This is a genomic window from Pseudomonas fontis, from assembly GCF_028656955.1.
In the GTDB taxonomy this organism is placed as follows: domain Bacteria; phylum Pseudomonadota; class Gammaproteobacteria; order Pseudomonadales; family Pseudomonadaceae; genus Aquipseudomonas; species Aquipseudomonas fontis.
The window spans coordinates 1-115,343 of sequence record NZ_JAMDGY010000017.1; the positions used below are offsets into that span (position 1 = coordinate 1).

89 protein-coding genes and 2 pseudogenes (1 of these 91 running past the window's edge) are annotated in these 115,343 nt (G+C 63.3%); 63 read left to right on the forward strand and 28 right to left on the reverse strand.

The genetic code is table 11. From position 1 onward, the window contains the following. From M5G11_RS06510 to M5G11_RS06530, 4 genes and pseudogenes are all read right to left on the reverse strand, one after another. A pseudogene (locus tag M5G11_RS06510) lies at nt 1–2,453 on the reverse strand (T6SS effector BTH_I2691 family protein); the annotation flags it as partial. Next, nucleotides 2,450–3,391, reverse strand: a complete 942-nt coding sequence (locus tag M5G11_RS06520; protein ID WP_273911167.1) for a hypothetical protein — start codon at nt 3,389–3,391, stop codon at nt 2,450–2,452. The gene M5G11_RS06520 and the pseudogene M5G11_RS06510, both read right to left, overlap by 4 nt. Continuing rightward, nucleotides 3,388–5,472 (reverse strand): type VI secretion system Vgr family protein, encoded by a 2,085-nt coding sequence (locus tag M5G11_RS06525; protein ID WP_273925253.1) that lies wholly within the window; start codon nt 5,470–5,472, stop codon nt 3,388–3,390. Before M5G11_RS06525 ends, M5G11_RS06520 begins: the two co-directional genes overlap by 4 nt. A 105-nt stretch (nt 5,473–5,577) precedes the next feature. After that, nucleotides 5,578–5,886 carry a hypothetical protein gene (locus M5G11_RS06530; protein WP_273911169.1) on the reverse strand — a complete coding sequence of 103 codons (309 nt, stop codon included), beginning with the start codon at nt 5,884–5,886 and terminating at the stop codon, nt 5,578–5,580. A gap of 138 nt (nt 5,887–6,024) precedes the next feature. Between M5G11_RS06530 and M5G11_RS06535 the strand changes: the two genes are divergently transcribed. The 3 genes from M5G11_RS06535 to M5G11_RS06545 are packed head-to-tail and all read left to right on the forward strand — an operon-like array spanning nt 6,025 to nt 8,181. Then, a complete protein-coding gene (locus tag M5G11_RS06535; RefSeq protein WP_273911170.1) occupies nt 6,025–6,687 on the forward strand; it encodes a TonB C-terminal domain-containing protein in 663 nt (220 codons plus the stop codon). Beyond that, complete coding sequence (locus M5G11_RS06540) at nt 6,684–7,226, forward strand: sigma-70 family RNA polymerase sigma factor (protein WP_273911171.1); 543 nt, start codon at nt 6,684–6,686, stop codon at nt 7,224–7,226. Before M5G11_RS06535 ends, M5G11_RS06540 begins: the two co-directional genes overlap by 4 nt. A 40-nt stretch (nt 7,227–7,266) precedes the next feature. Further along, a complete protein-coding gene (locus M5G11_RS06545) occupies nt 7,267–8,181 on the forward strand; it encodes a FecR family protein (protein WP_273911172.1) in 915 nt (304 codons plus the stop codon). Here the strand turns inward: M5G11_RS06545 and M5G11_RS06550 are convergent. Then, on the reverse strand, nt 8,174–8,785 hold the full coding sequence (locus M5G11_RS06550) for a PulJ/GspJ family protein (RefSeq protein WP_273911173.1): 612 nt from the start codon (nt 8,783–8,785) through the stop codon (nt 8,174–8,176). The genes M5G11_RS06545 and M5G11_RS06550 overlap by 8 nt on opposite strands. Then, nucleotides 8,782–9,216 carry a prepilin-type N-terminal cleavage/methylation domain-containing protein gene (locus tag M5G11_RS06555; RefSeq protein ID WP_273911174.1) on the reverse strand — a complete coding sequence of 145 codons (435 nt, stop codon included), beginning with the start codon at nt 9,214–9,216 and terminating at the stop codon, nt 8,782–8,784. The genes M5G11_RS06550 and M5G11_RS06555 overlap by 4 nt, the downstream gene beginning before the upstream one ends. Before the next feature lie 119 nt (nt 9,217–9,335). On the opposite strand from M5G11_RS06555, the gene M5G11_RS06560 reads away from it, so the two are divergent. Beyond that, the gene (locus M5G11_RS06560; protein ID WP_273911175.1) at nt 9,336–9,767 is read left to right on the forward strand and encodes a general secretion pathway protein GspC; all 432 of its coding nucleotides are present in this window, start codon (nt 9,336–9,338) and stop codon (nt 9,765–9,767) included. Here M5G11_RS06560 and gspI read toward each other — a convergent pair. Beyond that, nucleotides 9,754–10,134: a type II secretion system minor pseudopilin GspI gene (gene gspI, locus M5G11_RS06565; protein WP_273911176.1), complete on the reverse strand. Its 381-nt coding sequence runs from the start codon at nt 10,132–10,134 to the stop codon at nt 9,754–9,756. The two genes, M5G11_RS06560 and gspI, sit on opposite strands and share 14 nt — an antisense overlap. A gap of 194 nt (nt 10,135–10,328) precedes the next feature. On the opposite strand from gspI, the gene gspG (M5G11_RS06570) reads away from it, so the two are divergent. From gspG (M5G11_RS06570) to M5G11_RS06660, 19 genes and pseudogenes are all read left to right on the forward strand, one after another. Beyond that, nucleotides 10,329–10,772, forward strand: a complete 444-nt coding sequence (gene gspG, locus M5G11_RS06570) for a type II secretion system major pseudopilin GspG (RefSeq protein WP_273911177.1) — start codon at nt 10,329–10,331, stop codon at nt 10,770–10,772. A 20-nt stretch (nt 10,773–10,792) separates the two neighbouring features. Then, on the forward strand, nt 10,793–11,734 hold the full coding sequence (gene gspK, locus M5G11_RS06575; protein WP_273911178.1) for a type II secretion system minor pseudopilin GspK: 942 nt from the start codon (nt 10,793–10,795) through the stop codon (nt 11,732–11,734). After that, the gene (gene gspL, locus M5G11_RS06580) at nt 11,731–12,792 is read left to right on the forward strand and encodes a type II secretion system protein GspL (protein ID WP_273911179.1); all 1,062 of its coding nucleotides are present in this window, start codon (nt 11,731–11,733) and stop codon (nt 12,790–12,792) included. The genes gspK and gspL overlap by 4 nt, the downstream gene beginning before the upstream one ends. After that, nucleotides 12,785–13,309 carry a type II secretion system protein GspM gene (gene gspM, locus M5G11_RS06585; RefSeq protein WP_273911180.1) on the forward strand — a complete coding sequence of 175 codons (525 nt, stop codon included), beginning with the start codon at nt 12,785–12,787 and terminating at the stop codon, nt 13,307–13,309. Before gspL ends, gspM begins: the two co-directional genes overlap by 8 nt. Then, nucleotides 13,306–15,717, forward strand: coding sequence for a type II secretion system secretin GspD (gene gspD / locus M5G11_RS06590; RefSeq protein ID WP_273911181.1), 2,412 nt, complete (start codon nt 13,306–13,308; stop codon nt 15,715–15,717). Before gspM ends, gspD begins: the two co-directional genes overlap by 4 nt. Further along, nucleotides 15,714–17,138, forward strand: coding sequence for a type II secretion system ATPase GspE (gene gspE, locus M5G11_RS06595; protein WP_273911182.1), 1,425 nt, complete (start codon nt 15,714–15,716; stop codon nt 17,136–17,138). The genes gspD and gspE overlap by 4 nt, the downstream gene beginning before the upstream one ends. Beyond that, on the forward strand, nt 17,138–18,343 hold the full coding sequence (gene gspF, locus M5G11_RS06600) for a type II secretion system inner membrane protein GspF (protein WP_273911183.1): 1,206 nt from the start codon (nt 17,138–17,140) through the stop codon (nt 18,341–18,343). Before gspE ends, gspF begins: the two co-directional genes overlap by 1 nt. A 373-nt stretch (nt 18,344–18,716) precedes the next feature. After that, complete coding sequence (locus tag M5G11_RS06605; protein ID WP_273911184.1) at nt 18,717–19,847, forward strand: substrate-binding domain-containing protein; 1,131 nt, start codon at nt 18,717–18,719, stop codon at nt 19,845–19,847. Between the two features lie 222 nt (nt 19,848–20,069). Further along, nucleotides 20,070–32,600 carry a filamentous hemagglutinin family protein gene (locus tag M5G11_RS06610; protein WP_273911185.1) on the forward strand — a complete coding sequence of 4,177 codons (12,531 nt, stop codon included), beginning with the start codon at nt 20,070–20,072 and terminating at the stop codon, nt 32,598–32,600. A 581-nt stretch (nt 32,601–33,181) separates the two neighbouring features. Continuing rightward, nucleotides 33,182–33,554: pseudogene (locus M5G11_RS27740) on the forward strand (transposase); the annotation flags it as partial. 208 nt (nt 33,555–33,762) lie between these two features. Then, nucleotides 33,763–35,403, forward strand: a complete 1,641-nt coding sequence (locus M5G11_RS06620) for a ShlB/FhaC/HecB family hemolysin secretion/activation protein (RefSeq protein ID WP_273911187.1) — start codon at nt 33,763–33,765, stop codon at nt 35,401–35,403. A gap of 30 nt (nt 35,404–35,433) precedes the next feature. Next, nucleotides 35,434–37,239 carry a DUF2341 domain-containing protein gene (locus tag M5G11_RS06625; RefSeq protein WP_273911188.1) on the forward strand — a complete coding sequence of 602 codons (1,806 nt, stop codon included), beginning with the start codon at nt 35,434–35,436 and terminating at the stop codon, nt 37,237–37,239. Between the two features lie 10 nt (nt 37,240–37,249). Beyond that, entirely contained in the window at nt 37,250–37,675 is a 426-nt protein-coding gene (locus tag M5G11_RS06630; protein WP_273911189.1) for an ExbD/TolR family protein, read from the forward strand. A 107-nt stretch (nt 37,676–37,782) separates the two neighbouring features. Continuing rightward, nucleotides 37,783–38,352: an energy transducer TonB gene (locus M5G11_RS06635; protein WP_420793816.1), complete on the forward strand. Its 570-nt coding sequence runs from the start codon at nt 37,783–37,785 to the stop codon at nt 38,350–38,352. A gap of 41 nt (nt 38,353–38,393) precedes the next feature. Further along, entirely contained in the window at nt 38,394–40,076 is a 1,683-nt protein-coding gene (locus M5G11_RS06640) for a putative porin (RefSeq protein WP_273911191.1), read from the forward strand. Between the two features lie 26 nt (nt 40,077–40,102). Then, a complete protein-coding gene (locus tag M5G11_RS06645) occupies nt 40,103–40,753 on the forward strand; it encodes a DNA repair protein (protein ID WP_273911192.1) in 651 nt (216 codons plus the stop codon). A gap of 29 nt (nt 40,754–40,782) precedes the next feature. After that, nucleotides 40,783–41,259: a YbjN domain-containing protein gene (locus M5G11_RS06650; protein WP_273911193.1), complete on the forward strand. Its 477-nt coding sequence runs from the start codon at nt 40,783–40,785 to the stop codon at nt 41,257–41,259. Further along, nucleotides 41,256–42,200 (forward strand): peptidylprolyl isomerase, encoded by a 945-nt coding sequence (locus tag M5G11_RS06655; protein ID WP_273911194.1) that lies wholly within the window; start codon nt 41,256–41,258, stop codon nt 42,198–42,200. Before M5G11_RS06650 ends, M5G11_RS06655 begins: the two co-directional genes overlap by 4 nt. A 56-nt stretch (nt 42,201–42,256) precedes the next feature. After that, nucleotides 42,257–43,222: a LysR family transcriptional regulator gene (locus M5G11_RS06660; RefSeq protein ID WP_273911195.1), complete on the forward strand. Its 966-nt coding sequence runs from the start codon at nt 42,257–42,259 to the stop codon at nt 43,220–43,222. A gap of 91 nt (nt 43,223–43,313) precedes the next feature. Here M5G11_RS06660 and M5G11_RS06665 read toward each other — a convergent pair whose 3' ends face one another. The 6 genes from M5G11_RS06665 to wecB all read right to left on the reverse strand — a co-directional run bounded on the left by M5G11_RS06665 (nt 43,314) and on the right by wecB (nt 59,381). Next, entirely contained in the window at nt 43,314–50,705 is a 7,392-nt protein-coding gene (locus tag M5G11_RS06665; RefSeq protein WP_273911196.1) for an RHS repeat-associated core domain-containing protein, read from the reverse strand. A 228-nt stretch (nt 50,706–50,933) separates the two neighbouring features. Continuing rightward, nucleotides 50,934–52,034: a GGDEF domain-containing protein gene (locus M5G11_RS06670; protein ID WP_273911197.1), complete on the reverse strand. Its 1,101-nt coding sequence runs from the start codon at nt 52,032–52,034 to the stop codon at nt 50,934–50,936. A gap of 24 nt (nt 52,035–52,058) precedes the next feature. Beyond that, a complete protein-coding gene (locus M5G11_RS06675; RefSeq protein ID WP_273911198.1) occupies nt 52,059–52,907 on the reverse strand; it encodes a DUF4434 family protein in 849 nt (282 codons plus the stop codon). Next, nucleotides 52,907–56,059: an NfrA family protein gene (locus M5G11_RS06680; RefSeq protein WP_273911199.1), complete on the reverse strand. Its 3,153-nt coding sequence runs from the start codon at nt 56,057–56,059 to the stop codon at nt 52,907–52,909. Before M5G11_RS06680 ends, M5G11_RS06675 begins: the two co-directional genes overlap by 1 nt. Next, a complete protein-coding gene (gene nfrB, locus M5G11_RS06685) occupies nt 56,056–58,230 on the reverse strand; it encodes a cyclic di-3',5'-guanylate-activated glycosyltransferase NfrB (RefSeq protein WP_273911200.1) in 2,175 nt (724 codons plus the stop codon). The genes M5G11_RS06680 and nfrB overlap by 4 nt, the downstream gene beginning before the upstream one ends. Further along, the gene (gene wecB / locus M5G11_RS06690; protein ID WP_273911201.1) at nt 58,227–59,381 is read right to left on the reverse strand and encodes a non-hydrolyzing UDP-N-acetylglucosamine 2-epimerase; all 1,155 of its coding nucleotides are present in this window, start codon (nt 59,379–59,381) and stop codon (nt 58,227–58,229) included. Before wecB ends, nfrB begins: the two co-directional genes overlap by 4 nt. Nucleotides 59,382–59,649: 268 nt before the next feature. Here wecB and M5G11_RS06695 point away from each other — a divergent pair, with 268 nt between their 5' ends. Then, nucleotides 59,650–61,731, forward strand: a complete 2,082-nt coding sequence (locus M5G11_RS06695; RefSeq protein ID WP_273911202.1) for a putative bifunctional diguanylate cyclase/phosphodiesterase — start codon at nt 59,650–59,652, stop codon at nt 61,729–61,731. 3 nt (nt 61,732–61,734) lie between these two features. On the opposite strand, the gene M5G11_RS06700 is transcribed toward M5G11_RS06695, so the two are convergent. After that, nucleotides 61,735–61,992, reverse strand: a complete 258-nt coding sequence (locus M5G11_RS06700; RefSeq protein ID WP_273911203.1) for a DUF1652 domain-containing protein — start codon at nt 61,990–61,992, stop codon at nt 61,735–61,737. 299 nt (nt 61,993–62,291) lie between these two features. Between M5G11_RS06700 and M5G11_RS06705 the strand changes: the two genes are divergently transcribed. Continuing rightward, nucleotides 62,292–63,500: a pyridoxal phosphate-dependent aminotransferase gene (locus tag M5G11_RS06705; protein ID WP_273911204.1), complete on the forward strand. Its 1,209-nt coding sequence runs from the start codon at nt 62,292–62,294 to the stop codon at nt 63,498–63,500. On the opposite strand, the gene M5G11_RS06710 is transcribed toward M5G11_RS06705, so the two are convergent. The 3 genes from M5G11_RS06710 to M5G11_RS06720 form a co-directional block, all read right to left on the reverse strand. After that, entirely contained in the window at nt 63,487–64,104 is a 618-nt protein-coding gene (locus tag M5G11_RS06710; RefSeq protein WP_273911205.1) for a hypothetical protein, read from the reverse strand. The genes M5G11_RS06705 and M5G11_RS06710 overlap by 14 nt on opposite strands. 82 nt (nt 64,105–64,186) lie before the next feature. Continuing rightward, on the reverse strand, nt 64,187–64,834 hold the full coding sequence (locus M5G11_RS06715; protein ID WP_273911206.1) for a DUF1345 domain-containing protein: 648 nt from the start codon (nt 64,832–64,834) through the stop codon (nt 64,187–64,189). A 64-nt stretch (nt 64,835–64,898) separates the two neighbouring features. Continuing rightward, nucleotides 64,899–65,459 (reverse strand): protein-tyrosine phosphatase family protein, encoded by a 561-nt coding sequence (locus M5G11_RS06720; RefSeq protein WP_273911207.1) that lies wholly within the window; start codon nt 65,457–65,459, stop codon nt 64,899–64,901. A gap of 155 nt (nt 65,460–65,614) precedes the next feature. Between M5G11_RS06720 and M5G11_RS06725 the strand changes: the two genes are divergently transcribed. Both M5G11_RS06725 and M5G11_RS06730 read left to right on the forward strand, forming a co-directional pair. Continuing rightward, nucleotides 65,615–66,289, forward strand: a complete 675-nt coding sequence (locus M5G11_RS06725) for a DUF3313 domain-containing protein (RefSeq protein ID WP_273911208.1) — start codon at nt 65,615–65,617, stop codon at nt 66,287–66,289. Between the two features lie 313 nt (nt 66,290–66,602). Next, on the forward strand, nt 66,603–67,448 hold the full coding sequence (locus tag M5G11_RS06730; protein WP_420793817.1) for a site-specific integrase: 846 nt from the start codon (nt 66,603–66,605) through the stop codon (nt 67,446–67,448). Here the strand turns inward: M5G11_RS06730 and M5G11_RS06735 are convergent. Beyond that, nucleotides 67,445–68,632 carry a type II secretion system F family protein gene (locus M5G11_RS06735; RefSeq protein WP_273911210.1) on the reverse strand — a complete coding sequence of 396 codons (1,188 nt, stop codon included), beginning with the start codon at nt 68,630–68,632 and terminating at the stop codon, nt 67,445–67,447. The genes M5G11_RS06730 and M5G11_RS06735 overlap by 4 nt on opposite strands. Nucleotides 68,633–68,689: 57 nt before the next feature. Beyond that, nucleotides 68,690–69,112 (reverse strand): type II secretion system major pseudopilin GspG, encoded by a 423-nt coding sequence (gene gspG / locus M5G11_RS06740; RefSeq protein ID WP_273911211.1) that lies wholly within the window; start codon nt 69,110–69,112, stop codon nt 68,690–68,692. A gap of 174 nt (nt 69,113–69,286) precedes the next feature. Between gspG (M5G11_RS06740) and M5G11_RS06745 the strand changes: the two genes are divergently transcribed. The 20 genes from M5G11_RS06745 to M5G11_RS06840 all read left to right on the forward strand — a co-directional run bounded on the left by M5G11_RS06745 (nt 69,287) and on the right by M5G11_RS06840 (nt 91,321). Continuing rightward, nucleotides 69,287–69,892, forward strand: coding sequence for a lytic transglycosylase domain-containing protein (locus M5G11_RS06745; protein WP_273911212.1), 606 nt, complete (start codon nt 69,287–69,289; stop codon nt 69,890–69,892). A 255-nt stretch (nt 69,893–70,147) separates the two neighbouring features. Continuing rightward, on the forward strand, nt 70,148–75,955 hold the full coding sequence (gene mnxG, locus M5G11_RS06750; RefSeq protein WP_273911213.1) for a manganese-oxidizing multicopper oxidase MnxG: 5,808 nt from the start codon (nt 70,148–70,150) through the stop codon (nt 75,953–75,955). A gap of 18 nt (nt 75,956–75,973) precedes the next feature. Beyond that, nucleotides 75,974–77,920 carry a YncE family protein gene (locus tag M5G11_RS06755; RefSeq protein WP_273911214.1) on the forward strand — a complete coding sequence of 649 codons (1,947 nt, stop codon included), beginning with the start codon at nt 75,974–75,976 and terminating at the stop codon, nt 77,918–77,920. Between the two features lie 32 nt (nt 77,921–77,952). Further along, nucleotides 77,953–78,597 carry an SCO family protein gene (locus tag M5G11_RS06760; protein ID WP_273911215.1) on the forward strand — a complete coding sequence of 215 codons (645 nt, stop codon included), beginning with the start codon at nt 77,953–77,955 and terminating at the stop codon, nt 78,595–78,597. Further along, a complete protein-coding gene (locus M5G11_RS06765) occupies nt 78,594–79,256 on the forward strand; it encodes an SCO family protein (RefSeq protein ID WP_273911216.1) in 663 nt (220 codons plus the stop codon). The genes M5G11_RS06760 and M5G11_RS06765 overlap by 4 nt, the downstream gene beginning before the upstream one ends. 3 nt (nt 79,257–79,259) lie before the next feature. Then, complete coding sequence (locus M5G11_RS06770) at nt 79,260–80,780, forward strand: cytochrome c/ABC transporter substrate-binding protein (RefSeq protein ID WP_273911217.1); 1,521 nt, start codon at nt 79,260–79,262, stop codon at nt 80,778–80,780. A 155-nt stretch (nt 80,781–80,935) separates the two neighbouring features. Next, on the forward strand, nt 80,936–81,601 hold the full coding sequence (locus M5G11_RS06775) for a SurA N-terminal domain-containing protein (protein WP_273911218.1): 666 nt from the start codon (nt 80,936–80,938) through the stop codon (nt 81,599–81,601). Nucleotides 81,602–81,823: 222 nt separating this feature from the next. Then, nucleotides 81,824–82,360 carry a response regulator gene (locus tag M5G11_RS06780; protein WP_273911219.1) on the forward strand — a complete coding sequence of 179 codons (537 nt, stop codon included), beginning with the start codon at nt 81,824–81,826 and terminating at the stop codon, nt 82,358–82,360. Nucleotides 82,361–82,418: 58 nt separating this feature from the next. Then, nucleotides 82,419–84,122 (forward strand): GspE/PulE family protein, encoded by a 1,704-nt coding sequence (locus M5G11_RS06785; protein WP_273911220.1) that lies wholly within the window; start codon nt 82,419–82,421, stop codon nt 84,120–84,122. Next, entirely contained in the window at nt 84,103–84,894 is a 792-nt protein-coding gene (locus M5G11_RS06790) for a hypothetical protein (protein WP_273911221.1), read from the forward strand. Before M5G11_RS06785 ends, M5G11_RS06790 begins: the two co-directional genes overlap by 20 nt. Before the next feature lies 1 nt (nt 84,895). Next, complete coding sequence (locus M5G11_RS06795) at nt 84,896–85,438, forward strand: PilN domain-containing protein (RefSeq protein ID WP_273911222.1); 543 nt, start codon at nt 84,896–84,898, stop codon at nt 85,436–85,438. Then, entirely contained in the window at nt 85,425–85,970 is a 546-nt protein-coding gene (gene pilO, locus M5G11_RS06800) for a type 4a pilus biogenesis protein PilO (RefSeq protein ID WP_273911223.1), read from the forward strand. Before M5G11_RS06795 ends, pilO begins: the two co-directional genes overlap by 14 nt. After that, nucleotides 85,970–86,470 carry a hypothetical protein gene (locus M5G11_RS06805; protein WP_273911224.1) on the forward strand — a complete coding sequence of 167 codons (501 nt, stop codon included), beginning with the start codon at nt 85,970–85,972 and terminating at the stop codon, nt 86,468–86,470. The genes pilO and M5G11_RS06805 overlap by 1 nt, the downstream gene beginning before the upstream one ends. Continuing rightward, on the forward strand, nt 86,467–88,290 hold the full coding sequence (locus tag M5G11_RS06810; protein WP_273911225.1) for a secretin N-terminal domain-containing protein: 1,824 nt from the start codon (nt 86,467–86,469) through the stop codon (nt 88,288–88,290). Before M5G11_RS06805 ends, M5G11_RS06810 begins: the two co-directional genes overlap by 4 nt. Before the next feature lie 3 nt (nt 88,291–88,293). Further along, nucleotides 88,294–88,767, forward strand: coding sequence for a type II secretion system protein (locus tag M5G11_RS06815; RefSeq protein ID WP_273911226.1), 474 nt, complete (start codon nt 88,294–88,296; stop codon nt 88,765–88,767). 5 nt (nt 88,768–88,772) lie between these two features. Then, nucleotides 88,773–89,147: a type II secretion system protein gene (locus M5G11_RS06820; protein WP_273911227.1), complete on the forward strand. Its 375-nt coding sequence runs from the start codon at nt 88,773–88,775 to the stop codon at nt 89,145–89,147. Then, entirely contained in the window at nt 89,122–89,649 is a 528-nt protein-coding gene (locus tag M5G11_RS06825) for a type II secretion system protein (RefSeq protein ID WP_273911228.1), read from the forward strand. Before M5G11_RS06820 ends, M5G11_RS06825 begins: the two co-directional genes overlap by 26 nt. After that, on the forward strand, nt 89,646–90,041 hold the full coding sequence (csgE, locus tag M5G11_RS06830) for a curli production assembly/transport protein CsgE (protein ID WP_273911229.1): 396 nt from the start codon (nt 89,646–89,648) through the stop codon (nt 90,039–90,041). The genes M5G11_RS06825 and csgE overlap by 4 nt, the downstream gene beginning before the upstream one ends. Beyond that, entirely contained in the window at nt 90,038–90,457 is a 420-nt protein-coding gene (locus M5G11_RS06835; RefSeq protein ID WP_273911230.1) for a curli assembly protein CsgF, read from the forward strand. Before csgE ends, M5G11_RS06835 begins: the two co-directional genes overlap by 4 nt. Nucleotides 90,458–90,487: 30 nt before the next feature. Further along, nucleotides 90,488–91,321 (forward strand): CsgG/HfaB family protein, encoded by an 834-nt coding sequence (locus tag M5G11_RS06840; protein WP_273911231.1) that lies wholly within the window; start codon nt 90,488–90,490, stop codon nt 91,319–91,321. 56 nt (nt 91,322–91,377) lie between these two features. On the opposite strand, the gene lpxO is transcribed toward M5G11_RS06840, so the two are convergent. After that, complete coding sequence (lpxO, locus tag M5G11_RS06845) at nt 91,378–92,277, reverse strand: lipid A hydroxylase LpxO (RefSeq protein ID WP_273911232.1); 900 nt, start codon at nt 92,275–92,277, stop codon at nt 91,378–91,380. 206 nt (nt 92,278–92,483) lie between these two features. Then, entirely contained in the window at nt 92,484–93,017 is a 534-nt protein-coding gene (locus M5G11_RS06850) for a cysteine hydrolase family protein (RefSeq protein WP_273911233.1), read from the reverse strand. A 192-nt stretch (nt 93,018–93,209) separates the two neighbouring features. Between M5G11_RS06850 and M5G11_RS06855 the strand changes: the two genes are divergently transcribed. Together M5G11_RS06855 and M5G11_RS06860 are read left to right on the forward strand one after the other, a co-directional pair. Further along, the gene (locus M5G11_RS06855) at nt 93,210–93,638 is read left to right on the forward strand and encodes a TOBE domain-containing protein (protein WP_273911234.1); all 429 of its coding nucleotides are present in this window, start codon (nt 93,210–93,212) and stop codon (nt 93,636–93,638) included. Between the two features lie 114 nt (nt 93,639–93,752). Next, on the forward strand, nt 93,753–94,106 hold the full coding sequence (locus tag M5G11_RS06860) for a DUF1428 domain-containing protein (protein ID WP_273911235.1): 354 nt from the start codon (nt 93,753–93,755) through the stop codon (nt 94,104–94,106). A gap of 83 nt (nt 94,107–94,189) precedes the next feature. On the opposite strand, the gene M5G11_RS06865 is transcribed toward M5G11_RS06860, so the two are convergent. The 3 genes from M5G11_RS06865 to M5G11_RS06875 are packed head-to-tail and all read right to left on the reverse strand — an operon-like array spanning nt 94,190 to nt 96,042. Then, nucleotides 94,190–95,023, reverse strand: coding sequence for a helix-turn-helix transcriptional regulator (locus M5G11_RS06865; RefSeq protein ID WP_273911236.1), 834 nt, complete (start codon nt 95,021–95,023; stop codon nt 94,190–94,192). After that, nucleotides 95,024–95,344, reverse strand: a complete 321-nt coding sequence (locus M5G11_RS06870; RefSeq protein WP_273911237.1) for an AzlD domain-containing protein — start codon at nt 95,342–95,344, stop codon at nt 95,024–95,026. It lies immediately after the preceding gene. Further along, nucleotides 95,341–96,042 (reverse strand): AzlC family ABC transporter permease, encoded by a 702-nt coding sequence (locus M5G11_RS06875; RefSeq protein WP_273911238.1) that lies wholly within the window; start codon nt 96,040–96,042, stop codon nt 95,341–95,343. Before M5G11_RS06875 ends, M5G11_RS06870 begins: the two co-directional genes overlap by 4 nt. A gap of 164 nt (nt 96,043–96,206) precedes the next feature. Here M5G11_RS06875 and M5G11_RS06880 point away from each other — a divergent pair, with 164 nt between their 5' ends. From M5G11_RS06880 to garD, 5 genes are all read left to right on the forward strand, one after another. Beyond that, nucleotides 96,207–96,944, forward strand: coding sequence for a FadR/GntR family transcriptional regulator (locus M5G11_RS06880; RefSeq protein WP_273911239.1), 738 nt, complete (start codon nt 96,207–96,209; stop codon nt 96,942–96,944). A 182-nt stretch (nt 96,945–97,126) separates the two neighbouring features. After that, entirely contained in the window at nt 97,127–98,038 is a 912-nt protein-coding gene (kdgD, locus tag M5G11_RS06885; protein WP_273911240.1) for a 5-dehydro-4-deoxyglucarate dehydratase, read from the forward strand. Between the two features lie 13 nt (nt 98,039–98,051). After that, nucleotides 98,052–99,491, forward strand: coding sequence for an aldehyde dehydrogenase family protein (locus M5G11_RS06890; RefSeq protein WP_273911241.1), 1,440 nt, complete (start codon nt 98,052–98,054; stop codon nt 99,489–99,491). 79 nt (nt 99,492–99,570) lie between these two features. Beyond that, nucleotides 99,571–100,932: an MFS transporter gene (locus M5G11_RS06895; RefSeq protein ID WP_273911242.1), complete on the forward strand. Its 1,362-nt coding sequence runs from the start codon at nt 99,571–99,573 to the stop codon at nt 100,930–100,932. Nucleotides 100,933–100,947: 15 nt separating this feature from the next. Continuing rightward, nucleotides 100,948–102,504, forward strand: a complete 1,557-nt coding sequence (gene garD, locus M5G11_RS06900; RefSeq protein WP_273911243.1) for a galactarate dehydratase — start codon at nt 100,948–100,950, stop codon at nt 102,502–102,504. On the opposite strand, the gene M5G11_RS06905 is transcribed toward garD, so the two are convergent. Continuing rightward, complete coding sequence (locus M5G11_RS06905; RefSeq protein WP_273911256.1) at nt 102,505–103,161, reverse strand: sel1 repeat family protein; 657 nt, start codon at nt 103,159–103,161, stop codon at nt 102,505–102,507. Between the two features lie 201 nt (nt 103,162–103,362). Next, nucleotides 103,363–104,262: a LysR family transcriptional regulator gene (locus tag M5G11_RS06910; RefSeq protein WP_273911244.1), complete on the reverse strand. Its 900-nt coding sequence runs from the start codon at nt 104,260–104,262 to the stop codon at nt 103,363–103,365. Nucleotides 104,263–104,376: 114 nt separating this feature from the next. Here M5G11_RS06910 and M5G11_RS06915 point away from each other — a divergent pair, with 114 nt between their 5' ends. The 4 genes from M5G11_RS06915 to M5G11_RS06930 all read left to right on the forward strand — a co-directional run bounded on the left by M5G11_RS06915 (nt 104,377) and on the right by M5G11_RS06930 (nt 109,642). Continuing rightward, nucleotides 104,377–105,597 carry an MFS transporter gene (locus M5G11_RS06915; protein ID WP_273911245.1) on the forward strand — a complete coding sequence of 407 codons (1,221 nt, stop codon included), beginning with the start codon at nt 104,377–104,379 and terminating at the stop codon, nt 105,595–105,597. A gap of 54 nt (nt 105,598–105,651) precedes the next feature. Beyond that, nucleotides 105,652–108,027, forward strand: a complete 2,376-nt coding sequence (locus M5G11_RS06920) for a DNA polymerase II (RefSeq protein ID WP_273911246.1) — start codon at nt 105,652–105,654, stop codon at nt 108,025–108,027. Nucleotides 108,028–108,112: 85 nt separating this feature from the next. Beyond that, nucleotides 108,113–108,733 carry a LysE family translocator gene (locus tag M5G11_RS06925; RefSeq protein ID WP_273911247.1) on the forward strand — a complete coding sequence of 207 codons (621 nt, stop codon included), beginning with the start codon at nt 108,113–108,115 and terminating at the stop codon, nt 108,731–108,733. A gap of 18 nt (nt 108,734–108,751) precedes the next feature. Further along, nucleotides 108,752–109,642 carry an alpha/beta fold hydrolase gene (locus M5G11_RS06930; protein ID WP_273911248.1) on the forward strand — a complete coding sequence of 297 codons (891 nt, stop codon included), beginning with the start codon at nt 108,752–108,754 and terminating at the stop codon, nt 109,640–109,642. Nucleotides 109,643–109,667: 25 nt separating this feature from the next. Here M5G11_RS06930 and M5G11_RS06935 read toward each other — a convergent pair whose 3' ends face one another. Continuing rightward, nucleotides 109,668–110,279: a TetR/AcrR family transcriptional regulator gene (locus M5G11_RS06935; protein ID WP_273911249.1), complete on the reverse strand. Its 612-nt coding sequence runs from the start codon at nt 110,277–110,279 to the stop codon at nt 109,668–109,670. A gap of 92 nt (nt 110,280–110,371) precedes the next feature. On the opposite strand from M5G11_RS06935, the gene M5G11_RS06940 reads away from it, so the two are divergent. Beyond that, entirely contained in the window at nt 110,372–110,968 is a 597-nt protein-coding gene (locus M5G11_RS06940) for an NAD(P)H-dependent oxidoreductase (protein WP_273911250.1), read from the forward strand. On the opposite strand, the gene M5G11_RS06945 is transcribed toward M5G11_RS06940, so the two are convergent. Further along, the gene (locus tag M5G11_RS06945) at nt 110,958–112,010 is read right to left on the reverse strand and encodes an NAD(P)-dependent alcohol dehydrogenase (protein WP_273911251.1); all 1,053 of its coding nucleotides are present in this window, start codon (nt 112,008–112,010) and stop codon (nt 110,958–110,960) included. The two genes, M5G11_RS06940 and M5G11_RS06945, sit on opposite strands and share 11 nt — an antisense overlap. A gap of 179 nt (nt 112,011–112,189) precedes the next feature. On the opposite strand from M5G11_RS06945, the gene M5G11_RS06950 reads away from it, so the two are divergent. The 4 genes from M5G11_RS06950 to gltS all read left to right on the forward strand — a co-directional run. Then, on the forward strand, nt 112,190–113,095 hold the full coding sequence (locus tag M5G11_RS06950) for an AraC family transcriptional regulator (protein WP_273911252.1): 906 nt from the start codon (nt 112,190–112,192) through the stop codon (nt 113,093–113,095). A 201-nt stretch (nt 113,096–113,296) separates the two neighbouring features. Next, entirely contained in the window at nt 113,297–114,022 is a 726-nt protein-coding gene (locus tag M5G11_RS06955) for an IclR family transcriptional regulator (protein WP_273911253.1), read from the forward strand. A gap of 20 nt (nt 114,023–114,042) precedes the next feature. Next, nucleotides 114,043–114,981 carry a formimidoylglutamase gene (gene hutG, locus M5G11_RS06960; protein ID WP_273911254.1) on the forward strand — a complete coding sequence of 313 codons (939 nt, stop codon included), beginning with the start codon at nt 114,043–114,045 and terminating at the stop codon, nt 114,979–114,981. Between the two features lie 53 nt (nt 114,982–115,034). Next, nucleotides 115,035–115,343: the 5' end (the start) of a sodium/glutamate symporter gene (gltS, locus tag M5G11_RS06965; RefSeq protein ID WP_273911255.1), read on the forward strand. It continues 903 nt past the right edge of the window; 309 of the gene's 1,212 nt are visible here — the first part of the coding sequence; it begins with the start codon at nt 115,035–115,037; its stop codon lies off the right edge, out of view.

The following is a 115,343-nucleotide window of genomic DNA, read 5'->3' on the forward strand; positions in this document are numbered from 1 at the left end:
CAAAATTTCTGACACCCCCCTTTGCAGCAGCAAGGTCCCCGCTTTTAGTCGTACGCACTGTGGCGTGAATGAGTTGGTAGGCATCGTATATGCCTGAGGCTGCATTGATCAGTGCACCGGTTCTGACCATAAAGTCTGCACTTTTAAACAGTGTTTTTGCTTTCTCAGTTCCGCTGCTGCCAAGCACTTGTGAATTAATTATTCCTTTTGAACCTTCCCTGAAGATTAGTCCGACGGCCTCTATTCCACTTCCTAGCAACGCCATTTGAGACCCATGCAACGCCAACAACGCCTCCGTCGACTTATCCCTCACCGCAACTTCCGCTTTCTCCATGTTCTTATTCAAACTGTCACTCAGCAGGTACAACCCGCCCAACGACAGCAGCAGATCCAAACTTCCCGCCACCCCGCGCAACCCACCAAAACTGGCCCGCACCATCTTCTTCGCCTGCTGCGCACTGACCCTTACGTCCTGAAGCACCTGGCGCGCAGCGGGCTCAAGCGAGCCCACTGCCACTGACAATTTACTGAGCCGGCCATGCGCCGCTTCGCTCAACGTGTCGACGGCGTGACCGGCGCTGGCCAGGCGGCGCTGCAGCTCCTCGGCGCTGCCTTCCACCCAGACGCTGACCTTGATACTCGTGTTCGCCAGCTTCGGGTCGAGCACTGCAAGGCTCAGCAAGCCTTCCTGAATGATCGGCCGCACCTTGCGCACAGCACCGCCAAGGCCATCAATGCCGGCATGCATGCGCTCCCGCGCCTTGGCAATCGCCGCATTGGCCTTCTGTTGCATCTCTCGCAAATGGGCACTTTGCAGGGCGTAATACTCGCTGAGCTTCATCTCCAACTGCAGTTCGACCAGCTTCACGCCGTTGTGCAGCCACTGGCTGGCAGTGTTCAAGCGCATCACCGCCCGTTGCACGCCGGGCCCGAGCAGCGGTTTCAGCCGGCTGCTGGCGGCATTCACCGCACCCAGCGCATCGGCAATGGATTGCTTGAGCGAGTTGCGCAGCAACACGCCCATGTCGTCGCTGGAGAGAAACTTGTTCAGGGCCGAATAGAGCTTCTCGCTGTCGCGCCAATCGGTCTCGCCAGTGGCGGAAAAGCTCGGCAGCAACGCGCCCAGCAAGGCTTGGTCGCGCATCAACAGCACACGGTAAGCCGGGCTTTGCGGGTCGTTAAGCCACTTCAGCCACAGCGCCTCGCTCGGCCCCTGGGCGTCGGCAGTACTGCTCGGCGCTTCGCTGATGCCGCCCGCCAGGCACAGCGCCATGGTCTTGCAGTAGGCGCCGCCCGACTCCGGATCATCACCGTCGTAGTCATGTTGCTCGATCAGGCTGAACGCGGTGCTATTGCACAACGCGGCGTAAGCCTCGGCATTGCGGTCGATGTAGGTTTGATACAGCGCATCCTCGCGTTCGTACTCAGCGTGGTAGGCGGCGCGTTGCGGCTCGTGATAACGCTCCTCCAGGCGCTCCCTGTTGTTCTCGACGTGGCGCTCAATGGCCTGTTGGCGCTCTACGGACGGGTCGGTGAATACCGGCGGGCCGTCACCGGTCTGTGGCTCGAAGTCGGAGACCAGTTGTTCGGCCCACTGGTGGTGCATGGCGCGAATCGCCAGGAGGATCTGCGAGGTCTGTATCCGGTAAGCCCGCTCGGGCTCTTCCCGCCATATCTGGCGAGTGGCTATCCAGCCCAAGCGCGCTGTTGTATTCCTGCACCAGGCCCACGGTGTCGTCGAGCGCCAGGGCCAGCACGCCTTGCTCCAACTGGTGCTCGGCAATGGCGTTGATCACATGGCCGCTGACGGCGGTGCGCCGCAGAAACTGGCTGTGAAAGCCATGCACGCTGGCGAACTCGCCGGGCAACTGGTGGGCATACTCGAAGACCTCACGGTCCACCTGCAGATTGCCCGGGGTCATCGCCAGGCCCAGCTCGGCGGGATTGTCGCGGGCCTGGGCCAGGTCCAGCACCTGGAAGCGCCCGGCCGGCGCCTTGCCGGTTTTGTAGGCATTGAGCACGCTGACCGCCCAGGGGTCGCTGGCAAAGGCGATCCACGCCGTGGCGTAGGTCTTGCTGTCCAGGGTCAGGAAGGACGAGGGGATGTCGTGGTTTTCGTTCAGGCACTGCGCGGGCAGGCTCTTCGGCGGGCCAGGCACCGGCTCGTACGGGTTGAAGCGGCGCAAGTGCCCCTGCTCGGTGACTTCATAGGCTTCCCACACCTTGCGATCGAGCAGCACGTACAGATAACCGGCGCGCAAGGTACGCAGGCCCAGGGTGGTTTCAACCCGCGACCCACCACTGAGCGGCGCCACGTAGGCCGGTCGCAGGTCCGGGACCAAGGCCCGGCGCAAGGGCAGGATCGGCAAGCCCTTGCGCTGGCAGGCCAGGCACGCGTCGACCGGCAGCGCCGCTTCAGCAATGGAAATGGCGATGAGTTGGCTAAGGCTCATGGTTGGTACTCCGGTTGGGTCAGCGAGGCGACGACGGCTTGCCAGCGGGCTTCGTTGTATTGGCTCAATTGCGCGTCCAGAGGCGACTGCCCGGCACTGGCGCGGGCCAGCATGGCGGCGACTTGGGGCTGGGTGTGCAGGCGTGGGTGCAGGCTCAGGCGATGCAACGACAAGCTCAGGAGGTCGGCGGTGGTGCTCAGCCCGAGCTCGCGCGCCTGCTGTATCAGGCGCCCGGCCTGGATGGCCGCAACCGGCGGCAGCACTGATGGCCCTTGCCAGCGTTCGGGGGCGTACAGGCCGGGGTACATGAGCAACTCGCGCCATGCCGACAGCAAGGCCTGCACCAAGGGCACGTCGTCTTGCAAACGGCTGGCCTGCGGCGGTGTGGCCGGTCGTTTGTTCGGTTGACCGTGCAGCGTTGCCGTCGCGCCACCGCTGGTGGTGAACAACCAATGCCTGATCGGCCACCAGGGGCCCAGGTCGCTGCGCTCAAAGGCTGCGGCGAGCAACTCGAGCCGTACCGGCTCGAACACCGGGTAATACTTCGTGCCACCCGCCGCCGTAGGCAAGTGGCCCATTTGGCTCAGGTGCGCCGCAATCACCTCGGCGGGTTGCTCGCTGATCAGCCAGCCGCACACCTGTCGTTTGCGTTGTCGAACATCCGCCTGCGCCGCCCGTGCCGTCAGCTCCAGCAAGCTGCGCGAGGGGCTGGCGCCGGGGGCGGCGAGGCACGCCAGCAAGGGGCGGTGTTGCGGCGCATGGGCAAGGTCGGGGCGCAACACGGGGGTAACGGCGTCCTGGCCCAGCGTATCGCGCAGCGTCTTCGCCAGGGCGCGAGGTGAGCGTTCCGCCATGGCCAACGGATCGAGCAGGGCATAGCAGTAGTCACCGGGGCCATGCTGATCGGTGATGAACTGCAGCAAGGTGTCGAGGTTCACGGCTTGCTCTCCTCGCAGGTGGTAGAGGCGTTGGCCACCAGTGCCAGGGAAAGGCTGTTGCCACTGCCCGCGTTGTCGGCGGTCATCGGGCCGTGCAGGTTGATCGCCAGGCCATTGAGGGTGATGCCGTTCTGGTCCAGCACGATGCTGCCGCCCGGGCTGCGGAACTCCAGGCGCTCGCTGGCACTGAGCTGAAACACGGTGGTCTGGCACTGCATGCCGTCGCCTGCGGCAAGGTGCAGTTGACCGTTGATGCGGTGCGTGCTGTTGCCGCCGACCTCGACCTGATGATTGGCGGTCGTCGCTTCAATCCGGTCGTTGCCGACGTCCTCCCGCAAGTCCCGAGTGATGCTGACGTGCTGGTCGCGAGCGACGCTGCTGGAGTGATCACGGCCGATCCGCTCGCTACGGTCGTTGCCGATATGGGTCTGTTCGTCGTGGCCAACCTCTTCGCTGCGGTTGCGCCCGATTTGCGTGGTTTCGTCATGGCCGATGCGGTTGTTCTGGTCTTTCTGCGCATGGAGGAACACCTCCTCATGCCCCAGCTCATCCTCAAAGCGCAGCTCGTTGAAGCCCACGCCCTTGTGGGTCTGGCTTTTGATGGTCATGCGGGTTCTGTGCTTGGGTAACTCATAAGGCGGGGGCTGGGTGGCGCAATAAGTGCGCCCCGTGATGATCGGTAAATCGGGGTCAGAATTTTCGTAGTTGACGATGACTTCCTGACCGATTAGGGGTATCGCCATGGAGCCCCAGTTGCCCCCGGCCCAGCCTTGGGAAACCCGCACCCAGCAAGAGCTGAACTCGTTGCTTTGGCTCTCGCGGTCCCACGGGAAACTGAGCTTTACCCGGCCCCATTCATCGCAGTAGATCTGCTCGTTCGGCGGGCCGACCACGGTCGCCATTTGCGGCCCGTCGATACGCGGTTTGGGCAGTGACTCTGGTTTCCATTCGATGCGGCCGGGGATCAGTACCGCGTGCTGCACGTAGGAAGTACCTTGATGGGCACCCACAGCTTCGTCCTCCTGGCTGGTGTGTTGAATGCCGATGTGCTGGATGCGCAGCACCCGCCAGTGAACGTTCAAATCCTCGCGCGGATGCTCGATCAGGTTGAAGCTCAGGCCCGGTTGCAGGCGGGTGTCGTCGCCTTGCACTTCGGCGATGCGCGCGTCGTGGCGCAGAGCGGCCATGCGGGTCTGGGTGAAGGGCTTGCCGACTTCGTCGCGTTTGTAGCGGCCGGGGAAATCAAAGCGCTCGTAGTCGTGGGACTGGTGCTGCAAATCTCTGGCGGTAGCGCTGTGTTCCTGGCGGTAGGCCGGGTGTTTGAAGCTGTAGTCGCGCTGCACCTGCCTGGCACTGCGGACCTGTTCGCTGTAGCGAAAGTGGTGCAGCGCAGGCTCGGGGTGGTCACCACCGGGGACAGGGTTGTAGAGCACGGCGAGGGGGGCGCCACCTTCGTCTTCTGGTTCGTAGTCCTGGTCCTCTGGGTCTGGCTTGATCACACTGCGGGTGATCAAGCCCAGCGCCAGCAAACGGTCCGTAAGAATCAGCTGATGGCCCTTGGCAGTGTGCTCGAAGGCGTAGATGAAGCCTTCTTCAGCGGCGAGGCGCTCGATGAACGCCAGGTCGGTTTCCCCGGCCTGCACGCAGTATTCGCGCACTTGATGGTCGAAGCAGACCACCAGTTCCAGGTTGGTCAGGTGTTGCGCCTTGAGCAGGATCTCGAAGATCTGCGGCACGCTCTTGTGCTGGAAGATCCGCCAATTGGAACGCAGGCGGGCACGCGCCAGTTGTGGCTCGATCAGCGCGTGATAGCGGGTGCGGTGAAAGCCGGTGTCGCCCTGGGTGAAGCTGCTGACCAGGCCGTGTACGTAGCGTACCGGGCGTTCGCCGCGCCAGATCGTCAGTAGAACAGGGCAGTCGAGCAACTGGCCAAAGTCAACGTCGGGCTCATCGCTGGACAGCTCGACGCTCAAGGTGAAGGGGCGACTCAAGCCTTCGTTGAGCTCGAACGACACCACCTCAAAGGTGGCATCCCCGACTAAAGGTTTGAAGGTGTAACGCAGGTCGGATTGGCGAGACATGAATTGCTTCCTGCAATTTCAAAAGTGTCTCCAATCATGGTCACTGCTGGTGAAACGTACCCATAGGACATTTCCTGCCGCGCTGCGGGATATTTCCTTATAAGCCTAATTCGCTGGCCGCTGCGGATACGCCGATGTCCCGAAGGTGTTGCCCATCCGTGTGCTGGTCGCCGACGGAGTGGACAACCCGAGCTGATTCGGCGCCTTTCGGCTTACGTCCATCTGCATGGCGCGGCGATTTTCCTGCGCTGCGCGCTGCCCCTCGGGGTTCTGCAGGTGCCGGGTCAGGCAGTCGTAGGCCAATGCCCGCGCCTGGCCGACCTGCACGTCAATGCAGCCTTTGTCCGCTGCAGCGGGTTCGGCTTGTGCCGTAGCGGTCAGTAGCAGCAATACAGCTATGAACATGGGTTTCATCGGAACGCTCCCGGTTTTCTGTTTCTGCAGTCTACCTCCAGGCTTTTCCCGGCACCGTTAAGGTTTATTTGCCGACGGCTGTCATACCAGGTTCATACACACAAGCGAGGATTACGCTTTTCGGGGGGAGTCGCCGGGGTGCGCCAATGCCTTGCCAGAATCACCGTGCTGCTCGTGGTCGTGCTGACGGGGTGGTTACCGGCACTGGCAGCAGGGCCGATCGCCTTTACCATCCCGGCCCAGCCATTGGACCAGGCCCTGCACGCCTTCAGCCAGCAGAGCGGCATGGCCGTATTGGTCGACCGTGAGCTGACAGGCAAGCGCCGTTCGATGCACCTGCACGGGCACTTCAGCGCCCGCGCAGCGCTGCAACGGTTGCTCGAGGGTACCGGCCTGACGGCGCACTACAGCGCGGCAGATGCGTTCACCGTGCAACCGATTCAGCTTGAGCAAGTGAAGCAAGGCACGCGTCCCAACCGGATGAGTGCCGGCAACTACGCACAGGCGATCCAGCAGGCAGTCGAACGAGCCATGTGCCGTTCGGTACTCGCCCGCCCAGGCAACTACCGGGCGGCCTTGCAAGTCTGGATCGATGCACAGGGGGTTCTGGTACAGAGCCGCCTGCTGGCTTCTACCGGCAACGAGCAGCGCGATGCCGCCGTGGTCGAGAGCTTGCGCGCGTTGCTCCTGGAACGGCCACCACCGTCCTCGATGGCGCAACCGGTGACCTTATTGTTGCGACCTGAAGGAACAGGAACAGGCATGGACTGCACACATTCGCAAGGAGCCTCGGCGGCATGAACACACCTCGGGACAGTACGCTGGTCAGGCTGTTTCTGACCTCCTACGACGCATTCAAGGTTCGCCTCAAGCGCCGGCTCGGCTCCGACGACCTGGCCTGCGACGTGTTGCAGGAAACCTACCTGCGGGTCGACCGCATGGAGGATACGCCCACGCTGCACAAGCCGAACGCTTACCTTTATCGCATGGCCCTGAACATTGCCGCCGATCGTCGTCAGGCCGACGCTCGTTTGCTCACCGGTGGCGAAATCGAAGCGCTGCTGCACGTCGCCGAAGACCAGGACCCCGCGCGCATCGTCGGCGGTCAGAAGGAAATCCAGTCGCTGCTCGACGCCCTGTACGAATTGCCCGCACGGCGTCGACGGATTTTCATCGCCGCGCGCCTGGAGGAAGCCTCTCACCTGGAAATCGCCCAGCGCTTTGGTATTTCGACACGGATGGTTGAAAAGGAACTGAAGGCCGCCCTGGGTTTTTGTGCCATGCGTCTTGAAAGAAAAGTGTTTCAACGGTTCGGTCCTGGTGCGGGAAAACCGTCTTGATCAATACACAGCTCAAATTCCACAGCAGGTCGCCTACACCATGATCTCCCATCCTTCGCCCGATTCGAACCTGCACAGCCAGGCCCAGGACTGGTTGGTGCTGTTGACCTCTGGGCAGGCTACCGAGGCTGACGCCCGGGCCTTGCGCCAATGGTGTGCGAAGAGCCCCGCGCATGCTCAAGCCTTTGCCTCCACACGTCATCTGTGGCAGCAGCTGGAACCCGCCGCGCGCCAGGCCAGCCGCGTGTTGCCCTTGCGGCAAATGGGCCGTCGGGCGTTCCTGGGGGGAGCGATCGCTGCCTCGGCGGCGTTCGTCCTGCTGCGCAGCAACCTGCTCGATGGGCTGGGGCAACCGGCAGCAGATTTCCAGACGGCGGTGGGTGAGCAACGTCAGGTGGCGCTGGGGCAAGACGTGGCGCTTGAACTCAACACCCAGACCCGCATCAGCCGCCAGGGTGGCGCAGCAATTACCTTGCTCGACGGCGAAGTCGAAGTGCAGGCACAGGCTGCGGTACAGGTGCAGGCCGGCGCTGGGTTGCTGAGCGCGCAGCAGGCGCGCTTCAATGTGCGCCAAGCGGGTGAGGTGGTCTGCGTCACCTGCCTTTCTGGTCAGGTGCAGGTGCTCTGGCAAGGGCGCAGCTTGGCCCTGGCCAGTGGCCGACAACTGAGTTACGACCGGCAGCAGGCCGGTGAGCCACAGGTGTTTGACCCAGTGCAAGTGATGGCGTGGCGTGAGCAGTTGCTGGTTTTCCACGATACCCCCTTGAGCCAGGTGATCGACGAGATCAACCGCTACAGGCCGGGGGTGTTGCTGCTGCTCAATCCTGAACTGGGCCGGCGCAAAGTCCAGGCGCGATTCACCCTGGCTCAGTTGCCGGGTGTCGCGGGGCTGATTCGCGATGCCTACGGTGTTCGCTGCACCGAGCTACCGGGTGATGTCGTGCTGATCAGTTGAACGGGCCCAGCACCTGCCGGTAACGCTCCACACCCTGCGGGCCGTCGCGCGATAGCCGCAGCTCGAAGCCGGCGGGGTTGTCCTGGCGCTGGCCATCCAGCGAGCGCCAGCCTTTGCCCGGTTGCCAGAGCCGAATAGCGAATTCGCTCACCCCTTGCAGCACGGCGACTTTGCCTTTGGGGGCCGGCAGGGGAAAGCGTGCACGAGCACTGCCACTGGCGCGGTACAGGGTATCGCCTTCCTGCCACCAGCGTACCCGTTGCAACGCCGTACCTTCGACGGTGCTGCGGATAATCTCCAACTGCACGCCGTGTTGGTCACTGCCTTTCACACTGAAGGCCGGCGTGGGTGTGCTGCTGGCGGGGTCATGGCCAGGCAGCACGGGTTCATTGAGCTCGGTGGTGGCGCGTTGGTCCAGGTCACGTTCCAACTGGCCGAATACCCGCAGCAGTGCGCGGGTTTGCTCGGTGCTGTCACGCACATGCAGATCCGCGCGGCTGACGCTGTCCAGCCCGCGCCAGGCGACCAGGCTGACGATCGCCATCAATAAAATGGCGACCATCACTTCGATCAGGGTGAAACCGCTGTTGCGTGCATGCTTCATGGTTGACGTACCTGTACCAGGCCTGCGGCATCACGCAGCACCTCGATCTGCTGCTGGCCGCTGCTCAATAGCAGGGTCAGGGGTTCGCCCAACCATTCGGCGCTGATGTGTACGCTGCCCTCTGGCACCCGGCGTATCGACACGGGCGCTGCCTGCCATTTGCGTGGGCGCAACAGGGGTTCGTCGTTGACGGTCTGGCCTTCACGAATAAAGCGATAGCCTCGGCTATCGGCCTGCCACTGCAAGGGGCGGCCGTCGGCAAGCACTTCGCTGTGCGCTACCTGAAGTAGCTGGGCGAGACGCTCGGCATCCTCGCGCAATGCCTTGCCGGGGTCCGGGCGAATGCTCAGGCTGATCGCCGCGCTGGCGATCCCGACAATCACCAGTACCACCATCAGCTCAATCAGGGTGAAGCCGTGTTGACGTTCCATGTATGCAAATGCTCCTGGGCTGCAAACAGGGTGCACGGCAAAGATGATCGGCGTGTGAAATAAAAGCGTGAGAATCGATGTATATGCTGGGGCGAGGGACTACAGGGAGATCACGTCCGATGGAATTCGCATTCAAGTCGCAGCTATCACCGCAATGGGTCCAGGGGCTGGGGTTGCTGGCCGCCATCGCAGGGTTGGCCACCTGGGGGGTGGTGTTGTTTACCCCTGAGACTGCCGCCCCGATGCAAGAGGCAACGGTGCCTATTCAAGCCCAGCCTGCAGCCGCCGCACAGTGGTTCGCCAACCGCCCGGCGCAGGTCGACATCGTGGTAAGCGGCTTGCTGGCCGCAGGCAAGGGGACCGTGGCGGTCCTTTCGGTGAATGGCGGTGCGGCGCAGGCGGTACGGGTAGGTGAGTTGCTCGCACAGGGGGTTCGCCTGGTGGCGATCGAGGCGGATGGCTTGATCATCGAGCGCGGGCATGAGCGCAGCAAGGTGAGCATCGCCCAATTGCCGCAGCCACCTGCGCTGCCGAGCCTTATCCGTCCTTGAGTGGACGCCCGAGCAGGGTTTCCAGGTTGGCCAAGGGTGGGCCTTCGTGTTCGGCGTCGAACACCTGCACCTGCACCCTGAGCAGCGCGGCAAGCGGGCTGTTGTCGATGCGTTGCTCGCAGCGCAGGCGCAGGCGGCCCTGATTGCACTCGAAACGACGCAGGCCGGGCGCCACGCGGCCTTGCAGGCGCAGTTCAGTCAGTTGGTTCTGGGCGGCCAGCAGGGCCAGTGACTTGTCGCGCAGCAGGCCGTTGCCTTGGGTCATCAGGCCGGCGGCACGCACGGCTGCGGCCATGGCCACAGCGACGATGGCGAGGGCAACGAGGACTTCGATGAGGGTGAAACCTGCGGAGTGCTTGCGGCGCATAACGAGGTCCTGGGCAGCGGCCAAGCAAACCCAACGAGGCCGTTGCGGCCACTGAGGGGGCTAAAGCAAAGCCCCATTCTAGAGCGGGTTTCTGACCGATTTCTGACGGCAACACCCGAGGATTTTCAATACCACTGACATATCCGCTTGCCACAATCGGCCCCCGAATCGAACTCACGCCAAGGAATGCCGAGATGCAGATCGCCCGCCACCGTAGTGCCCGTGCACGCCACCAGCGTGGTTTCACTCTGATCGAGATCATGGTGGTGGTGGTCATCCTCGGGATCCTCGCCGCGATGGTGGTCCCCAAGGTGCTCGATCGCCCCGACCAGGCCCGTGCCACTGCCGCACGCCAGGACATCGCCGGGCTCATGCAGGCCCTCAAGCTCTACCGCCTGGACAACGGCAGCTACCCCTCACAGAACCAGGGCCTGCAAGTGCTCGCGCAAAAGCCCGCGCAGGCCAAGGCTGGCACCTGGCGCTCGTACCTCGACCGCCTGCCCAATGATCCCTGGGGTCGCCCGTATCACTACCTCAACCCAGGTGCCAACGGTGAAATCGACGTGTTCTCGCTGGGCGCCGATGGTGAAGGCGAAGGTGACGGCGTGAATGCCGATATTGGCTCCTGGCAGCTGTAGCCGTGAACCGGCAACGCGGTATGGCAATCATCAGTGCTCTATTGATCGCTGCCGTGGTGGCGGTGATCGCTGGAGGCATGATCAGCCGTCAAAGTGTTTTCACCCGGCAGTTGGAAAACCAGCAGTTGCGCGCCGAGAGCGGTTGGATGCTGCGCGCAGGGCTGGAATGGAGCCGTCAGTTGTTGGCTGAGCAACGCCAGAGCGATCCGCTGATTCGCGGCGGCCAACGTTGGGCACAGCCGCTTGCCGGTGTCCCGGGTGGGCAACACAAGGGTCAGTTCGAGGGGCGCCTGGATGACGAACAAGGCAAGTTCAACCTGCGTAACCTGGTGGCCGATGAGCAAGTTGATGAGCAAGCGCTCGCCGCGTTTCGCCGGTTGTGCAGCTTGATAGACATACGCCCGATGCTGGTGGAAGCGATCATTACGCGGGTCGTCGAAAGCTACCCGGTGCGTGTGCGTCGTGACCCGCCGCCGTCGTCCCAGCAGGCGTTCGACAGTGGCCGCCTGACGTCACCCGGCGCCTTGAACCGCCCGCTACCCGCGCGCCGCCCGATGCTGCGCAGCCTGGAGCAGTTGGCCGACCTGCCGGGTATCGATGCGCCTGCGCTGGAACGCTTGCGGCGTTACGTCAGTGTGGTGCCGGCCAATACCTGGATCAATGGCAATACGGCGCCTGCCGAAGTGCTGGCTGCCCACGTCCCCGGCTTGAGTGTGCAAAAGGCACGCAGCCTGGTGGCCGAGCGCGATGGCGGCCGCTGGTTCATCAACCGGGGGGATTTCGTCAACCGCCTGCAAATGCCGAATATTGAGGTTGAAAGCGTGCGCATTGGTATTTCCAGTGAATGGTTCCGGCTGCAGGGGCAGGTCCAGCGGGCGCAGCGACGGGTACGCGTGGAAGCGTTGTTGCAGCAGGTCGAGGCACCTTTACCGCGTGTGGTCTGGGTGAGGGTGGGGGTATGACGGCGCAACTGAGGGTCGTGCTGCCGCCACTCGAAACCTTGCACGCTGAGGTGGCGGTTGCGTACCTGCTGATCGATCGGCAGGGCCGGATCGAGGCCGAAGGCGAAGCTGTTGCCGCGCAATTGGCCCGCTTGGCCAAGGGGCGAGCATTGATGGCACTGCTGCATCCGCGGGATGCGGTACTGACGACGCTTGCACTGCCACCGCTGCCCGAGGCCCGGCTGGGGGCGGCCGTGCAGTGCGCCGCACTCGGGCTGGTGCTGGGTGACATCAAGGCGTTGCATATTGCCCATGGGCCGCGAGGGGTGGACGGGCAGGTGGCGGTGGCGTGGGTTGGGCGCGAAAAGCTGCAGCACTTGGGGCGCTGGCTGCAGGCGAGCGCTCTCAAACTGCGCGGCCTGCATGCGCTCGAACCCTGTGGGAGCCGGCCTTGCCGGCGATGCCAGCACCGCGAAGTAGCTGGCACCGCGTCGATGCTGTCGCCGGCAGGGCCGGCTCCCACAGCGTGCGCGGTTGGCCAGCCACTGCCTGCCTGGGGCCTGCAAGGTGGTTTGACGCAGGCCGCCAGTAGCCCGCGAGGCTGGGGCCGGGCCCTGGCTTGCTGCGCTGTGGCCGTGTTCATCTGGACTCTGGGCCTCAATCTCTACGCCGCACGCCTGGCCAACGAAGGCCAGCAGCTAAGGCAACAAATGAACGCCCAGGTGCGTCAAGCCTTCCCGCAATTGCCCGTGGTGCTCAACCCACTGCAACAGGCCCGCCAGCAACTGCAAGCCGGGCATGCGGCGGACGATCCGGGCAACACCTTCAATCGCCTGCTTGCCGAAGCCGGTCAGGCCATGCCGTTTCTTGCCGGGGCGATCAGCCAGCTGGACTACGCCAACGGCATCCTGGAACTCAAGCCGCTCAGCGGCGCGGCAAAGCCGACGGCGCAGGGTAGTTGGCTAACCGACCTTGGCAACAAAGGCATTCAGGCATCCGCCACCGCCGAGGGCTGGACCCTGCGCCTCGTGCTGCCGGGGCAACCGACTGAGAGTGAAGAGGTGGCCGGTGTTGAGTAAGCTCAAATTCGCGGCCAGGCGCCAACGTGCTGAGGCCGCCTGGCAAGGCCTGGCCCCGCGCGAACGTCTGGCGGTCATGCTGTGTGCCAGCGTGCTTGGCGGCGCTGTTCTCTGGTTTGGCCTGATCCAGCCGCCGCTGGCGCGTATCGACCACTGGCAGGCCGAGACGCCGAAGCTACGCAGCCAGGCACTCGCCCTGAATGCATTGCTCGCCGAGGTGCCGGCCACCTCGCCGGCACCCGAACAACAAGCCGCCGCCCTGCGCCAGAGCCTTGCTGCTGCCGGCCTGGACGCCTATTGCCAGGTGCAGGGCGAAGCCGGCAACTGGCAACTGCACTGGCAGCAGGCGCCGGTTGAAGCGGTGATGGACTGGCTGCTTCAGGCGCCTCGACACCTTGCGCTGGCCGTCGGCGAAAGCCGTTTGCAGCGTGATCCGTTGGCCGACCCCGAGGCCACGGCAACCCTTTCCGGAATCGTTCGCTTGGATCAGGCGCTTGGCGCTAAGGACTCTTCATGACGTGCACAGGATTGCCCTCGACTGCGCGCCGCATTGCCAAAAAGGCCCCACTGGCCCTGGCATTGGCGCTGGCTATCAGTGGCTGCAGCCAGAACCCGACGCAAGCACCGGCAGCAATGGCCAGCAGTGAACTGGGCCGCCCCCTGGCAGTCGTTCACCCCGCTGCAAGCGCGATTGATCGCCAGCCGCTGCATGCCCGCGTCGACACGCCGCGGCCAGTGCCACGTACACCGGCGGTACGGGGCAAGCCCCATAGCAGTGGCGCGCAAGCGGCCGTGCCGAGCAATCCGCTGGGTGACCAACCGGTGTTGCTCAACTTCGTCGACGCCGATATCCAGGCAGTGGTTCGCGCATTGTCACGCGCCACCGGGCGGCAGTTTCTGGTCGATCCTCGGGTCAAGGGGCAGTTGACGCTCGTTTCGGAGGGCGAAGTCCCGGCACGCCGCGCCTATGCGATGTTGCTCGCGGCCCTGCGTATGCAGGGGTTCAGCGTGGTGGATGTCGGCGGGGTCAGCCAGGTGGTGCCCGAGGCCGATGCCAAGCTGCTCGGCGGGCCGATCAACAGCAGCGACAAGGACAGCGGCAATGGCATGATCACCCGCACATTTCGCCTGCAGTACGAAAACGCGGTGAACCTGATTCCCGTGCTGCGCCCGATTGTTTCACCGAACAACCCGATCAATGCCTACCCCGGCAACAACACCGTGGTCGTCACGGATTACGCCGAAAACCTCGAGCGGGTCGCTCAGCTCCTCGACAGCATCGATACCCCCAGTGCCATCGACACCGATGTAGTGGCGATCCAGAACGGTATTGCCAGTGACATCGCCGCCATGGTTTCCGAGCTTCTCGAATCGCAGGGCAACGACCCGACGCAGAAAATCAGCGTGGTCGGCGATCCGCGCTCCAACAGCATCGTCATTCGCGCCGGTAGCCCCGAGCGCACGCAGATAGCGCGTGACCTGATCTACAAGCTCGACAACGCCCAGAACAACCCGAGCAACCTGCATGTGGTGTACCTGCGCAACGCCCAGGCGGGCAAGCTGGCCCAGGTGTTGCGTGGTTTGCTCACCGGTGAGAGTGACAGCGCCCAGGGCGATGGCGCGCGGGCGATGCTCAGTGGTGGCGGGATGCTCTCGGGTGACAAGGGCAACGCGAGCAATGGCAGCAATGGTTCGATGCAAAATGCGTCGAACCAGAACGGCAGCACGCGCACTGGCTATGGCCAAGGCAGTAGTCAGAACCGCAACGCCAACGGCCACGGCAACGACCAGGGGCAAGCCGAGCAGAACACCGTGTTTTCGGCAGGCGGCGTGACCATCCAGGCCGACGCCACCACCAACACCTTGCTGATCTCTGCCCCCGACCCGTTGTACCGCAACCTGCGCGAGGTGATCGACCTGCTCGACCAGCGCCGCGCGCAAGTGGTTATCGAGAGCCTGATCGTGGAGGTAGGCGAGGACGACGCCAGCGAGTTCGGCATTCAGTGGCAAGCCGGCAACCTGGGCGGTAACGGGGCATTCGGTGGGGCCAATCTTGGTGGGGCCGGACTAACCCGTACGGCCAAGAACAGCATCGACGTACTACCCCCCGGGCTGAGTGTCGGTGTGGTCGACGGGACGGTGAACATCCCCGGCATCGGCGAGGTGCTCGACCTCAAGGTTCTGGCGCGCGCGCTCAAGAGCAAGGGCGGCAGCAACGTGCTGTCTACGCCGAACCTGCTGACCCTGGACAACGAAGCGGCGAGCATCTTCGTCGGCCAGACCATCCCGTTCGTCAGTGGCCAGTACGTGACCGATGGTGGCGGCACCAGCAACAATCCATTCCAGACCATCCAGCGCGAGGAAGTCGGGCTCAAGCTCAATGTACGGCCGCAGATTTCCGAGGGTGGCACGGTCAAGCTGGACATCTACCAGGAAGTCAGCAGCGTCGATGAGCGTGCCTCGACCATCAACGGCACCGTTACCAACAAGCGCGCCATCGACACCAGCATCCTGCTCGACGATGGCCAGATCATGGTGCTTGGCGGCCTGTTGCAGGATGGCTATACCCAGACCAACGAAGGTATTCCGTGGCTGTCGAGCCTGCCCGGCGTGGGCCCGTTGTTCCGCAGCGAGCGGCGCGCCACCAACAAGACCAACCTGATGGTGTTCCTGCGCCCCTACATCATTCGTGACACGGCGGTGGGCCGCAGCATTACCTTGAACCGCTACGATTTCATCCGCCGCGCACAGGGCCAACTCAAGCCTGAGCATTCATGGGCCTTGCCGGATGTCGATATGCCATTGTTGCCACCGGTAGAACAAGGCATCCCCGGGGCTGCGCCGGCAGCGCTGAGCACACCGGCTTCCGCACCCAGGGCGGCGATTCGCGCAGTGCCGCTGGATGAGGCCGAGGTGACGCGATGAGCCGTTTGCCCTATGTCTGGGCCAAGACCCAGCGCCTGGTACTGAACGCGGGTGAGGAGGGTAGCGAGGCGCTGCTCAACGTTTGCCCCTCCACGCCGGAGTGGGCACTGGCCGAAGTGCGCCGCCAGTTCGGTGATCTGGCCTGCACGCTGATCAGCGATGAACAACTTGATCGCCTGCTGGCCAGTGCCTATGCCGACACCGGCAGTGCGGCGGCGGTGGTGGGCGCGGCGGAAAACGAGGTGGACCTGGACCGCTTGATGCAGGATATCCCGGAAGTCACCGACCTGCTCGACACCCAGGACGGCGCGCCGGTGATCCGCATGATCAATGCCTTGTTGACCCAGGCCGCGCGGGATGAGGCCAGCGACATTCACATCGAACCCTTCGAAACCCACTCGGTGGTGCGCTACCGGGTCGATGGCACCTTGCGTGACGTGGTATCACCGCGCAAGGCACTGCATGCTGCGCTGGTTTCACGGATCAAGATCATGTCCCAGCTGGACATCGCTGAAAAACGCTTGCCGCAGGATGGTCGTATTGCCCTGCGCGTGGCTGGGCGGCCGATCGACATTCGGGTGTCCACCGTCCCCACTGGCCATGGCGAGCGCGTGGTGATGCGCCTGCTGGACAAACAGGCCGGTCGCCTGCAGCTGGAAACCCTCGGCATGGCGCCGGCGCTGCTGGCGCGCCTCGATCAGTTGATCCGCCAACCCCACGGCATTGTGCTGGTCACCGGGCCCACCGGCAGCGGCAAGACCACCAGCCTGTATGCCGCATTGGCCCGGCTGGATGCCAGCGTGAGCAATATCCTCACGGTTGAGGATCCGGTGGAGTACGACCTGCCCGGCATCAGCCAGATCCAGGTCAACGCGCGCATCGACATGACCTTTGCGGTTGCGCTGCGGGCGATCCTGCGCCAGGACCCGGACGTCATCATGATCGGCGAAATTCGTGATCTGGAGACCGCGCAGATCGCCGTGCAGGCTTCGCTCACCGGTCACCTGGTGCTGGCCACGCTGCACACCAATGATGCGGTGTCGGCCGTGAACCGCTTGATCGACATGGGCGTGGAGCCGTTCCTGCTGGCGTCGGCCATGCTCGGTGTTCTTGCCCAGCGCCTGGTGCGCCGGTTGTGCCCGCACTGCAAGCAACCCGAGCCGAGCACGCCGGGTGTGTTTCGCCCGAACGGCTGCCCGCACTGCAACAACAGCGGCTACAGCGGGCGAACCGGGATTCATGAGTTGTTCTGCATCAACGACGAGATTCGCGGCCTGATCCACCAGGGCGCCGACGAGCAGGCCCTGCGTGCCGCAGCGCGGTGCGCGGGGATGCTCAGCATGCGCGAAGACGGCCAGCGCTGGGTCGACAGCGGCAGTACCGCCGTGGAAGAAATCCTCCGTGTGACCCGGGACACCTGATGACTCAGTATCGTTACGAAGCGGTCGACGCCCAAGGGCGTATCACGCAAGGCCAGATGGAGGCCGACAGCCCGACAGCCGTCATGGTGCAATTGCGCAGCATGGGCCTGCTGGCCTTGCAGGTGGACGAGGAAAGGGCCACGAGCAATGGCGGCGGCCTGTTGCGCCCAAGATTGTCGGATGGCGACCTGGCCTGGACGACCCGACAACTGGCCAGTTTGCTGTCAGCCGGGCTACCGTTGGAGGGTGCGCTGGGTGCCACGCTGGAGCAGTCCGAGCGCAAACACATTGCCCAGGTGTTGGGCGCGGTGCGCAGCGATGTGCGCAGTGGCATGCGCTTGGCCGATGCGCTGGCTGCGCGGCCGAGGGACTTCCCCGAGATCTACCGGGCACTGATTGCGGCGGGGGAGGAGTCTGGCGATCTGGCCCAGGTGATGGAACGTCTCGCGGACTACATCGAGGACCGCAATACCCTGCGCGGGAAGATTCTCACGGCGTTCATCTACCCGGGCGTGGTTGGGCTGGTGTCCATCGGCATCGTGATCTTCCTGCTCAGTTATGTGGTGCCACAGGTGGTCAGTGCCTTTACCCAGGCGCGCCAGGATCTGCCAGGCCTGACCCTGGCGATGCTCAACGCCAGTGACTTTGTGCGTGCGTGGGGCTGGCTGTGTTTCATGGCGTTGGCAGGCGGGTTCTGGAGCTGGCGCCTGTATCTGCGCGGGGCGGCTGCACGCCTGGCCTGGCACAGCCGGATCCTGCGCTTGCCGCTGTTGGGGCGCTTTGTGCTCGGCTTGAACACCGCACGCTTCGCCTCGACGCTGGCGATCCTCGGCAGTGCCGGTGTGCCATTGCTCAGGGCCCTGGAAGCCGCCCGCCAGACCTTGGCCAACGACCGGCTCGACCAGTGTGTGAGCGAGGCCACGGCACGGGTGCGGGAAGGTGTGAACCTGGCGTCAGCACTGGCGGTGGAGAAGGTCTTCCCACCCTTGCTGATCCACCTGATCGCCAGCGGCGAGAAAACCGGCGCGCTGCCGCCCATGCTTGATCGCGCAGCGCAGAGCCTGGCCAAGGACATCGAGCGACGGGCCATGGGCATGACCGCCATGCTTGAGCCGCTGATGATCGTGGTCATGGGCGCGGTGGTGTTGTTGATCGTGATGGCGGTGTTGCTGCCGATCATCGAGATCAACCAGCTGGTGCAATAGTTTTTTTGCTCGCCGAGCAAACACCCGAGCAAGCGCGTGGCTGAGTTCGGGATCTTTAATCTGTCTTGTGGTGGGCGCCGAGCTTGCCGGCACCGCAAGGCAGCGCCTTGCCAGTGCCGGGTCTGCGATGCCGGCCAGCGTCGGCAAGGCCGGCGCCCTCGGGTTTGAACCCGGTTGAAAGGGGCTGAAAACACCCGACCAATTCTCCTGCAACCTCCCGAACTTTTTTCCTCTAGCTGTCACCGCAACCTGCGAACTTCTCTCCCCGTGGAACGGACGCCAAGCCCTCTGGAATGCGGGTAGGCACTGATTCCCGGGCGTCATGCAAACGTGGTCCAACTCAACGCAACGACACGACGATAGGAGATTCTTCATGTTCAAGCGCAATGTTCTCGCCGTTTCCCTGACCCTGGCCAGCCTGTGCTCGGCCCAGGCCATGGCCGCCATTGTCGGTGGTGGTGCAACCCTGCCAGCCGATCTCTACAACACCCCAGGTGTACTGACCACCGGCTTCAACGCCTACATCGGCGTTGGCAGTGGCAACGGCAAGGCGGCGGTCCTGAACAACGACGCCACCAAGCTGAACCTGACTGCCGGCACGCCGGTTGACTATGCCGGTAGCGACTCGGTGCTCAGCGCCAGCGAAATCACCACCTACGCCAACGCCCACCAATCGCCAGCCGTCCCGGTGACTGACGCCAACAACTGGGGCCCACTGGTGCAGATCCCTTCGGCTGCCACTTCGGTAACCATCCCTTACAAGATCGCCGGTGTCAGCAACCTGAACCTGACCAGCGCCCAGCTGTGCGACATCTTCTCCGGCACCGTCAGCAACTGGAGCCAGGTCGACAGCTCGCTGCCGAACGTTGCCATCACTGTGGTTTACCGCAGCGGCAGCAGCGGTACTTCTGAACTGCTGTCCCGTCACCTGAACTCGCAGTGCGCTGCCAAGTTCGTCACCAGCAGCACCTTCACCACCGCCAACGTCGGTGCCGAGCCTGGTACCTGGCTGGTCGCCAGCGGCAGCGCCGACATGGCGAGCAAAGTAGCGGCCACTGAAGGCGCCATCGGCTACGTTGGCCCAGAAGACGTCGATGCTACCAACAACGCCGTAGTTGCCCGCGTCAACGGCTTGCTGCCAACCGTTGGCAACGTGCAGACCGCACTGGCCACCATCGCTCCACCTGCCACTGATGCCGAACGTGCCGACCTCAACAAGTGGGCACCGGTGCTGCCGAACCCAGCCACGGGCTACAGCATTGTCGGTTACACCAACTTCATCTTTGGTCGTTGCTACAAGACCACTGCTGACGCTGGCCAGGTGCGCAACTTCCTGAACCGTCACTACGGTACTACCACCAACAACGATGCGGCTATCGTTGCGAAGAACCTGATCCCGCTGTCGAGCGCCTGGAAAGACGCAGTACGCAACACCTTCGCTACCACCAGCAACACCTTCAGCATCAACCACGCCAGCGTTTGCAACGGCATCGGTCGTCTGTAAGCGTCGCGTTCAGCTGTAAAAAAGCCGCTGGCGACCCTCGGGTCGCCAGCGGCTTTTTTGTGGCCGTTGCAAGCGCCTCGACGGTTCAACAGCTTTTCATGAAGTTTGCGTGACAAAGGTTCGGTCGCTCCCTGCGCCAGCCGCCTTAGACGTATGGACAGTGCCACCCACGCCGGCACTGAAAAACGAACAACACGTGACAGTGCAAAAGGAAGTGTGACGATGCACCTCGGCAAACCCCGCAGCGCTTCGAAGGTTCTCCCTGGCAGTCAAACGCCGTCGGTTCTGCGGCTCAAGCCCCTGGCCCAGATTATCGCCCTGTGGGTGCTGGCCAGTGGTGCCCAGGCAGCGCCGGCCTTCAGTTCCGGCTGGTTTGCCAACAAGGCCGGCCAGCCTGGCCCGGCCACTGGCAGCCAGCCTTCGGTACAGCTGCCAGGCACACCGCCGCCCCTGGCCCAGCAGCAACGGGTCAACCAGCAGCTGCAACGCTCATTGGGCAACCTGAACAACACGGTGGCCGCCATTGCTGCGCAGCAGGCAAGCCAGGCCGCCGGGCGCCAGGCGGCATTGAGTATGCCCAGCAATATTCCCAACGGCTTGGGCGAGGGCGGCTTGAAAGTCGACAGCAACCCGCTGACGCAGGGCTGGGTCAATGCCAGCGCCCCGCAACAGCAGCAGGTTGACGGCAAGACCACCGTGACCATCGGCCAAACGGCCGACAAGGCCATCCTCAACTGGGAAACCTTCAACGTCGGCCGCGACACCACGGTCAACTTCCAGCAGCAGGCCGACTGGGCAGTGCTCAACCGGGTCAACGATCCCAACGCCCGGCCCAGCCAGATCCAAGGCCAGATCAAGGCCGATGGCACAGTCATGCTGGTCAACCGCAACGGCATCCTCTTCAGCGGTAGCAGCCAGGTCGATACCCGCAACCTGGTGGTGGCGGCAGCAACCATCAGCGATACCCAGTTCCGTGAACGCGGCCTCTACCATGACGCCGACGGCACTCAAGCGACCTTCACCGATGCTGCCGGCAACATCGCGGTTGGCCGCGGTGCACAGCTCAATACCCGGGCGCCGGCAAGTTCCACCCAAGGGGGCGGCTATGTGCTGCTGCTCGGCCAGGAAGTCGACAACGCCGGCAGCATCATCACCGCCAAGGGGCAGACGGTGCTGGCGGCCGGCGATACGTTCTACATCCGCAAGGGCGTCGGCACGGAGGGCAACACCACCTCGACCACCCGTGGCCTTGAAGTGGCGGCTACCCGCAAAGCCGGCAGCAGTGCGGGTGCAGTGAGCAACAATGGCCTGATCCAGGCCGCCAATGGCGACATCCTCCTGACCGGGCACAAGGTGGCGCAGAACGCCGTGGCGCTGGCCAGCACGTCGGTCGATGCGCGTGGCGCCATCCACCTGCTCAATGCCGCCAGCGACAGCGATGGCAGCGTGACCCTTGGCCAGGGCAGCACGACGGCGGTGTTGCTGGATGCCAGCTCGGCCGGCGCCCTGGACAGCCAGCGCAACGGCGCCCTGACCGCCCTTGGCGGCCTGGGCAATCGTATCGGCGGAGCCTTCGACAACCTCAGTGGCGTTGCCGATCGCCGCGATCAGTCGCGGGTGGAAATCGTCAGCGGTGGCACCGTGGACTTCCAGGATGGCTCCATCACCCTGGCCACAGGTGGCCAGGTCGCGGTCAGTGCCGGTAAACGCAGCCTGGTGCGTGACGGTGCCGTGATTGACGTGGCGGGTGCGGTCGGTGTGCAGTTGTCGATGCAGAGCAACAGCATCAAGGTCAACGTGCAGGGCAACGAACAGCGCGATGCCTCGGTCAACCGCGAAGGGGGTGCCCTCAACAGCAAGGATGTCTGGGTCGATATTCGCGAACTGGTGCATGTACCTGCTGGCACCAATGGCAGTACCGCCGAGCGTTGGTACACCGCCGGTGGCTTGCTGGAGGTTGGCGGCTATCTGGGGACGAGCAACCACAGCCTGGGCGAGTGGATGGCCCAGGGCGGGACCGTCAGCTTTACCGGCAATGATGTGGTGAGCCAGGGCGGATCGCAGATCAATCTGTCCGGTGGCAGCCTGGACGTGCAGGGCGGTTACTTGCGCCAGAGCTGGCTCAAGGGTGCTGACGGGCGCCTCTACGAGGTGTCCCGCGCACCGGGTGACGTGCTTTACCAAGGGATCTACCAGGGCTTCGAGCAAAGCAGTGCACGCTGGGGCCAGAGTACCCACTATTACAACCCGCTGATCGCACCACGACAGCGCTACGAAAATGGCTACAGCGTTGGCCGTGACGCCGGCAAGCTGGTGATCGGTACACGCAATGCGGTGCTTGAAGGTGAAATGCTCAGCCAGACCTACCAGGGCGACCTGCAGGATCGCAAACCCGGCTTGGCGGTCGATGGCTACCTGCAATCGCACAAGGCCCTGGCCCGTGGTGCCCAACTGATCATTGGCGACTACCTGGCCTACTACCACAAGGACAGCAACCAGCTCCTCGAGCAGTTGGGCGCCAGCAGCCGCACCTTGCAGTCGGTGGTGTTCGCCAACGATACCCAGAAGATCGCCACGGCGCTGGACCTGCAAGGGCTTGTGCCACAGGACCGTCAAGGCCGATTGCTGCTCGACAGCCAACAGTTGAACAGTTTCAACCTGGGCGCAATTCGGGTGGCCGCCAACCAGCAGGTGCGGGTCGAAGGTGATCTGCAGGTGGCCAATGGTGGTGAAATCGCCCTGCATGGCCCGCAGGTTGAAGTGGGCGGCAACCTGACCGCGCACAGTGGCAGCCTGGTGCTGGGCAACGTTCGCTACCAGCGTGGCAACGGGCAACGCCTGGAAGACACGCTGATCGGCACCCTCGGCCAGCAGACGGCAACGGTCAGCCTGGCCAGCGACAAGCGCCTGGACACCAGCGGAGCGTGGGCTGATGTGAGCCTCGATCCACTGAACCAGGCGGGCCTTGCCTGGATCGACGGGGGGAATGTGTCGATCCGCAGCAGTGGCAACGTGGCCCTGGCAGACGGCAGCCTGATTCGTGTTGATTCGGCGGCCGGCCTGCTTGCCGGGGGTAGCTTGCGCGGTGGCAAGGGCGGCAACCTGACGATTGCCAGCGATGACTTTGCGGGCAATGGCAGCGGTGTGCTGAGCCTGGGTAGCGCGCTGCGCGGCTACGGCGTCAGTGGCGCAGGCACGTTGAGCCTGCAAAGCAACCGGGTGCAGATCGGTGGGGCGCCGGGCAAGGACGCCGGTCTTTACCTGGCGCAGGATTTCTTCGACAAGGGCTTCGCCAGCTACAACGTCATCGGCAGTCGCGGCCTGAGTGTGGCCGCTGACAGCCAGGTGCAGGTGAGCCGTCCGGTTTATCAGGTGCTCGACAGCAGCGTACAACAGCTGGATCTGTGGACACCGGCGCTGTATCAGGAAGATGCCAGCCGTGGCCGCCTGACCCAGCGCGCCGGGGCAAGCCTGACCTTGCAGGCAGGCACCACGCAGACTCAGGCAACTGACGTTCCAGGTATCACCCTGGACATCGGGCGTGGCTCGCGGATCGAGGTCGACCCCACTCAGGCGATCACCCTGCGCGGGATCGGCCAGATGACCCTCGATGGCACCTTGCGTGCCCAGTCGGGCAGCGTGCGTATCGAGGCGTTGCCATTTGCCGTGCAGGGCGCACACCAGCGCGCCATCCATCTTGGCGACCACGCACTGCTGGACGTGTCGGCGCAGGCTGTCACTGCACGCGATGCCTTGGGCCAGCGCTATGGCTTGGTGCGCGATGGCGGCAGCATCGTGGTGGGTGCAGCGCTCGACCCGCTGACCGGCAAGGCGGCTGCCCCCGATCTGTTCGTGCAGATGGACAGCGGCGCTCGCCTGCTGGCCTCGGGTTCCCAGGCCACCCTCGATGTCATCGGCCAAGGTCCGACAGCGGTGGCCAGCAATGGCGGCAGTATCGCCATCAGCTCGAAGAACGGTCTCTACCTGGACGGTCAGTTGCAAGCCTTGGCCGGCGGCGCCGGTGCGGCGGGCGGGCGGCTGTCGGTGGCCCTGGAAAGCGATATCTACGAGCGCACCCTCGACGGCGTCGAGCAGATGCTCAAGCCGCGCGAGCTGCTACTCAGCCAGCTACGTCGAACCTACGACACTAAAACCCTGAAATACGGCCATGGCCACCTGAGCGTGGAACAGGTTGACGCGGGTGGCTTCGATAGCCTGGCATTGCTCAGCAACGGCATGATCAGCTTCGACGGTGATGTGCAGCTTGAACTGGGGCAGAGCCTGGCGCTCTATTCGGCGGCCATGGGCCTGGCTGAAGGGGCTGCCGGCAATAGCCGGGTCAGCCTGAGCGCGCCCACCGTACGCCTGGCCGGGGTGCCGATCCTGACCAGCGACAGGGCGATCGTGCCCGTGGTGCGCGGGGGTGCTTCGCAGCAGCACAACCAGGCACACCTGAGCGTCGACAGCGGCCTGCTGGACATTCGTGATGAAGTCGTCTTCGGCGCCCGCGGCACAATCGAGCAGGTCGGCGGGCCGGGCCTGCTGCTTGACCGTCGCGGCTTCGCCACGATTGACCTGCGTAGCCGTGGCGACCTGCGCTTGCTGCAAGCAACCGGCACGAAGTCCTTCACCCGCTTGACTACCCCTGGCGAGCTGAACCTTGTTGCCGCGCAGATCTACCCGGGCACCAACGCCAAGGCGGTGATCCGCGCCGATGAACTGCGCATCGCTCGCGCCGCCAGCGCCGACCCTGCGCAGCCGTACAGTCTGTTCGGCAGCTTGGCCCTGGAAGCCCGGGTGATCGACCAGGGAGGGGTAGTGCGCGCGCCGCTGGGCAGCCTGGCCCTGGGGTATGACGCGACGACAAACGCTACCGAGCAGGTCAACCTGTTACCCGGCAGCCTGACGTCGGTAAGCGCCGCAGGGCTGTTGATGCCGTATGGCGGCAGCGTTGATGGCCTGGAGTACCGTTACGCGGGCCAGTCCCTGACCCAGAGCCTGCTCAGCACGCTGCCGACACCCAACGCATTCTCTGTGCGCTTGACCGCTCAGGCGGTCGATGTGCAGGGCGGGGCGGTGATCGACCTGTCCGGTGGTGGCGAGGTTCAGGGGGCCGGGTTTGTTTCCGGTCGTGGCGGCTCCACCGATGCACGCTTGTACCCACTGGTACAAACCGCCAGTGATGGCCGATTCAGCCTGCCGAGCCTTGCCGACAACCCGGTCTACGCGCTGGTGCCGGGGGTGCAGGCCGGTTACGCGCCGAGCGCCGCCGATGCTGGCGCCGGTGATCCGCTGCTGGGGCAACAGCTCACCCTGGGTGCTGGCGTGCCGGGCTTGCCTGCCGGCACCTACACCTTGTTGCCTTCGACCTATGCACTGTTGCCCGGCGCATTCCGCGTCGAACTCAACGGTGCGCTCGGCCTGGGGGCCGCGCAACCCACGGTAGCCATGCGTAATGGTTCGTGGAGCAGCTCCGGGCAGTTGTCGATCCAGGGTACCTCGTTCGCAGAGAATCGCTCGCGGCAGTTCATCCTGACTTCGGCCGATGTGTTGCGCCGCTATTCGCAATACAACGAAACCAGCCTGGCCAGCTTCATCACGGCCGATGCCGCGCGGCTGGGCGTGCCGCGCGCGGCCTTGCCCGCCGACGCCAAGGCGCTGACCCTGAACTTGTTGACCAATCGCACCGGGCGGGACGCCTTCACCTTCGACGGCACGCTGCACGACAACGCCCAGCAAGGCGGGCGGGGAAGCACGGCAACATTGATTTCAAGCAATGTGCGTATCGAGGTCATGGCAGCGGGCGCGCAGGCCAGCGCCGGTTTCGATGGCATTTCAGTGCATGCCGACCAGCTCAATGCCATTGGTGCCTCAAGCCTGCGTATCGGCGCGCTGAGCAGCGTTGCCTACGGCCAGGGGGGCAACTACATCTCCTTTGACGAGCCGGTAATCACTGCCGGCAAGGACGTCTACCTGCGCAGCGGCGCCGAGCTGCGTGCACCCGAGGTGATGCTGATCAGTGGGCGGACGGACGGCGAGATCGTGGTCGAGCAGGGGGCTCACATCAATACCCTCGGCCTGGGCAAGCCTGGCTACGACTCGAAGGATGGGTTTATCTATGCCGCCGGCAGGAACAGTGTGCTGGCGGTTTCCAATGGTTGGCTGGACATTCTCGCGCCCTCAGCCAGCAGCAACCAGAGTGGTGCCGGACGCATTCTCATCGGGACCTGCGCCTCGGTGTGCGCCGGCCAGACCCAGTTGTACTCCGAAGGCACGATTGCGGCGGCTACCGACAAACAATTCGAACTGGGTGATCAGGTCGCCTACGGCACGCGCAACCTGACCCTGGCGGTGGGCGGGATCAACGTCGGTACCGCGCAGAGCCTGTCGGCCATGGCGGCGCAGGGCTTGTTGCCCAATGGCCTGACCTTGAACCAGAGCCTGCTGCAACGCTTGCTGCGCGGTGACACCCAGAACGGTGCGCCGGCCCTGGAAGCGCTGACCCTGAACGTGCGCGATGCCATGAACTTCTATGGCAGCGTCAGCCTGGACACCTTCGACCCAGGCACTGGGCGCTCTTCGCTGGCGCAGTTGGTCCTCGGCACCCCGGCCATTTATGGCTACGGCACGGCGCAGGATGTCGCCAGCATCCGCGCCGGCAGCCTGATCTGGAATGGCAGCGCTCAGGCACCGGGTACGCTGGTAGCGGGTGGTGCCGGTAGCGGCAGCGGGCGCCTGACCATCCAGGCCGAACGTGTCGAGCTCGGCTATGGGCCAAAGACGCAACCCAAGCAAGAGGAGTCCGCGCGCCTGGTCCTGGGGTTCGACACCTTTGAGCTCAACGCCAGCGAGCGGGTAACTGCCAACCACAAGGGCAACCTCAACGTTTACCAGCAGCAGGGTGCCTACGAAAGCGGCAAGGGTTATGCCTACAGCGGTGGCAATTTGCTGATCAACACACCGTTGATGACGGGTGAAGCCGGCTCGGTCAGCCGCATCACGGCAGGCGGCGACCTGCGTGTGCTGGGCGTTTCGGGTGCGAAAGCGGCGACCGTCGACAAGCTGGGGGCGCAACTGACCCTGGAAGGTCGCAGCGTGCTGCTCGACACCCAGGTCAGCCTGCCCAGTGGCAAACTCAGCGTGCACGCTGAACAGGAGCTGCAACTGGGCGCCAACAGCCGGCTGGACCTGGCTGGGCGCGCTGTCGCGTTCAACGATGTGAACAAGTACAGCTGGGGCGGTGATCTGACGCTGCAAAGCCGGCACGCCAATGTTCTGCAAGCAGCCGGTGGTTTGATCGACCTGTCTGCCCGCAACAACCAGGGCGGCCTGTTGACGGCCATTGCGCTGGACGAGGGCGCGGGTTGGGTGAGCTTGCAAGGCAGCCTGCTGGGTGGTGCGACCGGCCACTATGATGCCGGCGGCACCTGGGTGCCGTTCAAGGCCGGCGGGGTAGATATCCGTGCCCAGCACCTGGACGATTTCGTTGCGCTCAACCAGCGCCTGAATCAGGGCCAGTTCTTTGGCCGGCGAAGCGTGCAGCTCAAGCAGGGCGACCTGGTGATTGGCGACGAGCTCAAGGCCAGCGAGATCAACGTGTCGCTGGACAACGGCCACCTGACGATTGCCGGGCGGGTCGATGCCAGCGGTGAGCAGGTGGGCAGCATTCGCCTGGCCGGGCGCCATGGCCTGAGCCTGCTCGATGGCGCGCAACTGGACGCCCACGGCAGCCTGTTGCGGGTCGACAGCTACGGCAAGATCATCGATGCACCGAACCGCGCGAGCATCGAGCTGAATGCCGGCGACGGCCGCTTGACCCTGGCGGCAGGCAGCCGTATTGACCTGCGCCATGGTACGGCGGCAACGCCGGGCAAGGCTGCCGGCCAGCATGACGGCCAGGCACGTGGCACGCTGGAGCTGTATGCCCCGCGCCTGGGTGGGGTCAGCGCCGGGGATATCGACATGCTCGCAGCCACGGGCCTGAGTATCGACGGTGCCCGCTCGATTGCCGTCAACGCCAACTGGCGCTATGACGATAGCGACAGCGACGCGGTGATACGCGATGGCAGCCAGGCGGTAAGCCAGAAACCTTACCGCGAGATCAACCAGGCCTACCTGGACCTCAAGCATGCCCAGAGCACGGCGTTCATCCAGGCGGCATTGAGCAATGGCAACCTGCGGGACAACAAGCTCGCCGGCCTGACGGGGACTTACGCCGAGCAATTGCACCTGCGACCTTCGGTGGAAATCAGCAGCACGCACGACATCGTGGTACAGGGTGATCTGGACCTGTCCGCTTACCGCTATAACAGCCTCAACCCACACACCCCGATGACCTCGGTGTATGGCTCGGGCGAGGTCGGCAACCTGCTGCTGCGCACGGCGGGCGATCTGAGTGTGCTGGGCAGTATCAATGACGGCTTTGCGCCGCCGCCGCCGACACCCGACGACAACGGTTGGCAATTGCTGGCTGGCCTGCAGCCCTTTGGCGGTGACGTGGTAGTACCGGGCCTGGGTGTGACCCTTGCCGAAGGTACGACGTTCCTCAGTGGCAAGACGCTGAACTACGAATTGCCGATCAAGGCCACGACCTTCGTGGCCGGCATGGTCCTGCCCGTCGAAGGTGTACTGGCCAAGCCCCTGAACCTGATTGCCGGCAGCGTCTTGAGTGCCGATGTGTTCGACGCCCAGGGCCGCCTGATGTACCCGGCCGGCACCTTGCTGGCCAGCGCCGTGACCTTGCCAAGTGGCACTCGCCTGGCTGCCGGTACGCGCCTGGCGTCCTCGACGGCGTTGCAAGCGTTGCGCTGGCCCAAAGGCGTACCGCTGCCAACCACGCTCAACGATATTCTCAGCCAGCCGGCGTTCGTGGTGCTCGATAGCAACCTGGCCTTGCTGCAGGGTGCATTGATTCCGTCGCAGACCAACGTAAAGCTGCCGGGCAATGCCTTGTCGCTTGACCTCAGAACGGTAGGTAGCGCAGGGCAGGGCAGCAACTGGGCGATTGCGCCGATGCTGGCGGCGGGATCGCAGTCCTGGTCGTTGCGCCTGGTGGCCGGGGCCGACCTGGCGGCAGCCGACAGCCGCGCGGTGCTGGCCGACAGTACGGGGCAGGTAATGCTCTCTGATGCGCACTATTCGTTGTACCGGGACCGGGAAATTACCCTGGTACCAGGGCAGGCGGCAGGCAAGTGGTATCTGGGCCCGGCGGCGAGTACCGATGACTGGAGTTGGGTGGGCGCGGAGGGCGATCCGTTGCCGGACTGGTTCGGCTTGGGTGAGTGCGAAGGCGCGCCGGATTTGTGCGTATTCAAACCTACGTATACCTGGGCCACCGGAAACGGTGCCGGCGGCACGCCGGGTAGCGCCGTCGACGATACCGAGCGCAACCTGTGTGACAGCAACCCGGCCTGGTGTGTGGCCGACCCAGGTACGCCCGATCAGTATGTGCCGGGCGATGTGAACCGGATCCTGCCGATGGCCCCGGTGTTCAGCGTGTTGCGCACCGGGACGGGCGATCTGGACCTGGTCAGCGCGGGTGATCTGTTGCTGGGTTCGCTGTTTGGTGTGTACACGGCGGGCACCAATGCCAGCGACGTCAGCGCAGGCTACAACCGCAAACGCGGCACTGCCGAAAATGGCACGGTGCTGGGGGGGTACAGCCAGTCCGAGTTCTACAAGAACCTGCAATACAAAGACGGTAGCGAACCCGGCAAAGCCAGTTTCGCCCAGCAGGTTGCCGGGTATGAGCAGCTGGTTGACGGCAATAGCCTTTACCAGGCCTGGTACCCCGAAAACGGCGGCAACCTCTGGCTCAGTGCGGGGGGCGACCTGCGCGGGGATGTCCTGGCCACCACGCAAACCACTGTTGACCGGGCATCCTCTTCTGTAGACATGGGCAACTGGCTGTGGCGCCAGGGCAGTGGTTCAGCGGCACTGGACGAAACCATTGCAACGGCCTGGTGGATCAACTTCGGTAGCTACGTGCTCAATGAGCGCGCCATTCCACAAGTAAGCGGATTCACTGGCTTCGGTACATTGGGCGGCGGTGATGTCGAGGTTCGCGTCACGGGCAGTGCGGGTGCACTCGCTCGACGTGGTACGCCGTTGATGAACGAGGATTTGCGCAGTGAAGGCCTGATCGTTGCCGTGGGCAGTACCGGCCGGGTATCGGCCGATCAGCGCCTGGCCTTGACCGGTGGTGGCGATCTGCAGATGCATCTGGGGGCAAGCCTGAACCCATCGCCCACGACTACCCTGATTCGCCGAGGGGTTGGCAACCTCAACCTCAATGGCGCGCTGATCAACTTGCGTGGCACGGCCGGTGTGAATGCCGGGGCCTCGGGCCAAATCGACCTGGTCTATGGGCGAGATAGCCACCAGCAGGATCCGCGAGAAGTCCGGGCCTACGATACCTTCAGTGCTTCGATGGCCACTGCCAGTGGTGGGCTGGTGCTGGTGCCAGGTGATGCCACGTTCAATCTCAGTACGCGGGGTGACCTGGTGCTGGGCGGGGTCTCCGATCCAGGCCGGGTCCGCCTGAGCAACACCTCGTCCTATACCCTCGGCGGTGTCGAGCATGGCGATGGGGCCAGCGGGTTCTCGTTGTGGACCGAGCGCACGGCCATCGACCTGTTTGCTGCCGGGGGCAACCTGACACCGTCTACCCAAGTGGGCGACACGCTCTCGGATGGCACGCCGCGTGCGAGGTTCAACACCACGGCCAGCGACGGTCGCTTCGTCTACCCGTCGATCCTGCGGGCAGCAGCGGGCGGTAGCCTGTACTACGGGGCGTCGGCGCAATACTCAGGTGACAACCGACCGATGGCCGATCTGTATGGGCTGCTGCTTGCCCCGGGTCGCCAGGGGCAACTGGAGCTGTTGGCCGGCAACTCGATCTATGCCGCAGGGTATGCGATCAGCACGTCCGGGGCACCGGCGGCGGCCTTGGCCACGCCGTTCGCCCCGGCATTCGTGGGTGGCAACCGGGTGAGCAATCTGAGTGCTGACGGGATCAAGCCGAGTCTCGGCAGCTACCCGCTGTTTGCCTTTGGCGCTGACTCGGCCAGCGTGCTGCAGGCCGCTGCGCAGCCGACCCGCATGTATGCCGTCAACGGTGATCTGGTCGGGGTGCGTACGGGGGAAATCCTGCAGTTCTCGCCGCTCAGCCGTAGTGGCGCGACCTGGTATGTGGGGGCTGCGCCGGTTTCGATGTATGCCGGGCGCGATATCGTCAACAGCGGTACGCCATTGTCGCAACCGGGCGGCGTGGTGTTCGAGCTGACCGAAAGCATCAGCGGTGGCAGCCAGTCACTTGGCAACCTGTTCGCGCACAGTGCCATTACCGACCACTCGCAGGTGGTGGCGGGGCGCGACATCCTGTTCAGCAGTTTCAACGTGGCGGGGCCGGGCACATTGACCTTGAGCGCCGGGCGTGACATTCGCATGGAAGACCGAGCTTCGCTGACCAGCCTGGGGGCGATTGTCGCGGGTGACAGTCGCCCTGGGGCCAGTGTGTTGATGCAGGCGGGGGTTGCTAGCAATGGCCTGGATTACCAACGCTTTGCCGCCCTGTATCTGGACCCGACAAACCTGGCCGCCAGCGACCAGCCGTTGGCCGCGCAAGCGGGCAAGGTGGTCAAGACCTATGCCGAAGAGCTACGCCAATGGCTGGCTGATCGTTACGGCTTCAGCGGCACTGCCGAGCAGGCACGTGAGGTCTTTGCCGGGTTGTCGGTGAGCGAGCAGGGGGTGTTTGCCCGCCAGGTCTACTTTGCCGAATTGCGCGCTGGCGGTCTGGAGTACAACACTACGGGTGGTCCGCGCCAGGGCAGTTACCTGCGTGGGCGCAACGCCATCGAGGCGTTGTTCCCAGGGCGGGATGTGGCGGGCAATCCGCTGAGCTACGAGGGCGATATCGTCATGTATGGCGGTGCAGGCGTGCACACCAACTTTGGTGGCGACATCCAGATGTTCACCCCGGGTGGGCAACTGGTGTTTGGTGTCGAAGGTGAGGCGCCGCCGTCGACGGCGGGGGTGATCACCCAGGGGCAGGGCAATATCCAGTTGTATTCCAATGGCAGCATCCTGTTGGGGCAAAGCCGGGTGATGACTACCTTTGGCGGCTCGATTCTGGGCTGGTCGGCACAAGGTGACATCAACGCCGGGCGGGGGTCGAAGACCACAGTGGTGTATACGCCGCCACGGCGCGTGTATGACAACTGGGGCAATGTGCGGCTGTCGCCTAGCGTACCGAGCACCGGGGCAGGTATTGCCACGCTCAACCCGATTGCCGAGGTGGCGCCGGGGGACATCGACCTGATTGCGCCGCTGGGCACCATTGATGCCGGTGAGGCCGGGATTCGCGTGTCGGGCAACGTCAATATCGCCGCGTTGCAGGTGGTGAATGCGGCCAACATCCAGGTCCAGGGGGATGCCAAGGGCATGCCGGTGGTGGCGTCGGTGAATACCGGGGCGATCAGTTCGGCCAGTGCTGCGGCCTCGTCCGCCAGCCAGGCGGCGGAGGATGCCGCGCGTCAGCAGCAGTCGGCGGCGCGGCAGCGCCAGCCGTCGGTGATCACCGTGCAGGTGCTTGGGTTTGGTAGCGAGCGTCTGATTCCGGGGCGGGATGGAGCGAGCCTCAGCCCGCAGTACAACCGGCAAAGCCCGGTCCAGGTCCTGGGGGCAGGGGCGCTGGATGAGCAGGCGCGGGCGCAGTTGACGGAGGAGGAGCGGGGGAACCTGACGTTGTAGGTTTTGTGTTGGACCGCCGGCTTCCCTTGTGGTCGTCGGTGGTGTCATCACTGGGTAGCCGCCTTTAGGAGCCCTCACGGGCTCCAGCGCAGCCTTTCGGCAGCGGCTACAAAAGCTGTGCAAGAGAGCTCCCTCGCACCCCCCCCATGAAGCTTTAACCACTGGTGTAGCCGCTGCCGTCAGGCTGCGCTCGCCTGCGTAGCGGGCGCCGCCTTTGGGAGCCCTCACGGTCTCCAGCGCAGCCTTTGGGCAGCGGCTACAAAAGCTGTGCAAGAAAGCTCCCTCGCAAACCCCCCCATGCAGCTTTAACCACTGGTGTAGCCGCTGCCGTCAGGCTGCGCTCGCCTGCGTAGCGGGCGCCGCCTTTAGGAGCCCTCACGGTCTCCAGCGCAGCCTTTCGGCAGCGGCTACAAAAGCGGTGCAAGAAAGCACCCTCGCAAAAATCTCCATGAAGCTTTAGTGACAAAAGTTCGGTAGCAAAGCGCCACCTCCGTCATGGGTATGTGCAGTCACTGGGCAGCCGCGCAGTGACCAAAGGGAGTGGAGCGATGGGGACTATGGAACGCTACGCGAAAGTGGGAATGCAGGAGCTCGACCAACGTCTGGCCAAGATCGTCGAAGCCGCGCGCAAGCAGCCGGTGTCGGTGTATCGCTACGGCGCACCGTGGGTCTGGATCGTTTCCCAGGACGACTGGCAGAGCGCGCTCAAGGAAGTCGCCAGCTGCATTCCTCCCGGTCACTCCCTGGTGCTGCTCAAGCCGCGTGTCGAAGAAACGCTGCTGGCCCACGATGAAATCCTCAACGCACTGGCCCGCAGCAGCGGCATGACGATCTCCCCACACACCCTGATGCACTTGCTGCTGTTGCAACTGCTCTATTCGGTGCCCAGCGAAAAACAACTCTATGAACAGCTCAATTACAACCTGCTGTTTCGCTGGTTCGTTGGCCTGGAACTGAAATCCAGGGTGTGGAATTTCAGTCTGTTCAGCCATGACCTGAACGCAGTGCTCGCCAGCGAGCAGGCCGTGCGCCTGCTCCAGTCGATCGTCAATGAGGTGTGCTGCGGCGCTCTGCTGCAGATGCCGGAATTCAGTCTCAACCTGGCCTTGCTGCATAGCTGGCTGGCCAAGCACTCGGGCCAGGGCGGCCCGAACAACCACGCATGAACGCGGCCGTTGGGCCTTATGGATTTTCAGAACGAGGGGGCGGTGTGGAGCATTTGTTCTTCAAACGGCATGGCGCGCGCGCAGGGCTGCTTCTGGCCCTGGTCAGCAGCACCGCGACAGCGAACGATACGGCGCCGGACGCCGAGCGCCGGGTCGATATCAATGAATACGTGGTACGCGGCAATTCCGTGCTCGACAGTCGGGCCATCGAGGAAGCGGTTTACCCCTTCCTCGGCCCGCAGAAAAGCCTGGCGGACCTTGAAGGCGCTCGCGAAGCCCTGCAAAAACGCTATCAGGCACTGGGCTACCAGTCGGTATTCGTCGAGTTGCCCGAGCAGAAGGTCGAGGGTGGCATCGTCTATCTGCAGGTCAGTGAAACCAAGGTCGGCCGGGTCCGCGTGGTCGGCGCCAAGCACTATTCACCGGTGCAGATTCGCGAGCAGGTACCCGCCCTCAGCGAAGGCCAGGTGCCGGACTTCGCCAAGGTCCAGGGCGAGCTTGCCGAGCTCAACCGCAACCCGGGCCGGCAAGTCATGCCACTGGTACGAGAAGGCCAACGCCCCGGCACCATGGATGTCGACCTGCAGGTCGAGGACAAGCAACCCTGGCACGCCAGCATCGGCCTGAACAACGACTACAGCGCAGACACCGAGAAACTGCGCAGCGTCGCGACCGTTGGCTACAACAATCTCTGGCAGCTGGGCCATGCGATTTCGCTGACCTGGTTCACCGCCCCCGAAGACCGCGACAACGCCGAAGTTTGGTCCGGGTCCTACAGCGCACCGCTGAATGAGCGTTGGAGCGTGCAACTGAGCGGCTACAAATCCGACAGCAACGTCGCCACCGTCGGCGGCAGCAATGTGCTCGGCAAAGGCCATTCGTACGGTATCTCGGCCATTTACACGCTGCCCAGCGAAGGCAACTGGGCACATTCGCTCTCGGCCGGGATCGACTTCAAGGACTTCGATGAGCAAGTGCGCTTTGGTGACAGCTACGACACCGTACCGCTCAAGTACGCGCCGATCTCCCTGGGCTACAACGGCTACCGCTACAGCGAAGCCTCGCAGCTGGGCCTGGGCCTGAACCTGGTGGCCGGTACCCGCCGTCTGTTCGGCTACGGCAGCAACGACCAGAGCTTCGACTACAAGCGTTATCGCGCGGACTCAAGTTTCGTGCTGCTCAAGGGCGACGCCAATTACACCTTCAGTGTTGCCGGTGACTGGCAAAGCGCCTCGAAAACCGCGTTCCAGCTGGCTTCCGGGCCATTGGTGTCGAACGAGCAGTTCGCCGCAGGCGGCGCCACGTCGGTACGTGGCTACTTGGCCGCCGAGCGCACGGGGGACAACGGCCTGTTGTTCTCCCAGGAATTACGCACGCCGTCGCTGGGCAAATACGTTGGCAGCTACATCAGCGACTGGCGCTTCTACGTCTTCGCCGAAGGCGCGCAGCTGTCGCTCAAGGACGCACTGCCAGAGCAGGACGACAGCTACAGCCTGGCCAGCGTCGGGATCGGCACCCGCGCCACGCTCAGCGATTGGTTGTCCGGCAGCCTGGATTGGGGCTTGCCACTCAAGGACGGCCCCAACACCGACAAAAATGACTCGCGCTTGCACTTCAGCGTGCAGGCAACTTTCTGAATCCGTCGCTATCGACCCTGGAGATATTCCATGCAACGCCTCATCTTGACCCTGCTCATCTGCCTGGGCTTTGCCCTGCCGGGCAGCGCCAATGCCTGGTGGAAGGACGACTGGCAGTACCGCAAGCAGATTTCCGTGGACACCACGCCGCAGGGCGCCGCACTCAATCAGGCTCTGGGCCGTACTGCCTTGCTGGTGCGTCTGCACACCGGCAACTTCACCTTCGACGGCGTCAACGAGTCCGGGGACGATATCCGTTTCGTCAGCAGCGATGACAAGACCGTATTCAACCACCAGATCGAGAGCTTCGATCCGCTGATGGGCATGGCACTGATCTGGGTCGACGTACCGCAGGTCGAAGGTGGCCAGCGTCAGGACATGTGGATGTACTACGGCAACCCGAAAGCGCAGCCGGCCAACGGCCAGCCGGTGTTTGACGCCGACTACACGGCGCTCTACCACTTCGATGGCTCCAGCCCGCGTGACAGCAGCCCTTATGGCAATCAGGCGCTAGGCACTGCGGTCAGCGTGGAAGGGGTGATTGGTCGCGCCATCCAGTTCAGCGGCCAACCGCTGGTGTTGCCACCGAGCCCGTCGTTGCAACTGCCCGCCGGCGCTGCCTTTACCTTCAGTGCCTGGGTCCGCCAGGACCAGGCTGTTGGTGATCAGTTGTTGTTTGCTCGGCATGACGCCGGCAACAGCCTGCTGCTTGGGGTAAGCCAGGGCATGCCGTTCATCGAGGTCAATGGCCAGCGCAGCGCGGCTGGCCAGGTACTCAGCCCGGGCCAGTGGCAGCATGTCGCCCTGCTGGGCGAGGGCGGCAAGCTCAGCCTGCTGGTGGACGGCCGCGAAGTGACCAGCCTTGCCAGCAGCCTGCCGGCTTTCAACGCGGGCATCGCCATTGGCGGCGATCTGGCCCCGGCGCAAGGCCAGCCAGCCAGTGCCTTCGCCCCCTTCGTGGGCGCCATGGACGAGCTGCGCCTGTCGCGCATCGCCCGCAGCCTGCCGGTGCTGCAAGCCGACGCGCTGGCCCAGGGCGCCGAGTCGCGCCTGGTGGTCTACGGCGTGGACGAAGAACAGTCAGGTTTCGGTTTCGGTAGCCTGGGCTTCCTGCTCAATGCAGTGCCGGTGGATGCCTGGGTAATCATTGCCGTGCTGGTGCTGATGATGATCCAGTCGTGGATCATCATGCTGCGCAAGAACCGCACCCTGAACCGTGTCGTGGCGGCAAATGATCAGTTCCGCGAGCAGTTCGCCTTGGTGGGCACTCGCCTGGAGATGTTCGCCGACGATGCCGGCCTGGCGCAGCGCCTGGAGCATTCGTCGCTGTGGCGTCTGTACCAGGTCGCGGTGAAGGAAATCCGCACGCGTCGTGCCCAAGGCGCCGACACTTCAAGTGTCTCGGCCGCCACTATCGAAGCCATTCGCTGTTCCATGGACGGTGTGCGCACCCGCGAAAACCAGGCCCTGGGCGCGAAGCTGTCGAGCCTGTCCAACGCCATCGCCGGCGGCCCTTACATCGGCCTGCTCGGTACGGTGCTGGGGATCATGGTGGTGTTCCTCGGCACGGCCATGGCCGGTGACGTCAACATCAACGCGATTGCCCCGGGCATGGCCGCCGCGCTGCTGGCCACCGCCATGGGCCTGTTCGTCGCGATCCCCGCGCTGTTTGGCTACAACCGCCTGATCACCCGCAACAAGGAGGTCAGCGCGGACATGCGGGTGTTCGTCGACGAGTTCATCACGCGCCTGGCCGAACTGCATGGTGAAGGCCAGGCCGGTGAAGCGGGCCACCGCCGCGCCGGGCAGGCCGTCAACACATCCGTACCGGCCTGAGGGGACTGCCATGGCAACCGTGAATGCTTCCCACGACGATGACGATGACGCCGCCGTCGACAGCATCAATATCACCCCGCTGGTGGATGTGTTGATGGTGGTGCTGGTGATGTTCATCCTCACCGCCACTGCCCAGGTCTCCGGCATCCAGATCCAGTTGCCCAAGGCCAGTGCCTCGGTGTCGCTGGCGCAACCCAAGACCAAGGCTATCTCGGTCAACGATGCCGGGCAGGTGTTCCTTGATGCCTACCCGGTGACCCTGCGCGAGCTGGAAGACCGCCTGCGCAGCGAGAAAGCGCGCAGCCCGGACTTCCCGATCATCGTGCGCGGCGACGCCGCCGTCCAGTACCAGAAAGTGGTCGAGGTACTTGACCTGCTGCGGCGGCTGGAGCTGGCCCAGGTCGGGCTGGTCACCGGCAAGCCGAACCAGGGTTGAGGACGCACATGGACCAGAAACTCAACATCCGTCGCGTGATCACCTGGGCCGTCGTCGGCGTGATCGGCATTGGCGCTGCCTGGCTGCTCTGGCAATGGGCCAACGATATGAGCGGCGTACGTCGTGAGGCAGCGAAGATCCCCGCGATCATTCCCTTGCCGCCACCACCGCCGCCCCCGGAGCCACCCAAGGAACCTGAACCTCCCGTGCAGGAGAAAATCGTCGAGCCGCAGCCAGTACCAGAGGCCGAAGAGGTCAAGCCGGCCGAAGAAGCGCCACCCAGCCCGGCCGATGACCTGGCCAACCCGATGCAGATCGATGGCGATGCGCAGTCCGCTGGCGATGCTTTCAACGTTGGCGCGGGCAAAGGTGGCGGCATGGCCGGCGGTGGTGGCGGGCTGGGCAGTGGCACCTATAGCCAGTTCCTCGCCTACGCCTTCCAGCGTTTGCTGCGCGACAACCCCGAGCTGCGCAACCTGGCCTTCAACCTTCAGGGTGATGTCTGGCTCAGCGCCGCGGGAGAGATCACGCGGGTCGAGCTGGTCAAGTCCAGTGGCGACGTCGACATCGATGCCCAGGTGATCGCCGCCTTGCGCTCGGCACCCGCTTTGCAACAACGCCCACCGGCAAGCCTGACGCTGCCCGTGCGAGTCGCCCTGCAGGGGCGCCGGCCATGAATGAACAGGATGCACGAATGACCAACAGGAGCGGTAAACCCATGAAGTGCACAGTAAACCGACTGACCCTGGCAATCGGCCTGGTGGTCGCTGCGGCGGTCGGCCCGGCTATCGCGCAGACCCCGGCGCCGTCGCAGAACGCAACCATCAACCTGATCCGCCTGCTGGTGCAGCAGGGCGTGCTCAAGCAGGATCAGGCCCAGGCGCTGATCGCCCAGGCCGAAAGTGAAGCACAGCAGGCCCGCGCCAGCGTCGCGGCGGTGCCGGCGGCCAATGGCGAGGTGCGCGTCCAATATGTGCCAGCCATCGTCCGAGAGCAGATCCGCGATGAGATCAAGGCGGAAGTCATGGCCACGGCCAAGCAGGAAAACTGGGCTGCGCCCAACACCTTCCCGGACTGGGCTTCGCGCATTTCCTTTGACGGCGATGTGCGCCTGCGCAACGAGTCGCGCTACTACTCAGGCAGCAACAGCAACGAGATCGTCGACTTCGCCAAGTTGAACGACAAGGGCCCCTATGACGTCAACCCGAACAATGGGCGCAATCTGCCGCCATTGCTGAACACCCGCGAAGACCGCGAAAACATCCTGCGTCTGCGGGCGCGCTTCGGCCTGACCGCTGTGCTGGCGCCGACCTGGACCGCCGGCATTCGCATTGGTACCGGCAGTGACAACAACCCGGTCTCCACTACCCAGACCCTGGGTGGAGGCTTTGACAAGAAAGACCTGTGGCTGGACCGCGGCTACCTCAGCTGGACCCCGTCCGAGCGCCTGACCCTGACCGGCGGGCGGATTGCCAACCCGTTCCTGTCCACCGACATCCTCTATTCCAACGACCTCAATTTCGATGGCCTGGCCGCAATCCTCAAGCAGCCGCTGGACAACGGTGTCAGCCTGTTCGGCACGGTCGGCGCGTTCCCCGTGGAATACAGCTCCGACACCTCGAGCAGCAACGGCCTGGACAAGGAAGAAAGCGACAACAAATGGTTGTACGGTGCGCAGTTCGGGGCCGACTGGAAGATCAACCAGGGCAACTCGCTCAAAGGCGCGCTGGCCTACTACCGCTTTGACGATATTGCCGGTCAGCGCTCTTCACCGTGCCAGCCGTGGAACGGCGACCCCGCCTGCGACACCGATGGCAGCCGGCCGACCTTCATGCAAAAGGGCAACACGCTCTTCCTGCTGCGCGACATCACGCCAAACCCGGCCAACCCGGCAGCCACGCCGCAGCCGCAGTTCGTCGGGCTGGCCTCGGAGTTCGACCTGCTCGACCTGAACCTGATCTGGGACGCCGAATTGCCGGGTGACTTCAAGGTGCGCAGCCAGGGCAACTACATCCGCAACCTGGCCTACGACGAAGGTGACATTCGCAAGCGCTCGGACGGCATGCTGGCGAACAACTTCGACGAAGCCGGCAATATCAAGAGCGGTGGCGATGCCTGGATGGTCCAGTTCACCCTGGGCAATGCACTGGAGCTGAAGAAGCAAGGGGACTGGAACCTGTTCGCCGGCTACAAGTACATCGAACCGGATGCCATGCCCGACGGCTTCAACGACTCCTCGTTCCACCTGGGCGGCACCAACGCCAAGGGCTACGTGCTCGGCGCCAACTATGGCATCGAGAAGAACATTATCGCCACGGCGCGCTGGTTGAGTTCGGAGGCCGTCTACGGGGCTCCGTTCGATATCGATGTGCTGCAACTTGAAGTCAACACGCGCTTCTAGCAGATGCGCTTACAGGGAGAAGGAGCATGAACAAGCGAGCCTATCGGGCCTGTTGTTCGTACCTGCTGGTGGCGCTGGGCATCAGCCTGTCGTCGTTGGCCTCGGCCGAGGGCATGGAGGAGCGTCTGCGTGCCCAGCTGCGCAGTACCACCCAGCAATTGCAGGCCTTGCAGAGCGAGCAGGCGCAGGCGTCCGCCGCCCGCCTGAGCGCCGAGCAGCAACGTGACGCCGCCCAGGCCCAGATCAAGCAATTGAACGCTGAACTGGCCCGGGCCCGCGGGCAGGCGGAGCAGTTGCTTGGCCAGCAGCAGTCAATGCATAGCCAGGCCCAGGCACTGGTGGCCAGCAGCAACGAGCAACTGGGCAAGTACAAGCAGGCCTATGAGGAACTGCTCGGCCTGGCCCGCAGCAAAGAGGCCGAACGCGCCTCGCTGGCTTCGCGGCTCGGCGAGCGTGATACCCAGGTGCAACAGTGCAGCGCCAAGAATCAGCAGATGTATGGCGTGGCCAAGGACATTCTCGATGCCTACGAGAAGGTCGATGTCGTCGACCTGATGAAAGTGCGTCAACCCTTTGCCAGTGGCGCCCGGGTCAAGTTCGAGGAAATGGCCCAGGCGTTTGGCGACCAGTTGTACCAAACCCAGTTTGATACGGCGCAAAGCCGCATTGCGCAGTGAATGTGTTCTTACTACAAGGAAGGTAATCAATGACTGCAACCGCACTGATCGAAACCGTAAGCGCCGACGCCCTGACCACCTTGTTGCAGGATGCCGGTTGCCGGGTCAACCGCAGCGAGCAGAATGCCGTGGTGCAGTTGCTCAGCGCCAGCCAGGGCGTTGGCTATGCCGTGCGCTTTGGCAACCAGGCGGCGCAAGAAGGAGAGTTCGTCGACTTCACTTTCAGTTGCGCCCTGCGCATCCAGGGTGAATTGCCGGCTGGGTTGAGCGAGCTGTGGAATATCTCGCGGCGCTTTGCTCGCCTGTCGGTACAGGGTGAGTTCCTGGTGATGGAGATGGATGTGCTGGTGGCTGGCGGAGTGAGCCAGCAGCACCTGCTGGGCAACCTGGTGCTGTGGGACCGTCTGCTGCAAGAGTTCATTGCCTATCTGCGCGACTACAGCCGCAATGTGGCAGCGCCGCAGGCCTCAACCACTGTCGCTCCTGACCTGGAAAGCGCGTCGTGACGCGTCGTACATTCTGGGCCGGCGCGGGTGCCCTGGCCGTCATCGCGGTGGCTGTCGGCCTGGCAGTGCGTCCAGGTGCGCAACCGGTGGCTGCCAGCCGGCCGGTAACGCTGGCGGCTGATAGTGGGCCGGCGCTGGCCCGGCTGGGCGACCAGCAGGTTGGCGTCGATGAGTTGAAAACGCAGCTGGCGCAGTTGCCGCCGCCAGCCCGCGAGCAATTGCGCGCAAACCGTGAGGGACTGGAGGCGTGGATACGTTCGCGCCTGGCAGAAAAGGCCCTGTACCAGCAGGCCGAGGCGCAAGGCTGGCCACAGCGTCCAGACGTTCAAGCGCAAACCCGGGCTGCCACTGAGCAGATCGTGTTGCGTGACTACCTCGACTCGGTCAGCCAGGTGCCCGAGGATTACCCATCGCAGGATGAGCTCAAACGCGCCTATGAAGCCGGCAAGGCCAGCTTGCAGTTGCCGGCGCGCTATCGGCTGAGCCAGATCTTCCTGGCGGTTGCTGATGAGCAGAGCCTGGACACCGTGCGCAAGCAGGCCCAGGCCCTGGGCAAGCGTGCGCAGGCACCCGAGGCGGACTTTGCGGCCCTGGCGCGCGAGTTCTCCCAGGATCGCCAGGCTGACGACGTCGGCGGCGACAGTGGCTTGCAGCCCTTGGCGCAATTGCTGCCGCAGGTACGCGAGGTGGTCGCCCGGCTCAAGGTGGGGGCGGTCAGCGAGCCTGTGCAGGGTCCGGCAGGCTTTCATATTGTCCGGTTGATCGAGCAACAGCCTGCCCGTGTGGCGACGCTGGAAGAAGTCCTGCCACGGCTGCGCGCCATGTTGCGTGCCCAGCGTCAGGAGCAGGTGGCCAAGGCCTATGTGGATGGCCTGTTCAATACCGCGACCTTGAGTATCGATGGGGCGGCGCTCAATCAAGTGATCGAAGCCAACCGCTAAGCGTTGGCAATCAGGGAAGATCGGGCCCGCGCTGTCGGGCCTGGCAGGAGGCGGGGATGCCGATGTTCGAGATGGCGGGCCATGAGCCCGAGCGCGCGGGTGATGCTGAAAGGATGCTGGGGAATACCGCACTGGCCTGGGGGCAGGATGAGCAGACGCTCAGCTGTTTTCTGGTCAGCGCCCGTTGCGGTTGCTTCATGCAGGCCGCCCGCAGCCTGAATCTCAAAGCCACCGTGTTGCGCAAGAAGCTGGCACGGCTGGAGGCGCGGCTGGGCTATCCGTTGTTCGTGCACCGGGGCAACGCCTTGGTGCTCAGCCGCCAGGGGCGACAGTTGCAGGCATTGTTGCAGTCGGGCCTGGCGAACCACACCGAGCAAACGCATGCAGCGGATGCCCCGGCGCGGGTGCGTCTGGCCGTGCCAGAGCCGATTGTGCAGGACATCCTGGGTCGTAACCTGGTGGCTTTCGTGCGGCAGAATGCGGGTATCCGCCTGGAAATCTGCGCACCGACAGATGACGAAGTGGATGTGCGCGTGTGGCTGACGGACGATCCGCTACAGCCAGCGCAGTCGTCTGCCTACACGCCCTCCGAGCGCCTGGCCGTACTTGAGTACCGGCCGCACATTGCCAAGCGTTACTGCCGGGAGGTCAACCGGCCAGTGAACCTGGATGACCTGCAGGACTACATGCTGGTGCAATGGCAAGGGGACCAGGACATCAAGGCACTGGCGCCCTGGCAGCAGTTGCTTGACGAGCGCGAGGCCGGGGTAACGACGGTGCCGGGGTACGAGCTGTATGGCCAGTTGATCCGTTGCAGTGCCTGCATAGGCTTGCTAGCGCACTATTCGGCGCAGTTGGACCGGGGTTTGTTGGCGCTGCCAGGCTTGTTCGCCGCCCCCATGCAGCGGGGGTTGTGGCTGGCGGTGAATGAGCGCACGGCACAGGCGCCATTGGTTCAGGTGCTGGTAGCGATGATCCGCGCGTCGTTTTCAGAGCGTGATGAGTGGTTCTGTTTACTATAGGCAGCATTGCGGGACGAAACATCCCGCGATGCTATGTAGCCTGAAACAGAGGGTTATCGAATCCTCGGTAAGCCCCCGTTTCAGCAAAGCACTAGCTCATATCCATCGGTGTGCCAAAATCGAAGGGCAGCATACTCCGTGGACGTTGTATAGGCACTAAGCCCGATGGGCCAGCTATGCTCGTCGGAATGGGCGAGAGGGGAGGGCTTGGATACAGTTGAGGATTGTTATGTACTAAACGCACAATATCGGTATTTACAAAGCTCCGTGGGTTGTCCATAAGGCCTTGCTGAAAGAGCTCGTTCAAGGGTCGTTGGCTGGTCTGTTTATCAAGGCCATGGAAGACATCGTATCTAAATTCAGGTGGGAGTGCTCTGTTAACCATGTGGTCGGTACGCCCATGACAGAACCCGACAATAACATGTCTGTCGCCGCTAATAATTTGATTCATCTCCATTTGTATCATGGGCCTGTGTAATTTACTTGGGGTCATTGTTGGCGAATTAGGCGCTTTTGTATAGCTCGCAGGTGCATAGTTTGCTACGTCGACTACTTCAATGTCGGCCCAGTCTGAGTATTTTTTGGCTATTTTATTGTCTTCAAATAAAGCTTGAGGGTGGGCGTGGGTATTGGGATTTCCTGTTTGTGCCCACTGGCCCTGCTGGTTGAGTTCGACGTTGTAGACTCGCTGTCCTTTTGGACTGCCATGTGAGCCTGATAGAATTATGATTTTTTGCCTCACACCGGAATTTTTGTGATGCTTGATTATATGCTGAACCGCTCTGTCAACAGTCTTCGAGTTTGTCGGTGCAGTGGATGACCAGATCTGTCTTCCAGTTTCTGCTTCAGTAATGAATTGCATCTTCTCGACTAGGAGTTGGTCGAATTCAGCGGATCCCGACGCTACCGATACGGGGACTTCCCAGTGTGGAACACGTAGTGCACCGCCACGTACGCGCCCGGCATACTTTAGTTCTAGAAGCAAGGCGCGCCCATATTGAGTGGCCTGTTTAATTTTGCGGCCCACGAATGCAACGACTTGGCCTACGGCTTTACAGGTCCAGCGCAGCATCCGCGCACCCAATTTCAACAGTGAAGTGAGCACGGTCTTCCAAGGGACGCTGGCGAACCCGATGACCATGGCTGCGGTACCGAGTTTTCGGGACAGTTCGGGATTGCTCTCTTTCGTGAGGTAGCTGGCCACTTCCAAGCCTGAGCTCACTGTGGCACCGGCGGCCATGGCCCAGGCCATCGCTGAGACTGCCCCGCCTGTTGGGATGGCCAACAGCACACCCGCCGCTGCCGTGGTGACGGTCATCCCCAAGCCTCGCCAGTAACCGCTCAAGGGGATAGGTTGTTGATCCTGGAGTTGTTTCTCCAGACCGGCAAATGAAGTTTCTGTTGACCATCGACTGATCATGAGGTGACCACTTGGGTCATGCAGGTTGACTGGGTCAGTGCCATAGGCCATGTCATTGATGCCCGCACCGCCAAAGGGGCTCAGGTTGTCTGGTTGCAGCCATTTGCGCTCCTGAGGGTTGTATGCTCGATAACCGTTGCCTGGGTGATACCAGCCAGTGACGGGATCGCGCCATTGGCCGTTGTAACCGAATCGGCAAGCATCGTGTTTGGCGCTTTCTCCATAGGGTGCGCAATTGAGCCGGTTATTCAGCTTGCCGTGCTCATACAGCGCATGGGTACCGCCATGGGCGTCACCTAATACATAGGCGGTGGTGACCTTGCCGGCTTCCTGGGTCATTTGCACAAGGCTGGTACAGAACCAGGTACGGCGGATCTCCTTCTTGTCGCTGTCGTACCACACTTCACCCAACAAGGACTGCTCGTCATAGAGCAGTTCGCAGGTTTTCTTGCCTTTGACGTCCTCGAGCAACGTCAGTTTATGTTCACCATCGTAGTGGTAGCGGGCCAGGAGGGTTTTGTCTTTGTCGGTCACGCTCTCCAGTTTCCCCAAAGGGTTGTAGGTAAGGCTACGGTCGTTTTCATCGTTGAGCTGATTACCGTTTTTATCATATTGCAGCTTCACCACGACTGCCGCAGCATCGCCCAGCGTGGTGGTGACTTTCTCTCGCTGCGTTGGGTTGCTCGAACTGTAGGCGTAGGTTTGACTACGTTTGATGTCGTCGGTATAGGTGGTGACGCAGCTAAGCAAGTTGTGTAGCGTATCGTAAGTGAATTCCTGAGCACTGATACCTTTACCCGACTCGTCCTGCGGGGCATAGGCGGTATTCTCTGCCTCACAGGTGTAGCTGAGCAGGTGGCCGATGTTCTGGTCATAGGTATAGCTTTCCTTGCGGCACTCGGTGTCACCTTCAAAGTAGGTCTTTGATGCCAGTTGTCCGTTGCTGTTGTAGTCCTGTTTTACTTTGCTCAGTACTTTGTTGTTCAGGGTATAACAACGTTCAACTTCCTGACCAAAGCAGTCCCACTGCAAGGTCATGACTAGGCGGTCGCCTGTTTCATTGTTCAGTACCGTCTGTTTCAGTAGCTCATCGCTTGCGCCGTATTCGAAGTGATAGGTAATGCTGCCGAAAACACCTTTCAGCAGGCGCCCTTGCCAGTCATGGAAGACCTGTAGCGCCTGCCCGCTCACATGTTGTTTGGCGATCGTTTCACCGAGGAAGGATCGGTGGGTCCTTAGGGTGTTAAGGCCATACGGGGTACGGCACTCCTGGCGTTGTTCACCAGGCAGTACAGTACTGAAGTATTTGCAACTCAGCTCTCCAGCACTGGACATCAAGCTGTTTTCTACAAAGTCGAGTTGCTGGGCGAATTGAGGTGTGTCACCGATGGCGTAGGCGCTACCGAATTTTTTACCATTGGCCGACTCCGTGGTGCTTGCCGTCAGCCGAGTGCCGTCAGGAAACTTCATTCCGCTAGCGTTTGGGTTGCCCTCCTGCTGGTAAGCGTACTTGCGCGTCCCCACCCTGCTCGACACGCGTCGCGCAGGGGCTTTGCCTTCTTGAGTCGCGAGGGTAACTCCCGCTACCTTCAACTCGGTGACGATCGAACTCAAACCAAGATAAGTGTATTCAGTAACCTGGCCAGCTCTGTCTGTTGCTTTCAGCAGTCTGCCCAGGTCGTCATACTCATAGGTGAACGCAAGTGCATCCGCTTCGTCGAAGCCGTTGTCAACGAAATGCTCACGCGCAGATTCTTCGGTGTTTGTAGTCGCGCGAAACTGCATTTTTTTCAGGCGACCAAACAGATCGTATTCCCCTCGGTATTGGCGCTGTTGGCTGTTGGTGTTGGCAGTCCCTGTGCCAACCAGGTATTCGCTGACTACGCCACCGTCATTTTTCGCCGTTTGCCGGGAGATGTTTGTCAGCGAGGATGTTGTGCTGCCCACATTCGAGTGTTGCTCATGCACGTAGCTTGCGTATTTGTCATAGGACGTCTCCACTTGACAAAGTTGCCCCGCGACACGCTCGCCAGTGGGCATTGGAATTTCTCGACGCAGGCCACCTGGTAGAAAGTCATACTCCCGAACCCAGGGAGCATCCTGACAGGGATAGTAGGTTTGAGATGTGATGCAGAAGTGTTCAGCACCGGGAAGCAGGACTTCTTCCTGAACGGGCCTCTGCAGGCCGTCGTAGAGTTTGCGAACCGCACGATCACCATTGCGGACGGTCACTTGCGTGCCGCGCTCCTGGGTTTCGTAAGTGCTGGTGATGACGTCGTCCTTTCGATCTTTTTTGGCATGTGTCAGGGTGGTGACTCTGCCGAGTTGATCACGAAGGTAGGACGTTGTTATGCCATCCTCAACGGTCGAAAGCAGCACCGCGCTGTAGGCGGATCTTTTTTCTACACGAGCGTTGTCTTGTCTACCACCCTCGCCAGCAATGCTGCTGTTCAGCGTAATGAATTTTCGTTGCGGGTCGTAGGCATACTTGAGCGTGGTAGTTTGCCAGGTGCTCTTGCCGTTCCACCAGGTGCGGTGGGTAGCCGACTGCTCCCATTGATTGTCTTTCGGTTGGGTTTGTTCGTGGGTCAGTTGCGCGACCAAGGCGGCTGTGCGCCCTGGTGCAAGGCTCAGCTTCTCTGTCTCTGTATCAATTGCTACCCCGGTCAACGTCTGGGTAACTGTTGAGAATAAGGGATTGTTGAAACTGTCTGTGCTTCGATGCGCGTAGCCAAATAGCGTGACACGCAGTGGAACCTCGAGCTCGCCGATGACTTGATACACGTACTCCCACTTCAATGCCGGCTGTAGGGTCCAGGCAAGGGAAGGGCAGGTGGTGAGTGCAGGGCCTGCGATCGCGGTTTCGCCGATTTTTACCGCGATACCGCTGCCACCAGAGGTAGGGTAGTAACTGCACTCGGTGATGGTGTTGTCGGCGGCGATACTTTTGATGAGGCGGTGCGAATCGTCGTACTTGAAGCTTTGTTCCGCTGTTACTTTTTCCGGCGTACCATTTGTTGAAAAATCCCAGGCACTTGTCGCCACGGTACTGGTCAGACCAAACTCGGACTGTCCAGGCCGCTCCGCCGCGTATGTCCACGAGGTAAGTTTTATTGCTTGCTCATGAACCGCAATCAGCTCGCTGATCGGCAGGTGATAGGCATTGTAGGTGGCGACGGTAATGGCTGTGCCTGACTCGCTTTCCTGGCGTGCTTTCGACCAATAGATTCTTTCGTTTCTGCCGTCGGTTACATATTCTTCATAATAGACGTTTGTTGCCCCGCCGCCCTTTTTCACTAGGGTGCCAATTTGGGAGTCATATACTATCGCGCTGTTGAGATGGTTTATTGAAGAGTAACTGTAGAACGTCGTCAGCGGGGGTTGCTTGCGACCAGGCAACAGGCAGTGGACTGCAACGGCGGGTAAGGCAGGCGTGGATTCTTTTTTGTCTTCGGGTTTGTCGACGTAAGGCCGCATTGCGTCAGGTGTATATTGGACCACCTCCACGGAGCCATCATTTTCTTCTACACGGTAAAGAATGCGGTCCAATGTTGGGTCTGGGCAATAGCTGAATTGACTTACCTGCGCCCCTGTACCGGTGCCGCGGGTCAAACGCTGCAGCAAATAATTCTCCAGTTGTAGCTCAACACGGCGTGCTTCTTGGGTGCCTGGCCAAATATCAAATGTGACCTGCTCGGCGCTGTATGTGCCTTGCAACAATACGTCGCTGCCGGAGGTGATGGTTTTTAACAGGAACTGGCCTACTTGGCGTGTCCAGGTTAACGCCAGTTCGCCGCCTTGTGGTGAGATGATTTTCGACGGCAGATAAAGATTGAAGTCTCGTTCAAGGTAGGCGATCTCCTCCGTGTATAGTTTTTTTTGTGCGTTCCAATTTTTCTTGGTTTCTGCTATGTCCTTGCCCTTAAGGAGGTTATAAAGTGGCGGCGTGAAGGTTTTGAAAATCCGCATGGAAAAAGAATTCTCTGTTGGGTCATTGCTGTTTTTGTGCTCGGTAAAGTTTGCTATAACGTTGTATATGAATGAGAATTCCTTTGCGCTCTTGACCAGCCAATTATCCTTGTCTTTAAGATCAGGCATCGGGTTGACTTGGAGTGCTTTCATTAGCTTTATCAGCTTCTTGCGCGCTTCGTCATTAGGTTCTTCCGTGTCGCCAGCAGGCTTGGTCAACACTTCCTGGCGGCCATCGCCGAATCTCAGGTTCAGCGTAGAGCGGGTAGTGTCACTGGTAATCCAGAGATTGGTTTTTTTTACAACGGTGTTGTCCTTGGCAAGCCCTCCCCACTCTTCTTCGGTCAATCGAATGGTCTCGCCGGAAGCCAAGGTCAAGCAGCGGTCACGTTCCTCGAAACTGCTGAAGCGCAATGCCCAGCCATCGCCAAGGCCTGCCTCATTGCAGCGCAGTGCAGAGTAGTGCAGTGTCAGGTCGCACTGTGGCCCCACACCTTCCAAACCGTGTACGCTGCCGAGCACGCAATGGGCGTGGAACAGCCCGGTTCGTGGGTCGACACCGTTTTCAATTTGTCCACTGACGTCAAACACTTCAGAACGGTGGGTATAGCCGTAGTCTTCGCACAGCGGTGTAGCGGGTTTGTACGGCGGTACCACGGCAGGTGCACTGAGACTGAAGCTGGTCATCTCGCTCCAGAATTCAAGACTGCTGACAGTGGCCAGCCAGGCGACGGTCAACTTCCCTTCGCTACCAAAGTCAGCGCCATCCGGTACATCGAAGTAGACCCGGAGAGTGGCTTTATTTCCAGGGCAGTCATCAGTGTAATCAGTGTAATCAGAGTCATCAGAGTTATCATTGTAATAAGCGTAATCCTCGGTATTTGAGCGTTGATTGCCTTCATCGAGTAGTTCAGTCAAGGTGGAATAGTAAGTTTCTGAGCCTTGTTCAGATGTTCGACGTTTCGCTATGGTAATTGACTGAGTGTCAACGGTGAGCTTGTAGTTTTCATGAAGGTCGCCTGAAAATTTAGCGCCTACGAATCGGATGCTATTGTCGATGGCTATTTTGGAAAGTTTGAGTACGCTCTCCGATATTCTGCTTGCGCGCAGTTTGTCGAAGTCAATGTCAAGAAAGTAGCTGCCGGAACTGGTGTTTTGCGCGGCAGGTGGCGTACTATTTTTTTCTTCCTCTTCCTCTTCCTCTTCCTCTTCCTCTTCCTCTTCTTGCTCCTCTTCTTGCTCCTCTTCTTCGGGCGATTCGTTTGTGTTTTCTTTGTTTTTTTCCGGATCCCAATGCCCGGTCGACGCTGCATTCTCCAGCGGCTCCTGATCCAGCACTGCCTGACTCCAACTCCCCACCGACAATACAATCACGACCAGGTCCGAGCACTGCGGTACCCACAACCCGTTTTTCGATTTCCCGATGACAATGCGTCCGGTGTCATCCTGGTTGCCAGCCTTGACCATCTTGCTTTTCTGATTGATCAATGTGCAAAGGTCTTTCTGCCATTGCTCTGCAGTAAGGCGATTCGCGCCCGGCGTGAAGTCGTGCACTTCGTAGCGGCGTTGAGTGTCCAGATCGCGGACTTCTATGCGTAGTTTGTCGGTGCTCTTCAAATTACTGTCGTTGAGCACCCGGCTTTGCACCCAGTTGTTTTTCACCGCAGCGGTAGTGAACGCACGCCAATGGGGGCCAGGGTACCAGAGGCGATTTTCACCTTGCTCCGGCTGTGGGCCGAATACGCCGGCAGCATCCCAACTGCCTGCCTTCAGGTATTTGCCAGTGGTATGAATCAATTTGGCAAACGCAGCCGGCCATTGGTCCTTACTGGTTTCTCCGTCTTTGGCGGTGAAGGTAACGGTCTCCAGCAACTCGCCATTTACTCGACGAATCAGAAAGGCGCGCAGCGTTTCATCTTTTTCAAGATTGCGGTCACCCCGCAGCAAGCAAGGGCTGTTCCAACCATTACCCACGCTGCCATGGCGCTCAGGCTTGAAGCCTGTCATGTCTGGCAAGTTTGAAGTCATTGGCGACGTTGACTGGGCTGAATCACTGGATTGAGAAGCCGGAATACTCCACAGAACATTGGACATGAGCGCCACTCCTGTTTGAACCATGATTAGGGCGGGGGGAAACGTGCCCTGGCATTGGTACATTAAGTTGGGCGTAGAAAGTCGCGCTACTGGTAGAAATATCAGGTAGTCAATGATGTGAAGTTGTAGTAATGCGCAGGCAGTCTATGTAGATCACCCGTCACTTTTTACGGACTGTGGTAGCCGCTATCGCCAGGCCGCGCCAGAATGTACAGCAGGCGCAATATCTCAGGGCTTCGCCTGGTTCTGCGTAGCGCGCCACAGCACATAGCGATCCTTGCCCCCATGCTTGGCGCTGTACAGCGCTTCATCGGCCTTGCCCAGTGCCTGGCTGATGCTGTCATCGGGCGCGACCAGGGTCAGGCCGATGCTCACCGTCACCGGGTGTTCACCGACGCTGTCGCGCACTTGCCGGCACAGCTGCGCCATGCGCGCTTCTGCGGTTGCCTGGTCGATGCCCCACAGGTAGATGACGAATTCCTCGCCGCCCAGGCGCGCGTACTCGAACTCGGCAACACTGCCCTTGATGGTCGCCGCAATGCGCTTGAGCACCACATCGCCACTGTCATGCCCGAAGCGATCATTGACCCGCTTGAAGTTGTCGATGTCGATCATCGCCAGGTAATGCCCCTGCGTCGCGCCGATATGCTGCAAGTGCTGCTCGGCCTTGGCCATGAACGAGCGCCGGTTGGGGATCTCGGTCAGGACATCGATATAGGCCTGGTCCAGCAGCAGGTGCGACATGTAGAAGTTCTGCAGCTTGACCTGGCGCAGCTTCAGGTAGCTGTACACCGTCAGCCCGCTGAGGAAGCTGGCGTAGCAGAAAATCATCAGGCCGCGCAGGTCGAACAGGTTGTTGCCTGGCACGCTGTACGGGTTGAGGATCACCCAGGTGATCACCAGCGTGCTGAAGAACGACCAGCGCCGCACCGGCAGTACCGACGCGCTGTAGAGAATGGTCGATGCCCCCAGTACCAGCCAAGCAGGGCGCAGCCAGGTCGGGATGCCGTCGATGACCAGGCGGATGCCCAACGCGATCACGGCAATGAACACCAGGTTCAGCAGGCTGAAATGCTCGGCCTTGCGCACGAACAGCAGGATGACCGTGAGCATGCCCATGGTGGCAACGAACAGCACCGAGATGAAACTGAAACCCTGCTCGCCCAGAAAGCTCACCAGCAGGTCGAAGATCAACCAGATGGCGATGCTGACGCAAAAGATCAGGATGCAGAAGCCGCGCAGGCGCTCAAAGTCGTGTTGGCGAAACGCTTCACGCAACTGTGCCGGGGCATTCTTGCGGCGGACTTGCTCTTCAATCGTCTTGAACATGGTGGCCTTGCACAAATACGGGGGTTACGGTGCACCGGGCGCACTCAGCAGCGCCGTTGCCCAGGGTCGATAACGCAGCTCGAACACCGCGTTGGGGTGGCAGGCCAGCGCCTGCCCGGGTGCCATCGGTTCAGCCCGGAACGGCTGGCCCTCGGCGCTGACCTGCTTGAAAGCTTCATGAATGATGCCGATCCGGCAGGGCAGGGCTGCGGCGTACTGCTGGCGCACCAGGGGCGCCAACTTGCCGGTGCCGGCACCGTCCTGCCACCACACCTGGAGATTCAGCCCGGCCAGTTGCTCCAGCCACTGCGCATTGATTGCTGGGGCCAGTTTGCCGGCGCTGAAGGCACTCAGGTGCAAGGGTGCATCAAGCTGGCGATTGAACGCCTGCAACTGGCGCAACAGGATTTCGCGGCGGTCCGCTGCCTGAAAATGCAGGTCATCCAGCTCCAGTGGCAGGTACCAGCCGGCCACCGGTAATTGCCAGTCCTTGCGCAGCAGCCGTTGCTGGGCAATCGAGCGCCCCAACTGGGCCTGCCAGTAGCTGGCCAGCCCTGCGGTGTCCATTTCGCTGATGCGCTGGTAATAAGCGCTGTCCATGTGCAGGCCCAGCACCAGTTGCAAACCCTGCGCATGGGCCTGCTTCAGGCTTTTCGCCAGCCAGCCCTGGGGCCCGCCGAAGGTGTCGTCACGGTAGGCGGTCCATTGCACGATCAGGGTCTTGCCGCCCTGGTCGACGCTGGCCTTCCAGATTTGTCGCCATTGCGCGTCGCTCAGCCGGGCATCGCGGTTGAGCGGTTGATAGAACAGCTGCTGGTCGGCGACTGCGGGCAGGCACAGGGCGAACAGCAACAGGGCCAGTAATCTGCGCATCAGAAGGTCAACTCCACACCCAGAAGCACGCCATTGGCGCTTTCATAGAGATTGCCGCCCAGCGACTGCTGGTACTCGGTACGTACTTTCAGTGAGCCGCGATAGGCGTTGTAGCGGTCAGCGTCGAACCACCATTGCCAGCGCAGGCCGACACCGGTGCGCAGGTCCTGGCGCCAGTCGTTGCTCGGGTCCTGGCTGGAGAACTCGAGGAAGCCGTACGGCATCACGGTTTGCGGCGAATCGGTATTGAGCTTCCAGGTATGCCCCTGCTGGAAGCGTGACAGCCACTGGTGATCGCCGGCGCGGGTCCACCAGGCGGCGTCCAGGTAAAGGAAGCGCTCGTCCCATTGGTCTTCATCGACGCGCCAGTCGTTGCGGTAAGCACCCTGGTCGAGGAACGAGGCGGTGGCGCGCAGGAGAAAGTCGTTGCTGCTTTCGGCATTGCCGCGCAAGTCGCCCCAGTTGCCGCCGACCTTGCTCGGGCTGAGCAGTTGCCCAAGGCTCAGGCCGTCATATTTGTCGTCGTAGATCTGCCGCTGGTGATACAGCTCGGCGTACAGGTTCAGGTTGGCCTGGCCCAGTGGTTTCCAGCGCAGGCCGACACCAGTGCCCATGCTCTGGGCATAGTCGCTGCGGCCGATGCCGCCAAACAGCACGCGGCCATATACCGACAGGGTGCTGCCGTTGCGGCTGGGCTCCTCGCCCAGGGCATGGTCCCACATGGCCAGTTGCACGTTCTGCGACTGGGCGCGGCGGTTTACACCGCTGCCTTCGTTGCGGAAGTTGTCGTTGGTCGAGATACCGGCCGGCGACCAGGTGCTGGCCAGGGTGACGGTGTCGCGGCGCGACAAGGCTTCATGGGCCCGACGCTGACGGTATTTGCGCGCTTCGAGGCTGGCGTATTCGTCGTCGCCATCGACCAGGTCCTGCTCCACGTCGATTACCCGGCGCAGCTCCTTGCGCGCCGCCGCGCTGTCTTGCACTTCGTCATAGCGCCAGGCCAGGGTTTCGCCGATGCGGTAATCCTCGGGGAAGTCGCGGGTGGCCTGTTGCAGGTAGGGGATCGACTGGCTTCGCTGTGCTTCGTCCCTGGAACCCGCCAGGCGCATGCCGTAGTCGGCGCGGTAGCGCGGCTGTTTGGGTGCCAGGCGCACGGCTTCAGCCAGCCAGCTCAGGCTCAGGGCTTCGTCGCCATTCTGCTGGGCCGTCACCGATGCGGCGTAATAGTGGTCGGCGCGTGGCTGGTGTTGCAGTGCCTGGCGCTGACGCTCCAATGCCAGGGTCAGGTCGCCCTGGCGTTGGGCGATTGCGGCGCCCAATGCCCATTCATCCGCCCCGGCATGGGGGGCTTTGCGCCAGTAGGCTTCGGCGGCCGTCGGGTCATTGGCATTCAGCGCGCTGCGGGCGGCGGTGAGGCGGGCGTTGGCGGACCATTCAGCGTCACCCAGGCTGTTCCAGATGCGCAGCGCGCCTGACGAGTCGCCAGCAGCTTCCAGTGCGTAGGCCAGCGGCAGGCGGCTGCCGCGATCACCCATACGCTCGGCGGCCTGGTAATACACCACGGCTGCACCGGGGCGCTCGGGCATGGCGCAGCGGCCCAATGCACGCAACTGGCCGATCTCGGTCGGGCTGGCTGGAGTTGCCGCGCGAACGCTGTCGCACTGGCCGTTTTCTGCCAGGCGTGCCAGCAGCAGGGCGCGGTTGGCAGGGTCGACACGCGCCACCAGCGAGCTCATGCGGCGTACATCCAGTGGTGCATCGGCCGGGGCATACAACCCCGCAAGGCGTTGCAGCAGCGGGGCGGGTAGGCGACCTTGATGACGGTCATAGGCCTGCTCAAGCAACTGGCGGGCGTGTTGCTGCTGACCTGCCTTGAGCTGCAGATAAGTAGCCTGGTCCAGCGCGGCTAGGCTGCCGTTCTGCCGGTACAGGCGCTCCCAGACTTCGCTGGCCTGGCCCTGACGCCCGGCTTTTTGCAGCAATTCGGCACGACGCTGGAGAATCGCCGGCGTCTGCGGCTGACGATCCAGCCAGGCCATGACTTCAGCGGTACGGCCCTCGGCTTGCCAGGTGTCCAGCAATTGCGCCTGGCGCTGGCTGTCCCAGGGTTCTGGCAGGCGCTGGCTTTGCAGCAGGTCGGTGGCTTGCAGGCGCTGGGCGAGCACCAGCCAGGTTTTCGGGTCGTCTTCGGCGCGGCACTGGTGCAGTTGTTCCAGCGCTGCCTGCGGATCATGGCGCGACAGCCACTCGGTGGTTTCCAGGCAGGGGCGGTTCAGCTCGCCACTGAGCCGGCGGACCATGCTGCTGTCATCGCTTTGCCGTGCCAGTTCCCACAGTTGCTGGCGGGTTTGTGGTTGTTTCAGATCGTCCTCGGGCAACGCCTGCAGCCAACGTCGCGCCTGCTGCACATGGCCCACGGCAATCGCCCGGTCGGCCATGGCCAGGCGGGCGTTGCGCGCGGCCTCGGCGGACGGTGGATTTTTCAACAGGCCTTGCAAGCCCGCTTCGTCCAGGCGCTGCACGTAGGCATTGGCCAGGCGCTGCCAGCCTTCGGCGGGCAGTTGGCCTTTGGCTGCCAGGGGCGCCAGTTGTTCGATGGTTTCGTTCCAGTTGCGCAGTTGCTCGGCCCAGTTCGCCCGTGCCAGGCGCAACACGCTGTCGTCGCCGTGCGGGTGAAGCTGGTTGAGCCAGTCCAACGCGCGCGCGGCGCCGCCGAACTTGGCCAGGCTCAGGCTGTACGCCTGCCACAGGCGCACGCGCTGGTTGAGGTCGCTGTTCGCCATCCAGTTCTCGACCTGGGTGCTGGAGGGTGGGTCCTGCTCGATCCAGGTCAGGCGCAGTTGCAGCAGCGCGTCGTTCTGTTCATTGCCCTGTTGCGGGCCGGCCAGTTGTTCGGCGTCCTTGTACTTGCGCTGATGCGCCAGGGCCTGCACCAGCAGGGCGCGGGCCTCGTCGTTGTTCGGCACCCGTTCGAGCAGGTGACGGGTCAGGCGTTCGACTTCCTTCCAGTTGTTGTTTTTGGCTTCGCGGTAGCTGCGGTCCATGTGCGGGTAGCTGCGAAAGCGCTCGAAATCGGTCAGCGGCGCAGCCAAGCCATGGCAGGCATACAGCGCCAACAACAGGCCGGTGGCCAGGGGCGCGCGTAGTTTCATGCCACCTCCCGGACGATCTCGAAGGCCGCCTGTTGCTCGGCGTGTTGGTCGGCGAGGGCACCTTGCAGCACCTCTTCGGTAATGATGCCGCGGGCGATCAGGTGTTCGCCCAGCGACATGCTGTCGGCGTCGAAATCGATCAGCGCCTGGTTGAACAGGGTGGTCGGGACCATGCCGCGTGCCTGCAACAGGTTGCCGAGCAACACCTGGTGGTGGCTGACCCGCTCAATCAACCCTTCATCGTCCTGATGCGCGGCAAGCACCTGCAACATCTGCCGGGTGTCCTCCTTTTGCCAGGGGCTGGGGTAGTGGTAACGCAGGCCAAGGGTCACCCGGCCCTGAGGGGCGAGGCGGCTGCGTACCGGGCGCTTGAGCTGGCGGCTGATGACCCCCAGGGAAACTTGGCTGACCGGGCCTTCACTGGCCAGCACCAGGGTGTCGCCGTCTTCGGCCACCGGCAGCACGCCATAGTGCACGGCCAGGCGGCGGGGGATTTGGCTGACCAGTTGCGGGTCGAGCTTGAACGGGTTCAGTGGCGCCCACTCCAGGTCCAGTTGTTCGGCCAGGGCCTCGACCAGCTGTTCGCTGTTGATCAGGCCACGCAGCAGCAGTTCGCGGCCCAGGCGCCGACGCACCGGGGCGGTAATGGCGCTTTGCAGTTGTTCGTCGGAAATCAGGCCCTTGGCGACCAGGCGCTGGCCGAGCGGCGAGCGCGCTGGGGTGGTGAGGGCAGGGAACTCGTGGGTGGTCTTGTCCCAGGCCACGCGGCGCGAGTCGCCCATCTCCATCACCTGGCGCAGCGCACGCAGGTTGGCGAAGAAGTTGACGAAGTTGCTCCACATCATCCGTGGCGCCGACAGCAGGCCCTCGAAAATGCCGTAGTAGCGGGTGACGAAGAAGCCGCGCTGGAACAACCGATTGAGCAGCAGGAAGCCATTGAGCCAGAGCAGGGTGCTGAGCAGCACGCTGTCGGAGAGGATCGACTGGAAGCGCCAGGCCTCGGGCGCCAGCTGGGTCACCAGCCACATGGCGATCAGCACCAGGAACAGCAGGTTGACCAGGAAACTCAGCAGGTAGGCGAACAACCCGCGCCGGTCGCGCCAGAGGAAGTAGTTGAGCGCCCCGGTGCGGCTCCAGCCCAGGTTGGTGGTGCCCTGGAAGACGATGCCGACGATCCAGCGGGATTTTTGCCGGATGGCGTGCTGCCAGTCGCGGGGGAAGTGCTCGCGCACGCAGATCACCTGGGCAAACTCGCGGCTCATGCCAAGCCGCCAGTCGCGTTTGAGTGCCAGGTTCGGGTCGCTGATGGAGTAGCGGGCGAAGATGCACTTCATGCCTTTCTGTTTCAGGCGAAAACCGATGTCGTAGTCTTCGGTGAGGCTCTGCACGTCAAAGGCAATGCCATCGCCGTCTTCAAGCAGGGCGCTGATCGCCCGGCGGCTGAAGCAGGTGCCGACCCCGGCACTGGGCACCTGGCCGGTCAGGGCCTCGCGCACGATGACGTCCTTGCCATGGTTTTCGGCGAACTCATCGACATAGTGCCCGGCGGTAAAACCCTTCCACTCCGGGGCGAACGGGTACACCGGGATCTGGATCATGTCCTTGTTCGGCAATAGATAGTTGTACAGCCGCAACTCCATGGGCGAGATGACGTCTTCGGCGTCATGCAGGATGAACCCGGCGAACTCGATCTTGGCATCGGCCTGGAAGCGCAGCAGCGCGTCGATGATGTTGTTCAGGCAGTCGGCCTTGCTGGTGGGGCCGGGGCGGGCGCAGACCACCTTGTGCACATTGGGGTAATGCAGGCAAACGGCATCGACGTCGGCCTGGGTTTGTGGGTCGTTGGGGTAGGTGCCGACGAAGATCTGGTAGTTCTCGTAGTCCAGAGTTGAAGCCGCCAGACGCGCCATTTCGCCGACCACGCCAACCTCGTTCCAGGCCGGGACCATGATCGCCAGGGGTTTTTCCGGGACTTCGTACAGGCGCTTCTCGTCGGCTTTTTCGTATTTGTCGTAGATCCTGAAGCGCCGGATCAGCTTGCGCCCCCAGTACACGATGTCGATGAACAGGTCGTCCAGCCCGAGCAGGAACATCAGGCTGGCCAGGGCAATGGCCAGCAGCTTGAGGGCGAACAGTACGTAGGTGATGAAATCGACTAAACCCAGGCTCATTGCTCAGTCGGCCTGTTGGCGTTTTCCTCGAGCCACAGGCTCAGCCGTTCAGCGATGCGCTCGCTGGCGTGACCGTCTCCATACGGGGTGAAGACCTTGCTCATGCGTTTATAGGTCTCAGGGTCGTCAAGCAGCCGCCGGGTTTCCTGGACGATGCGCTCGGTCTGGGTGCCGACCAGCTTCACCGTGCCGCCTTCGAGCACTGACGGGCGCTCGGTGGTATTGCGCAGCACCAGCAGCGGCTTGCCCAGGGCCGGGGCTTCTTCCTGCACGCCGCCGGAGTCGGTGAGGATCACGTAGGCGCGGTCCATCAGCCAGACGAAGTGCTGGTAGTCCTGCGGTGGCACCAGGAAGATGTTCGAGGTGTGCGACAGGAATGAGTACACCGCCTTCTGTACCTGCGGGTTGAGGTGCACCGGGTAGACGAACTGCACCTCGGGGTAACGCAAGGCCAGTTCCGCCAGGGCCAGGCAGATGCGCTCGAAGCCCGGGCCGAAGTTTTCCCGGCGGTGGCCGGTGATCAGGATCATTCGCTGGTCATCGCGCAGCACCGCCAGCGGCGAGTCGGCGCCCGGCTTCCAGGCGTTGCTGTTGAGGTGCGCGCGCATCCACAGCAGGGCATCGATCACGGTGTTGCCGGTGACTTCGATCTGCTCCAGTTCGACCCCTTCGCGCAGCAGATTGTTGCGGGCTTTTTTCGTGGGCGGGAAGTGCAGGTCGGCGATCACCCCGGTCAGGCGCCGGTTGGCCTCCTCCGGCCAGGGCGATTTCAGGTTGCCGGTACGCAGGCCCGCTTCGACGTGGCCGATGGGGATCTGCCGGTTGAACGCTGCCAACGCGGCAATGAAACTGGTGGTGGTGTCGCCGTGGACCAGGACGATATCGGGTTGCACCCGCGCGTAGGCCTCGTCGATCTGCCCCAACAGCTGTTTGGAGAGGCTGTTGAGCGTCTGGTTCTGGGTCATCACGTTGAGGTCTTCATCGACGCTCAGGCCAAAGTCGGTCAGGACCTGCTGGAGCATCTCGCGGTGCTGGCCGGTGGAGCAGATGTTCAGCTCGATCTGCGGCCATTCACGCAGTACCCGGGCCAGTGGCGCCATCTTGATCGCTTCGGGCCGAGTGCCGAACACCATCATGACTTTGAAAGACATCCGTTCGCTCATGATCCCGTCTCTACTAACGCGTTGAGGGAGTACGCCGCATCCATGTTTCAGACGTTAGATACAAGCAGCAGATAGCCCGCTTGTCCACTTGCGGGGGACAGTTTTTTGACGCCAATCAACCCCTTATCTGCTGGCGTCGTGGCATCAAAAGTCCGCCAAAACGACTGAAACTCCGTGCGTTTAATTAAAGCTTGAGTACAATCATCGGATTTTTCCGGGCCGGGCCTCAGCCCGCCAAGCCGGTTGTGGAAACCTCATGTTGATCGGTAGTTATTCTCCTTCCCTGGTACTGATTTCCTTGTGCGTGGCGATCCTCGCTTCGTATACCGCCCTCGACCTGACCGGCCGGATTGCCACGGCCAAGGGCCGCGCCGTGCATTTCTGGATGGCGGGTGGGGCGCTGGCCATGGGCATCGGCATCTGGTCGATGCACTTCATTGGCATGCTCGCGTTTACCCTGCCGATCCAGCTGGGCTACGACCTGCCGCTGACCGCGCTATCGCTGGTGGTGGCAGTGATGTCCTCGGGCTTTGCCTTGTGGCTGGTCAGCCAGCCGAGCCTGCCGCGGCGCATGCTCGCGCTGGGCGCGCTGATCATGGGGGCGGGCATCAGTTGCATGCACTACATCGGCATGGCGGCCATGCAGATGCAGCCGGGCATCGACTATGACCCGTTGTTGTTTGGCGCCTCGCTGTTGATTGCCGTGGGCGCCTCGGTCGCAGCCTTGTGGATTGCCTTCCGCCTGCGCCGGCACACTCCCTATGTACGGCAGATTCGCGGCGCGGCAGCGATTGTCATGGGTATCGCGATTGTCGGCATGCACTACACCGGCATGGCGGCGGCGAACTTCCCCGATGGCAGTTTCTGCGGCGCACTGGGCTCGGGCTTGAGCGGCAATGGCCTGGATTACCTGGTGCTGATCACCACGATTGCGGTGCTGGCCGTGGCGCTGCTGACCTCGGTACTGGATGCCCGGCTGGAGTCGCGCACGGCGGAACTGGCGTTGTCACTGACCCGCGCCAACCAGGAACTGACCCAACTGGCCCTGCACGACACCCTGACCGGGTTGCCGAACCGTACGCTGCTGGCCGACCGGATCGACCAGGCGATCAGCAAGGTAGCCGAGCAGGGCGGCTATTTTGCGCTGATGTTCATCGATCTGGACGGTTTCAAGCCGGTAAACGATGCCTTTGGCCACCATACCGGCGACCAGTTGCTCAAGGAAGTCGCCCTGCGCCTGCGCGGCCACCTGCACAGCCAGGACACCCTGGCGCGGATCGGCGGCGACGAGTTCGTCCTGCTGGTGGAGTTGGATGAGCCTGACGATGCCATGGGGGTGGCTGCCAAGCAGGTCAACCTGGTGTCCCGGTCGTTCCGCGTGGCGGAGCAGAACCTGCAGATTTCCGCGAGCCTGGGGATTGTCGTATACCCGGGCAATGGCAACGATCAGCTGGAGTTGCTGCGCAACGCGGACGCTGCGATGTACCACGCCAAGAGCGCCGGCAAAAACGGCTACAGCTTCTTCGATGCCTCGATGAACAGCAACGCGCGGCTGCAATTGCAACTGTTGCAAGACCTGCGCATCGCCCTGGAGCAGCATCAGTTCCGCCTGTACTACCAGCCAAAATTCGATGCAATCAATTGCCGTCCGATTGGTGCCGAAGCGCTGTTGCGCTGGGAGCACCCGACAATGGGGCTGCTGTTGCCGGACCGCTTCATCGTGCTGGCCGAGAAGACCGGGCTGATCATCGCGATCGGAGAATGGGTGCTCAATGAAGCCTGCCGGCAGATGCGCATCTGGATCGACCAGGGTTACAGCGACTGGCGTATCGCGGTGAACCTGTCGGCGTTGCAGTTCTGCCATATCGGCCTGGTCGACAGTGTGGCTGCCGCGTTGCAACGCCATGGTCTGCCCGCCAACAGCCTGACCCTGGAAATCACTGAAACCACCGCCATGAGCGATGCCGACGCCAGCATGGAAGTGCTGCAACGCTTGTCGGAGATGGGCGTGGACCTGTCCATCGACGATTTCGGCACTGGCTACTCAAGCCTGATGTACCTCAAGCGCCTGCCGGCCAACGAGCTGAAGATCGACCGAGGTTTTGTGCGCGACCTGGAACAGGACAGCGACGATGCCGCGATTGTCTCGGCGATTGTCGCGCTGGGCCAGGCACTGGGGCTGCGGATTGTCGCCGAAGGGGTGGAAACCAACCTGCAACAGGATTTCCTGACCCGCCTGGGGTGCGATTCGTTGCAGGGCTATCTGCTGGGTCAGCCGCAACCGGCTGACCGCTTCCTGGTCGAACTCGAGAAAAATCGGGTGGTCGAGGGGACCTGAAACTCAGGCCGAGCGCAGGGCGCAGGAGGGCTGGAAGGTTTCGAGTTCGTCTTCCACGGCCTCGATGATGCGTTCGACATCGGCGGCGGCCATGACCGTGGCGCAGGGGATACCGGCAATGGCCAGCAGGGTTTCGCCGGTGCTGCGGTCGAACAGCCGCGCGACCATGCTGCGTGGGGCATCCATGCTGGCTTCGAAGCCCAGCGGATGGAAGTGCCAGCGCATCATCTGGCAGGCGTTGGGAAAGGTGAGTTTGTTCATGCTGGCCTCCTTGTACGGCTGAACCCCTGGCCTGGACCCTGGCCTGTCGCCCACGCCTCCAATGGCCGGGCAGGACCCTAAACATAGCAGGCCTGACATGACTGTTTGGGAACTATTCCCGGTCATTTTCCCGCCTTATGACCCACGTCACACACTGGCGCATGACCGTCCGGCGTACGCAAACGTTTGAGCCGCAGATTTCACCGGGGCCGGCGGGACGTTCTGCTATTTTTACCGACAGTCGGCTGGGATGCCCGCGTTGGCCTTTCTGACCAACGGCTCAGTCAAGGAGACACCCCATGCGTTATTCGGCCCTGACTCAACGCATTGCCGGCGACGGCGCAACCGCCTGGAGCATTCACTACCGGGCCGTTGAACTGCAACGACAGGGCCGCGACATCCTGCTGCTGACCATTGGCGACCCCGACTTCGATACCCCCAGGCCGATCGTGCAAGCGGCCATCGACAGCCTGCTCAACGGCGATACCCACTATTCGGATGTACAGGGCGATGCTGCGCTGCGCCGGGCGATTGCCCGCCGCCATGCCCGGCAGTGCGGTGTGCCACAAGCCGCACAGGAAGTGGTGGTGATGGCCGGAGCCCAGTGCGCGCTGTATGCCGTGGCCCAATGCCTGTTCAACCCGGGTGACGAGGTGATTGTCGCCGAACCGATGTACGTGACCTATGAAGCGGTTTTCGGCGCCTGTGGCGCCACCGTCGTGCCGTTGGCGGCAACCCCGGAGAACGGCTTCAAGGTCGACCCGCGGCATGTCCAGGCGCTGATCACCCCACGTACCCGGGCGATCCTCATCAATAGCCCGAACAACCCTTCTGGTGCCAGCCTGCCGCGCGCGACCTGGGAGCGCCTGGCGCAACTGTGCGTACAGCATGACTTGTGGCTGGTGTCGGACGAGGTCTACAGCGACCTGTTGTACGAGGGCGAGCACACCCATCCGGCCGGGTTGCCGGGCATGCTTGAGCGTTGCGTGACCATCAACAGCCTGTCCAAGTCCCACGCCATGTCGGGCTGGCGGGTGGGCTGGGTGATTGGCCCGGCCCATCTTGCCGAGCACTTGAGCAACCTCGCGCTGTGCATGCTCTACGGGCTGCCGGACTTTATCCAGCATGCGGCGCGGGTGGCACTGGAGCAGGATTTGCCGGAGCTTGAGCAGATGCGCCAGACCTACCGCGAGCGGCGCGACCGGGTGTGCGCCTGCCTTGAAGGCTGCCCGGGGATTGCCGTGCACAAGCCTGATGGCGGCATGTTCGTGATGATCGATATTCGCCAGACCGGCGTTGGCGCCCAGGCATTTGCCGAACGCCTGCTGGCGGAGCATGGGGTGGCGGTACTCGCCGGGGATGCCTTCGGGCCCAGCGCCAAGGGGCATCTGCGCCTTGGCCTGGTGGTCGACAGCGCGCGCCTGGAGCGCGCCTGCCGGGGCATCGCGCAGTGTGCCGCGCAGGTGCTGGAGGGGCAGCCGCAGGCCGTAGCGGTCAGCAGTAGGTGATGTCCTTGAGGAAGAACGGTACCGATTTGACAGTGCTGTCTGTGCCTGCCGCGACTTGCAGGTAACTTGAACCCGGTGCGATACCCACCCTGGCGTGCCCATCTGTTTTGCACCAGTCAAAACGGGTCAGGGTGGTGGCAAGCAGGTTGACGGCGTCTTTATCCAGGTGCGCGGTAGGGTCGGATGCCTGGGAATAATACTCCTGCAGCAGTTCGCTCGCGCTGAGGAGCATTGTGCATTCCTTGATGGACCAGAACATGGCGATGTCGGCAAGCCTGATGTGCTTGCCAATGGGCAGCAATCGACTTGGGACGTTGTAAAGTCCCAGGTATTCAGTGTCCATGCTGGTTCTCAGGCCTAAGCGGTCATAAGGGCCACCAGGTTTGATGGAAGTAATGCTGAACTGGTCGTAGTGGTATTTGCTCGTCTGGTAGGTGAAGGCGAACGTATCACCTCGGTGCAATCCACCTTCGCGCTGGTTTTCAATACCCAGCCAGCCGCCGGACATGGGTGAGCAGTCTATGTCTGGGCTGATCACCACAGGCTGCAGGGTGTTGTTGACGAAGGCATAGATACTGGCGGTAAAGCTTGCGGGGTTGGGCATGGTCGGACCTCCTGTCCGGTGAGATGACCGGGCCCAGACTAGCGATCCTGTTGTGCCAATGGCGTTCAGAACCCTTTCCCGATCAGCTCAACAGGCCAGCCGCAATGTTGATGGTGAAGCCCAGGATCGCCGTATTGAACACAAAGCAGATCAACGATTGCGCCAGCACCACCTTGCGCAGCCCGCGCCCGGCCACGCCAATATCCGAGGTTTGCACGGCAACGCTCAGGGTGAACGAGAAGTAGTGGAAGTCCCAGTAATCCGGGTTGCATTCGCCTTCGGGGAAGCGCAGCAGCGGCTCCTTGGCGCCGTCGTTGTAGAACAGCCGGGCGTAATGCAGGCTGAACACCACGCCAATCACGAGCCAGGAGCCGGCGATGGTCACGGCGGTAAAGGCGTAGTGCAGTGCCCGCACGGAGGGCGCCAGGCCCTGGCTGCCGACCAGTTGCAGGGTCACGGCAGCCAGGCTGGCGATGGCCGCGATACTCACGGTAACCAGCACCAGCCCGGCGTTTTCATCTTCGATGCAGGCCACCTTGCGCACCCGTTCGGGGCTTGCGCGCAAGGTAAGCCAGAGCACCAGCAGCAGGTAGAGCCAGACCCCGACGTTCCAGCCGACCAGGATGCGTTGCACGAGGTCGTCGGTGGGGGCGAGTGCGCCGCTCAGGCAGCCGAGCAGGATGGCTGCACTCAGGCGCGGATGGGTATGGGTGAGTTTGTGAAAAGCCATGGTGCCTCACGTCGGAGTATGGCCTTGCAACTCTAGCCTACCTGGCTGCTGCTGTCGGGCATGATCACAGCTCGCCTTCGATATCGATGAACAGCCTCGGCTCGCTGCCTTCAGTGGTACTCAGGTAGGGCTCGTCCGCCATCAGCTTGATGCTTCGGCCCTGGTCGCAATGCATGAGCACGGGGATCAGGCACTCTTTCAGGCACTCTTTCAGGCGCTCTTCCTCGGGGTCGTTGCCGAACACCTCGGACCAGCGGGTTTGCTTGAGCAAGGCCTTGGCGTCGGGGAGGTTGCGGGAGTCTGGCAGGACATGCCAGAGCTGGTCGTTCGTCGACACTTTGTACAGCCCGAGATAGCCATTGCGACTGATTTCCAGCTGGCCCCCATCGTGTGCGTTGTTGGGGATCTGCGCCGTGACCGAATAGCGCGGGTGGCCATCCTTGGTGTCTCGATAGTTGAAGCGAAACGCTATGCCGTCATGATTCAGGGTCAGCCATCCATCCGTGTACTGGCTCTGAAGTTCATTCATCGGCACGCTCATGGAAACCAGTTGATAGCCGCCGGGAGTGAGGGAATAGAGTTTGCCGGTAAAACTGCGTGCTTCGGGTAGCGTTGGGGTTGGCATTGCGCACCTCCTGTGCGTAGTGAATTGCGCTGCCACCGTAGGCGCGAGCAAAGCGTCAATGAAGCCAGAATCGTTTCCTGTTGACGGTATGTTGGCTGGCTGGGCAACTGTGGCCTATACCTACAGGGCCCTTTTCTGCGCCATGGAGTGTCAGCATGAAGCATGCATTGATCGTCGGTACCTTGTGTCTCGCCGGGCTTGGTTTGGCGGGCTGCTCAAGCAGCACCGTCAAGCCTGAGGAGTATTCCGGGTTTCTGCACGACTACAGCCAATTGAAGGAAGACAAGTCGCCGTCGGGTGCGACGGTGATGCGCTGGATCGACCCGAAGCTTGATCTGGCCCGTTACTCCAGCGTGTATGTCGAGCCGAGCCAGTTCTACCCCAAGCCGCAGCCGACCGACAAAATCCCGCAAACCACGCTGAATGGCATTACCCGCTACTACGACGCGGCGCTCAAGCGTGAGCTGGGCAAGTCGCTGACCTTGGCCAACGGGCCGGGGCCAGGGGTAATTGTGGTTCGCCCGGCGATCACCGCAGTGAGCAGCAAGACTGAAGGCTTGAAGCCCTATGAGGTGATCCCGATTGCCCTGGTGGCGGCCGCCGTGAGTACCGCGAGCGGGATTCGTGACCAGGAAACCGATATCGCCACCGAGGCGCAGTTCCTTGACGGTGGCAACAACAAGGTGTTGGCGCAGGTGGTGCGCAAGGGCAGCGGCAAGCCGCTGGAAAACGACAGCCAGGTGATGACTGCCGATGATGTGAAGGCCGTACTCGACGGCTGGGCGGTGGACTTGCATCAGTCGTACCTGAAGCTCAAGGCGCACAAGTAAGCAAACTCCGTGTAGGGCCGGCTCTACACGGAGGTGTCCACACGCTCTGTGGGAGCTGGCCTTGCCAGCGATGGGGCCAGCACTAGCAGCCAAAACCTGTGATTGTTTCGTAATCAATCGCTGGCAAGGCCAGCTCCCACAGAAATTGCGGCAAGGCAGTTGTTCCCACAGAGATCGCTGACCGCATCCCATAGATGTTTGAGGTACCATCACGCCCCCCTGTCCGTCGCAAGGATTCCCCGTTTTGCCCGGTTCACTGCAAAACCCGCTGCTCCAGTACCTGGCCCGCTTGGCGCCCTCCAGCCAGTTGACCATGAAGTACGTCCTCCAGGATGCCGCCGACCGCCTCGGTTTCGAAGACGCCGATATAGCCGACATCCCCTGGCACCTGCTTGAGCCCGGGTACATCACCTCGCTGGTGGCTGCATTGCGCGCCGATGGCTACGCACCGAACACCAGTTCGCTGTATGTAAACGCAATTCGCGGGGTGATGAACGAGGCCTGGCGCCTGGGCCTGATCAGCCAGGACCAACTGATGCGGATCCGCTCGGTCAAGCCGGGGCAGGGCACGCGCTTGCCCAGCGGGCGCAACCTCAAGCGCACACTGATTCGCGAACTGATGGCGGTGTGTGCTGCCGACCCGCGGCCGCAAGGCCTGCGCGATGCGGCGGTGATCGCCTTGTTGTACGGGACCGGCATGCGCAAGTCCGAATCGGTCAACCTGGACCTGGCGCAGATCGACTTTGCCGAGCGCAGCCTGCACGTGCTCGGCAAGGGCAACAAGCAGCTGATCAAGTACGCGCCGACCTGGGCGTTCGACACGCTCAATGCCTGGCTGGCGTTTCGGCGTGCGCAGTTGCCCGAGGGGCAGGGCGATGACAGCTTCCTGTTCAACCGCATCCGTCGTGGCAGCCACATCACCCGCGAGCGGATCACCAAGCATGCGATCTACTACATTGCCCGCCAGCGTGGGCAGCAGGTGGGGGTGAAGATCATGCCGCATGATTTTCGCCGCTCGTTCATCACCCGGGTGATCGAGGAGCATGACCTGTCGATTGCCCAGAAGTTGGCGCACCACAGCAACATCCAGACCACCGCCAACTACGACATGCGTGATGACAATGAGCGGCGGCGGGCGGTGGATCGGTTTGATTGCTAGTGAATGCTTGATGCCAACTCAAAGATCGGCATGTACATCAAGATCACGATCACCCCGATCAGCAGGCCGATAAAGGTCATCAGCAGCGGCTCGAACAGGCGCACGAACCACTCGATCCAGCGTCCGATTTCTTCGTCATAGAAGTCGGCGCTGCGCTCCATCATCTGCCCGACATTGCCCGATTGCTCGCCCGCGCGCAGCAGGCGCAGGGACACCGGGGTGACCAACCCACCCGCCTGCAGGGCAGCCGACAACGACAAGCCTTCGCGCACCCGCTCACAGGCCTGGTCCAGCCGTTCGGCCGCCGCCGTGGTCAACAGGCCGCGGGCCATGGCCATCGCGGTCAGGATCGGAATGCCGCCTTGCAGCAAAATCCCCAGTGACCGGTAGAAGCGCGCCAGCTCATACATCACCAGGCGTCGATGCAGGGCCGGCAGGCGCTCCAACTGCCGGCTGATCCAGCGGCGTACGGCGGGCTGGCGTTGCAGCACGGTCATCGCCACCAGGCTGGCGACGCTGGCGCTCATCAATTCGAACTGGTGTGCATGCAGGAACAGGCCGGCATTCATCAACACCTGCGACAGCCACGGCAGGTTGCTGCCCAGGCCGTCGAACACCAGGCTGAAGCGCGGCACCACATAGCCCAGCAAGAACAATACGACGCCGCCACCGACCAGCAACAACAGCAGCGGGTAGATCGAGGCGCTGACGATCTTTTGCCGCACTTCATCCATGCGCTGGCGGTAGGCAACGTAGCGGCCCAGGGCCTCGGCGAGGGCGCCGGTTTTCTCGCTGGACTGCACCAGGGCCACGTAAAGCGTGGGGAACACTGCCGGCAATTGCCCCAGCGCCTGGGAGAACGACTTGCCCTCGTAGAGCAGGCGCACCAGTTGGTCGAGGGTCTTGCGCGCCTGGGGCGCGGTTTCTTTCTCGGCCAGGCTCTGCAAGGCGTCGATCAGCGGCAGGCCGGCATTGAGCAGGGTGGTGAGTTCCTGGCTGAACAGCACCAGGTCGAAGTGCTCGCGGCGCCGCCAGCGCAGTTGGCCGAAGCGCCGCGCACTGCGCAGGCTGACCACGCGCAGGCCTTGTTGCTCGGCCAGTTCGCGGGCCTGGGCAGGGTCCTGGGCTTCCAGCTCAAGGGCAACGATGCCGGACTTGCCGAGGGCTTTGAGTTGATAGCGCATGGGCTGGCTCCATTGATGAAATGCCCCACAGGTGGTCAGTGGCCAATGCCGGGAAGGCTATTGCCAACTGGTGATCTCGGCATTCTCGCCTTCGCCACCGGGCTGGCCATCCTTGCCCATCGAGAGCAGGTCGTACTCGCCGCTTTCACCCGGGTAGCGGTAGACATAGGCATGCCCCCATGGGTCTTGCGGCACCTTCTTCTGCAAGTACGGCCCGGTCCAGCGGGCTTCGTCGCTGGGGGCTGCCACCAGCGACTGCAAACCCTGCTCGGTCGAGGGGTAATGCCCGACCTCCAGGCGATACAGGTCCAGCGCCTTGCCCAAACCTTCGATCTGCGCCCGCGCCACCTTGGCCTCGGAACGGCCAAGTTGGGCGAAATACTTGGGGGCGACGATGCCGGCCAGCAGGCCCAGCACCACCAGCACCACCAACAGTTCCAGCAGGGTGAAGCCGAGTTGATCACGGCGTTTGTTGTTCATGCCCAGGCCCTCCGGTGTGTGCCTGCAAGCTTTTATGCAAATGCCGTGCGCGTCTGCGCCGGGCCTTGTGGGGCAAGGGCCGGCAGACGGCACAGTGCTTGCGTTAACCCCTGAAAACCTCGCCAGGCGGGGGATAACCCCCACTAATTGGGGAAGCAACGGGGAGGCGGCAACATGCGCATTCTGACCACCGCACTGCTGGCCTGGCTGGCCGCAGGCAACCCGGCCCAGGCCGATGTGTACATCTCGATTTCCGCCACGGGCAGCTATGTGCTGTCCAACGTGCACCGGCCCGGCCGGCACTATCAAAAGGTGATCGCCGAGCCCGGCCCGGCCGTGGCGGTCACCGCGCAACCGCAGTTGATTGCCGGCATGCCCTATGCCGAGTTGATCGCCGCTGCGGCCCAGGCCAACGACCTGCCCGAGGCCCTGCTGCATGCAGTGGTGCAGGCGGAGTCGCGCTACAACCCCAATGCGCGCTCGCCCAAGGGCGCCGCCGGGTTGATGCAACTGATGCCGGACACGGCCAGGGAACTGGGGGTCGACAACGTGCTGGACCCAGCGTCCAACCTGCAAGGCGGGGCGCGTTACCTGAAAAAGATGCTGACCCTGTTCGACAACGACATCGAACTGGCAGTGGCGGCCTATAACGCCGGTCCCGATGCGGTGATGAGCCGGGGCAAGGTGGTGCCGCCATTTGCCGAAACCCGGCGCTATGTGCCGAGTGTGCTGCGCCAGTACCGGCGGTTGCAGGGGATGGCAGTGGATGCGCCGCTTTAGCTTTGTGTCGTTGCAATCGCCGGCAAGGCCGGCGCCCACAGGATTGAAGTGTGAGCTTGGCCATTGTGGGAGCCGGCCTTGCCGGCGATGGGGCCCAAAACCCCACCCCCAACTAAGGGGAAAGCCCCCGGCCCCAATCCCCAATTTCCTTAACACTCCTCCATAACTACCTGATTAAAAGCACAAAAATATTCTGGCGCGAGCCTTGCAGAGACTCCTTAAACGTCCCACCGCGCACTCCTGAGGCACGCCACGATGAGCCCAGTCAAAGGCACTGTCCTGACCCAGTTGCTGATCCTTGTCACCACCTTGTTCGGCCTGGAATCCTTCGCCGAAGCCGCCGTGCGCTGCGAGCGCACCCTGGTTGCCAATATCGTCGCGCTCGACCAGCCGATGATGTTCAACCGCCTCGGCGCACAGAACCCCAACGGCATGATGTTCGCCCTGCGCCGCGACGTGGTCGACACGCGCAACGTGCCGCTGAGCAAGGGCGGCGCCGCCGTCCCCGGCAAAGTCTCGCTGCGCCCCGACAAGCGCCCACGGCCCCTGGTGCTGCGGGTGGCGGCAGGCGACTGCCTGACCATCAACCTGCAGAACCTGTTGGCCTACCAGGCCAACCCGAACAAGCACCTGACCGACGAAGCACTGGAATCAGTGGTCGACGACCAGGTCACTGACCGCCACGTCGGCTTCCAGGTCAACGGCCTGCAAGCAGTGAACGGTATCCAGGACATTGCCGCCTTCACCGGGCGCAACGGCAACTTCCTCGTCGCCCCCGGCAACACCCGCTCCTACACCTTGTTTGCCGAGCGTGAAGGGGCTTTTGCGGCGACCAGCAAGGGCGCAACGTTCGGCGGCGAAGGCGGTGCCGGCAACGTCGCCAACGGCCTGTTCGGCCAGGTGATCGTCACCCCCAAGGCCGGGCGCACCTACCGCAATACCCTGACCGAAGAAGAGATGCGCCTGAGCACCACTGGCCGCGCCCCCACCGGGCAACCCGTGGTCGACTACCAGGCCCGTTACCCGCAGCGCGAGCCGTGGATCACTGAAGGCAAGGCGGGCATGCCGATCCTGGCGATGGTCGAAGGCAGCGAAATCATCTCCAGTGAAGCCGACGCGATTGTCATGGGCCCCAACACCGATGGCAGCTTCCCGCCGTCGACCTACCCGCTGGAGAGCATCGGCAAGCGCAACCCGGCGCTGCCCAACCGGCTGGAGCCGTTTCGCGATTTCGCCTCGATCTTCACCGATGAAGCCGCTGTCAGCCAGGCGTTCCCCGGCTATTGGGCCGACCCGGTGATGGGCCATGTGCTGGAGCCGGCGCGCGATTCGTTCATGATCAACTATGGCTCCGGTGGCATGGGCGCCGAAGTGGTGGCCAACCGCCTGGGCGTGGGGCCGATGCACGACTGCCTGTCGTGCGCCTATGAAGAGTTTTTCCTCAGCTCGCACACCGTGGGCGATGTGGCGATGCTGGTGGACGTGCCGGCCAACGTCGGCCTGGAGAACATCCGCCCCGGCGAAGTGCCGGACCGCAAGGACGTCGGGGTCAAGGCCAGCATGGCGCTGTACCCCTCGGAGCCGGCCAACGTCAACCACAGCTACATTGGCGACTTCGTCAAATTCCGCAACAGCCACAATGGCCACGAGCAGCATATCTTCCACCTGCACGGGCATCAGTGGCTGTTCAACCCCAATGACGACAACTCCGACTATGTCGACGCCCAGGGCATCGGCCCAGGCGTTGGCTACACCTACGAAATCGCCAATGGCGGCTCGGGCAACCGCAACCGGGTAGCCGGTGACGCCATCTATCACTGCCACTTCTACCCGCACTTTGCCCAGGGCATGTGGAGCATGTGGCGGGTGCACGATGTGTTCGAGGAAGGCACCCGGCTGGAGGTGTCCGAGCAGGGTAACGATGGCTACCACACCCAGCCTTGGGCCTTGCGCAGCGGCAAGCCGGTGCCTGGTGCACGGGCCTTGCCCGATGGCGAGATCATCGCCGGCACCCCGATCCCGGCCATCGTGCCGCTGCCTGGCAAGGCCATGGCGCCGATGCCGGGCAAGGTCGCGGTAATCCCGAAAATGGCTGAAACCCTGGTCGCCGAGAACGACGATGACGATGAACAAGAGGAGGGTGACGACGACAGTGGCCACCACAACGAGGGCGGCTTGCAGGCCATCGGTTCGGTGGTATTGGTAGACCGCAGCGACACCAACCGCAACGCCGATGGCACCCTGAAAAACCCTGGCTATCCGTTCTGGATCGGCGGCATGGAAAGCACCGTCGGCCAACGCCCGCCAACCCCGCCACTGGACATGCTCGCCCCGGAGCAGGCACGCAGCCTGCGCGACAGCGGCAAGGCGCTGTGGGCCAACCTCGACCCGGCCCAGGTCGGCGGCTGGGACGGCGGCCTGCCGCGCCATGCGCTGGACGGCGTGGCGGCCGGCGGTGAAGCAATCACCACCACCACCGCACTCGATTTCTCCAAGCAGATTATCCGCGCCAAGCCGGTGTACATGCCCGAAGAGGGCACCGAGGTGGAGCAGGCGGCGATGGTCTACCACTCGAAGCTTGAGCACCCCAGCTACGCGCTGCTGCCCGGCAACCAGCTGGTGGCGCGCAACTTCCGCACCAATGGCGCCTTGCCGGTGGCGGGCGCACCGTATTACGAACCCTGCATGGACGACCGCGCCAAGCGCCTGACCCAGGCCGCCGGCACCGGCGAGTTCCACAGCGGCGAGCGCATGGACGGCATGAGCTTTACCGGCGCCTCGCCGTTCACTGCTGATCGTCCGCGCATCTACAAAGGCGCGAACATCCAGTTCGACGCGGTGTACAACAAGGTCGGCTACCACTTCCCGCAAGCGCGGATCATCAGCCTCTGGGAAGACGCCTGGGCGGTGATCAACAAGCAGCGCCCACCTGAGCCGCTGGTGATGCGCATGAACACCTTCGATTGCGTGATGTACCAGCACACCAACCTGATCCCCTCGTACTACGAGATGGACGACTACCAGGTGCGCACCCCCACCGACGTGATCGGCCAGCATATCCACCTGCCCAAGTGGGACCTGACCGCCGCCGATGGCTCGTCCAATGGCTGGAACTACGAGGACGGCATTCTCTCGCCCGGCACCGTGGTCGAGCGTATCGATGCCATCCGCGAGTACAACCAATGCACCGCCAGCGACCCGCGTGAAGGCACGCCGGCCTGTCCGGTGGCCAAGGCCCACCCGTACTTCGGACGCTACGGCCGCGCCGACTGGATGGGTGCGCGCACTGCCATGCAGCGCTGGTTCACCGACCCGGTGATCAACATCAACAATATCGACCGGGGCCTGGGCACCATCTTCACCCACGACCACCTTGGCCCATCGACCCACCAGCAACTGGGCCTGTACGCCACCGTGCTGGCCGAGCCGGCCGGTTCCACCTGGTACCACGCCGAGACGGGCGAGCAGCTGTACAACCCGGCCTTGCGCCAGGATGGCGGCCCGACCTCGTGGCAGGCGGTGATCGCTGCCGGTGACCTGGACAACGACGGCAAGAACGACAGCTACCGCGAGTTCTTCCTGGAGTTCTCCGACTTCCAGCATGCCTATGAAGCGGGCGTGTACGTGGGCGCCGGGCCAGACGGCAAGCCGAATGCGCAAGCCTACCCGGCCACCGCCGAAAGCTTCCGCTTCGCCATCAACCCGCCCGTGCGGCAGATGGCCTCCAACCTGCTTGAAGCGGTCGTCGAGTCGCGTGGCGGGCTGGCGCCCGGCTGCCCGACCCGGCCATGCCCGCAAGCGATCTCGGTGGATGACCCCGGCATGTTCGTCGTCAACTACCGCAACGAGCCATTGGGCCTGCGTATCTACGACCCGAACCGCACGGCGCCGGATGGCAAGCGCGGGATGCAGGCCGACGGCCTGCCGGGTGACCTGGCCTTCGCCATGCAAAGCCGCACCGACCGGGTGATCCCTGCGATGAACCTGGCGCCGTCGGCGATAACCTCGGCAGTCGGGCCTACCGGTGGCACCACGCTGTTCCCGCCGCACATCAACAAGGGCGGCAGCGAGCCGGGTGACCCGTTCACCCCGATGCTGCGGACCTATTCAGGTGACAACGTGCGCTTGCGCATGCACGCCGGTGGTCATGAAGAGGAACACAACGTGACCCTGCACGGGGTGAAATGGCTGCAAAGCGGTTCGGGCTTCGGCAGCAGCTCCAACTCGGGCTGGAAGGCCTCGCAGATGGTCGGCATCTCCGAACAGCTGGGCTTCATGGCACCCGTGGCGATGATCTCCAGTTCCGCGACCACCACCGGTGACTACATGTACTCGCTGGACGCCTCGCTGGAAGGCTACTGGAACGGGGTCTGGGGGGTGATGCGCAACTACACCGCCAGCCGCAGCGACCTGTTCGCGCTGCCGAACAACCCCAAGCCGATGGCCGCGCGCAACACCGTGGCATTCGACGGGATCTGCCCACGCTACACCGCCAACCCGAACGGCATTGGCACCCGGCCTACCGTGCAGCGCAACTATGAAGTGGTCGCGGCGCTGGCCAATGACATTCTCGGCAACTCGCTGAACGTCAGCCTGACCGACCCGGGCGGTATCGGCCAGCACGTCGGCGGCCCGCTCAAGGCCAATGGCGGCACCCTGGTGTACAACAGCCGCGCCACCAATATCGCGCAGGTGACGGTGGTGGACGAAGAGGATGGCGAGGTGTTCACCCTCGGTGGCCACAGCGGCCCGCTGCATGACCCGACCGCGATCCTCTATGTGCGCAAGGCCGACCTCGACCCGGTCAGCGGCAAGCTCAAGGCCGGTGTACCCATCGAGCCACTGGTGCTGCGCGCCGGTGCCGGCGACTGCATCAACGTGACCCTGGAAAACCGTCTGCCGGTGGTGATGCCTGACCTGGCCAGCACCGCCGTGATGCAGAACGTGGTCAAGCGTGATCGCAACGGCGGCGAAGGCTCCACGGCATTCAACAACAACCTGATGCGCCCCTCCAGCCATGTCGGGCTGCACGCCCAACTGCTGGCCTACGACATCACCAAGTCGGACGGCGTCAACGTCGGCCAGAACCCGGTGCAGACTGTACCGCCACGCGCTGGCAACAGCGGCGCCTACCCGAACAAGGTGTTCCAGTACTACGCCGGGCACCTGGAGCGTGAAGGCAAGCCGGTGCTGCAACTGGGCCGCAGTGTCGACAACATCAACACCACGGCCATCGAATTCGGCGGCCTCAACCTGACCCCGGCAGACCTGATCAAGCAGCCGCAGAAAGGCCTGGTGGGTGCCATGAGCATCCTGCCGCAAGCCGCCACCTGGACCGAAGACGGCGCCAGCCGCGCCTCGGCCACCGTGCAAGCGAGCGGGCAGACCGCCTACCGCGACTTCGTCACGGTCTGGCAGCGCGCGGTGAACATGCGCTGGGCGGACGGCCGGCCGGTAGAAGGCATCGGCACCGAAGGCAATGGTGTGCCGGGCGACCCGAAAGACAACTCCGGCATGAGCATCAACTACAAGTCCGAGCCGCTGTGGTTCCGCTTCGGCCTGCCGCCGGATGCGCCGTTCGGCCATGCCGACGGCCATGGCCTGGCCGATGTGCCAAACGCCCATATGGCCTACAGCAACAGCCTGGTCGGTGGCGACCCGCAAACGCCGGTGCTCTGGGCCAAGCCCGGGCAGCCGTTCCGTACCCACGTGCTGATGCCCAGCGGCGGTAGCCGAGGGGTGACCTACCAGCTCGACGGGCACCTGTGGCCGCTGCATGCCTACCAGGCGGAGAAGTCCGACACCGGTGGCTACCCGATGAGCCAGCCGGGGATCGGTTCGGTGCGCTTTGGCTACAACCCGCAAGCGATGTACATCGGCGCCCAGGAGAGCGTATTGCCGGCCGCGCACTTCAGTTTCATGCACCCGAGCGCCGGGGGCGGCAATGCGGTCCTGGGGGACTACCTGTTCCGCGACTATGCCGCCTACGGCAACGTCTCTGGGCTGTGGGGGATCTTGCGGGTCACCAATGAAGCACCACCGGCAACGCCACCAGCGCAGTAAAAGGGAAGGGGACGCGCCATGATCAAGAAGAATCGACCGCTGTACCTGGGCATGCTCACTGGCGTGCTGTTGATGGGCCTGGGGGTGGCTTATGAAAGCCTCTGGTGTGACCCTCGTGATGCGCTGACGCAGGCACAGCCCGAGGCGGCCCATCGCCTGAGCCGCGACGGCATTACCGTGGAGTTCGAAGCCCGGCCCCTGGCCGGAAACCAGGAACTGGTCGAGGGCGGCTATGCCAATGTGCTGTTCCGGGTCACCGAGCAGAATTCGGGGCAGCCGTTGTCCGGGGTATCACCGGGCGCCTGGATCGACCCGGCGCTGACCGGCGATGCTGCCAAGGACCGCGACAAGAGCTGCAAGGCGCGGGTGGCGTTGTTCCTCAAAAGCAGCATCGGCGCGCGGCCACTGCTGGACCTCAACAGCTACTTCCTGCTGGTGCTGAACAAGGACGCCAGCCTGACAGTGATCGACCCGTCGGTGTCGGTGGGCGGCGTCACCAGCACCCTGGCGCGCATCGAGCTGAGCGCCCCGGCGATGGACTGGGTAGCCAGCCGCGATGACAAGCAGGTGTACCTGTCGCTGCCCGAGGTGGGCAAGGTGGCGTTGGTTGATACCGCGACCTTCCAGCACGTCGCCGACCTGCCCGCAGGCCGCCAGCCGGTGCGCGTGGCGCTGCAACCGGACCAGCGCCTGTTGTGGGTGGGCAACAATGCCAGTGATGACGCCCACAGCGGCGTGACCGCCATCGACACGCAAAGCCGCACTCCGGTGAAGTTCTTCGCCACGGGCGGCGGCCATCATGAAATCGCCTTCAGCGAAGACTCGCGCTACGTGTTCGTCAGCAACCGCGACAGCGGCACGCTCAGCGTGATCGACAGCGCCGAGCTGAAACAGGTGCAGTCGCTCAAGGTCGGGCCGCACCCGTTGTCGGTCGCCTACTCGGCGCTGTCACAGGCGGTGTATGTGGCCGATGGGCGTGATGGCAGCATCAGCGTGATCGATGCCCGCAGCCATACCCTGCGCAAGCGCATCCAGGCCCAGCAAGGGCTGGGGCCGATGCGCTTCAGCCAGGACGGGCGTTTCGGCATCGTCCTCAATACCCTGGAAAATCGCGCGGTGGTGATTGACGCCAGCAACGACAGCCTGGTGCACAGCCTTGCAGTGTCTGCCGAGCCGTACCAGGTGACCTTCACCCAGGCCTACGCCTACATTCGCGGGCTGGCTTCGCCGAAGGTCACCATGATCAACCTGTCGACCCTGGGCCAGGGCCGCCAGCCAATCATCCAGGGCTTTGATGCCGGGCCCGCTGCGCCGCGCCAGGCCGGCGACCTGCCGCTGGCCCAAGGCCTGACCAGCGCACGCGACGAGAACTCGGTGTTCGTGGTCAACCCGGTGGACAACACCACGTATTTCTATGCCGAGGGCATGAACGCGCCAATGTCCGGCTACGCCAACCGTGGGCACAGCGCGCGCGCCGCGCTGGTCATCGACCGCAGCCTGCGCGAGGTGACCCCGGGGGTCTACAGCTCGACGGTGAAGCTGCCGGCAGCGGGCAATTTCGACGTGGCCTTCCTGCTCAACGAGCCACAGATCATCCACTGCTTCAGCACCCAGGTAGCCGAGTCGCCGAACGCGCCGCGCCATCAGGTACCGCGTGTGGAGTTTCTCAACGACAAGCCGACGGTGCAGCAGGGCAACCCGTTCGTGGCGCGCTTTCGCCTGGTCGAAGGCAGCGGCGCACCGCGCCCTGGCGTGCGTGACCTGTCGTTGCGCTACTTCCTCGCGCCGTCTTCGCGGGCCATGACCAGCGAAGTCAAGGAACTCGGTGAAGGGTTCTACGAAGCGCCCTTGCAGTTGGCCGAAGCCGGCGCCTGGTACCTGCATGTGCAGGCGCCATCGCTGGGTACCGCGTTTGCCGAAAAAAACTACACCAGCCTGCGGGTGCTGCCCGCCAAGGCGCAATAACCCAGCCGACGAACCCGTACGAGGAACGCGTGATGAAAGCACAAACCCTTAGCCGACTGTTCGTCCTGTGCCTGCTTGCCGGGGCGATGAACCTGGCCCAGGCGCATTCCGGCGAGCATGCCGGGCACGAGGCGCCGCCTGCCCGTGCCGAGAAAGCCCAGGTGCGCTTTGCCGATGTCTCCCTGCTGGACCAGAACGGCATGCCGGTGCGCCTGGAGCAGGATCTGGTCGGCGACAAGCTGGTGGTGATGGGCTTTATCTACACCAGTTGCACCACGGTTTGCCCGGTGGTCTCGTCGATCATGGGCAAGGTCCAGCAGCAGTTGGGCGGACGGGTGGGCAGCGAGATCCAGTTGGTATCACTGAGCGTCGATCCGCAGCGCGACGACTCCCGGCGCCTGCTCGACTACTCCCGCGCCTTCCAGCACGGGCCGGGCTGGAGCTGGCTGACCGGTACGCCTTACGCGGTCAGCGAAACCCTCAAGGGTTTGGGCAGTTTCAGCGCCGACCTGGGCAGCCACCCGCCGCTGATCCTGGTGGGCGACGGCCATAGCGGCCACTGGACGCGCTTCTATGGCTTCACCGACCCGAACGTGCTGGTCAGCGAGATCAACCGCTTGAGTGCGCGCCGGGTGCACGCCAAGCACACCGCGATTGCCCAGGAGCAACTGCCATGAGCACGGTCAGCAGCCGGGGGGCGAGCATGAGAACCTTTGATTGGGTGGTGTTGGGCGTGTGCCTGTGGATCCTTGCCTCGGTGGCGTTTGCCCACGAGGGCCATCAGCCCGCAGCCAATGCCGGGCCGGTGGCGGTGCCGAGTACCCCGGCGGGCGGCACCCGCGATGCGCAAACCTATTTCACCGACACCCTGTTGCGCGATCAGAACGGCAACCAAGTGCGCTTCTACAGCGACGTGCTCAAGGACCGCGTGGTGCTGCTCAATGTGATCTTCACCCACTGCAACGATGCCTGCCCGCTGATCACCCGCAAGTTGAAGGAAGTGCGCGAGGCGATGGGCGAAGCAGCGGCCAGCAAGGTCACCTTCATTTCGCTTACCAGCGACCCGCTGAATGACTCGCCGGCGGTGCTGAAAAGCTTTGCCCAGAAGCAGGGGGTGGATGGCCCCAATTGGCTGTTCCTGACCGGTGAGCAGGCGCAGATCGACCTGGTGCTGGCGCGCCTGGGGCATATGCTGCCCAGCCCCGAGCAGCATTCCACCCAGCTGATTGTCGGTGATGTGGCGGGTAAGCGCTGGAGCAAGATTCGCCCGGATGCACCGCCCCAGGCGATTGCCCAGCGCCTGACCTTGCTGGCCCAGCCTGTGGCGGGCCTGTAGGCCATGAACCTCTGGCGCAGCGGGCTGTTGTTGCTGGCGCTAAGCCTGGGTAACCCGGCCCTGGCCCTCGACCTCAGCCCGCAGGAACTGGCCGGCAAGCGCCTGTACCGCGAAGGCGTGTCGGCGGCGGGTGCCGAGGTGGTGGCGCGGGTGGGCGCGGCGGACATGCAGGTGCCGGCCAGCGTCACGCCTTGCGCCAGTTGCCATGGTGCCGATGGCCAGGGCCGACCGGAGGGTGGGGTACGCCCGCCGTCGCTGAGCTGGCAGCGCCTGGCGCTAGGGCGGGGCGAGCGCCAGGCCAATGGCCGGGCATACCCGGCGTACAGCGAGGCGAGTATTGCCAGGGCGATTCAACAGGGCCGCGACCCGGCGGGCAATCGACTCGACCCGGCGATGCCGCGCTTTTCCCTGGCCATGAGCGACCAGCGCAACCTGACGGCGTACCTCAAGCGGCTAGCCGATGACCGCGACCCAGGGCTGGAAACGCAGGTGTTGCGCCTGGGCACGTTGCTGCCGCAGGCCGGTGACCTGGCGCCAGCGGCGCGGGTGGTCGGCGCGGTGCTGGCAGGCAGTGTTGCGCGGATCAACGAACAAGGCGGTATTCATGGGCGCCAGTTGCAACTGGTGGTGCTTGATCCGGGCCCGGACCTGGCCAGTGCCGAGCAGGCGCTGGACCGCTTGCTCGGCGAGGAGCAGGTGTTTGCCCTGGTGATGCCGCTGGCGCCGGCGCTGGACGCGGTGTTGGCCACTCGCCTGGAGCAGGCCCGGGTGCCGCTGGTGGGGGCGTTGGCGCACAGCGCTTACAGCCGGCAGATATTCGAGCCGTTGGCGGGTGTGCGTGAACAGTTGCAGAGCGTGGCCGGGTACGCCGAGGCCAGCCTGCAGGCGCAGCGCCTGAGTACGCAGATTGTGTATGCCGGCAGTGAAGCGCGGTCGCTGGCCGAGGCGCTTCAGGCCGACTTGCAGCAGCGTGGCTGGACGCAGGTGCAGGTCGAGGCCTTCAGTAGCCAGGTGCCAACGGCTGAGGCGATTTTCTATCTCGGTTCGGCGCCGGCGTTTGCCGAGCTGACTGCATTGCTGGAGGCGGCGGGACGTGCGCCGTACCTGTTTGCGGTGTCGAGCCAGATGGGCAGTGAAGTGGCGCGGGTGCCGGCGCAGTGGTCGCGACGGGTGTTCCTGGCGTATCCGTTCATCCCCAGTGACTGGACGGCGGCGGGGCGCGATGGACTGAGCGCGTTGCGCGAGCGCGAAGGGTTGGATGGGCGTCAGGCGTTGCTGCAGGTGGGTGCCTGGTGTTCGATGGTGTTGCTGGAGGAAGGGCTCAAGCGGGCCGGGCGTGATGCCAGCCGCGACAAGCTGGTGGTTGCGCTGGAAGGCCTGCATGACGTGCAGACCGGGCTTACCCCGCCATTGAGCTTCGGCCCTGGGCGCAGGCAGGGGCTGGAGGGGGCACATGTGGTGACCCTGGAATTGCCTGGGCCGATGTTTTATCCGGTGGCGCCGTATCGGCGCAGGGATTTGTGATGAACATGATTCGACACCGAGGTGCTCCCTTTCGCCGGCAAGGCCGGCTCCCACAGGGGGACAAGATTGAAAAGCCTATGACATCTGTGGGAGCCGGCCTTGCCGGCGATGAGGCCCGCCCAGGCCACCGACCCACTCCGATCTGGAGGTGACTCATGAAACTCTTCCTGTTGATCCTGATCCTCATCGCTGTCGCCCAGGTCTTTCTGCTCAAGGCCGAGGAAGGCGGCATGGCCGCCGCGCGGGTCAATGGCGTGGCGATCAGTGAATACCGCCTGGAACGCTACTTCGCCGAATACCTCGAAGACCAGGGCCGCAACCTCACCAGCATCCGCAGCCCCAGCCTGTACAAGCGCCTGCGCGACCAGGCCCTGCAAGACCTGATCGACAAGGAGCTGCTCTGGCAGGAGGCCAGGCAACGCGGCGTCGAGGTCAGCCAGGCCGCCGTCCAGGCGCGCATCGACGAACTGCGCGCAGCCTTCGGCTCCGCCGAACGCTTCACCCGCGAACTGGCCACCGCCGGCTTCGATGAGGCCTCGTTCGCCGACTACACTCGACATGAAATGGCCGCACAACAGGTCTATCTGGCCCTGACCCAGGTGCCTGAACCCAGCCCCGAGCAGGTCCAGGCGTTCTACCAGGAAGGTAAAGAAACAGCGTCCCCCGCACAGAACCAATTCGCGGGCGGCCCTGTCGATCGAGAGCAGGGACTGGCATTGGCAAAAACCCTCCTTTTCGAGCGACAACAGGCGCAGGCGCGTCAAGCGCTGCTGCAGCGCCTGCGTAGCCAGTCCCAAATAGAACGGATTGACGCGCGATAGGGGTTGCCCCCACTGTTGGGGGTAGCCGTAGGGGCAAAGAGCCAGCTAGTCCCCGGGATTGGGGGCAAGCGTGCGTGACCGTTTCTTCAATGCTTGCAAATTCATAGCGTTACCGCTGCAACGAGCACCGTCTCGGGTCTGGCACGAAGCGTGCGTAAGCCTGTACAAGGCCGCACTCTGCCGGACCGGGAAACCGGGCCTGCGTCGTTCAAGGAGTCGACCTTGGTGAATACAGTTTTGGTAGTCGATGATGAACAGACCCTTGCCAGCAATATCCAGGCATACCTGGAGGCGCAAGGCCTGAACGTCCATGTTGCCCACGATGGCGAGGAAGCCATCGGCAAGGTCGAGCAGATCCAGCCCGACGTTGCCGTCCTCGACTTCCGCTTGCCCGATATGGAGGGGTTTCAGGTTCTGGAGGCTGTGCGCAAGAAGAACGGGAACTGTCATTTCGTGCTGATCACCGCCCACCCGACCGCCGAGGTCCGTGAGCGGGCCAGCCAACTGGGTGTCAGCCATATCCTGTTCAAGCCTTTTCCGCTGGCGGAACTGGCCCGCGCAGTCTGCGACCTGATGGGTATCCCGCGGGCCGGCAAAGCCGCAGCAACATCGGAAACAGGGTTCGTCGAACGCCGCCAAAGCCGTAACCAGAGTTTCCCCCTGCAGTTGTACGACGGCAGCTGGGTACTGGCGGACAGACGACGCAATGGTGCGAGCCCGCCGGCTCCTGACGACGACCAACTGCTCACCGGGGAGTAGGGCGCGAGCAAACTGATCCCTGGCTTGCCGCGCTACCCGCAGCGTTGGAGAGCAAGCCATGGAACCGTTGTCGTTCGCCGTTGCGTCCGCCACCGCCTGCCCACCGATCACCCTCGGTCGCGAGCTGCTGGCCCAGGCCCGCGGCCAAGCCGAACACAGTGGCGAACGCCTGATCGAAACCCTGCGGGTACTGAGCAACCTCAGCCCTGAAGGTTTCGTCAGCAGCCTGGGTGCCACCCTGCATTACCCGGTACTCGACAGCGCCACGCTGTTTGCCGCCACCCCACGCTTCGATCAAGTCAGCCTGGCCCAGTGCCTGAAACGCGAGTTCCTGTTGATCGAGCAGGCCGGGCAGACCGTCGGCGTGTTTGCCGACCCCTTCGACGCCGCCCGCCTGGCCTGGATCGACGACTGCCTGCAAGGCGCGCCGCTGTACCTGGTGCAGGCGGCCGACCTGAGCGGCTTTCTCGCCCGCCAGGAAGAAAGCTTCCACGCCGTTGATTCGCTGGGCAGCGAAGGCGAGGCCGGCAGTGAAGGCGAAGCGCTGCAAAGCTTGTCGTTGACCAGCATCAGCGAAGACCAGAGCCGGGTGGTCAAGCTGGTCAACTCGACGCTCTACGATGCACTGAAGATGCATGCCAGCGACATTCACCTGGGTGTTACCGGCAGTGGCCTGGTGATCAAATACCGCATCGACGGCGTGCTCAACAGCATCAGCAAGGTCAGTGGCAGCGAGTTTGCCGACCAGGTGATCTCGCGGATCAAGGTCATGGCCGAGCTGGATATCGGCGAGAAGCGCGTACCGCAGGACGGCCGCTTCAAGATCGGCATCAGCGCCCGGCAAATCGACTTTCGCGTATCGATCATGCCGAGCATCTTCGGTGAAGACGCGGTGCTGCGGGTGCTCGACAAACAGGACCTGGCCGACCGCGTCAGCGGCGTACAACTGCAAGCCCTGGGCTTCGAGGAACACACCCTGCGCAGCCTGCGCCGGCTGGCCGGTGAGCCCTACGGGATGATCCTGGTCACCGGCCCCACCGGCAGCGGCAAGACCACCACCCTCTACGCCATGATCAGCGAGATCAACCACGGCGTGGACAAGATCATCACCATCGAAGACCCGGTGGAATATCAGCTGCCGGGGGTGTTGCAGATCCCGGTCAACGAGAAGAAGGGCCTGACCTTCGCCCGTGGCCTGCGCTCGATCCTGCGCCACGACCCGGACAAGATCATGGTCGGCGAGATCCGTGACCCCGACACCGCGCAGATCGCCGTGCAATCGGCGCTCACCGGGCACCTGGTGTTCACCACCATCCACGCCAACAACGTCTTCGATGTGATCGGCCGCTTCAGCCAGATGCAGGTCGACCCCTACAGCTTTGTCTCCGCATTGAATGCCGTTTTGGCCCAGCGCCTGATTCGCCTGGTGTGCCCGCACTGCGCGGTGCCACACCCGCCAAGCGCCGAGGAACTGAGCGCTTCGGGCCTGCAGGCCGACCAGGTGGCCGGCTACCAGTTTGTCCACGGCGGCGGTTGCGGCCAGTGCCGGGGCAGTGGTTATCGCGGGCGCACGGCGATTGCCGAGTTGCTGCACCTGGACGACGAGCTGCGCCAGATGATCGTCGAACGCCAACCGATTGCCCGCATCAAGGCCCTGGCCTGCCAGCGCGGGCTGCGCCTGTTGCGCAGCTCGGCACTGGAGCTGGTGCGTGATGGCCGGACCACGCTTGAGGAGATCAACCGTGTCACATTTATCGCCTGATCGGTTTATCGCCGTGCTCGGCGCCCAGGGCGTCGGCCTGGCCCAACGCCAGGGCAGCCAGCAACACTGGCTGGGCAGCGTCGGCTTCATTGCCGAGCGCAGCCAGGCCTGGGCCGTGGCTCTTGATGCGCTGCAAGGCCTGCTGGCCGAACGCGCGGGGCAGGGCGGACGCCTGAGCCTGGTGGTCTCGGCGCAGTATTGCCGTTACTGCCTGGTGCCCTGGAGCGCCGAGATTCATCGGCCGCAGGAGCTGCAGGCTTACGCCCGCGCCTGTTTCGAGGCGCACTACGGGCAGTCGCTGGAGGGCTGGCGGGTAATCCTCGCGAATGCGCCAAGCGGCCATGCACGCATCGCGGCAGCCCTGCCGGAAGCCCTGTTGCAGCGGGTTGCCGAACTGAGCCGGCAGGCCGCGCTGAACCTGCATTCAGTGCAGCCCTACCTGATGACCGCATTCAACCATTTCGCCGATGTGCTGGTGCACGACGACTTTCTCTTCCTGCTTGCCGAGCCGCAACGCAGCGTGCTGTTACTGGCGCAGGGCGGGCACTGGCAGCAGCTGCGCTCACTGGGCAGCAGCGACAACGACGCCGCCCTGGAGGCCTTGATCCACCGCGAATGCGAACTGCAGGACGGCGTGATGAACCTCTACCTGCACGCGCCGGGCCGGCTGCAAACCCGCCCGCAACTGCAGGGCGTGGCCTTGTGTGAACTGCCTGTGGAGACCGCGCCGGTGCACGATGTGTTGTGCACCATGGCGCGGGCGGTGGCTTGAGATGCGCCGCCTGAACCTGGAATTCCAGCCCCGTCGCCAGGGCCCGCTGACCTGGCTGCCACTGGCTGCCGGTGCAGTAGTGCTGCTCGCCGCGGTTGCCGTGCAGCAACACCTCGACAGCCAACAGAGCGCCCTGAACACCCACCTGCAAGGGGTCGAGCAGCAACTGGGCATCCGCCCGCGCAGCCAGCCGGCGCTGACCTCGGCGCAAAGTCGCGAACAGGCTGAGAGCCTGGCGCAGATGCGCAGTTTGTCGCAGCAACTGCAACGCCCCTGGGAGCGCCTGTTCAGCATGCTCGAAGGCCTGCCGCAAGACGATGTGGCACTGCTGACCCTGACCCCGGATGCGCGCAAGGGCCAGGTGCGCATCAGTGCCGAGGCGCGCGACCTGGAAGCCATGCTGGCGTTCCACAAACGCCTCGAAGCCAGCGGCGAGCTGCGCGATGTGTCGCTGCTCAACCACGAGATCCAGGTCAAGCAGGCCGAACACCCGGTGCAATTCAACCTGTCAGCCAGTTGGGAGATCGGCGATGCGCGTCTCTAGCCTGATGGTGCATGAACACCTCCAGCGTATTGGCTGGCCGACCCTGGCCGGTGCCGCGCTGGTCCTGCTGGGCCTGGCCTATGGCGCCAGCCTGGTGCCGCAGTGGCAGCAACTGCAAGCCTTGCGCGTGCAGACGGGCGCAGCGGATGTGCAGTTGCTGCAACTGCAACGCGGCGAACGCAAGGCCGTGGTGGCCCAGGACGATCCGCTGCAAGACCTGCACAAGCAACTGCCGGCCCAGCCGCAAGCCACCGAGGCGATTGACCGCATCTACAGCCTGGCGCGCAGCGAAAAAATCAGCCTGGCGCGCGGCGAGTACTCGCTGGGGGTCGACCCCAAGACCCACCTGGCGCGCTACCAGATCCTCCTGCCACTGCGCGGCACTTATCCGCAAATCCGCCGCTTCCTGCACGCGCTGCTCGGCCAACTGCCGGCGCTGGTGCTTGAAGACATCGACCTGCAACGTAAACGGATCGGCGATAGCGAGCTGACCGGGCGCGTGCGCATGACCCTTTACCTGTCGAGGTCATGATGAACACTCAACGCTTGCTGGGCTGGACCGCATTCCTCGGGATCGCCGCACTGCTGACCTGGGCCCCCGACTATTTCTTTGGCCAGGGCGACGGCGCCAGTGACAGCGCCCTGGCCGTTGCCCCGCGCAGCCAGGTGGCCACGCCGGTATCAGCGACCGTGGCGAAAGCCCGCTCGACACAGGCCGCCGTCGACCTGTTTGCCAGCAAGAGCTGGAAACCCGCCGCAGTGTTGGCCAGCGTTACCGAACAAGCGGTGATCGCCGCCCCGGTCGAGGTCACCCCGGTGGCGCCGGCCTTGCCGTTCCAGTTCGTCGGTCGCCTGAACGATCGTGACGATCAGCAGGTGTTCCTGCAAAGCGGCGAAAAACTCTACGTCGTGCGCCGTGGCGACGTGATCGAAGACACCTACCGGATCGAGCAGATCTCCGCCACGGAGCTGAGCCTGGTCTATCTGCCCTTGCACCTGTCGCAGACTTTGTCTGTAGGGAGCGCACCATGAATTCGCCACGCCTTCGCACTACCGCGCCGTTCTTGCTGCTGGCGCTTTTCGTGGCCGTTGCCGGCTGCACGGGTACCAGCGCCGTGCGCAAGGATGGCCAGGCACTGATCGCCGAGGGGCAATACGAAGCCGGCCTGGCGGTGATGGAGCAGGGCCTGGTCGATGCGCCCCGTGACCCGGAACTCAAGATTGCCTTGTCCCAGGGCCGGGTGAAGGCGGTGGAGTCGCTGCTGACCCAGGGCGACAACGACCGCAGCCGGCACAACTTTGGCGGTGCACGCATGGCCTACGGCCGGGTGCTGACCATCGAGCCGCAGAACCGCCGGGCCCAGGAAGGGGTGCGCCAGATCGAGATGCTGCGCAACATCGATGAACGCACCGCGCTGGGCCAGGCGGCGCTGCGCCGTGGCGACCTGTTCGGCGCCGAGCGGCACATGCGCGAAGTGCTCCAGCTCGACCCGCAGAACGCCGGCGCGCTGGGGCTGCGCAAGGACATCGAACTGGTACAGAGCCGTACCGCGCAACCCAACCCGCAACTGCGCGCCAAGCTGGATCGCCCGGTCACCCTGGAGTTTCGCGATGCCAACCTGAAAACCATCTTCGAGGTGCTGTCGCAGGTGGCGGGGCTGAACTTCATCTTCGACAAGGACCTGCGCCCGGACATGAAGGCCACGATTTTCGTGCGCGATGTGCGCATCGAGGACGCCGTGGCCCTGCTGCTGGAACAGAACCAGCTGCACCAGAAAGTGGTGAACGACAACACCTTGCTGGTCTACCCCGACTCGCCGCAGAAGACCAAGGATTATCAGGAACTGGTGATGAAAACCTTCTACCTGACCAGCATCGACTCCAACACCGCGCTGAACATGATCAAGACCATGCTCAAGACCCGCGACGTATTCGTCGATGAGCGCCTCAACACCCTGACCATGCGCGACACGGTAGACGCCATCCGCATGGCCGAGAAGCTGCTGCAATCCCAGGACCAGTCCAACCCCGAGGTGGTGCTGGAAGTGGAGGTGATGGAGGTGGCCCGCTCGCGCATCCTCGACCTGGGCCTGCAATGGCCGAACACCTTCGGCGTGCTCAACAGCGATGGCAACCCGGTGTCGATCCTTGATGAGCTGAAGGGCATCAACTCTTCGCGCATTTCCATCTCGCCGTCGCCACAGCTGAAAATCAACGCTCAGGACAAAGACGTCAACACCCTGGCAAGCCCGGTGATCCGCGTCAGCAACCGCGAGCAGGCGCGTATCCACATCGGCCAGCGGGTGCCGATCATCAGCGCTACCTCGGTGCCCTCGACCCAGGGCCCGGTGATCACCGAAAGCGTGACCTACCTGGACGTCGGCCTGAAGCTTGAAGTGCAGCCGATCGTCCACCTGAACAACGAAGTGGCGATCAAGATCGCCCTGGAAGTGAGCAACGCCGTAGCCCTGGAGCCGACCCGCCAGGGCACTATCCCGGTGCAGGTCGATACCCGCAATGCGCAGACCACCCTGCGCCTGCATGACGGCGAAACCCAGGTGCTGGCCGGGCTGGTGCGCAACGACCAGGGCAGCTCGGGCAACAAGATTCCGGGGCTGGGCGACATCCCCGGCCTGGGCCGGCTGTTCGGCAGCAACAACGACAACTCCAGCAAATCCGAGCTGGTGCTGGCGATCACCCCGCGCATCGTGCGCAACCTGCCGTACCAGAGCCCGTCGGACATGGAGTTCAACACCGGCACCGAAACCAGCATGCAGATCCGCAACCTCAACCGCGACATTGAAATCCCGGCCCAGCCCATCGCGGCCGTGCCGACTGCGGCGAGGCCTTGAGCCATGAAACGCCCAGCACGCGGGTTCACCCTGATCGAGGTGGTGCTGACACTGGCGCTGATCGGCCTGCTGGCCGCCATCGCCGCGCCGCTGACCGAGACCCTGGTACGCCGGGGCAAGGAGCAGGAGCTGAAAAACGCCCTGTACCAGGTGCGCGATGCCATCGACGCCTACAAGCGCGCCTACGACGCCGGCTACATCGAGAAGAACCTCAATGGCAGCGGCTACCCGCCAAGCCTGGCGGTGCTGGCCAATGGCGTGCGCGATGTGCGCAGTGCCAAGGGCGCCAAGCTGTACTTCCTGCGGCGCATCCCGCATGACCCGCTGCGCCGCGTGAAGGACGACGATCAAGGCGGTTGGGGCCTGCGTGCCTATGACAGCCCGGCCGACAGCCCGCGCGATGGCGAGGATGTCTTCGACGTGTACTCGCAAGCGCCGGGCAAGGGCCTCAACGGCATTGCCTACAGCCAATGGTGAATGACATGCGCCACGACAAGGGCTTCACCCTCATCGAATTGCTGGTGGTGATGGCGATCATCGCGACCCTGATCACCATCGCCATGCCGCGCTATTTCTCCAGCCTGGAAACCTCCAAGGAGACCACGCTGCGCCAGAGCCTGTCGGTGATGCGCGAAGCGCTGGACCACTACTACGGCGACACCGGGCACTACCCCGATTCGCTTGAGCAACTGGTCGACCAGCGCTACCTGCGCGCCGCGCCCCTGGACCCGATTACCGAGCGCCGCGACCTGTGGCAAGTGCTGCCACCACCAGACGGTGTGGCCGGCGGGGTGGGCGATATCAAGAGCGGTGCTACCGGGAGGGCGCGTGATGGCAGCCTCTATGCAGAGTGGTAAGCGCGCCGAAGCGGGCTTTACCTACCTGGGCGTGCTGTTGCTGATCGCCCTGATGGGGATTGCCCTGGCCGCCACTGGCGAGCTGTGGTCCACCGTGGCCCAGCGCGAGCGCGAACGCGAGTTGCTGTGGGTCGGCACCCAGTATGCCCAGGCGCTGCGCAGCTACTACCGCACTTCGCCGGGCCTGGCGCAGTACCCGCAGACCCTCGACGACCTGCTCAAGGACCCGCGCTTCCCCGGCACCAAGCGCCACCTGCGCCAGTTGTACCAGGACCCGATTACCCGCAGTGACGACTGGGGCCTGCTGCGCTCGGTGGATGGGCGCATTACCGGGGTATACAGCCGCTCGCAGCAGCTGCCGCTCAAGCAGTCCGGCTTTGCCGCGCAGTGGGCCGACTTTGCCGGCCTGACGCACTACGCCGACTGGCAGTTCGCCGCCGAGAGCGCCTTTGTCGACAACGGTCGCAAGGCCTCCCGCGTACAGACCGGAGCCGAGCAATGAAGCGGCTATTGCGGGTGACCGTGCTGGCCCTGGCGCTGCTGGGCAATACGGCGCGGGGCGGAGAGGAGGACGAGATGATGGGTTTCATCGTCGACTACACCGTCTCGCACATCGGCCATGACTTCTACAACAGCTTTGCCGAGCGGCTGCGTGCCACCAGCCGCCTGGATTTCAACCTGGTGGTACGCGAGCGGCCGGATGCGCGCTGGGGCAGCCTGGTGACGGTCGAGTTCCAGCAACGCTTGATCTACCGGCGCTTCCTGCCACCCAACACCGTTGAACTCAAGGACGTGGCCTATGAGGCCGCGGACCTGGTCAGGGCAGAGATTGTCCAGCGCAAGCTGCAGTCGCTGCTGCAAGACACCACCGATCTGGAGAGGGACGAGCTATGAACAACAAAAACATCCCGGGCCTGGCCGCGTGCCTGTTGCTGGCCAGCCTTGCTACCCAGGGCACGGCCACCGAGCTGGTCTACACGCCGGTCAACCCCTCGTTTGGCGGCAACCCGCTCAATGGCACCTGGCTGCTGAACAACGCCCAGGCGCAGAACGACCATGAAGACCCGGCGATCAAGAACCGCACCTCGGGGTTGGCCGCGACCTCTGCGCTTGAGCGTTTCAGCAGCCAGTTGCAGTCGCGCATGCTCTCGCAGTTGCTCGACAACATTGCCAATGGCAATACCGGGAGCATGTCGACGGACTCGTTCATCATCAACGTGATCGATGACTCCGGCGCCTTGAGCATCCAGGTGACCGACCGGGCGACCGGGGAAGTGTCGGTCATCGAAGTCAGTGGTTTGAACCCTTGAGCGGTAGCGTGACATCCAGGAGCGACGAACATGAAACGACTACTGACCACCTTGCTGATCCTCGCCTCATTGCAAGGGTGCAACCTGCGTGAGCCAATGTCGGCCGAGGACACCGAGAGCCCGACCCTGACGCCACGGGCCTCGACCTACTACGACCTGATCAACATGCCGCGCCCTAAAGGCCGCTTGATGGCAGTGGTCTACGGCTTCCGTGACCAGACCGGGCAATACAAGCCGACGCCGGCCAGCTCGTTTTCGACCAGCGTGACTCAAGGCGCGGCAAGCATGCTGATGGACGCGTTGCAAGCCAGTGGCTGGTTCGTGGTGCTGGAGCGTGAAGGGCTGCAGAACCTGCTGACCGAGCGCAAGATCATCCGCGCGTCGCAGAAAAAACCGGACACGCCGGTGAACATCGCCGGCGAGCTACCGCCGTTGCAGGCGGCCAACCTGATGCTTGAAGGCGGGATCATTGCCTACGACACCAACGTACGCAGCGGTGGTGAAGGGGCGCGTTACCTGGGCATCGACATTTCCCGCGAGTACCGGGTCGACCAGGTCACGGTGAACCTGCGGGCGGTGGATGTGCGCAGCGGGCAGGTGCTGGCCAATGTGATGACCAGCAAGACCATCTATTCGGTGGGGCGCAGCGCCGGGGTGTTCAAGTTCATCGAATTCAAGAAGCTGCTGGAGGCGGAGGTGGGCTACACCACCAACGAGCCGGCGCAACTGTGTGTGCTGTCGGCCATTGAATCGGCGGTGGGGCACCTGCTGGCCCAGGGCATCGAGCGGCGCCTGTGGCAGGCGGCGGGGGAAGGGGACAAGGCGGTGCTGGACAAGTATCTGAGTCAGTATCAGCAGCAGTGACCCCATCGCGGCACATGCCTTGCCGGCGAAGGCCGCAACGCGGCCCCGGCTGTCGATCAGATGTAGATGAACACCAGTACCAGCGCCGCTACTACCAGCCATTTTTCCAGGTAGTAGCGCAGGCGGTTGCGCTTCTTCAGTGCCTTGCCGCGTTCGCGGATCTTGTAGATGCGGGTGAACAGCCGGTTGATGCCGCCGGTCTTGTCGCCGGCATCGTTCGGCGCTGCCGCTGCGGCCATCACATTGCTGCTGAACCAGCGGTTGAAGGCGGTTGCCCAGCGGTATTTCAGCGGTCGCTCGACGTCGCAGAACAGGATGATGCGGTTGTGGTCGGTCTGGTTGGCGGCGTAGTGGATGTAGGTTTCATCGAACACCACGGCCTCGCCGTCGCGCCAGTGATAGTTTTCGCCGTCTACGCAGATGTAGCAGCCTTCATCGTTCGGCGTGTCCAGGCCCAGGTGATAACGGTAGGAACCGGCATACGGGTCACGGTGGCGCACCAGCTTCGAGCCTGGCGGCAGGGTGGCGAACATCGCCGCCTTGACCGAGCCGATGCCTTGCAGCAGCTCCGTGGTACGCGGGCAGAGCTTCATCGCCGATGGGTGGCTCTCGCCGTACCACTTCAGGTAAAAGCGCTTCCAGCCGCTCTTGAAGAACGAGTTGAAGCCGACGTCGTCGTAGTTCTGCGAGCTCTTGATCTCGCCGACATGCAGCAGTTGTTGGGCTTCTGCGCGGATCTCCTGCCAGTTGTCCTGCAACGGCTTGAGCTCGGGGAACGCCTCGACCGGCAGGTACGGCTTGGCCGGCAACCGGGAGAACAGATAGAGGAAGGCGTTGACCGGGGCCAGGAAACTGGAATGGTCACCCAGCTGGCGGGTGATCTTGTGGCGTACCTTGCCGCGAAAATGCACGTAGGCAATGGACAGCGCGAATAACAGAACGAGCAATAGTTTCATGGACGGTTACTTGTCGATGTGGCGATGCGCCATGGCATAAGCCCGCCAGCATAAACAATCAGAATTAATGTTTGTACTAATTGTTGTGCATTTTTAGGGCAGACATTGGTGGTAGTGGCACCGCGTGATCAGGTGCAGTCTGGATGGATCGACAAGGCTTGAGGTTGGCTTGAATTCATCGCGGGACCAGCCCGCTCCCACCGGGGCTAAAACCGCACTTCTGCGGCTGGCAGCACCTTGATGCGTGGGCCGAAACTGGTCATGTTGGCGAAGGTGACGTTGTGGTGGTCAATGATTTTTCGGGCAGTCAGCACGCCGTTGTCCACGCTGGTATGACCATCCTTGACCAGCACCACGTCATAACCACGGGACAAGGCCTGGCGCACCGTGGTGTCGACGCAAAAGTCGCTCTGCATGCCGCAGGTGATCAGGCGCGTGATGCCGCGTGCTTCCAGCTGGGCCTGCAGGTCGGTCTTGTTGAACGAGTCTGGGGTGGTCTTGCGCACGTAGATGTCCTGCGCCGAGACGCTCAACGTTTCGGGCAACTGCCAGCCCGGGCTGCCATGCTGCATTGGCGCCTGGTGCTCTTCATGCTGCACCACAATCACCGGCACGCCCTGGGCCCGGGCCTGGGTGCTGATGGCGTTGATTCGCGCAATCACACCCTGCGCATCGAGGGTGGCGTATTCGCCCTCGCACAACGCCTGTTGCACATCGATGATCAGCAAAGCAGTGCTCATGAGGCTCCTCCATCCATAGGGTTTGCCGCTACGCCGGCCGGCGTGGCAACGTGGCGATTCTGCCTGTGATTGAATCGGCTGAATACTCTGGCGCGTGCGTAACCTCAGCACTGCGCTGTATTTGTAATCACACAACGCTTTACTGGAAGATCCGCAAAACCTAACTTACAAGTCAAGAAAAGGATCGTCACCATGAAAGTCAGCGCCCGCAACGTGTTCAAAGGTACCGTCAGCCAGGTCAAGGAAGGTTCGGTCAATGCCGAAGTCGCCCTGACCCTGCCGGGCGGCGAGGAACTGGTTGCCGTGGTTACCCTGGAAAGCCTCAAGAACCTCGGCATTGCCCAGGGCAAGCCGGCCATCGCCCTGATCAAGGCACCATGGGTCATGCTGATGACCGAAGCCAGCGACATTCGCCTGTCGGCGCGCAACTGCCTGCAAGGCGAAGTGATCAGTGTCACCGATGGCGCGGTCAATGCCGAAGTTACCCTGCGTTTGAACGGCGGCACCGAGGTCTATGCCATCGTCACCCGCCACGCCGTCAGCGAGCTGGGCCTGGCGCCGGGCGTCAGTGCCACGGCGGTGATCAAGGCATCGCATATCATCCTGGGCGTTCCGGCCTGATCAGTGCTTGCGCAGCGACCGCTGGTCGCTGCGCCTGAATTCTCCTGACCAACCTGTCGATTCGGCACCGCTGGGTTCGACCATCTCGTACACACCCAAGGCAGGAGTTGCCTCATGTCGTATGTAGATGGTTTTGTCGCGGCGGTGCCCACCGCCAATCGCGAAAAATTCAAGCAGCACGCCACAACGGCCGCTGAGATCTTCAAGGAATGCGGGGCGCTGAGCGTTACCGAATGCTGGGGGGATGATGTGCCGGATGGCAAGCTCACTTCGTTTCCGTTGGCGGTGAAGCTCAAGCCGGACGAAACGGTGGTGTTTTCCTGGATTGTCTGGCCATCACGGGAAAAACGCGACGCCGGGATGCAGAAGCTGATGAGCGACCCGCGCATGGACCCGGCAGCCAACCCCATGCCCTTTGATGGGCAACGCATGATTTTTGGTGGGTTCCAGGTACTGCTTGAGGTCTGATTACTGCCCATCGCGGGACGAGCCCGCTCCCACAGAAATCCTGATAGCCCATGTGGGAGCGGGCTCGTCCCGCGATGGGGCCTTCAATGCCCCGAACAGGCGCGCCGATACTCCCCGGGCGTCACTCCATACGCCTGCTTGAACTGCCGGTTCAAATGGCTCTGGTCAGAAAACCCCAAGGCAAATGCCACCGTCAGCGGCGGGCAATCCTGCCTGAGCATCTCCCGGGCCCGGCCCAGGCGACGTTGCTTGAGCCACGCATGGGGCGGCAGCCCGGTGGCCTGGCGAAACACTCGGGCAAAGTGAAACGGCGACAACCCCACTTCAGCTGCCAGTTGCTCAAGCGACGGCGGACACGCCAGCAGGCTGTCGAGCAGCTCCTTGGCCCGTGCCACCGCCCCCGGCTCGTGCCCGGGCAACGGGGTGCCACGCACCCGCGCATGGCGCTGTACCAGCATCAACACCGCTTCGCGCCACGCCGTTTGCTGCTCCAATGCACTGGCGTCATGCTCGGCCGAGCAGTGCAGCCCACTGAATGCCCTGGCCAGTTGCGGGTCCTGGATCACGCTGGCATCGAAAATCGGCAGCCCGCAACGCTTGAGCTCCAGCTCGTCGAGCACCCCGGTAATGCGCTCGGTATCAGGGTAGTAACCGCGATAACGCCAGCCTTGCTCGTGGGCCTTGGCGCCGGTGTGCAGCTCATCCGGATTGATCAACACCATGCTCCCGACCGGCGCCAGGTGCTCGCTGCCACGGTGCCAGAAACGCTGGGCACCGGACTCGATGATGGTGATCACATACCCTTCATGCACATGCGGGGCGAAGCGCTGCTGCACGTAGCGGGCATGCAGCATTTCGATGTCGCCCAGTGCCTGGGCCTGCCAGAAGCGGGTCTGTTCCAAAGGAGAGGTTTTCATTTACGCGCCGTTGAGCCACCAGCGATAGACAAAGAAAAACGCCATGCTCGCCAGCATGCTGAACAAGGTACTGCGGGTCAACAACACCAGCACGATGGCCACCAGCGAACCGACCAGGTACGGGCTGCTCGGGCTCAGGTCCAGTTGGTGATTGGGCAGGAACACGATCGGGCCGCAAATCGCCGTGAGCATGCCCGGCACCGCAAAGCCGAGGAACTGCCGCGCATTGGAGCTCAAGCGCAACGGCAGCCGGGGTTCGATGAACGCGTAGCGGTTGAGAAAGACCACCAGGCCCATGCCGAAGATCACTACAAAGGTCATGCACGTGCTCCCGAGAATTTCTGACAGATGAAACCGGCCGTCATGCCCAGCAGGCCGGCGGCCACCAGCGCGGTTTCCCAGTGCCAATAGCTGAACAGTACCGAACAGAACAACGACACGGCCACGCATACCACCGTGGGTACATTGCGCACCACCGGGGCGATCAGCGCGACAAAGGTGGCGACGATGGAGAAGTCCAGGCCGAGTTGATCCAGGTGCGGGATATTGCGCCCCAACACGATGCCGGCCAGGGTGAACAGGTTCCAGGCGATATAGAACGTCAGCCCGACGCCCAGGGCGTACCAGCGGTTGAACTGCTGTTTGTCGTATTGGCTGACGAGGGCGAAGAACTCGTCGGTCAACAGGAATGCCAGGCCCATGCGCCAGCGCACTGGCAGGTCGGACAGCACCGGGCGCATCGACAACCCATACAGCAGGTGCTGCGAAGTCAGCAACAAGGTGGTCAGCAGGATCGAGAACAGGTTGGCGCCGCCCTTGAGCATGCCGATCGCCACAAGCTGGGCCGCACCGGCAAAGACAATCGCCGACAGGCCCTGGCCTTCCAGCGGCGTGAGGTTAGCTTCAATCGCCATCGAACCGGCCAGCAAGCCCCACGGCGCAACGGCCAAAGAAAGCGGCAGGATGGCGATGGCGCCACGGGTGAAGGCGTGGCGGGCGAGGGCAGGGTGGGTCGACATAGGGAAGGCACAGGTTCTGAGTCGGTCGATCAGCATGCCAGAGCGTTCGCTGCGAGGCTTGAACGATCTTGCTATGCACGCGGATTATCTGGCGAGGGGCGGGCAAGACGACCGCGTGACGATGAGGTAGGATGACGTACCACTTGTCAGACAACCTGTGAACCATGTCGATTACCGCCGCCCCCCGCAAACGTCCCCGCAGCCTCGCCCAGGACCTGGTCGCCGAGCTGACCCAGCGCATCCGCGATGGCCAGATCAAGCCGGGTGAAAAGCTGCCCACCGAATCGGCGATCATGACCCAGCAGGGGGTCAGCCGCACCGTGGTGCGCGAAGCCATTTCGCGCTTGCAGGCCGGCGGCCTGGTGGAAACCCGGCACGGCATCGGCACCTTCGTGCTGGACCTGCCCAACGACGGGCCGTTTCGCATCGACCCGGCCACCATCGTCACCCTGGGCGACGTGCTGGCCATTCTGGAGCTGCGTATCAGCCTGGAAGTGGAGTCGGCAGGCCTTGCCGCGCAGCGGCGCGTACCGGCGCAGTTGCAGTCCATGCGCGAGGCGCTGGATGCGCTGCAACGCAGCCAGGCCCACGGCAGCGATGCAGTGGCGGCGGATTTCCAGTTTCACTTTCGCATTGCCGAGGCCACCGGCAACCGCTATTTCACCGACATCATGGGGCACCTGGGGGCGAGCATCATCCCGCGTACCCGGGTGAACTCGGCGCGTATCGCCCATGACGACCAGGCGAACTACCTGGCGCGGGTCAATCGCGAACATGAAGACATCTATGACGCGATTGCCCGAGGTGACGCCGACGGTGCCCGCGCCGCCATGCGCCTGCACCTGACCAACAGCCGCGAACGCCTGCGCAAAGCCCACGAGGCAGCCCAACAGGGCGCCTGAACCGGTGCCGGCCGAGCGCCGGCAACGCTACCTTTCATCGATCAACATCCCGCCGCTGAAAAATAAGAGATCGTACAACTTGTCGATATTTATCATGAGTTGTACGATGACGTACGACAACCGGCAGCCTGCCGACTGTTCCACCACCTGCCCATAACAATTTCAGCTCAAGGTGATCGTCGATGAACCCACTCGCTCTCAAATCCATTCTCTCTTCCGGCCTGCTGTCGTTCCCGGTGACCGACTTCGACGCGGCGGGGGACTTCCGTGCGGACACCTACGCCCGTCGCCTGGAATGGCTGGCCCCGTATGGCGCCAGTGCGCTGTTCGCAGCGGGGGGGACCGGCGAGTTTTTCTCGCTTGAGCCGAACGAGTACAGCCAGGTGATCAAGACTGCGGTCGATACCTGCAAGGGCCAGGTGCCGATTCTTGCCGGTGCCGGCGGCCCGACCCGCCAGGCCATTGCCTACGCCCAGGAAGCGGAACGCCTCGGCGCTGCCGGCATCCTGCTGATGCCGCACTACCTGACCGAAGCCAGCCAGCAAGGCCTGGTCAATCACGTCGAGCAGGTCTGCAAGTCGGTGGATTTCGGGGTGGTGGTGTACAACCGCAACGTCTGCCGGCTGAATGCCGACAGCCTGGAACAACTGGTCGAGCGCTGCCCGAACCTGATCGGCTTCAAGGACGGCATCGGCGAAATCGAGCCAATGGTGGCCATCCGTCGTCGCCTCGGCGAGCGCTTGACCTACCTCGGCGGCCTGCCGACGGCTGAAGTCTATGCCGCTGCCTATAAGGCCCTGGGCGTGCCGGTGTATTCCTCGGCGGTGTTCAACTTCATTCCCAAGACGGCCATGGATTTCTACAACGCCGTCGCCACCGACGATCACGCCACGGTCAACCGCCTGATTGATGACTTCTTCCTGCCGTACCTGGCCATCCGCAACCGTTGCGAAGGCTACGGCGTGAGCATCATCAAGGCCGGTGCCCGCCTGGTCGGCCACGACGCCGGCCCGGTCCGCGCGCCGTTGACCGACCTGCTGCCTGATGAAGTCGAGCAGCTTGATGCACTGATCCAGTCCCTGGGCGCGCAATAAGGCAGAGGTTGTCATGACTGAACAATTCAAGCAGTACATTGGCGGGCGTTGGGTGTGCACTGAGCAGTACGCCGCCAACTACAACCCGTCCGATCTTGCCGATGTCGTCGGCGAGTACGCCCAGGCTGACAGCCAGTGCGTGCAGGACGCAGTTGCCGCCGCTGAAGCCGCCTTCCCGGCGTGGTCGCAAAGCAACGTGCAGGTGCGCGCCGACGCCCTGGACAAGGTGGGCAGCGAGATCCTCGCCCGACGCAGCGAGCTGGGGGCATTGCTGGCACGCGAAGAAGGCAAGACCTTGCCCGAGGCGGTGGGCGAAGTGACCCGCGCCGGCAATATCTTCAAGTTCTTTGCCGGCGAGTGCCTGCGCCTGAGCGGCGATCTGCTGGGCTCGGTGCGCCCTGGTGTCGGCGTCGAAGTGACCCGTGAACCCATCGGTGTGGTCGGCCTGATCACCCCATGGAACTTCCCGATTGCGATCCCCGCCTGGAAGATCGCCCCGGCCCTGGCCTACGGCAACTGCGTGGTCATGAAGCCTGCCGACCTGGTACCGGGCTGCGCCTGGGCGCTGGCGGAGATCATCTCCCGCGCAGGCTTCCCCGATGGCGTGTTCAACCTGGTCATGGGGCGCGGCAGCGTGGTCGGTGAAGCGCTGGTCAATCACCCGGGCGTGGCCGGGGTGAGCTTCACCGGTTCGGTGAGCGTCGGCCGGCGCATCGCCGCGCAATGTGTGGCCCGCCAGGCGCGCGTGCAACTGGAAATGGGCGGCAAGAACCCGCAGGTGGTACTGGATGACGCAGACCTGGCGCAGGCCGTGGAGCTCTCGGTACAAAGTGCCTTCTATTCCACCGGTCAACGCTGCACGGCATCCAGCCGGCTGATTGTCACCGAGGGGATTTACCCGCGCTTTGTCGAAGCGATGCTTGAACGCATGGCGAAGATCAAGGTGGGGCATGCCCTGGAAAGCGGCATCGATATCGGCCCGGTGGTGTCCGAGGCGCAACTGGCGCAGAACCTGGAGTATGTCGCCATTGGCCAGCAGGAAGGGGCACGCCTGCTCTGCGGCGGTGAACGCCTCGGCCGTGCCACCGATGGCTACTACATGGCCCCGGCCTTGTTCAGCGAGACCAGCGCGCAGATGCGCATCAACCGTGAGGAAATCTTCGGCCCGGTGGCCAGCATCTTGCGCGTCAAGGATTACGAGCAGGCCCTCGAGGCGTGCAACGCCAGCGAATTCGGCCTGTCGGCCGGTATCGCCACCACCTCGCTCAAGTACGCCAACCACTTCAAGCGCAACGCCCAGGCCGGCATGGTCATGGTCAACCTGCCCACGGCCGGGGTGGATTACCACGTACCGTTCGGCGGGCGCAAAGGTTCGTCCTATGGCCCGCGTGAGCAGGGTCGTTACGCCCAGGAGTTCTACACCACGGTAAAGACCACCTACATCGGCGCCTGACCTCGCCAACGGCCCGTTCGTCGAACGGGCCGCGGAAAATTGCTACCCGCACAACAATAATTAGTGGGAGTTAACCGCCATGCAAAGCGAAAACAAATCGCACGTTCGCTACCTGATCCTGCTCATGCTGTTCCTGGTGACCACGATCAACTATGCCGACCGCGCCACCATTGCCATTGCCGGCTCCAGCCTGCAAAAAGACCTGGGTATCGATGCGGTCACCTTGGGCTATATCTTCTCGGCCTTCGGCTGGGCCTATGTCGCGGGTCAAATCCCCGGCGGCTGGTTGCTCGACCGCTTCGGCTCGAAAAAAGTCTACGCCGCCGGGATCTTCACCTGGTCGCTGTTCACCCTGCTGCAAGGTTTCGTCGGCGGCATGCCGGTGGCCTGGGCGGTGACCACGCTGTTCATCCTGCGCTTTCTGGTGGGCTTTGCCGAAGCCCCGTCGTTCCCGGGCAATGCGCGCATTGTCGCTGCCTGGTTCCCAACCGCCGAACGGGGCACTGCCTCGGCCGTGTTCAACTCGGCGCAGTACTTTGCCACCGCCTTGTTCGCGCCGATCATGGGCTGGATCGTCTTCCACTTTGGCTGGGAGCACGTGTTCGTGGTGATGGGGGTGCTGGGCATTTTGTTCTCCGGCATCTGGCTGAAGACCATCTACAACCCCAAGGAACACCCGCGCATCAGCGCTGCCGAGCTTGCCCATATCGAACAGAACGGCGGCCTGGTCGACATGGACCAGCGCCGTGGCAACGACGGGCCGAAATGGGGCTACATCAAGCAACTGCTGACCAGCCGCATGCTCCTGGGGGTGTACCTGGGCCAGTACTGCATCAACGCGATTACCTACTTCTTCCTGACCTGGTTCCCGGTGTACCTGGTGCAGGAACGCGGCATGACCATCCTCAAGGCCGGCATAGTTGCCTCGCTGCCAGCCATCTGCGGCTTCATTGGCGGGGTGCTCGGCGGCGTGCTGTCGGACTGGCTGCTGCGCCGTGGCCATTCGCTGACCTTCGCCCGCAAGCTGCCCATCGTCTGCGGCCTGATGCTGTCCACCACCATGGTGTTCTGCAACTATGTCCAGGCGGAGTGGATGGTGGTCGGCTTCATGACCCTGGCGTTCTTCGGCAAGGGCATCGGCGCGTTGGGCTGGGCAGTGGTCGCCGACACCTCGCCCAAGCAGATTGCCGGGTTGTCTGGCGGCCTGTTCAACACCTTCGGCAACATTGCCTCGATCACCACGCCAATCGTCATCGGCTACATCATCAGCGCCACCGGCTCGTTCAAGTGGGCCCTGGTGTATGTCGGCGCCAATGCGCTGGTGGCGGTGTTCAGCTACCTGGTGATTGTCGGCAAGATCGAGCGGGTCGAGTTGATCGACAGCCCAAAGCAGCCTGACGCAACAAAAGCACCGGGCGAAATGGCCTCGGCGCGTACCTGAGGTGAGGGTTCCATCATGCAGTTGATTCAACATCAGGACTCACCGCGCTACATCCGCCTGCACCCGGACGACAACGTCGGGGTGGTGGTCAACGAACAGGGCGTGGCGGCCGGCGGTTGTTTCGCCGACGGCCTGGTCGCCTGCGAGGCGATCCCGCAGAGCCACAAGGTCAACCTGCGCGATATCGCCGCGGGGGAGCCGGTGGTGCGCTACGGCACGGTAATTGGCCATGCGTTGCAGGCCATTGCCGCCGGCAGCTGGGTACGCGAGACCCTGCTGAGCATCCCCGACGCGCCACGCCTGGACAACCTGCCGATGGCCACCGCCGTGCCACCGACCCAGGCGCCGCTGGAGGGCTACAGCTTTGAAGGCTTTCGCAACCCGGATGGCAGCGTAGGTACCCGCAATATCCTTGGCGTCACCACCACTGTGCAGTGTGTGACCGGCGTGCTCGAGCATTGCATCGAACGCGCTCGGCGTGAACTGTTGCCGCGCTATCCAAACGTCGACGATGTGGTCGCGCTGACCCACAGCTACGGCTGCGGAGTGGCAATCAACGCCCCGGATGCGATCATTCCGATCCGCACGCTGCACAACATCAGCCGCAACCCCAACTTCGGTGGCCAGGCGCTAGTCATCGGCCTGGGCTGCGAAAAGCTCCAGGCCCAGCAGTTGATGCCGGGGGATGCGCTGACGGCTGACCAGGATGAAGAGGCCTGGCTGTTCCGCCTGCAGGATTCGGCGCAAGGTTTCAGCGGCATGGTCGAGCAGATCCTCGGCATGATCGACACGCGCCTGGCCGAGCTGAACCGTCGCCAGCGCGAGACCTGCCCAGCTTCGGAGCTGGTGGTCGGCATGCAGTGTGGCGGTAGCGATGCGTTCTCCGGGATCACTGCCAACCCGGCGCTGGGGGTGGCGGCCGATCTGCTGGTCAGGGCCGGGGCCACCGTGCTGTTTTCCGAAAACACCGAGGTGCGTGACGGCATTCACCTGCTGACGCCGCGCGCGGCCACGGCCGAAGTGGCCCAGGCGCTGGTGCGCGAGATGGACTGGTATGACCGCTACCTGGAACGCGGCCAGGCTGATCGCAGTGCCAACACCACACCGGGCAACAAGAAGGGCGGGCTGAACAACATCGTTGAAAAGGCCATGGGCTCGATTGCCAAGTCCGGCACCAGTGCGATTGCCGGGGTGCTGGCGCCGGGCGAGAAGGTGCGAGGTAAAGGCCTGATCTACTGCGCCACGCCGGCCAGTGACTTTGTCTGCGGCACGTTGCAGGTGGCGGCCGGGATGAACCTGCACATCTTCACCACCGGGCGCGGTACGCCCTATGGCTTGTCGATGGTGCCGGTGATCAAGGTGGCAACGCGCACCCAGCTGGCTGAGCGCTGGCCGGACCTGATCGACGTGGACGCCGGGCAGGTCACCTCGGGGCGTCTGAGCCTGGATGAGCTGGGTTGGCAGATCTTCCAGCTGTACCTGGAGGTCGCCAGTGGCCGTCAGCGCACCTGGGCTGAACGCCACCGTCTGCACAACGACCTGACCCTGTTCAACCCGGCGCCGGTGACCTGATCAGTTGAGGCTGATCAGGTGGCGTTGGGCAGTGGCGCAGCCGTTGATGTCGACGGCTTTCTGGAAGTACTGCGTGCGGTGCACGCGGTCAACGCTCGCCAGCAGGCGATAGACTTCGGCCTGGAAATCGCGCTGGCGCCCCCATTGCATCGCCAGGCCCTTGGGCCGCTCGCGCAGGCATTGCAGGCGGATGGCCGGTTGCGGGTAGTAGGCGGCAAACTGGCTGGCCTGGCTGTTAGCCCGTTCCAGCGCCCGGCGATAGCCGGCCTGCTCGCGCAGGTTCGGGCACCAGCCTTCCACCGCCAGCGCCGCCGGGGCAAAGCCCTGGTGCAGGCTGGCGTCAAGCAATGGGCAGACGGCTGAAGAAATCTCGGCGGCGGGCAAGTAGGTGATGTAGTGCAAGGCCAGGCGGTACTGGGCGACCGGATGATTCAACTCGGCGGCCTTTTGCAGCAGGTTCACCGCCGGCTCCAGCGAGCGCCCCAGTGCTTGCACCTGGCTCATCAGATCCTTTTCGCTCGGGCGGTCGTTCAGCGACAGGGTGCTGCTCTGCGTGTCGGCACTCTGCAGGAGCGGCAGGGCCTGACGGTAGAGCAGGTCGGCGTGAGGATCGATGCGAGGTTCGTCTGCCCAGGCCATCAAAGGCAGCAGGCACATCAGCGAATAGAAGGGACGATCAAACCGCACGTTGGTGATCCTTGTGCCCGAAGGTTGGCGGGCGGATAAATTCTGTTGCTCTGTTCATGGGTAGATCCGGCGGTCCTTCGGCTCAGCGTTCCTTGAATGCGGCGTCATTCTAGCCGCAGCGTGGGGTGTCCCGAAAGCCATCGGCGCAGATGGGCGATGGACGTAGCGGGTTCAGGGGCAGGTGGCGCCAGGAAACAGGCGCTGCTCCATGAAATCGATAAATACGCGCAATTTTGGTGCCAGCTGACGACTCGACGGCCACAGCAGGAACAGGCTGCCACTGCGCTCGAGGTGCTCCTCCAGCACCGTCACCAAGGCACCGCTGGCCAATTCGTCGCGCACGGTGAAGTCTGGCAGGCAGGCGATGCCTTGCCCGCGCAGGGCGAAGCAGATACGGGTTTCCAGATGGTTGCACACCATGTTCACCGGGATCTCGACATCGGCCATGCCTTCAATTTTACGCAGCGGCCAGCGCTGCATCTTGCCGCTGGTGACGAAGCGGTAATGCAGGCAATGGTGTTCGAGCAGGTCGCTGGGCAGCAGCGGTGTGCCTCGGCATTGGAAGTAGGCGGGCGAACCGACCAGTACCTGGCGGAAATTGCCCAGGCGCTTGGCAATCAGGCGCGAGTCCGACAGCTCGCCGGTGCGCAGGACCACGTCAAAGCCTTCGCCGACGATATCGACCATGCGGTCGCTGAAGTCCAGGTCCAGCTCGATCAGCGGGTACTGGGCAATGAAGTCGCTGAGCAGCGGCACGATCATCCCGCTCATTTGCGGCAGGCTGACCCGCAGGCGGCCACGTGGCGCCTGGCTGGCCTGGGTGAGCTCCAGTTCGGTGGCTTCGATCTCGGCCAGGATGCGCCGGCTGCGCTCCAGGAACAGCGTGCCCTCGGCGGTCAGGGTGATGCTGCGGGTGCTGCGGTGGAACAGGCGTACGGCGAGTTTCTGCTCCAGGCGCGCAACCCGCTTGCCGACCGCCGACGCGCTCACCCCCAGGGCCTTGCCCGCCGCGACGAAGCTGCGGGTTTCCGCCACCTTGATGAACACTACAAAGCCACTGAGGCTATCCACGCGCGATCTCCAATTACGGACATTGATGTCCGTGTTAAGCGGAATTCTAACCATCTTGTTCCGTAGTTGACGAGAGCCTATCGTGCTGCAACGTCAATTCACAGGAGCAGCACCATGTCCCAGAGCAGTTGCCCGGCCGAAGCCGGCCTTACCCAGGCGGATGCCGCCGAACCGCCGTTGCCGCTGTCCGGCTTGCTCGCGCTGTCGATGGCGGGATTTATCGCGATCCTTACCGAGACTTTGCCAGCCGGCCTGCTCGGGCATATCGCCGGCGGCTTGCAGGTCAGCGAGGCGATGGCCGGGCAGTTGGTGACGGCCTTTGCGCTGGGCGCGTTGCTGTCGGCCATTCCCCTGGTGACCTGGACCCAGGGCTGGCGCCGGCGCCGGGTGTTGTTGCTGGCGATTGTCGGTTTCGGGGTGTTCAACACCCTCACCGCCATCTCCCAGGACTACAGCCTGACGCTGGCCTCACGCTTCATGGCCGGGGTGGCGGCGGGCCTGGCCTGGGGGGTGATTGCCGGGTACGCCCGGCGCATGGTCAGTGCCAGCCAGCAGGGCCGGGCGATGGCCGTAGCCATGATCGGCGCGCCGATTGCGCTGTCCCTGGGGGTGCCGGCCGGGGCCTGGCTCGGTGATTTGTTCGGCTGGCGCCCGACCTTCGCGCTGATGTCGGTGGTGACACTGGTGCTGATTGCCTGGGTGCTGGCCAAGGTGCCGGATTTCGCCGGCCTGCCACCGGGCAAACGCGCTGGCTTTGTCCAGGTTCTGACCACCCCGGGGGTACGTTCGGTGTTGGCGGTGATTCTGACCTGGGTGCTGGCGCACAACATCCTCTACACCTACATCGTGCCGTTCCTGGCCGCTGCCGGGTTGGTGGGGCACACCGGGCAGGTGTTGCTGCTGTTCGGCCTGGCGGCACTGGGCGGGATTGTCGTGGTCGGGGCGTTGATCGACCGGCACTTGCGCCGCCTGGTACTGGGGAGCCTGGCCGGTTTTGGCGTGGCCTCGGTACTGCTTGGTTTGAGCACGGGTGAACCTTCGCTGGTGTACTTTAGCGTCGTGCTCTGGGGCCTGACCTTTGGCGGTGCGGGCACCTTGCTGCAAACCGCCAGTGCCGACGCGGCGGGCGAGGGCGCGGATGTCGCGCAGTCGATGATCGTCACGGTGTGGAACCTTGCCGTTGCCGGCGGCGGCGTGGTGGGCGGGGTATTGCTGAGTCAGGTGGGCGTTGGCAGCTTCCCCTGGGTGTTGGTCGCGCTGCTAGGCGTGGCGCTGGCCTTGACCTGGCGTGCTGATCGCCACGGTTTCCCGCTGGGCGGTCGCAATCCCGGCTAAGGCGTTGCGCCTCAGGTAGAATCCACCCACAGTCGAGTGTGTGAGGTTGCAGCGGTGGAGGTACAACAGGGCTTCGTCCTGACCCGTCAGTGGCGAGATACGCCGGGCGGTACGCAAGTGGAGTTCTGGTTGGCAACCGACCAGGGCCCACGTCAGGTACGTTTGCCGGTGCAGACTTCCGTGGCCTTCATCCCCGCCGAGCAGCGCGAGCGGGCCGAGGTCGTGCTGCGCGGGGAGCGCGATGTGGAACTGCGCCCCCTGGCCCTTCGCGACTTCGAGCAGCGTCCGGTGCTGGGCCTTTATTGCCGCCAGCACCGCCAGTTGATCCAGCTGGACAAGCGCTTGCGCGCGGCGGGTATCGACGTGTTGGAAGCCGATATCCGCCCGCCGGAGCGCTTCCTCATGGAGCGCTTCATTACCGCGCCGGTTAGCTTCAGCGGTACGCCCGATGGCAATGGCCTGCTGACCGAGGCCCAGCTCAAGCCCGCACCGAGTTATCGACCCACCCTGAAACTGGTGTCGCTGGACATCGAGACCACCGAGCGCGGCGAGCTGTATTCGATTGCCCTTGAAGGCTGTGGCCAGCGCCAGGTGTACATGCTCGGGCCGGCCAATGGCGATGCCACGGGCGTCGACTTCGACCTGGAATATTGCGACACCCGCGCCCAGTTGCTGGAGCGCCTGAACCAATGGCTGGCCGTGCATGACCCGGACGCGATCATCGGCTGGAACCTGGTGCAGTTCGACCTGCGCGTCCTGCAAAAGCATGCCGAGCAATTGAAGGTGCCGCTGCGCCTGGGGCGTGGCGGCGAGGTGATGGAGTGGCGCGAGCATGGCAGCCGCGCGCATTTCTTTGCCGGGGCTGCCGGGCGGCTGATCATCGACGGCATCGAGGCGCTGCGCTCGGCCACCTGGAGTTTCCCCTCGTTCAGCCTTGAGAACGTCGCGCAGACCCTGCTCGGCGAAGGCAAGGCCATCGATACGCCGTACCAGCGCATGGACGAAATCAACCGCATGTTCGCCGAGGACAAGCCGGCCCTGGCCCGCTACAACCTCAAGGACTGCGAGCTGGTAACGCGGATTTTCGCCAAGACCGAGTTGCTGACCTTCCTGCTGGAGCGCGCCACGGTCACCGGTTTGCCCGCTGACCGCAGCGGCGGTTCGGTGGCGGCGTTCTGTCACCTGTATATCCCGCTGATGCACCGCCAGGGTTTTGTTGCGCCGAGCCTGGGCGGCAAGCCGGAAGAAGCCAGCCCCGGCGGGTTTGTCATGGATTCGCGGCCGGGGCTGTACGAATCGGTGCTGGTGCTGGACTACAAGAGCCTGTACCCGTCGATCATCCGCACCTTCCTGATCGACCCGATTGGCTTGGTGGAGGGCTTGCGTAAGCCGGACGACGAGCATTCCGTGCCGGGCTTTCGCGGTGGGCGTTTCTCGCGCACGACACATTGCCTGCCGGCGATTGTCGAGCGTGTCTGGCAGGGGCGGGAAACAGCCAAGCGAGAAAACAATGCGCCGCTGTCCCAGGCGCTGAAAATCATCATGAATGCCTTCTATGGCGTGCTCGGCTCCAGCGGTTGCCGCTTCTTCGATCCGCGCCTGGCGTCGTCGATCACCATGCGCGGGCATGAAATCATGCGCCGCACCCGCGAGCTGATCGAGGCCCAGGGCTACACGGTGATCTACGGGGACACCGACTCCACCTTCGTCTGGCTCAAGAGCGCCCATGATGAAGCTGACGCGAGCCGTATCGGGCGCAGCCTGGTGCAGTTGGTCAATGACTGGTGGCGCGAGCACCTGCAGGACACCTACGGGTTGGTGAGCGCGCTGGAGCTGCAATTCGAAACGCATTACAAGCGCTTCCTGATGCCGACCATCCGCGGCGCGGAGGAGGGCAGCAAGAAACGCTATGCCGGGCTGGTGCAGCGTGCCGACGGGCAGGACGAGATGATTTACAAGGGCCTGGAAACCGTGCGCACCGATTGGTCGCCGCTGGCCCGGCAGTTTCAGCAGGAGCTGTATCAGCGGATCTTCCAGCGCCGGCCTTACCAGGAGTACCTGCGCGGCTATGTGCGCCAGACCCTGGCGGGTGAACTGGACGAGTTGCTGGTGTACCGCAAGCGCCTGCGCCGGCCGCTCACTGACTACCAGCGCAATGTACCGCCGCATGTACGGGCGGCGCGCATGGCCGATGAATACAACGACCGCCAGGGCCGTCCGCGTCAATACCAGAACGGTGGCTGGATCAGCTACGTGATCACCCTGGGCGGGCCGGAGCCCCTGGAGAACCGCCGCAGCGGCATCGACTACGAGCACTATTTGAGCCGGCAATTGCAGCCAATTGCCGACGCGATCCTGCCATTTGTTGGGGATGATTTCAGTGCGCTGATCGACCGGCAGATGGGTCTGTTCCAGGACAGTGAAGTGTAGCGGCACAATTTTGCGCAACTGTATCGCAGCTGATCGGCGCGTGTTGGGTAGTGTCAATCACCGCCCCATCGCCAGGACCGCTGCCATGCTCACCTCACTCGACCTGCTGTTTGCCTTCATCCTGTTCGCCTTCGTGTCCTCGATCACCCCTGGCCCGAACAACACCATGCTGCTGGCCTCGGGGGTGAACTTCGGCGCGCGGCGCACCATTCCGCATGCGCTGGGCGTGAGCATCGGGTTCATGGTGATGGTACTGGCGGTAGGGCTGGGCCTGGGCGAGGTGTTCAAGGCATACCCGCTGGCCTATACCGTGCTGCGCTACGTCGGCGCCGCGTACCTGTTGTACCTCGCCTACAAGATCGCCACCTCCGGCCCGCTCTCGGCCGCCGAGCCTGGCAGTCGCAAGCCGCTGGGGTTCTGGGGCGCGGCGGCCTTCCAGTGGGTAAACCCGAAAGCCTGGGTCATGGCGATTGGCGCCATTACCACCTATACACCCGCCCAGGGCTACCTGTTCAACGTGGTGGTGATCTCGGTGGTGTTCGCCATCGTCAACCTGCCCAGCGTCTGCGTCTGGGTCATGTTCGGCAGCGCCTTGCGCACGGTTCTGCAAGACCCGCGCTGGTTGAAGGCGTTCAATCTGCTGATGGCCGCACTCTTGGTGCTATCGCTGTATCCACTGCTGTTTGTAGAATCCGGCTTTTCTTGAGCCTTGCAGCGAGTCCCGATGGAACTGATCCCCTGGTCGCATGATTGCGCCGAACACTTCACCTTGCGCGGCTGGCGCTCGCCAGCCAGCGGCAAGCCGCTGCTGCACTTCATCCACGGCACGGGTTTTTGCAGCTTGGCCTACCAGCCCATGCTGGAAGTGCTGGCCGAGCGCTTCGACCTCTGGCTCAGCGATGTGCAAGGGCATGGGGACAGCGATCATGGCGGGGCCTTCGTGGGCTGGAACCGCAGCGCCGAGCTGGCCATTGAAGCATTCCAGGCCGGTCGGGCGGAATACCCCGAGGTGCCGTGCTACGCCCTTGGCCACAGTTTTGGCGGGGTGCTGACCGGGCTGATGCTGGCCCGTGAGCCGCAGTTGTTTGAGCGCGCGGTACTGCTCGACCCGGTGGTGTTCAGCCGCTCGATGATCGGGGTGATGGGCGTTGCCGCCTGGTTCGGCATGCACCGCCGGCACAACCTCGCCCGCAAGGCCGCGACACGCCGCAGCTACTGGCCCGACCGCGAGGCGGCGCATGCCTCGCTGCATGGCCGGGGCATCTTCAAGGGCTGGAGCGATGGCGCCTTGCAGGCGTATGTCGATCACGCCATCGGCGATTGCGGTGAAGGGGTGGTGCTCAAGTGTCGGCCGAGCCGCGAAGTCGAGATCTTCAGTTCCTTCCCGCACCGCATGTGGGCAGCCCTGGCCCAGGTGAAAACCCCGAGCCTGGTGCTGCACGGCGAAAGAACCTATCCCTTTGTGCCGGTGTCACTCAAGCGTTGGGCGGGGCTCAATACGCAGATCGAGCCTCGGCAAGTGACGGGTGGGCATTGCTTCATGCAGGAAGACCCACACGCCAGCGCCCACGAAATCGAAGCGTTCCTGCTCGGCGCGCCTGCTCACGTGCATTGAGTCATGCCCTGGCCGCGCAGCGTATTCAGTGCGCTTGCGCGGCCCGCTGGACCATCGCCACGATGCTCTGGAACAGTTCTTCTTCGGCGTCCTGCGGGGTGATCTGGGCCATCGCGGCCGCATGTGACAACGCCTCGGCGGCGCCAAGCATGCCGATCAGACCTGCCGCAGACAACGCGCCACCTTCCACGAACGGGCCAAGCTGGGCCCGGCATTTGTCCATGAATGCGCTTTCGTACCCGCATTTGATCGCCTCCAACTCCGGCGAGCTGGCCAGGGCGGCACTGACCCCCGGAATTTCCCGACCCTGGGTCAGGATGCACTCGACGTAGGACGAGGCAATCACCCTGGCCTTGCCGGCAAGGGTGGCTTCGCTGGCGTGCAACGCGGCGTCCATCAGGGCGGTCTGGCGTGTGTCGTATTCCTGGTACAGCGCGGCGAGCAAGCCTGACCGGGTACTGAAGTGGTCGTACACCACCGGCTTGGTCACCCCGGCCTGCTCGGCCAGGCGGCCCAGGGTCAGCGCATCGGTGCCTTCGGCGCGAACCATTTGCCAGGCGACATCCAACAATTGCCGCTGACGGTCCTCACGGGACAGTCGACGGCGCGGTTTTACCTGCAATTCACTGCTTGACATGTCTTATATACCAAACGTAACTTACTAAGGGTAACTTATCCCTAGCATATGAGCTTCAGGTCTCATCTGCAAATTTTGCCCAGGAGTTCGCCATGCATGCACTGATCGTTGTTGCCAACCCGGAACCAGCGTCGCTCACTCACAGCCTGGCCAGGCAGGTAGGGCAGGGCCTGGTACAGGCCAACCCGGCCGATACGTTCGAGATTGCCGATTTGTTCGCTGAAGGGTTCGACCCGCGTTTCAACCTGGCTGACCGCGCCTTGTTCAGCGCCCAGGGGGCGGTACCGCAAGATGTGCTGGCCGAGCAGGCGCGTATCGACGCTGCCGATACGCTGGTGCTGGTGTTCCCGATCTACTGGTGGTCGATGCCAGCCTTGCTCAAAGGCTGGATCGACCGGGTGTTCACCGGCGGCTGGGCCTATGACAGCGAGGAAGGCAAGTTGGTGAAGAAGCTGCGTCACCTGCGCGTGCACCTGGTTGCCCTGGGTGGTGGTGACGCCGGCACGCTGGAGCGCCATGGCTATGCCAAGGCCATGCAGACCCAGATCGATCACGGCATTTTCGACTACTGCGGCGCCCAGGTGATCACCTCACACCTGCTGCTGGACTCGGAAAGCCAAGACCCGGCGCCGCACCTGGATACTGCCCAGACCCTGGGCAGCCAGTTGTTCAGCCATCTCAGCCGTTGAGCGTGGCCATGTCGATGACGAAGCGGTACTTCACGTCGCCGGCGATCATGCGCGTATAGGCCTCGTTGATATGGCGGATGTCGAGCATCTCGATGTCGCAGGTGATGCCGTGCTCGGCGCAGAAGTCCAGGACTTCCTGGGTCTCAGCGATACCGCCGATCAACGAGCCGGCCAATACCCGACGCTTCATCACCAGGTTGGCGGCGTGCAGGGCCGGGTCGATGGGTTCGATCAGGCCGACCAGGATGTGCACGCCGTCAAACCTCAGGGTTTCCAGGTAAGGGTTGAGGTCGTGCTGCACCGGGATGGTGTCGAGCAGGAAGTCGAAATGCCCGGCAGCGGCCTGCATCTGCGCGGGGTCGGTGGACACGATCACATGGTCGGCACCTTGGCGGCGAGCTTCTTCGGCCTTGCTCGCCGAGCGGGTGAACAGCGTCACTTCGGCGCCCAGTGCCTTGGCGAACTTGATGCCCATGTGGCCCAGGCCACCCATGCCGAGGATGCCGACGCGGTCACCGGCCTTGACGCCGTAATGCTTGAGCGGCGAATAGGTGGTGATCCCGGCGCAGAGGATCGGCGCGGCGCTGGCGGGGTCCAGGCCTTCGGGAATGCGCACCACGAAATGCTCGCTGACCACGATGCTGCTGGAGTAGCCGCCCATGGTGTTGCTGCCGTCGACGCGGTCCGGGGTGGCGTAGGTCAGGGTCGGGCCTTCGAGGCAGTATTGCTCGAGATCTGCCTTGCAGGCTTCGCAGTGTCGGCACGAGTCGACCATGCAGCCGACGCCGACCAGGTCGCCGACTTTATGGCCAGTGACATTGGCGCCAACGGCGGTGACCTTGCCGACGATTTCGTGGCCGGGCATCAATGGGTACACGGCGATACCCCATTCGTTGCGTGCCTGGTGGATATCGGAGTGGCACACGCCGCAATACAGGATGTCGATCGCGACATCATCCGGGCGCGGGCTGCGGCGCTGGAAGGTCATGGGGGCGAGGGGAGTGCTGGCCGATTGGGCGGCATAACCGATAGCGGTATACATGGTGAACCTCGCAAAGCGATGACGGATGAAAGTGAGCGCATTCTGCTGCCGGCCGGGTGTGGCGCCCATTCGCATTCCTCCGGGTGTCATGCCCAATCCTCCGGGAATGCTCCTGGCTGCGTGCAATTGGCCACAGAGCTGCGATGATGCGAGTGTCTGATCCTCCGTTCCGGTTTCCCATGCAACTGACTTCCCGTTCCGCTGAAAACGCCACGCTGTGTGCCCTGATCGCGCCGTTGGCGCTGCGTCCAGGCTTTGTCGACACACGCCTGCCGCAGGTCCAGGTGCTGTCCTGGAACCACTATGTGGCGAGCAGCCCGCAGATCTACGAGCCGAGCCTGATGATCCTCGCCCAGGGCAGCAAGCTGGCCCGCCTGGGGCCGCGCACCCTGGAATACGGGGCGGGGCATTACCTGGTGCAGGCGCTGTCGGTGCCGTTCATGTGCGAGACCTTTGCCACCGAGGATGAGCCGCTGCTCGGGGTGGCGGTGGCGATTGACCGGATCGTCTTGGGCGAACTGGTCCAGGCAATGGGGCTGCCAGTGGATGAACAGATTGCTGCACAGACGCCGGAGTCGATGACCTCGGCGGCGCTGGATGCGCCGATGCGTGACAGTGTCGAGCGCTTGCTGCGCTGTTTGCAGGACCCGCTGGAGTGCCAGGTGATGGGTGCGGCGCGGGTACGCGAGGTGCTTTATGTGGCGCTGCGCGGGCCGCAGGCCGGGGTGTTGCGGGCACTGGTCGAGCAGCAGGGGCATTTTGCGCGGATCGCGGCGGCGCTGAGCCATTTGCGCGAGCACTATGCCGAGCCGTTGAGCGTCGAGGAACTGGCCAGTTGCGCGAACATGAGTGCGTCGACCTTTCATGAGCATTTCAAGCGCACGACCCTGGTGTCGCCGATGCAGTACCTCAAGCGACTGCGCCTGCTCAAGGCGCAGCAGATGCTGATTGGCGAAGGCCTGGGGGTGGCGCAGGTGGCGCACCGGGTGGGCTATCAGAGTACCTCGCAGTTCAGCCGCGAATATAAACGGCATTTTCAGCGCAGCCCGGGGGATGAACAGGCTTATCTGGCCATTCCAGCCTGAGTCGGCGGTGACGCTATCGCGGGACGAGCCCGCTCCCACAGAGGCAATACTCGCCGTGGGAGCGGGCTCGTCCGGCGATGGGGCCCGCACCTTGTCCCACACACCACTTGTCGGTTATCGGTAGTCCATTTCCCACTCAGTAGGAATCCCGTTTCACTAATTGGGAAACCCCGTGCACCCTGTGTGCAAGGAGAGCGCCCAATGAACTACAACACGCCTACCGACCGACTCTTGCAGATCCTTGTTGCCCTGGGGCAAGCCGATGAAGCCCTCTCGGCCAAGGAACTGTCGCTGAACCTCGAGCAACCACTCAGCAGCACCTATCGCCATCTGAAAACCCTGCTGCGCTGGGGCCTGGCCGAAGACAATGGCCAGGGCCGCTATCTGCCCGGCCCGGCCTGCCTGCAACTGGCAAAAAAATTCGACCGCGAAGCCGTCCTGGTCACCCTGGCCAAACCCGAACTCAAGCGCCTGGCCGAACTCAGCCAGGAAAGCGTTGCGCTGATGGTCCCCAGCAACGGCCAGGCGATCTGCATCGAGCTGATCGACAGCCCGCAGCCGCTGCGTTGCTGCTACCAGAAAGGCCTGGCCCAGCCGCTGCGGGTCGGCGCTTCGGCACGGGTGCTGCTCGCCCACATGGACGCGCTGCGCAGCCAGGCCATCCTCGAAGAGCAGGGCGTCGAAGATGACGCACTGGCCACCTATCAACAGAGCTTCATCGCCATTCGCGAGCAGGGCTACGCCGTCAGCCTCAGTGAAATCGATGAAGGCATCTGGGGCGTGAGTGCCCCAGTGGTCGACAGCCGCAACCGCCTGCACGGCGCGATCAGCCTCATGGCGCCGGCCTTTCGCGCCGAGCAGAGCGCCGAACGGCTGACCCGCTGGACCCGCGAAGTGGCCCTGCGCGTCAGCGCCCGACTCGACTGAATTCACCCGGAGTAAACGCAATGACCACCACTTCTGTCCTGGCACATTGGCAGGGCCGCATCGACGCGGGCGAAGGCCAGGCGGCGCGCCGCTGGCACCAATGGGTAAAACCGAGCCAGGCGGGCCAGCCCGCCGGCATCGCATTGCTGGGCCTGGCCTGTGACGAAGGCGTCACCCGCAACCAGGGCCGCAGTGGCGCGCGCCAGGGGCCACCGGCCTTGCGCAAGGCCCTGGCCAACCTGGCCTGGCACAGCGACTGCCCGCTCTATGATGCCGGGGATATCGACTGCGTCGGCAACGACCTGGAAGGCGCCCAACTGGCCTACGCCAAGGCCATGACCGAACTGCTGGGCGACGGCCATCTGCCGCTGGGCCTGGGCGGCGGGCATGAAATCGCCTTCGCCAGCTTCCTTGGCCTGGCCGAGCACCTGCGCCGCGAGACGCCTGCCCCGCGTATCGGCATCCTCAATTTCGATGCGCATTTCGACCTGCGCCATGCCGAGCGCAGCAGCTCTGGCACGCCGTTCCGGCAGATCGCCGAGTACTGCGAGCAGGCCGACATGCCATTTGACTACTGCTGCCTGGGCGTGAGCCGTTTCAACAATACCCAGGCGCTGTTCGACCAGGCCGAGCGACTCAATGTGCGCTACCTGCTGGACCGGCAGATGCAGCCCTGGGACATGCCGGAGATGGAGCGTTTTCTTGATGCCTTCCTCAGCGGTATCGACCACCTCTACATGACCCTGTGCCTGGACGTCCTGCCGGCGGCGCAAGCGCCCGGCGTCAGCGCGCCGTCCGCGCATGGCGTCGACCTGATGGTGGTCGAGCACCTGGCCCGGCGGGCCAAGGCCAGCGGCAAATTGCGCTTGGCCGATGTCGCCGAGCTCAACCCCGGCCTTGACCAGGACAACCGCACCGCGCGCATCGGCGCACGGCTGCTGGCCAGCCTGATCGACTGAGTCGCGCCCCCAACCCCATCCTTTGTTCACTATAAAAAGAAGAGTGTTTGCCCATGCTGACCCTGCAACTGGATGCACTGACCACCGTCGCCCTGGCCTTGTTGCTGCTGGCCACGGGTGCGCAATTGAAGAAGCACAGTTACTGGCTGCGCCAGCTGTGCGTGCCGGCCCCGGTGATCGGCGGTTTCGGGTTTGCCCTGGCCGTGTGGCTGCTGCGCGACCAGCAATGGCTGGACATCAAGCTCGACACGGCGATGCAGACGCCGCTGATGGTGATGTTCTTCACTACGGTCGGCCTGGGCGGCAGCCTTGGCCTGCTGCGCCAGGGCGGGAAGATCCTGTTCATCTACCTGGGTGCTTGC

Coding starts and splice junctions, on each gene's coding strand:
- M5G11_RS06850 (WP_273911233.1), bottom strand. CDS start 93,017: ATGAGCACTGCTTTGCTGATCATCGATGTGCAACAGGCGTTGTGCGAG.
- M5G11_RS06665 (WP_273911196.1), bottom strand. CDS start 50,705: ATGTCCAATGTTCTGTGGAGTATTCCGGCTTCTCAATCCAGTGATTCA.
- M5G11_RS06670 (WP_273911197.1), bottom strand. CDS start 52,034: ATGTTCAAGACGATTGAAGAGCAAGTCCGCCGCAAGAATGCCCCGGCA.
- M5G11_RS06835 (WP_273911230.1), top strand. CDS start 90,038: ATGAACAACAAAAACATCCCGGGCCTGGCCGCGTGCCTGTTGCTGGCC.
- gspG (WP_273911177.1), top strand. CDS start 10,329: ATGCAGATCGCCCGCCACCGTAGTGCCCGTGCACGCCACCAGCGTGGT.
- M5G11_RS06860 (WP_273911235.1), top strand. CDS start 93,753: ATGTCGTATGTAGATGGTTTTGTCGCGGCGGTGCCCACCGCCAATCGC.
- M5G11_RS06805 (WP_273911224.1), top strand. CDS start 85,970: ATGAACACTCAACGCTTGCTGGGCTGGACCGCATTCCTCGGGATCGCC.
- M5G11_RS06550 (WP_273911173.1), bottom strand. CDS start 8,785: ATGAAGCATGCACGCAACAGCGGTTTCACCCTGATCGAAGTGATGGTC.
- pilO (WP_273911223.1), top strand. CDS start 85,425: ATGCGCGTCTCTAGCCTGATGGTGCATGAACACCTCCAGCGTATTGGC.
- gspG (WP_273911211.1), bottom strand. CDS start 69,112: ATGAACAACAAACGCCGTGATCAACTCGGCTTCACCCTGCTGGAACTG.
- M5G11_RS06545 (WP_273911172.1), top strand. CDS start 7,267: ATGATCTCCCATCCTTCGCCCGATTCGAACCTGCACAGCCAGGCCCAG.
- M5G11_RS06775 (WP_273911218.1), top strand. CDS start 80,936: ATGAAACTCTTCCTGTTGATCCTGATCCTCATCGCTGTCGCCCAGGTC.
- mnxG (WP_273911213.1), top strand. CDS start 70,148: ATGAGCCCAGTCAAAGGCACTGTCCTGACCCAGTTGCTGATCCTTGTC.
- M5G11_RS06560 (WP_273911175.1), top strand. CDS start 9,336: ATGGAATTCGCATTCAAGTCGCAGCTATCACCGCAATGGGTCCAGGGG.
- M5G11_RS06525 (WP_273925253.1), bottom strand. CDS start 5,472: ATGTCTCGCCAATCCGACCTGCGTTACACCTTCAAACCTTTAGTCGGG.
- M5G11_RS06700 (WP_273911203.1), bottom strand. CDS start 61,992: ATGAACAAACTCACCTTTCCCAACGCCTGCCAGATGATGCGCTGGCAC.
- M5G11_RS06530 (WP_273911169.1), bottom strand. CDS start 5,886: ATGAAACCCATGTTCATAGCTGTATTGCTGCTACTGACCGCTACGGCA.
- M5G11_RS06760 (WP_273911215.1), top strand. CDS start 77,953: ATGAAAGCACAAACCCTTAGCCGACTGTTCGTCCTGTGCCTGCTTGCC.
- M5G11_RS06875 (WP_273911238.1), bottom strand. CDS start 96,042: ATGTCGACCCACCCTGCCCTCGCCCGCCACGCCTTCACCCGTGGCGCC.
- M5G11_RS06635 (WP_420793816.1), top strand. CDS start 37,783: ATGAGCGGCGTACGTCGTGAGGCAGCGAAGATCCCCGCGATCATTCCC.
- M5G11_RS06610 (WP_273911185.1), top strand. CDS start 20,070: ATGCACCTCGGCAAACCCCGCAGCGCTTCGAAGGTTCTCCCTGGCAGT.
- M5G11_RS06710 (WP_273911205.1), bottom strand. CDS start 64,104: ATGCCCAACCCCGCAAGCTTTACCGCCAGTATCTATGCCTTCGTCAAC.
- M5G11_RS06725 (WP_273911208.1), top strand. CDS start 65,615: ATGAAGCATGCATTGATCGTCGGTACCTTGTGTCTCGCCGGGCTTGGT.
- M5G11_RS06890 (WP_273911241.1), top strand. CDS start 98,052: ATGACTGAACAATTCAAGCAGTACATTGGCGGGCGTTGGGTGTGCACT.
- M5G11_RS06645 (WP_273911192.1), top strand. CDS start 40,103: ATGAACAAGCGAGCCTATCGGGCCTGTTGTTCGTACCTGCTGGTGGCG.
- gspE (WP_273911182.1), top strand. CDS start 15,714: ATGAGCCGTTTGCCCTATGTCTGGGCCAAGACCCAGCGCCTGGTACTG.
- M5G11_RS06650 (WP_273911193.1), top strand. CDS start 40,783: ATGACTGCAACCGCACTGATCGAAACCGTAAGCGCCGACGCCCTGACC.
- M5G11_RS06735 (WP_273911210.1), bottom strand. CDS start 68,632: ATGCGCTATCAACTCAAAGCCCTCGGCAAGTCCGGCATCGTTGCCCTT.
- M5G11_RS06625 (WP_273911188.1), top strand. CDS start 35,434: ATGCAACGCCTCATCTTGACCCTGCTCATCTGCCTGGGCTTTGCCCTG.
- hutG (WP_273911254.1), top strand. CDS start 114,043: ATGACCACCACTTCTGTCCTGGCACATTGGCAGGGCCGCATCGACGCG.
- M5G11_RS06730 (WP_420793817.1), top strand. CDS start 66,603: ATGAAGTACGTCCTCCAGGATGCCGCCGACCGCCTCGGTTTCGAAGAC.
- gspF (WP_273911183.1), top strand. CDS start 17,138: ATGACTCAGTATCGTTACGAAGCGGTCGACGCCCAAGGGCGTATCACG.
- garD (WP_273911243.1), top strand. CDS start 100,948: ATGCAGTTGATTCAACATCAGGACTCACCGCGCTACATCCGCCTGCAC.
- M5G11_RS06825 (WP_273911228.1), top strand. CDS start 89,122: ATGGCAGCCTCTATGCAGAGTGGTAAGCGCGCCGAAGCGGGCTTTACC.
- M5G11_RS06880 (WP_273911239.1), top strand. CDS start 96,207: ATGTCGATTACCGCCGCCCCCCGCAAACGTCCCCGCAGCCTCGCCCAG.
- M5G11_RS06905 (WP_273911256.1), bottom strand. CDS start 103,161: ATGTGCCTGCTGCCTTTGATGGCCTGGGCAGACGAACCTCGCATCGAT.
- M5G11_RS06940 (WP_273911250.1), top strand. CDS start 110,372: ATGCATGCACTGATCGTTGTTGCCAACCCGGAACCAGCGTCGCTCACT.
- M5G11_RS06715 (WP_273911206.1), bottom strand. CDS start 64,834: ATGGCTTTTCACAAACTCACCCATACCCATCCGCGCCTGAGTGCAGCC.
- M5G11_RS06815 (WP_273911226.1), top strand. CDS start 88,294: ATGAAACGCCCAGCACGCGGGTTCACCCTGATCGAGGTGGTGCTGACA.
- M5G11_RS06555 (WP_273911174.1), bottom strand. CDS start 9,216: ATGGAACGTCAACACGGCTTCACCCTGATTGAGCTGATGGTGGTACTG.
- M5G11_RS06630 (WP_273911189.1), top strand. CDS start 37,250: ATGGCAACCGTGAATGCTTCCCACGACGATGACGATGACGCCGCCGTC.
- M5G11_RS06695 (WP_273911202.1), top strand. CDS start 59,650: ATGTTGATCGGTAGTTATTCTCCTTCCCTGGTACTGATTTCCTTGTGC.
- kdgD (WP_273911240.1), top strand. CDS start 97,127: ATGAACCCACTCGCTCTCAAATCCATTCTCTCTTCCGGCCTGCTGTCG.
- gspI (WP_273911176.1), bottom strand. CDS start 10,134: ATGCGCCGCAAGCACTCCGCAGGTTTCACCCTCATCGAAGTCCTCGTT.
- wecB (WP_273911201.1), bottom strand. CDS start 59,381: ATGTCTTTCAAAGTCATGATGGTGTTCGGCACTCGGCCCGAAGCGATC.
- M5G11_RS06955 (WP_273911253.1), top strand. CDS start 113,297: ATGAACTACAACACGCCTACCGACCGACTCTTGCAGATCCTTGTTGCC.
- M5G11_RS06745 (WP_273911212.1), top strand. CDS start 69,287: ATGCGCATTCTGACCACCGCACTGCTGGCCTGGCTGGCCGCAGGCAAC.
- M5G11_RS06795 (WP_273911222.1), top strand. CDS start 84,896: ATGCGCCGCCTGAACCTGGAATTCCAGCCCCGTCGCCAGGGCCCGCTG.
- M5G11_RS06540 (WP_273911171.1), top strand. CDS start 6,684: ATGAACACACCTCGGGACAGTACGCTGGTCAGGCTGTTTCTGACCTCC.
- M5G11_RS06915 (WP_273911245.1), top strand. CDS start 104,377: ATGTCCCAGAGCAGTTGCCCGGCCGAAGCCGGCCTTACCCAGGCGGAT.
- M5G11_RS06855 (WP_273911234.1), top strand. CDS start 93,210: ATGAAAGTCAGCGCCCGCAACGTGTTCAAAGGTACCGTCAGCCAGGTC.
- M5G11_RS06840 (WP_273911231.1), top strand. CDS start 90,488: ATGAAACGACTACTGACCACCTTGCTGATCCTCGCCTCATTGCAAGGG.
- gspD (WP_273911181.1), top strand. CDS start 13,306: ATGACGTGCACAGGATTGCCCTCGACTGCGCGCCGCATTGCCAAAAAG.
- M5G11_RS06605 (WP_273911184.1), top strand. CDS start 18,717: ATGTTCAAGCGCAATGTTCTCGCCGTTTCCCTGACCCTGGCCAGCCTG.
- M5G11_RS06945 (WP_273911251.1), bottom strand. CDS start 112,010: ATGTATACCGCTATCGGTTATGCCGCCCAATCGGCCAGCACTCCCCTC.
- csgE (WP_273911229.1), top strand. CDS start 89,646: ATGAAGCGGCTATTGCGGGTGACCGTGCTGGCCCTGGCGCTGCTGGGC.
- M5G11_RS06820 (WP_273911227.1), top strand. CDS start 88,773: ATGCGCCACGACAAGGGCTTCACCCTCATCGAATTGCTGGTGGTGATG.
- M5G11_RS06930 (WP_273911248.1), top strand. CDS start 108,752: ATGGAACTGATCCCCTGGTCGCATGATTGCGCCGAACACTTCACCTTG.
- M5G11_RS06680 (WP_273911199.1), bottom strand. CDS start 56,059: ATGAAACTACGCGCGCCCCTGGCCACCGGCCTGTTGTTGGCGCTGTAT.
- nfrB (WP_273911200.1), bottom strand. CDS start 58,230: ATGAGCCTGGGTTTAGTCGATTTCATCACCTACGTACTGTTCGCCCTC.
- M5G11_RS06620 (WP_273911187.1), top strand. CDS start 33,763: ATGAACGCGGCCGTTGGGCCTTATGGATTTTCAGAACGAGGGGGCGGT.
- M5G11_RS06765 (WP_273911216.1), top strand. CDS start 78,594: ATGAGCACGGTCAGCAGCCGGGGGGCGAGCATGAGAACCTTTGATTGG.
- M5G11_RS06675 (WP_273911198.1), bottom strand. CDS start 52,907: ATGCGCAGATTACTGGCCCTGTTGCTGTTCGCCCTGTGCCTGCCCGCA.
- M5G11_RS06785 (WP_273911220.1), top strand. CDS start 82,419: ATGGAACCGTTGTCGTTCGCCGTTGCGTCCGCCACCGCCTGCCCACCG.
- M5G11_RS06720 (WP_273911207.1), bottom strand. CDS start 65,459: ATGCCAACCCCAACGCTACCCGAAGCACGCAGTTTTACCGGCAAACTC.
- M5G11_RS06870 (WP_273911237.1), bottom strand. CDS start 95,344: ATGACCTTTGTAGTGATCTTCGGCATGGGCCTGGTGGTCTTTCTCAAC.
- M5G11_RS06705 (WP_273911204.1), top strand. CDS start 62,292: ATGCGTTATTCGGCCCTGACTCAACGCATTGCCGGCGACGGCGCAACC.
- M5G11_RS06660 (WP_273911195.1), top strand. CDS start 42,257: ATGCCGATGTTCGAGATGGCGGGCCATGAGCCCGAGCGCGCGGGTGAT.
- M5G11_RS06925 (WP_273911247.1), top strand. CDS start 108,113: ATGCTCACCTCACTCGACCTGCTGTTTGCCTTCATCCTGTTCGCCTTC.
- M5G11_RS06865 (WP_273911236.1), bottom strand. CDS start 95,023: ATGAAAACCTCTCCTTTGGAACAGACCCGCTTCTGGCAGGCCCAGGCA.
- M5G11_RS06755 (WP_273911214.1), top strand. CDS start 75,974: ATGATCAAGAAGAATCGACCGCTGTACCTGGGCATGCTCACTGGCGTG.
- M5G11_RS06810 (WP_273911225.1), top strand. CDS start 86,467: ATGAATTCGCCACGCCTTCGCACTACCGCGCCGTTCTTGCTGCTGGCG.
- M5G11_RS06895 (WP_273911242.1), top strand. CDS start 99,571: ATGCAAAGCGAAAACAAATCGCACGTTCGCTACCTGATCCTGCTCATG.
- M5G11_RS06935 (WP_273911249.1), bottom strand. CDS start 110,279: ATGTCAAGCAGTGAATTGCAGGTAAAACCGCGCCGTCGACTGTCCCGT.
- M5G11_RS06770 (WP_273911217.1), top strand. CDS start 79,260: ATGAACCTCTGGCGCAGCGGGCTGTTGTTGCTGGCGCTAAGCCTGGGT.
- gspK (WP_273911178.1), top strand. CDS start 10,793: ATGGCAATCATCAGTGCTCTATTGATCGCTGCCGTGGTGGCGGTGATC.
- gspL (WP_273911179.1), top strand. CDS start 11,731: ATGACGGCGCAACTGAGGGTCGTGCTGCCGCCACTCGAAACCTTGCAC.
- M5G11_RS06640 (WP_273911191.1), top strand. CDS start 38,394: ATGAAGTGCACAGTAAACCGACTGACCCTGGCAATCGGCCTGGTGGTC.
- lpxO (WP_273911232.1), bottom strand. CDS start 92,277: ATGAAACTATTGCTCGTTCTGTTATTCGCGCTGTCCATTGCCTACGTG.
- M5G11_RS06950 (WP_273911252.1), top strand. CDS start 112,190: ATGCAACTGACTTCCCGTTCCGCTGAAAACGCCACGCTGTGTGCCCTG.